Below are 112,330 nucleotides of genomic sequence, written 5' to 3' on the forward strand. Positions count from 1 at the left end.
CGTCGTCAGGTTTCCAGTAGTCCTTGTTGCCGGTGTAACGGATGTTCGAGTCTTTCTGGTAGCTCTTGAACACGAACGGGCCAGTGCCGATCGGCTTCTGGTTGATGTCGGCAGGCTTGCCTTCCTTGAGCAGTTGGGCGGCGTATTCAGCCGACTGGATCGACGCGAAGCTCATCGCCAGGTTCTGGATGAAAGCGGCGTCCACGGTACCAAGGGTGAACTTGACGGTGTGTTCGTCGACTTTTTCGATGTTCTTGATGTTGGTGTCCATCCCCATGTCCGTGAAGTACGGGAACTCGGTGGGGTAGGCTTTGCGGAACGGATCGTCTTTGTTGATCATGCGGTTGAACGTGAACAGCACGTCATCGGCATTGAAGGTACGGGTCGGCTTGAAGTACGAGGTGGTGTGGAACTTGACGCCATCACGCAGGTGGAAGGTGTAGGTCAAGCCATCCGGGGACACGTCCCAGCTGGTGGCCAGCCCAGGAATCACAGCGGTGCCGCCGCGTTCGAACTGGGTCAGGCGGTTGAACATGGTTTCGGCCGAGGCATCGAAGTCTGTTCCGGTGGTGTACTGGCCTGGGTCGAAACCGGCCGGGCTCCCTTCGGAGCAGAACACCAGGTTAGTCGCCGCTTGGGCGAAAGGAGCTGCGGCCATAAGGCCAGCGCTAACAATTAACGGAATGACTGCGTGTTTAAGCATGTTGGCCTCATGATTTGTTGTCATTTTTGGTGGTGAGGGCGACCTCGTGAGTCGGCCTGCGGATACTTATGCAGGCGCCATACCCATTGCAAGATGCTGAACCGTTGCGAGGGTGAAACAGTGGTACGAACGTACAGGAATGTCGCAATTATGAAAGTTTGTACATATTTGCGCATATTTCGAGGGTTTTTTCGGTGCAGAAGGCGCACCAAAAATGACCAACCGAGGCGTCTAGCGCACTCGGTTGGGGCGTTGCTGTTACTTATCTAGACTCACGCCGTAGAACGGTGTCAGCCCAAAGGGGCTGATCTTGAAGTCTTTCACTTCCTTACGCAGCGGCTGGAAAACCGTCGAGTTCGCAATAGGCGTTATAGGTACTTGTTCCTTAAGGATTTTCTGAGCCTGTTGATACCACTTGATGCGCTGCTCGCGGTCATTGCTGACCTTGGCTTGCTGCACCAGCTTGTCGTAGGCCGGGTTACACCATTTGGCGTAGTTGCTGCCCTTGACCGCAGCACAACTGTAGAGCACGCCGAGCCAGTTATCCGGGTCACCATTGTCGCCGGTCCAACCATAAATCATGGCGTCATGCTCACCGTTTTTGGCCCGCTTGATGTACTCGCCCCATTCATAGCTGACGATATTGGCCTTGATGCCAATCTTTTCCCAATCCTGCTGGATCATCTGTGCCGACATCCGCGCGTTCGGGTTGGAGGCGCGTTGCACGGTCATGGCCCACAGATTAATGGTAGTGCCGGGGGCAACCCCTGCTTCTTTTAGTAGCGCTTTGGCCTTTGTCGGGTCGTAGGGCGCGTCCTTAATGCTGGGGTCATAAGACCACTGCGCAGGCGGCAATGCGTTTTGCGCCAATTGTCCGGCGCTCTGGTACACGGCCTTGATGATTGCCGGCTTGTCGATCGCCATGTCCAGCGCCTGGCGCACCTTGAGCTGGTCCAACGGCGGATGGGTAACGTTGTAGGCCAGGAAACCCAGGTTGAAACCGGCTTGTTGCAGTACACGCAGGTTCGGGTCCTGTTTCATCACCTCGATATCCGCAGGGCGCGGGTAGCCGCTGACCTGGCATTCGCCGGCCTTGAGCTTTTGCAGGCGCGACGCCGCATCTGGCGTGATGGCGAACACCAGGTTGTCGAGCTTCACATCTTCGGGTTTCCAATACTGTTTATTGGCCACGTAGCGGATCTGCGAATCCTTCTGGTAGCGCTTGAACACAAACGGCCCGGTGCCTACCGGTTTCTGGTTGATCTCTTCGGCCTTGCCTTGCTTGAGCAGTTGCGCGGCGTATTCGGCGGACTGCACCGAGGCGAAGCTCATGGCCAGGTTCTGCACAAACGACGCATCGACGTTGTTCAGGTTGAAGCGCACGGTGTGTTCGTCGAGTTTGTCGACGCGCTTGATCGTGGTGTTCAAGCCCATGTCGGTGAAGTACGGCGACTCGGAAGGGTAGGCCTGGCGAAAAGGGCTTTGCGCATCCAGCAGGCGATTGAAGGTAAACAGCACATCATCCGCGTTGAAGTCGCGGGTAGGGGTGAAGAAATCGGTGGTGTGGAACTTGACGCCATCGCGCAGGTGGAAGGTGTAGGTGAGGCCGTCTTGGGAGATGTCCCAGCTCGTCGCCAGGCCAGGTTCGACTTCGGTGCCGCCGCGCTTGAACTGGGTCAGGCGGTTGAACACGGTTTCGGCCGAGGCATCGAAGTCGGTGCCGCTGGTGTACTGGCTGGGGTCGAAACCGGCAGGGCTGGCTTCGGAGCAATAGACCAGGGTGCTGGCGGCGTGGGCCATTGGCATAAAAGCCAGTAGACCCGCGGCGAGGAGGAGCGGTTTTAAGGCGATTCTTTCCATGGAGACCCCTGAAGTGGCAGGCCTGTATAAACGGCCCAAACGAAAACGGCGGTCACGCAGGTTACCGCCGTTCTGGTTTGTCAGGTAGGGGGAGTTCTCACTTGCGATGTCGGTCTCCTCCCACTCAATGCAGTCCAGTATGTGTTCATATATGTGTTGGAGTAGTTATTTCTATTTGGGTGGGGGCGGATCTGTCGATTGTGTAAGCATTACCCTGCAACTCATTACTTTCACGTATTGTGAATATTCGCGTGCTGGTTATATCTAAATCCCGATTGGGAACCATGCCGTCTTCTGTTTGGAGTTTAAGCACCCATTGGGTAGTGGCCTTGACAGTGTGAGTATTGAGTGCCGGATCATATTCTATCGTAAAATATTTTCTGCCTGCAGAAACGCTGTAGTCCTCTTTCAACGTGGGTGGTGTTAGTTCTACGAAGGCCGGGAACGAAGCCCCTTGGTGAGCAACTTCTGATATACGGGCTCTAAGCTCAGCGTCCGGAATCGTCTCTTCAAATCTTTCAAGCCTTCTTTTTATGGTTTCATCCGCTGACGCTGATCTAAAATCCAGTTCAATTCGTACGATATTGCCGTTTTCTCTTTTTATGATCGAGTACGTTTCTCGATTCAAGTCAGGCGCAAAGCTTGTAGAGTACCCAGTGTCGGGTTGGGCTTTCTCACCTTCTGTAACGGCGAAATTACCGTCATCGATAACCCAGGAAATGCTGAGCTTTCTTTTTATTTTTGAACCTTCCTCATATACGTCGTCGTTGAATGCATATTGTTTGTTTTCATCTAAATTCAAGTAGTCGTCAAACTTTTCGGCGCCGGAAATTTTCGAGCCTTTGGAATCAATAAAGCGTTCTGAGAACTTTGGAGTGTTTGTTGATTCATGACTGGGAGTTGGCGAAGCAGTGTGTTGCCATGGCCATCTCGCTCCACCTTCTTCCCCTCTTCTATTCCATACACCCATTTTGTCAGGTTTGGCAATAATAGTGCTGCTCACCAACTTTGATCGGTCTTGCGGGTCTGGTACACGAAGCAAGAAATGCTCCCCGTCCCCACCATCAGGCTCATAGGCGGCCAAATACGTTTTCCCTTTATACTGCACTTCTTGCATCCCTGGATAGAATGCAGAGGGGGTGGGAGTAGGATCTACTTTAGGCACGTCCTGCGTTCCGACTGACGCGGCATCGGTATCGTTCGACGTTTTGGGAGCGTGTGCGAGCTCAAAGTCGCGCGTCTCTGAATTGTAATTCCAGCGGTAGTTCTGAGCGGTGGCAGAGGCGGTGGGTGGTTCGCCTATCCCAGCCTCTACCCCAACAGGTGCAAGTTCATGCGCCAATTGCAAGCCTGATATCACCGCTGCGGCATTGCCGCCGACGCGATCATTGGCGGTCATGCCATAGATGGAATCATGGATACCGAAGACAAGATTTCCCGTGTTGCCGACGAGGGGTATGTAACCAAAGGTATTGCCCCACAAGTCCTTCGCGAACTTCCAGTTTTGTTGCGATGAACCAAATACCTCGGTCTGGTCGGACCATACTGCGTTTTTGGCATTCACTTCCTGACATTTGCCTTCAAGACCGGAGCCCAGATTGCCGAATTTCAACAGATAAGCGCTACCTCGCGACTCGGTATAGTTAAATGTCTCCCTCACTGGCACCGCTTTATCGGCGAGGAGGCTGGAGCGTCCTTGGTAGGTGGCATGTGGGTCTACAATTAAATTATTGAGAACATCACAGGCCTTTGGCCAATGAACATCGTGGCCGCCTTGCCTGTCTCTGGCGTTAAAACTGCGCTGCAAATTATCTCGGTTGTTTTTTGCCCAGTTGGCAAAATCGCTGTCACCCTGTATCTCATGGGCTGCGCCGTTCTTCAAATCCAGCATCACGCCCTTATTGGGTCTATGTTCATCATTACCATCAAAGGGGGTGTAGGGAATAAATGCATAGCCTGACAGCGGGTAGCCATAGATATTGGGGATAATGACTTGTCCACTCGTTTGCAGTGTGTGCTTTACGGCCTCTTGCCCAGCAGAACTTAGCTTTTCAAAACTATCTTTATTATTTGCCAGGCTCTGCAGAATTCCACGTACAACATAGGCGTCTGCTTGCCCCGAGCGTTTCGCCAGTGCTCCCGAATCGTCCCGCATGGGCTTTGATACTTCATTTTCCCAATGACTCTGAAGGTTCTTACCCTGCGCCTCCAAGTCCGCGACCTTGCTCCGGTCTTTATTCTCAATTTCCATAAACTGGAAGTCGATCGGTCCCCCTCGCTCTACTTTGTCGTGTGCAAGAGCACCCGCCGCAATTTCCCATGCAAAGTAAGTGCGTTTGTCGGTGTTTGTCAGTGTTTCGGGTTTTCCCTTCCCTACGTAGGAAGTGAAGGTGACCGTGATTTTTTCATGCGGGTCGTATCCAGCCGCCAGCAACCCGCCGCTAAAGTAACCAGCAGGTTCGAGGAACTGACGAACCTTCTGGAATTTGATATTGCGTTCGCCTTCGCTACCGCTTTCTATGTTATTGATCTGTGATACAACACGACCGGAATAGGCATCAATACGCTGCGTCCGTTCCTGTTGTGTATAGTTCGGTGTGGGCGCGGAAGTGGTGGCCGATCCATAAATGACCTCCTTGGAGAAATCAAGTTCGTTCTCCGGTGCAGGGGCTGCAATCGGTATTCGATCCACTGAAACGCCCGCCGCTATCGAATGAGTATTTTTTGCTAAAGGCGAGGCATCAACTTGCCACTTGTAACGATTATGTGCGGGAGCGAGGGTGGTTGGTATTGGAGTGCTGGTGACTGCAAGTGGCGGTAGGGATGACGGATGATTATTCATTATCGGCTCATTAAATTATGGGTTTCATGAGGTTAAATATTTGGCGCGTTGTATCATGATGCGTTGGTTTGTTTCGCGATTGCGCCATCCATAGCCATAGTTGCGTCAAGCCGAATGTTATTTTCGTATTCAGCCAAGGCTGTTTGGATTTATTGGTGACTTTGATTTATGAGTGGATTCTTAATGGTTGGGTGGTTGCGTAAGTAGTAATGGTTCCGCTTTATGCCTTTGATAAAAACGGGAATTTCATTCCTGATATGTATAATGCCGGATGTGACGTACCGACAGTAATAAAAAAGGCGCAAGCCCGTGGGGGCGCCTTTGCCCTGTTTAAAAAAGGTGCTGTAATGTTTTGATCACGCCGTCGATGCTCAGGGAGATGCAGTCTCCGGTCGCCTCTACTCATAAATATAGTTTCAAGGCTGAGGGGTGAATGTCACAGGCTTATAGGTGAAGGCCCACCACTTAAGTGGGTTCCGATAGGGGGGGGCTTCGCCGGTCTGAAACGTGCAATTTTTTCATCTCATCAATGACATATTTCTCAGTCTCGACTTTAGCGAATTTTGTGTTAGTAGAATTAAGTGAGGTGCCTTGGCTTTGCAGGGTTTGGTTATAAGTTTTTCTACTTTGTCAGTGGTGGCTGATTACCAACTGTTCGAGTTGTGCGGCGGTGGGCATAAAATTAGTGGTGGGAGGTGGCAGCACAAGGGGCTTATGGTCACGCGAGGCTCGCTTTATCATCGAGTGTTCAAGGTTTTTGACTGGGTGCGAGCTAAAAGGACTGACAATGAGTGCGTCTTCGCACAACTTGAATAATGAGTTTGATGAACGTTGCTGCATCATGGTTTGTTGTTTTGGTGGGGTGCGAAATTTATATAAGTGAGGCGTAAACCAATATTGGTGGCAGGTTTGCTTAGTGGGGTGTTTCTACATTCATGTCGTTAGGCTTGTGTAGCATTACATGCACTTGGGTGGCCGTAGGCGTGCAGGCAGTTCCATTATGTGTTTATGCTCTCTACAACAAATAGTGTGAAAAAATGCAACCTGCAGTGAGGGCGTGACTTGAATCGAGAGTTAGTTCAGGCGGGTTATAAAAAACGGCGCCAGCTTTCAAGGCTGCGCCGTTTTTTGTCTCCGGGAACGTTACTGGAGCACTTCAATGACGCCATCGGCGCTCATGCTGACTTGGCTGGTGCCGGCTTCGACTTCAGGCGTCGGTGCCGAATCTGCCATGGCTGCTTTCATCATCATGCCGCCACGAGCGTAAGGCATCGGGTAGCCATTGGTGTTGAAGTTCAGATTAACGATCTTGTACCCCTTGCCGCCCAGTGCATCGGTGGCCAGTTGTGCGCGTGCTTTAAACGCGGCGACCGCGTCCTTGAGCAATGCGTCTTCGCTGGCCTTGCGCGTGGCGTCGGCGATGGCGAAGTCCATGCTGTCCATCTTCAGAGTGTTCAACAGCTCGCCGGTGAGCTTGGAGAGTGCCGGGAAGTCTGCGCTTTCCAGGCGCAGTTCGGCGCGCTCACGCCAGCCGGTGATCTTCTGGTTTTTGCTGTCGTAGATCGGGTAGCTGTTGCGGCTGCCTTGGCGCAGGGTCACGCCTTTGACTTCGCGCGCCTGGCCGAGCGCCTTGTTCATGGTGGTGGTGATTTCAGCGGCGAGCTTGGCTGGGTCGCTGTTCTGGGATTCGGTGTACAGCGTCACGATCATCTTGTCGCGGGCCACCTCCTGGCTGACCTCGGCGCGCAGGGAAATCTGGTTGTAGTTCAGTGCCTCAGCGGCCAGTGCTGGCAGGCTGACCAGCGTGCCGACGCTAAGGGTGAGGGCGGCTGCACTGCGAGTGAAACGAGACATGGAAGCTCCTTGAGATAGTCGTGTTGGGTATGACTGTAGACGGTGGCATCGGGTTCTTCGGGTTTACACATTAGCTACAAGTTGTGATGAGGCCGACGAACGGTCGTTGGTCCGGCCTGCGGCAAAGAGCCACACACGCCGTGCCAGCCGGCCTGCTTCGTTTATACTCCTGCCGATCCGCCTGCAGCGCTCACCGGGAGAGCACATGCTCGCCGCCGTAAAACTGACTTCCGCCACTCGCCAGAACCTCTGGCGCCTGACGTTCATCCGTACCCTGGTCCTGGCCGCACAGGCTGGCTCCGTCGGGCTCGCCTATTGGTTCGACCTGCTGCCGCTGCCGTGGCTGCAACTGGGCGTGACCCTCGGTTTCTCCACCGTGCTTTGTGTGTTTACCGCGATCCGATTGCGTACCACCTGGCCAGTCACCGAGCTGGAATACGCCCTGCAATTGGCCTGCGACCTGTTTATCCATAGTGTGTTGCTGTATTTCTCCGGTGGTTCTACCAATCCGTTTGTTTCGTATTACCTGGTGCCACTGACCATCGCTGCCGTGACGTTGCCGTGGCGCTACTCGGTGGTGCTGTCGGGTATCGCCTTGACCCTCTACACCCTGCTGCTGGCGCGGTTCTACCCGCTGCAAACCTTCCCGATCGCTCGGGAAAACCTGCAGATTTACGGGATGTGGCTGAGTTTTGCGCTGTCCGCTGCGGTAATCACCTTCTTCGCCGCCCGCATGGCCGAAGAACTGCGCCGCCAGGAAGAACTGCGGGCCATTCGCCGTGAAGAAGGCCTGCGCGACCAGCAACTGTTGGCCGTCGCCACCCAAGCCGCCGGCGCCGCCCATGAGTTGGGCACACCCTTAGCCACCATGAGCGTGCTGCTCAACGAAATGACCCAGGACCACCACGACCCGGCACTGCAAGAAGACCTCGGTGTGCTGCGTGAACAGGTCAAGCAGTGCAAGCAGACCTTGCAGCAACTGGTGCGCGCCGCCGAAGCCAATCGCCGCCTGGCGGTGGAAATGCAGGACGTGACCCAGTGGCTCGACGAAGCCCTGAACCGCTGGCACCTGATGCGCCCCGAAGCCAGCTACCGCTTCCACTTGCTGGGCCAGGGCAGCGTACCGCGCATGGCGCCGCCACCGGACCTGACCCAAGCCCTGCTCAACCTGCTGAACAACGCCGCCGACGCCTGCCCTGAAGGCCTGGGCGTACAGTTGGATTGGGACGCCGAAGACGTGACCATCAGTATTCGAGACCACGGCGCGGGCGTACCGTTGGCCATTGCCGAGCAGATCGGCAAACCCTTCTTTACCACCAAAGGCAAAGGCTTCGGCCTCGGCCTGTTTTTGAGCAAGGCCAGCGTGACCCGCGCGGGCGGCTCAGTGAAGCTCTATAGTCATGAGGAAGGTGGCACGCTCACCGAGCTGCGCCTGCCCCGTGTCGCACGAGGAGATATCGATGAGTGACGAGATCCAAGTCGAAGGCGAAGAACTGCCGCACCTGTTGCTGGTAGATGACGACGCCACCTTTACCCGCGTGATGGCGCGCGCCATGAGCCGTCGCGGTTTCCGCGTCAGCACCGCAGGGTCGGCCGAGGAAGGCCTGACCATCGCCCAGGCCGACCTGCCGGACTACGCCGCGCTCGACCTGAAGATGGACGGCGACTCCGGCCTGGTGCTGCTGCCCAAGCTGCTGGAACTCGACCCGGAAATGCGCGTGGTGATCCTCACCGGTTACTCCAGCATCGCCACCGCCGTCGAGGCGATCAAGCGCGGCGCCTGTAACTACCTGTGTAAGCCGGCGGATGCCGATGACGTACTGGCCGCCTTGCTCTCCGAGCACGCCGACCTGGACACCCTGGTGCCGGAAAACCCAATGTCGGTGGACCGACTGCAGTGGGAACACATCCAGCGCGTGCTGACTGAGCACGAAGGCAACATCTCCGCCACTGCCCGCGCCCTGGGCATGCACCGCCGTACCTTGCAGCGCAAGTTGCAGAAGCGCCCGGTACGCCGCTGAGGCTGATCTGAACAACAGCTGAACAATCTGCTTCAGGCCGCACGGAGCCTCGAACCGATCAACTATGATCGGTTCGAACGCCTGTCACATTTTCTTACAGAGCCTGAACGATGAATCAGAACGCTGAGTATTCCGCGGTCAACGACGCGGTGCGTGGGCAATTTTTACGGCGGGTGTGGGGGTTGATCACGCCTTACTGGCGCAGCGAAGAAAAGGCTAAGGCCTGGCTGCTGCTGTTGGTAGTGCTGGGGTTGTCGCTGTTCAGTGTCGCCGTGTCGGTGTGGTTCAACAGCTGGAACCGTGATTTCTACAACGCGCTGGAGAACAAGGACTACGACGCCTTTACCCATCTGCTGATGTACTTCAGCGTGATTGCGGTGGTGTCGATCGTGACCGGCGTGTTCACCTCCTACCTGCAACAGATGCTCACCATCCGCTGGCGCCGCTGGCTGACGGAAACCTATTTCGCCCAGTGGCTGGGCCACAAGAATTACTACCACCTGGAATACGGCGGCTACACCGACAACCCCGACCAGCGTATCTCCGAAGACCTCAATGCCTTTACCAGTAGCACCCTCACTTTGGGCTTGGGCTTTATCGCCAACCTGGTGAGCCTGGTGTCGTTCTCGGTGATCCTGTGGGGCGTGTCTGGCAGCATCGAAATCTGGGGCATTACCATTCCCGGCTACATGTTCTGGGCGGCGCTGATCTACGCGGTGATTGGCAGTTGGTTGACCCACTTGATCGGTCGAAAACTGATCGGCTTGAGCAATCGCCAACAACGCTTTGAGGCTGACTTGCGTTTCAGCCTGGTGCGTGTGCGGGAGAATGCGGAAAGCATCGCGCTGTTCAATGGCGAGCCCAACGAACATCAGCAATTGAGCGCACGGTTCGGACGGGTGTGGAGCAACTTCTGGAACATCATGCAGCTCAAGAAGCGCCTGAATTTTTTTACTAGCGGTTACTCCCAGATTGCGATCATCTTTCCCTTTGTGGTCGCGGCGCCACGTTACTTTTCCGGCAAGATCGAATTGGGCGTGCTCATGCAGGTGGCCCAGGCGTTTGGCAGTGTGCAGGGCAGCCTGAGCTGGTTTGTCGACGCCTATACGCTGTTGGCCAGTTGGCGCGCTACGTGTGATCGTCTGCTGAGTTTCGGCCAGGCTATGCAGGACAACGAAAGCCGCACCATGGGCATTGGTTTGCAGCATCAGGGCGACGATTTGCAGGTCAAGGACCTGAGCCTGGACCTGGCGGACGGTCGGCATTTGTTGCAAGGCGCCGACCTGACGGTGGCGGAAGGCGAGCGTCTGATGCTCAGTGGGCGTTCCGGCAGTGGTAAGTCGACCTTGCTACGCGCCATGGGCAACCTGTGGCCCAACGGCCACGGCAATATCCGCCTGCCGGCCGAACGTTATCTGTTCCTGCCGCAAAAACCTTACCTGCCGATTGGCACGCTAAAGGCGGTATTGAGTTATCCACAGGCCGACAGCGTTTACCCGGCCGAACGTTATGCACAGGTCCTGGAAACCTGCCGCCTGCCGCATCTGGTGGGCCGGCTGGAGGAGGCCAATCACTGGCAACGCATGCTCTCGCCGGGCGAACAGCAACGCCTGGCCTTTGCCCGCGCGTTGCTGTTCGCGCCGCAATGGCTGTACATGGACGAAGCCACGTCGGCCATGGATGAAGAGGATGAAGCGACGCTGTATCAGGCGCTGATCGATCAGTTGCCGGGGCTGAGCATCGTCAGCGTCGGCCATCGCAGCAGCCTCAAGCGCTTCCATGGGCGGCATGTGCGGATCGAGGGTGGGATGTTGCAAGAACAGCCGCTGGCCTGACGTGGTCCCTGTAGGAGCCGGCTGTGGTGTATGAGGGATCGTGACCCAACAAAAAGCCCGGCTGATCATCGATCAGCCGGGCTTTTTAGTGTTTGAAGAGTGAGTTACTTCTTCAAACCGTAATGCTCATCCAGCATGCCGGGGGCGTTCGGCGTCTTTGGCGCGTAGTCCCGTGGTGGCTCCTGGTTTTCCCGGGGTGGGGTCAGGCGTTCCCGTGGGGTTTGCGGTGCATCGGAATGCAACGCGGCCAGCAGGCGCTGGCGGGTGATGTCGTCGAGGGCCAGGCGGTTGGCGCCATCGGCGAGGTGATCCTGTACTTCCTGGTAGCTCTGGGTGAGCTTCTTGACCAGGGTCGCGGTGCTGTTGAAGTGGGTAACAACCTCGTTCTGATAACTGTCAAAACGTTCCTGAATGTCGTCCAACTGACGCTGCGTGCGGTTAGGCGCGGCATTCGGCAGCAAGCGAGCAACCAGGAAACCAATGGCGACACCGGCAACCAGGGCAAGAGTCGGCAACAACCAAACTAAGAGCGAGTGTTCCACGAGTCCTTCCTCTATAAACGGCTTTGCTTTACGTTAACGGCTCAAACCTGCGCTGTATACCGCGATTAAGCTCGCAATGATGCCAAGCACAGACTTTTAGCTAGACGAGTCGACCCTTTGTGAGGTCACGGAGTTCATTCCTTGCTCATGCGTGAAACCCCCGTTTTGATCGATGGCCCGGTAGGCCAATTGGAAGCCCTGTACCTGGATCACCCCGAGCCACGTGGCCTGGCGCTGATCTGCCACCCGAACCCGGTGCAGGGTGGGACCATGCTCAATAAAGTGGTATCGACCCTGCAACGCACCGCCCGCGATGCCGGTTTGATTACCTTGCGTTTCAATTACCGTGGTGTTGGCGCGAGTGCCGGCACCCACGACATGAGCACCGGTGAAGTGGATGACGCCGAAGCGGCCGCCACCTGGCTGCGGGAAAAACACCCGGACTTGCCGATCACCTTGCTCGGCTTTTCCTTCGGTGGTTACGTCGCTGCCAGTCTCGGCGGTCGCTTGGAAGCCAAGGGTGAAAAACTGTCACATTTGTTCATGGTTGCCGCAGCGGTGATGCGTCTGCGCGATACCGATGCGCTGCCACTGGGTTGCCCACTGACCCTGATCCAACCGGAAACCGACGAAGTGGTCGACCCACAGACCGTCTACGACTGGTCTGCAGCCCTGAAACGCCCCCATGAGCTGCTGAAAGTGGCAGAATGCGGACACTTTTTTCACGGCAAGCTCACCGATCTGAAGGATCTGGTGCTGCCGCGACTTTCGAATTGATAGCAGTCTGATAAGCGATTACCCATGACGACTCGTACCCGTATCCTCACCGGCATCACCACCACCGGCACGCCGCACCTGGGCAACTACGCCGGTGCGATCCGCCCGGCGATCCTCGCCAGCCAGGACGCCAATGCCGACTCCTTCTACTTCCTGGCCGACTACCACGCCCTGATCAAGTGCGATGACCCGCAGCGCATCCAGCGCTCGCGCATGGAGATCGCCGCGACCTGGCTCGCCGGTGGCCTGGATGTGAACCGGGTGACCTTCTACCGCCAGTCCGACATCCCGGAGATCCCCGAGCTGACCTGGCTGCTCACCTGCGTTGCCGCCAAGGGCCTGCTCAACCGCGCCCATGCGTACAAGGCCTCGGTGGACAAGAACGTGGAAGCCGGCGAAGACCCGGATGCGGGCATCAGCATGGGCCTGTACAGCTACCCGGTGCTGATGGCGGCGGACATCCTGATGTTCAACGCACACAAGGTGCCGGTCGGTCGCGACCAAATCCAGCACGTGGAAATGGCCCGCGACATCGGCCAACGCTTCAACCACCTGTTCGGCAACGGTAAAGAATTCTTCACCATGCCCGAGGCGTTGATCGAAGAAAGCGTCGCTACCTTGCCGGGCCTGGATGGCCGCAAGATGTCGAAAAGCTACGACAACACCATCCCGTTGTTCACCAGCGCCAAGGACATGAAGGACGCGATTTCGCGCATCGTCACCGACTCCCGCGCGCCGGGCGAAGCCAAGGACCCGGACAATTCGCACCTGTTCACCCTGTACCAGGCGTTTGCCAGCACGGCCCAGGAAGAAGAGTTCCGCGCCGAGCTGCTGCAAGGGCTGGGCTGGGGCGAGGCGAAAAACCGTCTGTTCCAACTGTTGGATGGCCAACTGGGCGAAGCCCGCGAGCGCTACCATCAATTGATGTCGCGCCCATCCGACATGGAAGACCTGCTGCTGATCGGCGCCAAGAAAGCGCGTGCGGTGGCCGCGCCGTTCCTGGCTGAACTGCGTGAGGCGGTGGGCCTGCGTTCGTTCGTCAATCAAGCCGCAGCGCCAGTCGCGACCAAGAAGAAAGCCGCAAAAGCCGCGCGCTTCGTGAGCTTCCGCGAGGACGACGGCAGCTTCCGCTTCCGCCTGCTGGCGGCCGATGGTGAGCAACTGTTGTTGTCGCGCAATTTTGCCGACGGCAAGGCGGCGGGTGCGGTAACCAAGCAACTGCAAAACGGCGACGCCCTGGACGTACGCACCGAAGCCTTGGGCTTCAGCGTTTGGCTGGACGGTGCCGTGGTAGCCGACAGCGCCGAGTTCGTTGACGCCGCTTCCCGCGACGCGGCCATCGAAGCCTTGCGCGTTGCGTTGACCCCCCTCGAGGATTAACCCGACCAAGGGTTGATTGCCATTATCCGGGGCCGTCGTTACAGTGACGGCCCGTTTTTGTTGCCTTGCTAACGAAATTATGACGCCCCTAGAACGATATCAAGCTGATCTGAAACGCCCTGAATTCTTCCATGACGCGGCCCAGGAAAATGCGGTGCGTCATTTGCAGCGCCTGTACGACGACCTGCTCGCGGCCTCGCAAAGCAAGCCAGGGATGTTCAGCAAGCTGTTTGGCAAGAAAGACCACACCCCGGTCAAAGGCCTGTACTTCTGGGGCGGTGTAGGGCGCGGCAAGACTTATTTGGTCGACACCTTCTTCGAAGCGCTGCCGTTCAAGGAAAAGGTGCGGACGCACTTTCACCGCTTCATGAAGCGCGTGCACGAAGAGATGAAGACCCTGCCGGGCGAGAAAAACCCGCTGACCATCATCGCCAAGCGTTTCTCCGAAGAGGCGCGGGTGATCTGCTTCGATGAATTCTTCGTCTCCGACATCACCGACGCCATGATCCTCGGCACCCTGATGGAAGAGCTGTTCAAGAACGGCGTGACCCTGGTCGCCACCTCGAACATCGTGCCCGACGGCTTGTACAAGGACGGCCTGCAACGCGCGCGCTTCCTGCCGGCCATCGCGCTGATCAAGCAGAACACCGAAATCGTCAACGTCGACAGTGGCGTCGACTACCGCCTGCGCCATCTGGAGCAAGCGGAGCTGTTCCACTTCCCGCTGAACGAAGCGGCCCACGAAAGCCTGAAAAAGAGCTTCCGCGCCCTCACGCCGGAATGTACCCAGGCGGTGGAAAACGACAAGCTGATGATCGAGAATCGCGAAATCATCGCGTTGCGTACTTGCGATGACGTGGCCTGGTTCGAATTCCGCCAACTGTGCGACGGCCCGCGTAGCCAGAACGACTACATCGAGCTGGGCAAGATCTTTCACGCGGTGATCTTGAGCGGTGTGGAGCAGATGAGCGTCACCACCGACGACATCGCGCGCCGTTTCATCAACATGGTCGACGAATTCTACGACCGTAACGTGAAGCTGATCATTTCGGCGGAAGTCGAGTTGAAGGACCTGTACACCGGCGGGCGCCTGAACTTCGAGTTCCAGCGCACGTTGAGCCGGTTGCTGGAAATGCAGTCCCACGAATTCCTGTCGCGTGGGCACAAGCCGTAAGAACGATGTAGATCAAATGTGGGAGCGAGCAAGCCCGGTCCCACATTTTTTAACGCGTTCAACCTTATCTATGCGGCCTGCTGAAACTGCTGGCGATACTGGTTCGGTGACAACTCCGTGTGCTGCCGGAACAACCGCGCAAAGAAACTCGCATCGTCGTAACCCACCTCATAACTGATGGTCTTGATGCTCTTGCGGCTGCCCGAGAGCAGGCCCTTTGCCGTCTCGATGCGCAGCCGTTGCAGGTAATGTAGCGGCTTGTCACCGGTAGCGGTCTGGAAGCGGCGCATGAAGTTGCGGATGCTCATGCCGTGTTCCCGGGCCACGTCTTCGAAGCGGAATTTGTCGGCGAAGTGTTCTTCGAGCCAGTGCTGGATCTGCAGGATGATCACATCCTGGTGCAGCTTCTGCCCGCCAAACCCGATGCGTCCCGGTGAATAGCTACGCTGCACTTCATAGAGGATATCGCGGGCCACGGCCTGGGCGATGTTGGCGCCGCAGAAACGTTCGATCAGGTAGATATAGAGGTCGCACGCCGAGGTGGTGCCGCCGGCGCAATACAGGTTGTCGGCGTCGGTGAGGTGCTTGTCCTGGTTGAGTTGGACCTTGGGGAAGCGTTCGCTGAAGGCGTTGAAGAAGCGCCAGTAGGTGGTCGCTTCCTTGCCGTCGAGCAGGCCGGCTTCGGCCAGCCAGAACACCCCGGTGGCTTCGCCGCACAATACGGCGCCGCGTGCGTGTTGCTCACGCAACCAAGGCAGCACTTGTGGGTAGCGAGTGCACAAGGCGTCGAAGTCATCCCAGAAGGCCGGTAGCACGATGATGTCGGCGTCTTCCAGGCCGCCGTCCACCGGCATGATTACATCACTGAAGCTGCGTACCGATTGCCCGTCGGGGCTGACCAGGCGCGATTCGAACGCGGGAGTCAAGCCCAATCCTTGTTGCTTGCCGTAACGCAGGCTGGCGAGGTGGAAGAAATCCTTGGCTTGCATGAGGGTTGAAGCGAATACCCGATCAATGGCCAAAATGCTGACGCGCCGCAACGGCGTGGAGATTTGGTTAGACATAATTTCATTTATTCTTATAGGGGAAAGTGGTCACCAGACGGCTGGATCGTCTTATTTTTTGTCGCATGTGTCCAGTGTCCCGTGCTGCCTTCGGGGCATAGTCTCTGTGGGCTCGTCCTTGTCCGACAATCCACGCAGGTGACCCATGATTCCCAGAACCTTGTTCAGTCCGGAACACGAACTCTTCCGCGAGAGCGTGCGCACCTTCCTCGAAAAAGACGCCGCGCCGTTCCATGGGCAGTGGGAGAAACAGGGCTACATCGACCGCAGCTTATGGAGCAAGGCGGGGGAGGCGGGGATGCTGTGTTCCCACCTGCCAGAAGAATATGGCGGGCTGGGCGCGGACTTTTTGTACAGCGCGGTGGTGATCGAGGAGATCAGCCGGCTGGGGCTGACCGGCATCGGTTTTTCCCTGCATTCGGATATTGTTGCGCCATATATCCTGCATTACGGCAGTGAGGCGTTGAAACACAAATACCTGCCCAAGCTGATCTCCGGTGAAATGGTCACGGCCATTGCCATGACCGAGCCGGGCGCTGGTTCCGACCTGCAAGGGGTGAAAACCACGGCAGTGCTGGACGGCGATGACTACGTGATCAATGGCTCCAAAACCTTCATCACGAACGGCTATCTGGCCGAGCTGGTGATCGTGGTGGCCAAGACCGATCCCAAGGCGGGCGCCAAAGGCACCAGCCTGTTCCTCGTGGAGGCCGACACGCCGGGCTTCGACAAGGGCAAGCGCTTGGAAAAGGTGGGCATGAAGGCCCAAGACACCTCGGAGCTGTTCTTCCAGGATGTGCGGGTGCCCAAGGAAAACCTGCTGGGCCAGGCGGGCATGGGCTTCGCTTACCTGATGCAGGAGTTGCCGCAGGAGCGGCTGACGGTTGCGATTGGTGCCTTGTCGTCAGCCGAGGCGGCGCTGGAGTGGACCCTGACCTACACCCGCGAGCGCAAGGCGTTCGGCAAGGCGATCGCGGACTTCCAAAACACCCGGTTCAAGCTGGCGGAGATGGCCACCGAGATTCAGATCGGCCGCGTATTCGTCGACAAATGCATGGCGCTGCATCTGGAAGGCAAGCTGGATGTGCCCACGGCGGCGATGGCCAAGTACTGGGCCACGGACCTGCAATGCAAGGTGCTCGATGAGTGCGTGCAGTTGCACGGCGGCTACGGCTTTATGTGGGAATACCCGATTGCACGGGCGTGGGCGGATGCACGGGTGCAGCGCATTTATGCGGGGACCAACGAGATCATGAAGGAAATTATTGCTAGGGCGCTGTAATCTGCGGTGCTGCTGATGGCCGCTTTCGCGAGCAAGCCCGCTCCCACAGTTGACCGCATTCTCATGCTGGAACTCGGTCAACCGTGGGAGCGGGCTAGCCCGCGAAAGCGGCTTGAAGATCAATCAAGGCGCTGGGTTCGGATGATCCTTTTGAATCGCCTCAATCCCGTCCAGCACCTCTTTCGACAATTTCAGCTCGGCACTGGCAATGTTGCTATCCAGTTGCTCCAGCGACGTCGCACCAATGATATTGCTGGTCACAAACGGCTGCTGCGTCACAAACGCCAATGCCATCTGCGCCGGGTCCAGGCCGTGCTCCCGTGCCAACGCCACATAACGGCTGCATGCCGCTTCCGACTGCGGGTTGAAGTAACGGCTGAAGCGGCTGTATTCGGTCAGCCGTGCCTTGGCCGGACGCGCACCGTTTTCATACTTGCCGCTGAGCATGCCGAACGCCAGTGGCGAATACGCCAGCAAACCGCACTGTTCACGGATCGCGACTTCCGCCAGGCCCACTTCAAAGCTGCGGTTGAGCAGGTTGTAGGGGTTCTGGATCGACACTGCGCGGGTCCAGCCACGGGCTTCAGCCAGGGCCAGGAATTTCATGGTGCCCCACGGCGTTTCGTTGGACAGGCCGATGTGGCGGATCTTGCCGGCCTTCACTTGTTCGTCCAGCGCTTCGAGGGTTTTTTCCAGCGGGGTGAGGTCGTCTTCGTCCTTGTGCTTGTAGCTCAGTTGGCCGAAGAAGTTGGTGCTGCGTTCCGGCCAGTGCAGTTGGTAGAGGTCGATCCAGTCGGTCTGCAGACGTTTGAGGCTGGCATCCAGGGCGTCGACGATGTGCTTGCGGTTGTGGCGCAGGTGGCCATCGCGGATGTAGTCGATGGTGTTGCCGGGGCCGGCGATCTTGCTGGCCAGGATCCAGTCGGCACGGTCGCCACGGCTTTTGAAGTAATTGCCGATGTAGCGCTCGGTGGTGGCATAGGTGTCGGCCTTGGGCGGCACCGGGTACATTTCGGCCGTGTCGAGGAAGTTGATCCCCGCACCCTTGGCCCGCTCGATCTGCGCGAAGGCCTCTGCCTCGCTGTTCTGCTCGCCCCAGGTCATGGTGCCCAAGGCTATCGCGCTCACGTTCAGATCCGTACGGCCCAGCTGTCGATAATCCATCGGGTACTCCTTCAGGGAAAACAATCATAAAAGCAGGTTGAATTTTTTTTCGCAATCTGCATAATTGCCCACCTCTTTCTGCAGTGGAAGTGATGCGCCGCCTGCCGAAGAATCTTGCCGTTGAACGGACGCGCCGACCCGAGCCCCCGATAGCGTCTGTATCCGGCTGCCTTTGACTTGTCAAAGTACGCACTATTCAGTAAGATCCGCCGTCTAATTTACAGGGCGGCCCCTGAGGCTATTAAAGAATGACAACTTTTACTGCAAAACCGGAAACAGTTCAGCGCGACTGGTTTGTCGTCGACGCCGCTGGTCAGACCCTGGGTCGTCTGGCCACTGAAGTCGCCAGCCGTCTGCGTGGCAAGCACAAGCCTGAGTACACCCCTCACGTTGATACCGGTGACTACATTGTCATCATCAACGCTGAGCAGGTTCGTGTAACCGGCAACAAAGCAAGCGACAAAATGTACTACCGTCACTCCGGTTTCCCAGGCGGTATCAAGTCTTCCAACTTCGAAGGCCTGATTGCCAAGAAGCCTGAAGCCCCGATCGAAATCGCGGTCAAAGGCATGCTGCCTAAGGGCCCACTGGGTCGCGATATGTTTCGCAAGCTGAAAGTCTATGCGGGCGCTGTACACCCTCATGCTGCTCAGCAGCCCCAAGAACTGAAGTTTTAACGGAATAGTTCATTATGTCGGCGACTCAAAATTACGGCACTGGCCGTCGCAAAACCGCAACCGCTCGCGTTTTCCTGCGTCCGGGTACTGGTAACATCTCGATCAACAACCGCTCCCTGGACAACTTCTTCGGCCGCGAAACTGCCCGCATGGTAGTTCGTCAGCCGCTGGAACTGACCGAGACCGTTGAAAAGTTCGACATCTACGTCACCGTTATCGGTGGCGGTGTAAGTGGTCAAGCTGGCGCAATCCGCCACGGTATCACTCGCGCTCTGATGCAGTACGACGAAACCCTGCGTGGCGCTCTGCGCAAAGCTGGCTTCGTGACTCGCGATGCCCGTGAAGTTGAACGTAAGAAAGTCGGTCTGCGTAAAGCGCGTAAGCGTCCGCAGTACTCGAAGCGTTAATTCGCTTTACGTTCCACAAAAACGCCCAGCCTCCTCACGGAGCTGGGCGTTTTTTATTGCCTGCGATTTATGCATAAAAATCGCCGTGACAACTTGCCACATCCGTAGACCCCCTATACTACAAGGCCTGGAGGCTAAGCTCCCGGCAATTCCCTTGTCAGACGTGGGGCTTTTCATTACCATTCGGCAAAATTTTTATAAGTAAAGATTCAACACTTAGTAGACGCCTGATTTAACAGGCCAAAAAGCTGATGGGAGAGGACTGAATGAGCAATGACGGCGTGAATGCAGGCCGGCGTCGCTTCTTGGTAGCAGCCACATCCGTGGTGGGTGCTGCAGGAGCGGTGGGGGCTGCGGTCCCGTTCGTGGGGTCATGGTTTCCCAGTGCCAAGGCGAAAGCCGCAGGTGCACCGGTGAAGGTGAATATCAGCAAGATCGAGCCAGGGCAGCAGATGATTGCTGAATGGCGCGGCCAGCCGGTCTTCATTGTTCGTCGTACTGAGGAAATCCTGGGGAATCTCAAAAAGATTGAAGGCCAGTTGTCTGACCCCAAATCCGAGAAGTCCGACCAACCCGCCTACGCCAAGAACGAAGTGCGTTCGATCAAGCCGGAGATCCTGCTGCTGGTCGGTCTCTGTACTCACCTGGGGTGCTCGCCTACGTTCCGCCCGGAAGTGGCCCCTGTCGATCTGGGCAAGGATTGGGTCGGCGGTTATTTCTGTCCGTGCCACGGCTCGCACTACGACCTTGCTGGTCGCGTTTACAAGTCCCAGCCCGCTCCCCTGAACCTGCCGGTTCCTCCGCACACCTACGAAACTGACGACCTCATTGTCATTGGCCTCGATAAGGAGAACGCGTGATGAGCAAGTTCATGGATTGGGTGGATGCGCGCTTCCCCGCCACTAAAATGTGGGAAGACCATCTCAGCAAATATTACGCGCCGAAAAACTTCAACTTCTTCTACTTCTTCGGCTCCCTGGCGCTGCTGGTGCTGGTCAACCAGATCGTCACCGGCGTTTGGTTGACGATGAGCTACACCCCGTCGGCGGAAGAGGCGTTTGCCTCCGTCGAGTACATCATGCGGGACGTCGAGTACGGCTCGATCCTGCGCCTGTTGCACTCTACCGGCGCCTCGGCGTTCTTTATCGTCGTCTACCTGCACATGTTCCGGGGCCTGCTCTACGGCTCCTACCAGAAGCCTCGTGAGCTGGTGTGGGTGTTCGGCATGCTGATCTACCTGGCGCTGATGGCCGAAGCCTTCATGGGTTACCTGCTGCCGTGGGGCCAGATGTCGTACTGGGGCGCCCAGGTGATCATCTCGCTGTTCGGTGCGATTCCGGTGATCGGCAACGACCTGACGCAGTGGATCCGTGGTGACTACCTGATCTCGGGCATCACCCTGAACCGCTTCTTCGCCCTGCACGTGGTGGCCTTGCCGATCGTGATCCTGGGCCTGGTGGTACTGCACATCCTGGCGCTGCACGAAGTGGGTTCCAACAACCCGGATGGCGTGGACATCAAGAAGCACAAGGACGAAAACGGCATCCCGCTGGATGGCATTCCGTTCCACCCTTACTACACCGTGAAAGACATTGTCGGCGTGGTGGTGTTCCTCTTCGTGTTCTGCTCGATCGTGTTCTTTTTCCCGGAGATGGGCGGGTATTTCCTGGAGAAGCCTAACTTCGAACAGGCCAACGCCTTCAAGACACCTGAGCACATTGCCCCAGTCTGGTACTTCACGCCGTTCTACGCGATCTTGCGGGCGATCCCGGACAAGCTCATGGGCGTGATCGCCATGGGCGCGGCCATCGCGGTGCTGTTCGTGCTGCCTTGGCTCGACCGAAGCCCGGTCAAGTCCATGCGCTACAAGGGCTGGCTGAGCAAGATCTGGCTGTGGGTGTTCTGCATTGCGTTCGTGATCCTGGGTGTGCTGGGCGTACTGGCGCCGACCCCTGAGCGTACGTTGCTGTCGCAGGTCTGCACCTTCCTGTACTTCGCCTACTTCATTCTGATGCCGTTCTACACCCGGCTCGAGAAGACCAAACCGGTTCCGGAAAGGGTGACTGGCTGATGAAAAAGTTATTCGTTGCATTGATGCTTGCGGCCTTGCCGCTACTGTCCTTCGCTGCCGAGCACGGCGGACCGGAACTGGAAAAAGTCGATATCGACGTATCGGACAAGGCTGCCATGCAAGACGGCGCACGCACGTTCGCCAACTACTGCATGGGCTGTCACAGCGCCAAGTTCCAGCGTTACGAGCGGGTTGCCGATGACCTCGGCATCCCCCATGAAATGATGCTCGAGAAGCTGGTGTTCACCGGCGCCAAGATCGGCGACCACATGACCATCGGCATGAAGCCTGCGGACGCCAAGACCTGGTTCGGCGCAGCACCGCCTGACTTGACCCTGGTGGCTCGTGTACGCGGCACCGACTGGCTCTATGGCTACCTGAAATCCTTCTACGAAGACCCGGCACGTCCGTATGGCGTGAACAACCGTGTGTTCCCGAACGTCGGCATGCCTAACGTTCTGGTCGGCCTGCAAGGCAAGCAAGTGGTAGGATGCAAGCAGATCCAGGTCGTTGAAGACGGCAAGAAGCAATACGATCCGTTGACCGGCACGCCTTTGACTCATGAAGCGTGCGATCAACTGAAGATAGAAACCCCAGGTTCGTTGACAGACGAGCAGTTCGACGAGAAGGTCAAGAACCTTGTGACCTTCCTGGCCTACTCGGCCAACCCGGTCAAACTGGAGCATCAGCGCATCGGCACCTATGTGTTGCTGTACCTGGCCTTCTTCTTCGTATTCGCCTATCTGCTCAAACGCGAATACTGGAAGGATGTGCATTGATCCAACCGTAAGCAATTGCTGTTAATCTTGCGCGCCCAGCGGCATCTCTGAATACGTAGCGACCTGGTTGAACCGGTTGTTACAGAGATGCTCTCTGGGCGCGCTCGTTTTTGAGCTTTCGATAATTTCAACAAGCGAGGAGGACCGCCATGGGCGTGACCAATCGGTTGGCCTGTTACTCCGACCCCGCCGACCACTATTCCCACCGAGTACGCATCGTGCTCGCAGAGAAGGGTGTCAGCGCCGAGATCATCAGTGTGGAGGCGGGCCGTCAGCCGCCAAAACTGATCGAAGTGAACCCTTACGGCAGCTTGCCCACCCTGGTCGATCGTGACTTGGCGTTGTGGGAGTCAACCGTGGTGATGGAATACCTGGATGAGCGTTACCCGCATCCGCCTTTGCTGCCGGTGTACCCGGTGGCGCGTGCCAACAGCCGCCTGCTGATCCATCGGATCCAGCGTGACTGGTGCGGGCTGGTGGATGTGATTCTGGATTCGCGTACAAAAGAAGCGGTTCGGGTGCAGGCGCGTAAGGAATTGCGCGAGAGCCTGACCGGCGTTTCGCCATTGTTCGCCGATAAGCCTTTTTTCCTCAGTGAGGAACAAAGTTTGGTGGATTGCTGCCTATTACCGATACTCTGGCGCTTGCCGATTCTCGGTATTGAACTGCCGCGGCCTGCCAAGCCGCTGCTTGATTACATGGAGCGCCAGTTTGCGCGTGAGGCTTTCCAGGCAAGTCTGTCTGGTGTCGAACGCGATATGCGCTAAGGCTTAAGGAGCCGCTGATGAACTCCAGTCGACCCTACTTGGTCCGCGCGCTCTATGAGTGGATTGTGGACAACGATTGCACCCCGCACATGCTGGTCAATTCCGAGTTTCCTGCGGTTCAGGTACCGGAGGGTTTTGCCAGTGATGGGCAAATTGTGTTGAACGTATCGCCGAGTGCCGTGCGCCACCTGCACATGGACAACGAAGCCGTGAGCTTCGAAGGGCGTTTTGGCGGCGTGCCGCATACGCTGTTCGTGCCGATTGGCGCCATCCTCGGCATCTATGCCCGGGAGAACGGCCAAGGCATGGTGTTCGATCTGGAGTCGCCTTTCGAGGGTGACGAATCGATCGAAAACGAAGACGGCGATGACCAGCCGCCACCGGATTCCGAGCCACCGCGCCCTAGCGGTCGGCCGAGTCTTAAAGTGGTGAAGTAATGAGCTTCCCCTCTGGGGCGAGCTGAAAAAATACCTCGACGTGTGTCGGGGTATTTTTTTGCGCGAAGGATAGGGATGAAAGTCGCGCCTGGACGGTGATCGTACAACCACCATGGGCTATGATGCGTGCTCAAGCTCACCGAGAAAGATGATCCATCATGGAAAACGCCAACACCGCCCCTCGTCTTCCCCGCAAGCGCCGCAGCCTTGCCCAGGAATTGGTCACGGTGTTGTCCGAGCAGATCCGCGACGGCCAGCTCAAGCGAGGCGACAAGTTGCCCACCGAGTCGGCGATCATGGACGCCCACGGGGTGAGCCGAACCGTAGTGCGAGAAGCGATCTCGCGCTTGCAGGCGGCGGGGCAGGTGGAAACCCGCCATGGCATCGGCACCTTTGTGCTGGACACGCCAAGCCCGAGCGGTTTCCGTATCGACCCGGCCACCGTGGTGACCCTGCGTGATGTGCTGGCGATTCTGGAGTTGCGGATCAGCCTGGAAGTTGAGTCCGCAGGTCTGGCCGCGTTGCGCCGCAGCGACGAGCAACTGGCCGCCATGCGTGCGGCGCTCGATGCCCTGAATGAAAGCGCAGCTCACGCCGGTGACGCGGTGGCCTCCGACTTTGCATTCCACCTGGAAATTGCCCTGTCCACCGGCAACCGCTACTTCACTGACATCATGACCCACCTGGGCACCAGCATCATTCCACGCACCCGCCTGAATTCGGCGCGCCTGGCCCATGATGACCAGCAGCACTATATGGGGCGCTTGAGTCGTGAGCATGAAGAGATTTATGAAGCGATTGCGCGTCAGGATTCGGATGCGGCGCGGGCGGCCATGAGGTTGCATTTGACCAATAGCCGCGAGCGGCTGCGCCATGCCCATGAAGAGGCAGAAGCGCAGCGCGGTTGAAGGCTGCACCGACCCTGTAGGAGCCCGGCTTTCCGGCGATAGCGTCCAAAAGATCGTCATCGCCGGCAAGCCGGGCTCCTACTGCGTCAGTTGGCGGGTTGGTTTGGCTTGTAGTCCTTGAGCAGCAGGTAAGTGCTCCACCCCCACCAATCATTCGTCCAGTGCTTGTCGTTCAGGTCATTCACGTCCTTGCGACGCAGCACCTTGTCGCCCTCCATTTTGAACAACGGCGAGAAGTTGTTCGCCGGGTTCTGCGCAGCATTCAAATCCGGCACATACAACGGCGCCTTGAAATTGGCCGGGGAGGGCGCGACACCACTGATAAAGGTGTCGAAAATCTCATCCGCCGAAGCTTGCACAGCGCGTTTGACTTGCACGCGGTTGTCCGCATCGATGGCGTCGAAGTAGCGTTTGTCTCCATACGCGTGCCATTGATCGCCCATGGCGTTACGCACCTTGAGCCCGAACTTGCTGTCTTCGTCATGCATGAAGCGGCTGATCAGCGAGCCCAGCTCACCTGGCGTCACCACAGCTGCCAGTTGTTTACGCGGTACACGCAGATGGCCGGCCGAGAACAGATCGGTCAAAAAGTGATCAGCAAAACTGTTCATGGCGTACGCCAGTTCCAGCGCTTGGTCGGTGCCGGTCTGGTGAGCCACGACGGCTTGTTGCAGCGCCGCCGTATGCCCCGCCAGATAGGCCGACAGCGCCCATTCGCCAAAGTGGTCGGCATTGTCCGCTGCCAGTTTCAGGTAACGTCCCAACGGAATCAGCGCCGAAACTGCGCTGCCACCGCCGGTGATGCGATTCCATTCCTCGGACAACGTATCACCCAAGGCGTCGTAGGCTTCATGAGCTTGTTTGCCATCCTTGATCGCCTGCTTGACCGCATTGATCTCCTTTTGCATCACCGCGAGGATCTTGTGCGCTTCTTCCCGCGAGGCGGGCAGTACGGCGAGCGTATTGAAGGCCGCGGTAAAGCGTTGCACACGCTCGGCGGGGGAGGCGCCATCGCTGATCGGTTGACCGGGGATGCCATAGAAATCACCGCCTAGGGCGATTACTTGGCCATAGGTCAGCGCCAGCCCATTGGGCAGGTGCAGCTCGACTTGGTGTGCGGGAATCGCCGGGGCATCCTTGACGAAGCGCAACAGGGTTTCATCGCCGATGGCAGTGTGTTCACCGCCTTCGAAGCGCAAGATAGGTGGGTTCTTTTCGGGTGCTGCGAGTTCAAGACCTGACATGTTAGCTCCTTGCTATGTCGTAGGAATCTTCCGTAATGACTGTATGCATATACAGTTAAATCGAGAATAGAGGAAAAATTTCCTACGTCAAGAAGGTGCGCATTCAAAGCGGCCACAATGAAGTCTGATGAATTGCAGTTGACGAATCTTTTTATAGTTGTACGATGACGTACGACATCACCAAAACCAACAACAACCTTTCAATAGAAAGTCTTCGCCCAGGGTGTTCGAATAATGAATCCACAAGAACTGAAGTCCATCCTTTCCCACGGTCTGCTGTCTTTCCCGGTGACCGATTTCAACGCCCAGGGTGACTTTCACCAGGCGGGTTACATCAAGCGTCTGGAATGGCTGGCCCCTTACGGCGCCACCGCCTTGTTCGCGGCCGGCGGTACTGGTGAGTTTTTCTCCCTCGCTGCCAGTGAGTATTCCCAGGTGGTGAAAACCGCCGTTGATACCTGCGCCACCAGCGTGCCGATCCTGGCCGGTGTCGGTGGTTCGACCCGCCAAGCCATCGAGTACGCCCAGGAAGCCGAACGTCTCGGCGCCAAAGGCCTGCTGCTGCTGCCGCACTACCTTACCGAAGCCAGCCAGGACGGGGTTGCCGCCCACGTTGAAGCCGTGTGCAAATCGGTCAAGATTGGTGTGGTGGTCTACAACCGTAACGTCTGCCGCTTGACCGCGCCGCTGCTGGAACGCCTGGCCGAGCGCTGCCCGAACCTGATCGGCTACAAGGATGGCCTGGGTGATATCGAGTTGATGGTGTCGATCCGTCGCCGCCTCGGTGATCGTTTCAGTTACCTCGGCGGCCTGCCGACTGCAGAGGTTTACGCCGCTGCCTACAAGGCCCTGGGCGTACCGGTGTACTCCTCGGCGGTGTTCAACTTCATCCCTAAAACTGCGATGGACTTCTACCACGCGATTGCCAAGGACGATCACGCCACCGTTTCCAAGATCATCGACGACTTCTTCCTGCCGTACCTGGACATCCGTAACCGCAAGGCCGGGTATGCCGTGAGCATCGTCAAGGCCGGTGCAAAAATCGCCGGCTACGACGCAGGCCCGGTGCGTACGCCGCTGACCGACCTGCTGCCGGAAGAATATGAAGCCCTGGCCGCGCTGATCGACAAGCAAGGCGCGCAATAACCCATTTACAAGGCCGCTGAGAAATCAGCGGCCTTTTGCGTCAGGAGAAGATTCGTGTCCCAAGCCCAACGTTTTGACAACTACATTAATGGCCAGTGGGTGGCCGGTGCCGACTACTGCGTCAACCTCAACCCGTCGGAGTTGTCCGATGTCATTGGCGAATACGCCAAGGCGGATGTTGCCCAAGTCAACGCCGCTATCGACGCAGCCCGCGCAGCATTCCCGGCCTGGTCCACGTCCGGGATCCAGGCGCGCCATGACGCGCTGGATAAAGTCGGCAGCGAAATCCTCGCGCGCCGCGAAGAACTCGGCACCCTGCTGGCCCGTGAAGAGGGCAAGACCCTGCCCGAAGCCATCGGCGAAGTAACCCGCGCCGGTAACATCTTCAAGTTCTTTGCCGGTGAGTGCCTGCGCCTGTCCGGCGACTACGTGCCGTCGGTTCGTCCGGGAGTCAACGTCGAAGTCACCCGTGAAGCCCTGGGGGTGGTCGGCCTGATCACGCCGTGGAACTTCCCGATCGCCATCCCCGCCTGGAAAATCGCCCCGGCCCTGGCCTACGGCAACTGCGTCGTGATCAAGCCGGCTGAACTGGTGCCGGGCTGCGCTTGGGCACTGGCGGAAATCATTTCCCGTGCGGGCTTCCCAGCCGGCGTGTTCAACCTGGTAATGGGCAGCGGTCGCGTGGTTGGCGACGTGCTGGTCAACAGCCCAAAAGTTGATGGCATCAGCTTCACCGGTTCTGTCGGTGTCGGTCGTCAGATCGCCGTCAGCTGTGTGTCGCGCCAGGCCAAAGTGCAGTTGGAAATGGGCGGCAAGAACCCGCAGATCATCCTCGATGACGCCGACCTCAAGCAGGCTGTCGAGCTGTCGGTACAGAGCGCGTTCTACTCCACCGGCCAGCGTTGCACGGCCTCCAGCCGCTTGATCGTCACCGCCGGTATCCACGACCAGTTCGTCGCGGCCATGGCCGAACGCATGAAGTCGATCAAGGTCGGCCACGCGCTGAAAAGCGGCACCGACATCGGCCCAGTGGTTTCCCAGGCGCAGTTGGATCAAGACCTCAAGTACATCGACATCGGCCAGAGCGAAGGTGCGCGGTTGGTCAGCGGTGGCGGCCTGGTCACCTGTGACACCGAAGGCTACTACCTGGCGCCGACGCTGTTTGCCGACAGCGAAGCGGCCATGCGCATCAGCCGTGAAGAGATCTTCGGGCCGGTGGCCAACGTTGTGCGTGTGGCGGACTACGAAGCGGCGCTTGCCATGGCCAACGACACCGAGTTCGGGTTGTCGGCGGGCATTGCCACCACGTCGCTCAAGTACGCCAACCACTTCAAGCGCCACTCCCAGGCCGGGATGGTGATGGTCAACTTGCCGACTGCCGGTGTGGACTATCACGTTCCGTTCGGTGGCCGTAAGGGCTCATCCTATGGGTCGCGCGAGCAAGGTCGCTATGCGCAAGAGTTCTACACCGTGGTGAAGACCAGCTACATCGGTTCGTAATACGGCGCACCTAACTCCTGTAGGAGCCGGCTTGCTGGCGATGGAATCAACACGGTGTTTCTGAACCACCGCAGTGATGCCATCGCTGGCAAGCCAGCTCCTACAGAGGCGCCGAGCAACAGACAAAAATTACCCGCAAAAAAAATAATTAGTGGGAGTACTTCTTCATGCAAGCGACCAAGCCGACCCATGTCCGCTATTTGATCCTGCTCATGCTGTTCCTGGTGACCACGATCAATTACGCCGACCGGGCCACCATCGCCATCGCAGGCTCCAGCCTGCAAAAAGACCTCGGCATCGACGCGGTCACCCTCGGTTACATCTTCTCTGCATTCGGTTGGGCCTACGTGGCCGGGCAAATTCCCGGTGGCTGGCTGCTGGACCGGTTCGGCTCCAAGAAAGTCTATGCGCTGAGCATCTTCACCTGGTCACTGTTCACCGTGCTGCAAGGCTATGTCGGTGAGTTTGGTGTCTCCACCGCCGTGGTGGCGCTGTTTATGCTGCGCTTTATGGTCGGTCTGGCCGAAGCGCCTTCGTTTCCCGGAAATGCCCGGATTGTCGCGGCGTGGTTTCCTACGGCTGAGCGCGGTACGGCTTCAGCGATCTTCAACTCGGCGCAGTACTTCGCCACGGTGCTGTTTGCGCCGCTGATGGGCTGGATTGTCTACAGCTTCGGCTGGCAGCACGTGTTTATCGTGATGGGTGTGATCGGCATCATTTTCTCGCTGATCTGGCTGAAAGTTATCCACAGCCCGCGCCAGCACCCGATGATCAACGAAGCCGAGTTCAATCACATCGCCGCCAATGGCGCGATGGTCGATATGGATCAGGATAAAGGCAAGGGTAAGAAAACCGACGGTCCGAAGTGGGATTACATCCGCCAGTTGCTGACCAACCGCATGATGCTCGGCGTGTACCTGGGCCAGTATTGCATCAACGGTATCACCTACTTTTTCCTCACATGGTTCCCGGTGTACCTGGTGCAGGACCGTGGCATGACCATCCTCAAGGCCGGTTTCATCGCTTCCTTGCCGGCGATCTGCGGGTTTATCGGCGGCGTGCTCGGCGGGGTGATTTCGGATTATCTGCTGCGCAAGGGGCATTCCCTGACCTTCGCCCGCAAGGCGCCGATCATTGGGGGCCTGCTGATTTCCAGCAGTATCGTGGCCTGCAACTACGTGGATATCGAGTGGATGGTGGTGGGCTTCATGGCCTTGGCCTTCTTCGGTAAAGGCGTTGGCGCACTGGGCTGGGCGGTAGTCTCCGACACCTCGCCGAAACAAATCGCCGGCCTCAGTGGCGGCTTGTTCAACACCTTCGGTAACCTCGCGTCGATCACTACCCCTATTGTGATCGGCTACATCATCAGCACCACCGGCTCGTTCAAATGGGCCCTGGTGTTCGTCGGCGCCAATGCGCTGGTGGCGGTGTTCAGCTACCTGGTCATCGTTGGGCCGATCAAACGTGTAGTCCTCAAAGAGCCGCCTGCCAAGGGGCCTGAGTTGACCAACCTAACCGAAGCGCATTCCTGAGGGGCCGTGTGATGCAGTTGATTGAACATGCCGACTCGCCGCGCTCGATTCGTTTGCACGAACGCGACAACGTGGTGATCGTGGTCAATGACCAAGGCGTACCGGCCGGGACCGAATTCCCGGATGGCCTGGTGACCGTGGATTTCATCCCTCAGAGTCACAAGGTGACCCTGGAAGATATCCCCGAGGGCGGCCAGATTATTCGCTATGGCCAGACCATCGGATACGCCCTGGCGCCGATTCCGCGTGGTAGTTGGGTGCAGGAAGATCAACTGCGCATGCCCACCGCGCCGCCGTTGGACAGCTTGCCGCTGTCCACCGAGGTGCCTGAGGCCCAGGCGCCCTTGGAAGGGTTTACCTTCGAGGGTTACCGCAACGCGGATGGTACTGTGGGTACACGCAATATCCTTGGCATCACCACCACGGTGCAGTGCGTCACCGGCGTACTGGACCATGCGGTCAAGCGCATCAAGGACGAATTGCTACCCAAGTACCCGCACGTTGACGACGTGGTAGCGCTGACCCACAGCTACGGCTGTGGTGTGGCGATCACTGCGACCGATGCCTACATCCCGATCCGCACGGTACGCAACCTGGCGCGCAATCCGAACCTGGGCGGCGAAGCCCTGGTGATCAGCCTGGGCTGCGAGAAACTGCAGGCCGGGCAGGTGATGCACGACAACGACAGCTCGGTCGACCTGAGTGAGCCCTGGCTGTATCGGCTGCAGGATTCCAGCCACGGCTTTACCGAGATGATCGAGCAGATCATGGAATTGGCCGAGACGCGCCTGAAGAAACTCGACCAGCGCCGCCGGGAAACCGTGCCGGCGTCGGAGTTGATCCTGGGCATGCAGTGCGGCGGCAGTGATGCGTTTTCCGGTATCACCGCCAACCCGGCGCTGGGCTATGCCTCGGATCTGTTGCTGCGGGCTGGGGCGACGGTGATGTTTTCCGAAGTGACCGAAGTTCGCGATGCGATTTACCTGCTGACCTCTCGCGCTGAAAGCGAAGTCGTTGCCCAGGAACTGGTCCGGGAAATGGATTGGTACGATCGCTACCTGGCCAAGGGCGAGGCGGACCGCAGCGCCAACACCACGCCGGGAAACAAGAAGGGCGGCTTGTCGAACATTGTCGAGAAGTCCTTGGGCTCCATCGTCAAATCCGGCAGCAGCGCGATCAATGGCGTGCTGGGTCCGGGTGAGCGCTTCAAGAGTAAGGGCCTGATCTTTTGCGCAACCCCGGCCAGTGACTTTGTGTGCGGCACGTTGCAACTGGCGGCAGGGATGAACCTGCATGTGTTCACCACCGGACGCGGCACACCTTACGGGCTGGCGATGGCGCCAGTGGTGAAGGTGTCGACGCGTACGGAGCTGGCACAGCGTTGGCCGGACCTGATCGATATCGACGCTGGGCGTATTGCCACTGGGCGGGCGAGCATCGAGGAATTGGGGTGGGAGTTGTTTCACTTCTACCTGGATGTGGCCAGCGGCAAGAAGCAGACGTGGGCGGAGCACCACAAGCTGCACAACGACATCACCTTGTTCAACCCGGCACCGATTACCTGACTGTGGTGAGCGGGCTTGTCGGATCGCCGCATCGCCCGCGCTGGGTGGCGATCCGACAAGCCCGCTCACTACAAGGATCTAGACCAGACGAAGCGGCCTACACTGGCTTATCATTAGCCACCTAACGACGCTCACCAAGGTTTTCCCCGGCATGCTGGCAATTTTCCTCACGACCCTGACCATCACTGCGCCGGTGTTTGCCATGCTGTTCCTGGGTGTGTTGCTCAAGCGCATCAACTGGATCAACGACAACTTCATCCACACGGCCTCGTCCCTGGTGTTCAACGTCACCATGCCGGCGCTGCTGTTCCTCGGCATCCTGCATGCCGACCTGCACTCGGCGCTCAAGCCAAGCCTTCTGATCTACTTTGCCGTCGCCACCTTGCTCAGCTTCGCCCTGGCCTGGGGTTGGGCAATCTTTAGTTGCCCGCGTGAAGACCGGGGTATCTACACGCAAGGCGCGTTTCGCGGCAATAACGGCGTGATCGGCCTGGCGCTGGCCGCCAGCATGTACGGCGATTACGGCATCTCCCTCGGCGCGATTCTCGCGGCGTTGGTGATCCTGTTCTACAACACCCTGTCGACCATCGTGTTGGCGGTGTACAGCCCGGTGATCAAGTCCGATCCGTGGAGCATTTGCAAAAGTGTGGTGGCCAACCCGCTGATCATCAGCGTGATCGTGGCGGCGCCGTTCGCTTATTTTCAGATTGGCCTGCCTGGCTGGTTGGAAAAATCCATGCAGTATCTGGCGGATACCACCTTGCCGTTGGCCTTGATCTGCATTGGCGGCACCTTGTCCCTGGCAGCGTTGCGCAAGAGCGGCAACAGGGCGCTGAGCGCGAGCTTGATGAAGATGGTCTGGCTGCCAGTGGTGGCGACCTTAGGCGCGTGGTTGCTGGGCTTTCGCGGGCCGGAGCTGGGGATTCTGTTCCTGTATTTCGGTGCGCCGACCGCAGCCGCCAGTTTTGTGATGGCCAGGGCGGCCGAGGGTAATCATGAGCTGGCGGCGGCAATTATCGTGATCACCACCTTGATGGCGGCGGTGACCACGAATATCGGGATCTTCGTGTTGCAGGCAGGAGGTTGGATCTGAGGGGTGTGGTGTCTGTGAGGGCCAATCGCCGGCAAGCCGGCTCCTACGGTGCCTCGTAGGTATCGATCACTTCCTGCGCCGCACGGAACGCATCAATCGCCGCCGGCACACCGGCATACACCGCGCAATGCAGCAACGCCTCGCGGATCTCTTCCACGGTGCAACCATTGTTCAGCGCGCCGCGCACATGGCCTTTGAGCTCCTGCGGGCATTTGAGCGCGGTAAGGGCGGCGAGGGTGATCAGGCTGCGGGTTTTCAGCGGCAATCCTTCGCGGTTCCACACACTGCCCCAGGCATGTTCATTGACGAAATCCTGTAGCGGCTGGGTGAACTCGGTGGCATTGCCCAAGGCGCGGTCGACGAACACATCGCCCATGACCTGGCGACGCATATCAACCCCGGGCTTTTTCTGATCGGTCATTGCGATTCCCTCTTGTGTTGGCGGCGCCAGGCTCGCAGCGTGCTGAACAACAGAAAAGCCACCAGCACTGGCAGGACGTAGTACAGCATCAGTTGTTCAAGCTTGGTGGCCAGGGGCATGCCCGTGGTGAACGCCATTACATGCAGCCCGTACGCCAGGTACAGGCCCAGCAGCACCAGGCCTTCGGCGCGTGTCACGCGGTAGCCGGTGTAGAACACCGGCAGGCACAGCACGACTACGCCGAGCATCACCGGCAGGTCGAAATCCAGGGCATTGGGCGATACCGACAGCGGCGAGGGCGCGAGCAGGGCGGTCAGCCCCAACACGCCGAGCAGGTTGAACAGGTTGCTGCCGATCACGTTGCCCACGGCAATTTCCCGCTCGCCGCGCAGCGCGGCAATCAGCGAGGTCGCCAGGCATGGCAGCGAGGTGCCCACGCCGATCAGGGTCAGGCCGATCACACGTTCCGACAGACCCAGGTCGCCTGCCACATCCACTGCGGCACCCAGCAGTAAATGCCCGGCCAACACCAGGATCAGTAGCCCACCAACCATCAGCAACACGCTGCTCAGCCAGGGCGCGCGGGCCACGGTGTCCAGCGTGCGTGGGCGACGGGAGTGGCGCGTCTGGTAGTGCAACATGCCGAGGTAGGCGACCAGGGCAACCAGCAGCACCAGGCCGTCAATGGGTGTGAGCTCTTCATTGGCGGCGAGGGTGAACACCAGCAGTGCGGCCAGGATCATCACCGGAATATCCAGGCGCACCAGTTGGCGCGAAACCCGCAGCGGAATGATCAGCGCCGACAGGCCCAGGGTCACCAGGATGTTGAAGATGCTGCTGCCGATCACGCTACCCACGGCGATATCGGTGTTACCGGCCAGAGTGGCTTGCAGGCTGACAGTCATCTGCGGCGCGCTGCTGCCGAAGGCCACGATCGTCAGGCCGATGATCAGCGGACGCACCTTGAGGCTCGCGGCCAGGCGCACGGCGGCGCGCACCAGGATCTCGGCGCCGATGATCAGCAGCACCAGGCCGCTGACCAATTCCAGCAGGCTCCAGGGCGAGAGGGCGGTTAATCCGAAAATGGCGAGGGCTCCGTCTTCAGTTGCTCAAGGCTTGCACGCGAACCCGTGCGGTACCGCTGCCGATCATACCCAGCTGCTCGGCCGCCTTGCGTGAAAGATCGATCAGGCGCCCACGGGTATGCGGACCGCGATCATTGATGCGGACAACCACGGATTTGTCGTTGTCGAGATTGGTGACCTTGACCTGGGTGCCAAACGGCAGTTGCCGGTGGGCGGCGGTCAGGGCGTTCTGGTTGAAGGGTTCACCGCTGGCCGTCTTGTTGCCATGGTGCTTGGCGCCGTAATAGGAGGCGGTGCCGGTTTCGTCGTAGCCGTTGGGGTTGATGATGCCGCTGGCGCAACCGGCCAGTAGGGAGAACAGGGCCAGCAGGCCGAGTAGACGCTTCATGCAAGGAGTCCCATTACAAATGTTGGAGTTGGCTCGTGTGGGAGCTGGCTTGCCTGCGATGGCTTCACCTCGGTGTCACTGATGCACCGAGGCGCCTGCATCGCGGGCAAGCCCGGCTCCCACAGAAGCCGGGTCCTGCACGTGTCAGCCTTCGAGCTTGCTTTTCAGCAGTTCGTTCACCTGTTGCGGGTTGGCCTTGCCTTTGGAGGCTTTCATCGCCTGGCCCACAAAGAAGCCGAACATCTTGCCGCGCTTGGCTTCGTCTGCCGCACGGTATTGCTCGACCTGCTCGGCGTTGGCCGCGAGCATTTCATCCAATACAGCCGAGATCGCGCCGCTGTCGGTGACCTGCTTGAGGCCACGCTTCTCGATGATCTCGTCCGCGCTGCCTTCGCCTGCGGCCATGGCTTCGAACACGGTCTTGGCGATCTTGCCGGAGATGGTGTTGTCCTTGATGCGCAGCAGCATGCCGCCCAATTGCTCGGCAGTGACTGGGGCTTCGTCGATCTCCAGGCCTTGCTTGTTCAACAGGCTGCCCAGCTCGACCATCACCCAGTTGGCCGCCAGTTTGGCGTCGCCGGCAATGCTCACGACTTTTTCGAAGTAGTTGGCTTGTTCACGGCTGGAGGCCAAGACGCTGGCATCGTAGACCGACAGGCCGAACTGCGCCTGGAAGCGCTCGCGTTTCTGCTGCGGCAGCTCCGGCAGGGTGGCGCGGATGTCATTGAGGAACGAGTCCTCAAGCACCACCGGCAACAGGTCCGGGTCGGGGAAGTAACGGTAGTCGTTGGCTTCCTCTTTGCTGCGCATGGCGCGGGTTTCGTCTTTGTTCGGGTCGTACAGGCGGGTCTGCTGGATGACCTTGCCGCCGTCTTCGATCAGCTCGATCTGGCGACGCACTTCGCTGTTGATCGCCTTCTCGATGAAGCGGAACGAGTTGACGTTCTTGATCTCGCAGCGGGTGCCGAACTCGACCTGGCCCTTTGGACGGATCGACACGTTGCAGTCGCAACGCAGCGAACCTTCTGCCATGTTGCCGTCGCAGATGCCCAGGTAGCGCACCAGTGCGTGGATGGTCTTGACGTAGGCCACGGCTTCCTTGGCGCTGCGCATGTCCGGCTCGGAAACGATCTCCAGCAGCGGCGTGCCGGCACGGTTCAGGTCGATACCGGTCGCGCCTGGGAATTCTTCGTGCAGGCTCTTGCCGGCATCTTCTTCCAGGTGTGCGCGGGTGACGCCGACGCGCTTGATGGTGCCGTCTTCCAGGGGGATGTCCAGGTGGCCTTTGCCAACGATCGGCAGTTCCATCTGGCTGATCTGGTAGCCCTTGGGCAGGTCAGGGTAGAAGTAGTTCTTGCGCGCGAACACGTTGTGCTGGCCGATCTCGGCGTCAATCGCCAGGCCGAACATCACCGCCATGCGCACCGCTTCCTGGTTCAGCACTGGCAGTACGCCGGGCATGCCCAGGTCGACTAGGCTGGCCTGCGTGTTCGGCTCGGAGCCGAACGTGGTGGCGCTACCGGAGAAAATCTTCGATTGGGTGGCGAGCTGGGTATGAATCTCCAGCCCGATCACAACTTCCCATTGCATAGTGTTCTCCTCAGAAGCCGGTAGGGGTGCGAGTGTGCCAGTCGGTGTTCAACTGGTACTGGTGCGCCACATTGAGCAGGCGGCCTTCCTGGAAATACGGGGCGAGCAGTTGCACGCCGACCGGCAGGCCATCGACGAAACCGGCAGGCATGGACAAGCCCGGCAGTCCCGCGAGGTTGGCGGTGATGGTGTACAGGTCTTCGAGGTACGCAGCCACCGGGTCGCCGTTCTTGGCGCCGAGCTTCCAGGCCGGGTTCGGCGTGGTTGGGCCGAGGATCACGTCGACCTGTTCAAAGGCGGCCATGAAGTCTTTCTTCACCAAGCGACGGATTTTCTGCGCCTTGAGGTAGTAGGCGTCGTAGTAACCGGCCGACAGGGCGTAGGCACCGACCATGATTCGGCGCTGAACTTCGGCGCCGAAACCTTCGCCACGGGAGCGTTTGTACAGGTCGGTGAGGTCTTTCGGGTTTTCGCAGCGGTAGCCGAAGCGCACGCCGTCGAAACGCGACAGGTTGGAGGAAGCCTCTGCCGGTGCGATCACGTAGTACGCCGGAATCGCGTGCTGGTTGTTCGGCAGGCTGATTTCCTTGATCACCGCGCCGAGGCCTTCCAGCGTCTTGACGCTGTTGTGCACCAACTCGGCAATGCGCGGGTCGAGACCGGCGCTGAAGTATTCCTTCGGCACGCCGATGCGCAGGCCCTTGAGCGAGGTGTTCAGGCTGGCGCTGTAGTCCGGCACGGGCTCGTCGATGCTGGTGGAGTCCTGTTTGTCGAAGCCTGCCATGCCTTGTAACAAAATTGCGCAGTCCTCAGCGGTGCGCGCCAGAGGGCCGCCCTGATCGAGACTGGAGGCGTAAGCGATCATGCCCCAACGGGAAACGCGACCGTAGGTCGGCTTCAGGCCGGTGAGGTTGGTGAAGGCCGCAGGCTGGCGGATCGAGCCGCCGGTATCGGTGGCTGTAGCGGCGGGCAGGAAGCGTGCGGCAACTGCGGCGGCCGAACCGCCAGACGAACCGCCGGGCACGTGCTCCAGGTTCCACGGGTTTTTCACCGCGCCGTAGTAGCTCGACTCGTTGGCCGACCCCATGGCGAATTCGTCCATGTTGGTCTTGCCCAGGGTCACGGCCCCGGCGGCAGCCAGCTTGGACACCACGGTGGCGTCATAGGGCGCTTTGAAGTTGTCGAGCATCTTCGAGCCGCAACTGGTGCGAATGCCCTGGGTGCAGAACAGGTCCTTGTGGGCGATTGGAGCGCCCAGCAGTGCGCCATTTTCACCGTTGGCGCGACGTGCGTCGGCGGCCTTGGCCTGGCTCAGGGCCAGCTCTTCGGTGAGGCTGATGAAGCTGTTGACCTTTGGATCGTGCTCGGCGATGCGCGCCAGCAGGGTCTTGGTCAGCTCTTCGGAAGAAAACTTTTTGTCGGCGAGACCGCGAGCGATCTCGGCCAGAGTCATGTGATGCATTGCAGGCTCTTTCCCTTTAGTCGATGACTTTCGGAACCAGGTACAGGCCGTTTTCGACCGCTGGCGCGATGGACTGGTAGGCCTCGCGATTATTACTCTCGGTCACGACGTCTGCGCGCAGGCGCTGGCTGGCTTCCAGCGGGTGAGCCAGGGGCTCGATACCGTCGGTATTCACGGCCTGCATTTGGTCGACCAGCCCGAGAATGCTGTTCAGGGCTGCGGTGGTCTGTGGAAGATCGGCATCATTGAGGCCAAGCGAGGCCAGGTGCGCGATTTTTTCCACGTCGGAGCGTTCAAGCGTCATGGGAATCTCCAGTGGAAAACAGAACGGAGGCTGTCCGTGTGTTAGATTGTCGGAACACTACCGCATTTCTACGGTCTTACGGCCGCGATTGTGGGGTTAGGTGCACAGAAAGTCGGCCAATTTAGCACATTGGCGCCTTGCCCAAAATCCCTGTCGTTGTTAGAGTTTGCCGCACTTTTTTACCCACGCGTTGCCTAGGGTCCCTTTCCCATGTTCAAGAAACTGCGTGGCATGTTTTCCAGCGATCTTTCCATTGACCTGGGCACTGCCAACACCCTTATTTACGTGCGCGAGCGCGGTATCGTCCTGAATGAGCCATCGGTTGTGGCTATTCGGACGCACGGTAACCAGAAAAGTGTCGTTGCCGTCGGCACCGAGGCCAAGCGCATGCTTGGCCGTACACCCGGCAATATTGCCGCCATTCGTCCGATGAAAGATGGCGTGATCGCCGACTTCAGCGTCTGCGAGAAGATGCTGCAGTACTTCATCAACAAAGTTCATGAAAACAGTTTCCTGCAGCCCAGCCCTCGTGTGCTGATCTGCGTTCCGTGCAAATCCACCCAGGTTGAGCGTCGTGCCATCCGTGAATCGGCCCTTGGCGCCGGTGCCCGTGAAGTGTTCCTGATCGAAGAGCCAATGGCTGCTGCGATCGGTGCCGGCCTGCCGGTTGAAGAAGCACGCGGCTCGATGGTGGTGGATATCGGTGGTGGTACCACTGAAATCGCCCTGATCTCCCTGAACGGTGTGGTGTATGCCGAATCCGTACGCGTCGGCGGCGACCGCTTCGACGAAGCGATCATCACGTATGTACGTCGTAACTATGGCAGCCTGATCGGTGAGTCCACCGCTGAGCGCATCAAGCAGGAAATCGGCACCGCCTACCCAGGCGGCGAAGTGCGCGAAGTCGATGTGCGCGGTCGCAACCTGGCCGAAGGCGTTCCACGTGCTTTCACCCTGAACTCCAATGAAGTGCTGGAAGCTCTGCAAGAGTCCCTGGCCACCATCGTTCAGGCGGTGAAAAGCGCGCTGGAGCAATCGCCGCCGGAACTGGCTTCCGACATCGCCGAGCGTGGCCTGGTGCTGACCGGCGGTGGCGCCTTGCTGCGTGACCTCGACAAGCTGCTGGCCCAAGAGACTGGCCTGCCGGTGATCGTCGCCGAAGACCCGCTGACCTGCGTTGCCCGTGGCGGTGGTCGTGCACTGGAAATGATGGATAAACACACCATGGACCTGCTCTCCAGCGAATAAGTCATTGCTGGTTAGCCCATGTTTCGCCCGCAGGCAGCACTTTGCAGTGCTGCCTGTTGGCGTTTATCTTCTTCAATCTGCATCCAGGCCGGTTAGATGCCGTATGAATAAAGAGAACATTTGCGTGGGAGGAGCGGCTTATTAAACCGCTTTTCGCCAAAGGCCCCTCATTGGGCGTGCGCCTGTTGGTGCTGGTCGTGCTTTCGGTCGCGCTGATGGTGGTCGATGCCCGCTTTGCACTGCTCAAGCCCGTGCGCAGCCAGATGTCGCTGGTGTTGATGCAGACTTACTGGATCACCGACCTGCCGCAACGTCTGTACCAGGGCGTGGCCAGCCAATTTGGCAGCCGCACCGAACTGGTCGCCGAAAACGAAAAACTCAAGACCGAAAACCTGCTGTTGCAGGGGCGCATGCAAAAGCTCGCGGCCCTCACCGAGCAGAACGTTCGGCTGCGCGAGTTGCTCAATTCTTCCGCGCTGGTCAACGAAAAGGTCGAAGTGGCCGAGCTGATCGGCATGGACCCCAACCCCTTCACCCATCGCATCATCATCAACAAGGGTGAGCGCGACGGTGTGGTCCTGGGCCAGCCGGTGCTCGACGCCCGTGGCCTGATGGGCCAGGTGGTTGAACTGATGCCCTACACCTCGCGGGTCTTGTTGCTGACGGACACCACCCACAGCATTCCGGTGCAGGTGAACCGCAACGGCTTGCGGGCGATTGCCAGCGGCACTGGTAACCCGGAACGCCTGGAGTTGCGCCACGTGGCGGACACCGCTGACATCAAGGAAGGCGACCTGCTGGTCAGCTCTGGCCTGGGTCAGCGTTTCCCGGCGGGTTACCCGGTGGCGACGGTGAAGGAAGTGATCCACGATTCCGGCCAGCCGTTCGCCATTGTGCGTGCGGTGCCGACTGCCGCCCTGAACCGCAGCCGGTACTTGCTGCTGGTGTTCAGCGACAACCGTACGCCGGAAGAGCGCGCCAACGACGCCGCGCAGGCCCAGGAAGCGGAAGACAAGCAAAACGGTACAGCGCCGATCGTTCCGGCGACTGTGCCCAAGCCGGCATTCGTAGGACCACCGGCACCGACGGCGGCTCCGGCAGCGCCTGTGGCCACTCCGGTCAAGCCGGCCGCTCACAATACGCGTCCCGTCAAGCCAACCGTGACTAAACCACCGGCCGCGACCCCGGCTGCCAAGCCTGCGGCGACTGTCCCGGCAACCACGCGGCAGAGGGAGGAATAATGGCCAGTACTCATTCGCGCAACGGCTGGATCGTCTGGCTGACCTTTGCTATCGGTATGCTGCTGAGCGTTTCGCCCTTGCCGCAGTTCATGGAAATTCTGCGCCCGCTTTGGCTGGCGCTGTTGCTGGCCTTCTGGTCGCTGAACCTGCCGCATAAAGTCGGCATGGTCACGGCGATGTTCCTGGGCTTGGCGGAGGATGTGCTCTATGGCACCTTGCTGGGTCAGAATGCGTTGATCCTGACCCTGATCACTTTCCTGGTGCTGTCGTTGCAGCAGCGCCTGCGGATGTTCCCCATGTGGCAGCAGTGCTTGGTGATCCTGGTGATCTTCGGCCTGGCACAGCTGGTTCAGCTGTGGCTGAGCGCCTTGACCGGTAACCGTCAGCCAACCCTGGCGCTGGTGCTACCGGCCCTGGTCAGTGCCTTGCTGTGGCCATGGATCAGCTTCGGTCTGCGTGGGTTGCGTCGTCGCTATAAAATCAATTGAATGGATTGCGAGGCTCTGCCTGGTTATCGAACCCTACAGGGAGAGTCTGCATGAATTCGCTTTACCTGGCCTCGGGCTCCCCGAGGCGGCGTGAATTGCTGGCGCAGATCGGTGTGCCTTACACCGTGGTCAGCGCGGCTATTGATGAAACCCCTCTTACAAATGAATCCGCCGTTTCCTACGTCGAGCGCCTTGCGCGCGGCAAGGCAGCGGCGGGTTTCGCTGCGCTCGAGAATAGCTCCGGTGCCTGTGTGCTGGGTGCCGATACCGCCGTGATCGTCGATGGCAAAATCCTCGGCAAGCCCGTGGATCAGGCCGATGCCCTGGCAATGTTGATGGCGCTGGCGGGGCGCGAGCATGAAGTGCTGACCGCCATTGCCCTCACCGACGGCCAACGCTGTGAGACTGTTTGTGTAAGCAGTCGTGTACTGTTTCGCGGGATTTCCGTCGAGGAAGCGACCACCTACTGGCACAGCGGCGAACCCCAAGACAAGGCGGGCGGCTATGCTATCCAAGGGTTGGGCTCGGTCTTTGTCGCCGGGCTCAATGGCAGTTATTCCGCCGTGGTAGGCCTGCCGGTGTGCGAAACCGCGCAACTGCTCGGCCAATTCGGCATACCCTGTTGGCAAAACCTTACCGCGCGCTGAACGCCGTACTCCAGCGCCCAGCCTTAAGCGATCGGTCACTATTGTGAAAACGCCTGAACGAGACCCAGCCATGAGTGAAGAGATTCTGATCAATATCACGCCGATGGAATCGCGCGTGGCGGTGGTAGAGAACGGTGTTCTGCAAGAAGTGCACGTTGAGCGCACCCAGAAGCGCGGGATCGTCGGCAATATCTACAAAGGCAAGGTGGTGCGGGTTTTGCCGGGGATGCAGGCGGCATTCGTCGACATCGGCCTGGACCGTGCCGCGTTTATCCATGCTTCGGAAATTTCCCTGCGCGAAGGGCCAGCGGTAGAAAGCATCAGTGCCCTGGTGCACGAAGGGCAGAGCCTGGTGGTGCAAGTCACCAAGGACCCCATCGGCTCCAAAGGCGCGCGCCTGACCACTCAATTATCGATTCCGTCGCGTTACCTGGTGTACATGCCGCGCACCGCCCATGTCGGCATTTCCCTGAAGATCGAAGACGAAGCCGAGCGCGAGCGCCTGAAAAAGGTGGTCAGCGACTGCGTGGCGGCCGAAGGCATCAAGGAAGCGGGCGGCTTCATCCTGCGCACCGCCGCCGAAGGCGCCGGCGCCGATGAGATCCTTATGGACATCCGCTACCTGCGGCGCCTGTGGGACCAGATCGGTGCCCAGATCAAGACCATCGGCGCGCCCAGCGTGATCTACGAAGACCTCGGCCTGGCCCTGCGTACGCTGCGCGACCTGGTCAGTCCGAAGATTGAGAAAATTCGCATCGACTCGCGGGAAACATTCCAACGCACCACGCAATTTGTTGCCGAGCTGATGCCTGAAATTGCCGACCGCCTGGAACACTATCCTGGCGAGCGGCCGATCTTCGACCTGTATGGCGTTGAAGACGAAATCCAGAAAGCCCTGGAGCGCAAGGTGCCGCTCAAGTCCGGTGGCTACCTGGTGGTGGACCCCGCGGAAGCCATGACCACCATCGATGTCAACACCGGCGCGTTCGTGGGCCATCGCAACCTCGAAGAAACCATCTTCAAGACCAACCTCGAAGCGGCCACCGCGATCGCGCGCCAACTGCGCCTGCGTAACCTGGGAGGCATCATCATCATCGACTTCATCGACATGGAAGATGAAGAACACCAGCGTCAGGTGCTGCGTACCCTGGAGAAACAGCTGGAACGCGATCACGCCAAGACCAACATCATCGGCATCACCGAGCTGGGCCTGGTGCAAATGACGCGCAAGCGCACCCGCGAAAGCCTGGAGCAAGTGCTGTGCGAGCCGTGCAGCAGTTGCCAGGGTCGCGGTAAATTGAAGACCCCGGAAACCGTTTGCTACGAGATTTTCCGCGAAATCCTGCGAGAAGCGCGAGCCTACCAGGCCGAAGGTTACAGAGTGCTCGCCAACCAGAAAGTGGTCGATCGGCTGCTGGACGAAGAATCCGGTAACGTTGCCGAGCTGGAGGGCTTTATCGGGCGCACGATACGCTTCCAGGTCGAAACCATGTATTCCCAGGAACAATACGACGTGGTGCTGCTCTGATCCCCAATCGTTTTCCTTTTATGAGACAGGCAGGCCTTGATCTGCCGTCCGACTACCGCCTTGAGGGTCGCCTGACATGGAGCGTCTGATACGCTTTTTTGCCGCTTTGACCCGTTGGGGCCTGGGCCTCTGTGCCTTGCTGCTGGTACTGGCGGCCGTGTACGTGAGCCTGGGCCGTGAATTGACGCCGCTGGTGGCCGAGTACCGTGCGGAGATCGAAGCCAAGGCCCAGGCCGCGGTGGACATGCCGTTGCATATCGGCAGCCTGGAAGGCCGCTGGAGCGGCTTCGCGCCGGTATTGCTGGCCCATGATGTGATGGTGGGCGAGGGCAGCAGTGCCCTTCGCCTGGACCAGGTCGAAGTGGTGCCGGATATATGGGCCAGCCTGATGGCCCGAGAAGTGCGCATTGCGCACCTGCAAGTCAGTGGCTTGCAGCTTAGCGTCAAGGAAGACAAGGACGGCAAATGGGCCTTGCAGGGCTTGCCAGTGCAGAACGACCAGCCCGTGGACCCTGAGCAGTTGCTCAAGAACATGCAAAAGGTCAAGCGCGTGTCGTTGCTGGACAGCCAGGTGACCTTGCAGCCGTTTGACCAAGCGCCGGTGACCCTGACGTATGTCGGCCTGAGCCTGCACACCGGCATCACGCGCCAACGCCTGGATGCACGCTTGACGCTGCCCGACGGCCAACCCTTGGCGGTGAGCCTGCGCACGCGTATCCGCGCCAGTCAGTGGAAGGACGGCGAAGCCCAGGCGTACGTGAGCCTGCCGCAAAGCGACTGGGCCAAGTGGATCCCGGCCAAGCTGACCCAGCAATGGAAGCTCACCCAATTCAAAGCTGGCGGTGAACTCTGGCTGACCTGGGCCAAAGGCACCGTGCAAAGCGCGGTGGTGCGCCTCAACTCGCCGCAGGTAAAAGGCAGCTACGCCGACCGCAAACCTGTGCATATCGAGAACCTGGCCCTCACCGCCTACCTGCAACGCAGCGATAGCGGTCTCAAGGTGCTGTTCGACTCGCTGGCGATGAATCTGGGGGAAACCCGCTGGGAATCGCGCCTGCAACTTCAGCAAACCCTGGCCACCGACAAGGATCAGGAGGTCTGGAAGCTCCAGGCCGACCGCCTGGACCTCACGCCGATCACGCCGCTGCTCAATGCCTTGGCGCCGCTGCCGGAGGGTTTCGCCAAGACCATTCAGCACCTCAAGGCCACGGGCCTGCTGCGTAATGTGCTGGTGGATTTCCGTCCTCAAGATACGACGGATCAAAAAGTCAGCTTCGCCGCCAACCTCGAACGCATCGGTTTTGATGCCTATTTTGGCGCACCGGCCGCGCGGAACGTGTCCGGCAGTATCAGCGGTGACCTGGGCCATGGCGAGTTGCGCATGGACAGCAAAGACTTTTCCCTGCACCTCGATCCGATCTTTGCCAAGCCGTGGCAGTACATCCAGGCCAATGCTCGCCTGACGTGGAAGCTCGACAAGGAAGGCTTCACCCTGATCGCCCCGTACATCAAGGTGCTGGGTGAAGAGGGCAATGTCGCCGCTGATTTCCTGATTCGCCTGCATTTCGACCACAGCCAGGAAGACTATATGGACCTGCGGGTCGGCATGGTCGATGGCGATGGGCGCTTCACCCCCAAATACCTGCCGGCGGTGTTGAGCCCGGCGTTGGATGAGTGGCTGCGTACGGCGATTCTCAAGGGCGCGGTGGACCAGGGCTTTTTCCAGTATCAGGGTTCGCTGAACCACGACGCGCTGCCGGCCTCACGCAACATCAGCCTGTTCTTCAAGGTGCATGATGCCGAACTGGCGTTCCAGCCGGGCTGGCCGCATGTGAGCAAGGTCAATGGCGAAGTGTTTGTCGAGGAGAGCGGCGTACGCATCCTGGCCAGCAAGGGCCAGTTGCTCGACACCAAGGTCAAGGACGTCTACGTCAATATCCCCCACGCGCCGGCGGGCAAGGACAGTCATCTGTTGCTGACCGGCGGGTTTGCCGGTGGTTTGGGCGACGGTTTGAAAATCCTCCAGGAAGCGCCGATCGGCACCGCATCGACCTTTGCCGGGTGGAAGGGTGAGGGCGACCTGCAAGGCAGCCTTGACCTGGATGTACCGTTGGCGAAAGGCACCGAGCCGAAGATTGTGGTGGACTTCAAGACGGACAAGGCACGGCTGCAATTGGCCGAACCGATTCTGGACCTGACCCAGCTCAAAGGCGATTTCCGCTTCGACAGCGCCAAAGGCCTCAGTGGCCAGAACATCACGGCCCAGGCGTTTGACCGGCCGATCACGGCGCAGATCGTTGCCGATGGCAAGCCGGGCAATATCAGTACGCGTGTGTCTGCCAAGGGCCAGGTGACGGTCAAGCGGCTGACGGACTGGTTGAAAGTCAGCCAACCTTTGCCGGTGTCCGGCGATATTCCCTACCAGTTGCAACTGACCCTGGACGGTGCCGATAGCCAACTGATGGTCAGCTCCAACCTGAAGGGCGTTGCCGTGGACCTGCCGGCACCGTTCGGCATGCCCGCCAGCCAGGGGCGTGACAGTGTGTTCCGCATGACCTTGCAGGGGGCCGAGCGGCGTTATTGGTTCGACTACGGTGAGCTGGCCAACTTCACCTTCGCTGCGCCGCCGGACAAATTCAATGAGGGGCGCGGTGAGCTATTCCTCGGGGATGGCGATGCTGTGTTGCCAGGGGCCAAGGGCTTGCGCATACGTGGCGTGCTGTCTGAACTCGATATTGACCCGTGGAAGAAACTGGTTGACCGCTACGCGGGCAACGATCCGGGCGGCAGCGCCAAGCAGTTGCTCAGCGGCGCTGACTTCAAGGTGGGTAAGCTGTCCGGTTTTGGCACCCAGTTTGATCAGGTCAATCTACAGCTGGACCGCAAGCCTGCGGCGTGGGGCCTGCAATTCGACAGTCAGCAGGCCAAGGGCACCGTCAACCTGCCGGACGCCAAGGGCGCACCGATTGCGGTCAACCTTCAATATGTGAAGCTGCCAGCGGTGGATCCGACGGTGCAGGCTGATGAAAACGCACCGGACCCCTTGGCGAGCATCGACCCCAAGGACATTCCGGCGCTGGATATCGCCATTGATCAGCTTTTCCAGGGCCCGGATCTGATAGGTGCCTGGTCGCTGAAAATCCGCCCGACCGCCAAAGGCTTGGCTTTCAATAACCTCGACCTCGGCCTCAAAGGCATGCAGCTCAAGGGCGCGGGTGGTTGGGAAGGGACGGCTGGCGACAGTAGCAGTTGGTACAAGGGTCGCCTGGATGGCAAGAATATCGGCGATGTACTCAAGGGTTGGGGTTATGCGCCCACCGTCACCAGCCAGGATTTTCACCTGGATGTGGATGGTCGCTGGCCCGGTTCGCCTGCCTTTGTCGGGCCCAAGCGTTTCTCCGGCAGCCTGGATGCAGCGTTCCGCAATGGCCAGTTCGTCGAAGTGGAAGGCGGGGCACAGGCGCTGCGGGTGTTTGGCCTGCTGAACTTCAACTCCATTGGGCGCCGTCTGCGCCTGGACTTCTCGGACTTGCTCGGCAAGGGCTTGAGCTACGACCGTGTGAAGGGCTTGCTGGCGGCGAGCAACGGGGTATTCGTGACCCGTGAGCCGATCACCATGACCGGGCCTTCGACTAACCTGGAACTCAACGGCACCCTGGACCTGGTCGCAGACCGTGTCGACGCCAAGCTGCTGGTCACCCTGCCGGTGACCAATAACCTGCCGATCGCCGCGCTGATTGTAGGCGCGCCCGCGATCGGCGGTGCGTTGTTCCTGATCGACAAGCTGATCGGTGACCGTGTTGCGCGCTTTGCCAGCGTGCAATACAAGGTCGAAGGCCCGTGGAAGGACCCGAAAATCACCTTCGACAAGCCATTTGAAAAACCAAACTGAGAGCCTGTGGAGTAGCATGGCCGCATGCCCATTAAGGAGAGACGGTCCATGTCCTTTGCGGTAATTCAAATGGTCAGCCAGAGCGATGTGCTGGCCAACCTGGCCCAGGCCCGGCGCTTGCTGGAACAAGCCGCAGCGGGTGGGGCGAAGCTGGCGGTATTGCCGGAAAACTTTGCCGCCATGGGCCGCCGCGACGTGGCCGACATCGGTCGCGCCGAAGCTCTGGGCGAAGGCCCGATCCTGCCGTGGTTGAAACAGACCGCCCGCGACCTCACCTTATGGATAGTGGCTGGTACTTTGCCGCTGCCGCCAAAGGACCAGCCGAACGCCAAGTCCAATGCCTGCTCGTTGCTGGTCGATGATCAGGGTGAAATCGTTGCCCGCTACGACAAGCTGCACCTGTTCGATGTGGATGTCGCCGATGCCCGCGGTCGTTATCGCGAATCTGACGACTATGCTTTCGGAGGCAATGTGGTGGTAGCGGACACGCCCGTCGGTCGGTTGGGCCTGACGGTTTGTTACGACCTGCGCTTCCCCGAGCTCTACAGCGAATTGCGTGCGGCAGGGGCTGAGTTGATTACAGCGCCTTCGGCGTTTACGGCGGTGACCGGCGCGGCGCATTGGGATGTGCTGATTCGCGCACGCGCCATCGAGACCCAGTGTTACCTGCTGGCGGCGGCTCAAGGCGGTGTGCATCCGGGGCCACGGGAAACCTATGGTCATGCGGCGATTGTCGACCCTTGGGGTCGTGTGCTGACACAACAGGATCAAGGCGAAGCAGTGTTGCTGGCCGAACGCGATAGCAGTGAACAGGCGTCGATACGGACGCGCATGCCGGTGGTCAACCATCGGCGCTTTTTCTCGCAGGGCGCACAGCGACCTGCTTCGGAACGATGAATTTAAGGCCATACCTATGAGCGAGTTGTTGTCCTCAGTCAGTGATCACCTCCTGGCGCCCGGTGGCGTGACCATCGAAAGCTTGCAAACCGTACTCGGCGACTTGGCCGGGCCGGGCATCGACGCGGCTGACCTGTATTTCCAAGGGCAGATTTCCGAGTCCTGGGCGCTGGAAGACGGCATCGTCAAGGAAGGCAGTTTCAACCTCGACCAGGGTGTGGGCGTGCGTGCGCAGTCCGGTGAAAAAACCGGTTTTGCCTACAGCAACGCGATCACCCTGGAAGCCTTGGGGCTGGCGGCGCGGGCCGCACGTTCGATCTCCCGGGCCGGGCAAAATGGCACGGTGCAGGCATTCAGCACCCAGGACGTGGCGCAGTTGTACGCGCCGGATAACCCCCTGGAAGTGATCAGCCGTGCGGAAAAGGTCGAGCTGCTCAAGCGTATCGACGCCGCCACCCGTGCCCTCGACCCGCGTATCCAGCAGGTTACCGTGAGCATGGCTGGTGTGTGGGAGCGCATCCTGGTGGCGTCCACCGATGGCGGCCTGGCGGCGGATGTGCGGCCGCTGGTGCGTTTCAACGTCAGCGTGATCGTCGAACAGAACGGTCGCCGCGAACGCGGTGGTCATGGCGGCGGCGGGCGTACCGACTACCGTTATTTCCTCACCGACGACCGTGCCATGGGTTATGCACGTGAAGCGCTGCGCCAGGCGTTGGTCAACCTTGAAGCCATTCCTGCCCCGGCCGGCACTTTGCCGGTGGTGCTGGGTTCGGGTTGGTCCGGCGTGCTGCTGCACGAAGCGGTCGGTCATGGCCTGGAAGGTGACTTCAACCGCAAAGGCAGTTCGGCCTATAGCGGGCGCATGGGTGAAATGGTGGCGTCCAAACTCTGCACCATCGTCGATGACGGCACCCTGGCCGGGCGTCGTGGCTCGCTGAGCGTCGACGACGAAGGCACCCCAACCGAGTGCACCACCCTGATCGAAAACGGTGTGCTCAAGGGCTACATGCAAGACAAGCTCAACGCTCGCCTGATGGGCGTGGCGCGTACGGGTAACGGTCGTCGCGAATCCTACGCGCACCTGCCGATGCCGCGCATGACCAACACCTACATGCTCGGTGGCGAAAGCGACCCGGCCGAGATCATCGCTTCGGTGAAGCGCGGCATCTACTGCGCCAACCTCGGTGGCGGCCAGGTGGATATCACCAGCGGCAAGTTCGTGTTCTCCACCAGCGAGGCTTACCTGATCGAAGACGGCAAGATCACTGCACCGGTCAAAGGTGCGACATTGATCGGTAACGGTCCGGAAGCCATGAGCAAGGTGTCGATGGTCGGCAACGACCTGTCGCTGGACAGCGGCGTGGGTACCTGCGGGAAAGACGGACAGTCAGTGCCGGTGGGTGTCGGCCAGCCAACGCTGAAGATTGATGCGATCACCGTGGGTGGCACGGGGTCGTAAGAAAGACGGAGCTTCGGGTGGCGAGAACCGCCACCCGGGGAGGAGGATCAGCGCAGGCCGCGTTGAGTCTCGTCCAGCTCACGGATGTACTTGAAGATTTTACGGCTGGTGGCCGGCGCCTTGTTATGCGCCTGCTCGTGCTGGGCCTGACGGATCAGGGAGCGCAGTTGCTGGCGGTCCGCGTCCGGGTAGTCCATCACGAATTTCTCCAGCACGGCGTCATCGCCCGCGATCAGGCGGTCACGCCAACGTTCCAGGTTATGGAAGCGTTCGTTGTACTGTCGAGTAGAGGCATCGGTTTGATCGAGCAAGGTCAGAATGGCGTCGATGTCCTGATCGCGCATGAGTTTGCCGATAAACGAGATGTGCCGTTTACGCGCGATATTCGCGGTGTGCTTGGGCGCATCGGCCAGGGCACGACGCATTTCGTCGGTGAGTGGCAGTTTTGCAATCAAGTCTTTTTTGAGCGTTGTAAGGCGCTCGCCAAGGTCAACCAGAGCATGCAGCTCACGTTTGACCTGGGTTTTGCTTTTCTCCCCATCGAGGGAGTCGTCGTAAGAATCAACCATGGTGGCAGTCCGCAAAGAAACGCCGCCATGATAACCAGTCGGGGGCCGCTTGTCCGGCCCGGTCGCTCGATGGCCTTAACCGAAAGCAGAATTTGAGTGGAGAAAACCATGAGTGCAGCCCAAAGCGTCGGTCCGCAAGCGTTACCGGCACTGCAGGAACAAGTCGAGCAGATCCTTGCCGAGGCCAAGCGCCAGGGGGCCAGTGCCTGTGAAGTGGCCGTGTCGCTGGAGCAGGGGCTGTCGACGTCGGTGCGCCAGCGGGAAGTGGAAACCGTTGAGTTCAACCGCGACCAGGGTTTTGGTATTACCTTGTATGTCGGGCAGCGCAAAGGTTCGGCCAGTACGTCGGCCAGCGGTCCGGAAGCCATTCGCGAGACGGTGGCGGCTGCGCTGGCAATCGCCAAGCACACCTCCGAAGACGAAAGCTCGGGCCTGGCCGACAAGGCGCTGATGGCCAAGGACCTGCAGGATTTCGATCTGTTTCACGCTTGGGACATCACACCCGAACAGGCCATCGAACGGGCGCTGATCTGCGAAGCTGCTGCATTCGACGCTGATGTCCGCATCAAGAATGCAGATGGCACCACGTTGAGCACGCACCAGGGTTGCCGCGTGTATGGCAACAGCCATGGCTTTATCGGTGGTTACGCGTCCACCCGCCATAGCTTGAGCTGCGTGATGATCGCCGAGGCTGACGGCCAGATGCAGCGCGATTATTGGTACGACGTCAGCCGTCAGGGCGAATTGCTGTCGGACCCGATCAGCATTGGTCAGCGCGCGGCGCAGCGTGCAGCGAGCCGCCTGGGCGCGCGCCCGGTGCCAACCTGTGAAGTGCCGGTACTGTTTTCGGCAGAACTGGCGGGTGGGTTGTTTGGCAGTTTCCTGGGGGCGATTTCCGGTGGCAACTTGTACCGTAAGTCCTCGTTCCTGGAGGGGGCGATTGGCCAAAAGTTGTTCCCAGAGTGGCTGACCATCGATGAGCGCCCGCACTTGATGCGCGCCATGGGCAGTACGTCGTTCGACGGTGATGGCCTGGCGACGTATGCCAAACCGTTCGTCGAGAAGGGCGAGTTGGTGTCTTACGTACTGGGCACGTACGCCGGTCGCAAGCTGGGCCTGCCAAGCACCGCGAACTCCGGAGGCGTACACAACCTGTTCGTCACCCACGGCGATGAAGACCAAGCTGCGCTGCTTCGGCGCATGGGGCGTGGCTTGCTGGTGACCGAGCTGATGGGCCATGGCCTGAACATGGTCACCGGTGATTACTCGCGTGGCGCGGCGGGTTTCTGGGTGGAAAACGGCGAGATTCAGTTTGCCGTCCAGGAAGTGACCATCGCAGGCAATATGCGCGACATGTTCAAGCAGATCGTCGCCGTGGGTAATGATCTGGAACTGCGCAGCAACATTCGCACAGGCTCGGTGTTGATCGAGCGGATGACTGTCGCCGGCAGCTAATCTTCCCGAAGCTTTACTCCAAAAGGCGCGCCATCTGTCAGATGGCGCGCCTTTTTTTGTGGGCGTTTTGGCAGGCGGATCAATCTGCCGCTATTGTTTTGATTCTCAATATCATTTAATAATAAATATCATTACCGAATGAGTGTGGATCATGAGTTCTGTCCTGCATGAGGATCCTTGCCTGGAGAGCTGGCGCTGGATGAGTCGCCAGATTCGCTGCGGCCTCGACCCCAACGAGCCGCGCCTGATCGAACATTACCTCAATGAGGGTCGATACCTGGCGTGCTGCACCGCGACCCATCCGTGGACGATCGCAGAAACCTCATTCCGCCTGCTGCTCGATACCGCCAGCGACATCGCGCTGCCCTGGCATTGGCGCTCCATGTGCCTGGATCAGGCGTGGCGTCCATTACGCGACTTGGAAAAACTCTCTCACTGCGCCTGCCGCCTCAAGCGCTGGCAGTCCTTTGCGTGGCAATTGGCGACCTGCGAATTGCTGCCCTCCCTTTCTGTTTCTGACCTGGTGCAAGGATCTAACGATGAGTAACACCCGTATCGAACGCGACAGCATGGGCGAACTGCAAGTGCCGACCGAGGCCTTGTACGGTGCGCAAACCCAGCGCGCGGTGAACAATTTCCCGATCAGTCATCAACGCATGCCGGCGCAATTCATCCGCGCCCTGATCCTGGCCAAGGCCGCCGCCGCCAAGGTCAACGTCGACCTCAAGCAAATCAGCGTAGGGCAGGGCAAGGCCATCGTCGATGCCGCCCAAGGTTTGTTGGAAGGCGATTTTATGCAGCACTTTCCGGTGGATATCTTCCAGACCGGCTCCGGCACCAGTTCGAACATGAACGCCAATGAAGTGATTGCGACCCTGGCCACCCGTTTGCTCGGTGAGCCGGTCAACCCCAACGACCACGTGAACTGCGGCCAGAGCAGCAACGACATCATCCCGACCACGATCCACGTCAGTGCCGCGCTGGTACTGCATGAGCAAACACTGCCGGCCCTGCTGCATTTGGTGCAAGTCATCGAACAAAAAGCCGAAGAGGTTCACCCGTTCATCAAGACCGGCCGCACGCACCTGATGGATGCCATGCCCGTACGCATGAGCCAGGTGCTCAACGGTTGGGCTCAGCAGCTCAAGGCTAGTATCGGCCACCTGCAGGACCTTCTGCCGAGCCTGCAAGCGCTGGCTCAGGGCGGTACGGCAGTCGGTACCGGGATCAACGCACATCCGGAATTCGCGGCGCGTTTCAGCCAGCAGCTGAGCAGTCTGACCGGTGTGAAATTCACGCCCGGCAAGAACCTGTTCGCTCTGATTGGCTCGCAGGACACCGCCGTCGCAGTCTCCGGCCAGTTGAAGGCTACCGCCGTGTCGCTGATGAAAATCGCCAACGACCTGCGCTGGATGAACTCCGGCCCGCTCGCCGGCCTGGGTGAAATCGAGCTGGAAGGCTTGCAGCCGGGTTCTTCGATCATGCCCGGCAAGGTCAACCCGGTGATTCCGGAAGCCACGGCGATGGTCGCCGCACAGGTCATCGGCAATGACACGGTGATCACCGTCGCCGGTCAGTCAGGCAACTTCGAGCTGAACGTGATGCTGCCGATCATTGCGCAGAACTTGCTCAGCAGCCTGGCATTGCTGGCCAATTCCAGCCGTTTGCTGGCCGATAAAGCCATCGCCAGTTTCAAGGTCAACGAAGCCAAGCTCAAGGAAGCGTTGTCGCGCAACCCCATCCTGGTGACCGCACTCAACCCGATCATCGGTTACCAAAAGGCCGCTGAAATCGCCAAAAAAGCCTATCAACAGGGCCGTCCGGTGATTGATGTTGCCCTCGAACTCACCGACTTGCCGCGCAGCCAACTGGAGGTCCTGCTGGACCCGGAAAAGCTCACGGCCGGCGGCGTGTAATCACCGACCCTGCTTTGGAGGCTCACCATGGAGCACTGGAAACGCACGATCGAACGGGCCAATCGCTGCTTTATGGCGGGCGAGTTGGTTGACGCTCGCGAGGCCTACTTGCAAGCCTTGGCCCTTGCCCAAGTGTTGTTCGAACGCTGGGCGGACGCCGACGAAGCAGTGGCGGCTTGCGTCATTTCCCATCACAACCTGGCGGACCTGCACCTGCGCCTGAACCAGCCGGAGGAAAGCGCGGAATACCTGTGCGCTATCCATCAGCGCCTGCTGCAGACCATGCAGGACCCGCGTCTGAGCCCGCAATTGCGCGAAGCGGCGCTGCGCCAGAGCAGCAAAACCTACGTCGAACTATTGAATTTCATCAGCGATCACGGTGAGTACCCGCGCACCCATCGCCTGTTGGGTGGTGCTGCGGTGCAACCCGCCACTCCTCATTACGGAGCACATTGATATGACTTATACCTTGCCTGCATTGCCTTACGCCTACGACGCCCTGGAACCGCATATCGATGCGCAAACCATGGAAATCCACTACACCAAGCACCACCAGGCCTACATCAACAATCTCAACGCCGCCGTCAAGGGCACCGAGTTCGCAGGCTGGCCGGTCGAGAAGCTGGTCTCCAGCGTGCAGCAACTGCCGGAAAAACTGCGTGCAGCCGTGATCAATCAGGGCGGTGGTCATGCCAACCACTCGCTGTTCTGGGCGGTGATGTCGCCCAAAGGTGGCGGCAAACCCGATGGTGCGCTGGGCAAGGCCATTGAGGAGCAATTGGGCGGTTTCGACAGCTTCAAGGAGGCGTTCACCAAGGCCGCATTGACCCGTTTCGGCAGTGGCTGGGCCTGGCTGAGCGTCACTCCGCAGAAGACCCTGGTGGTGGAGAGCAGCGGTAACCAGGACAGCCCGCTGATGAACGGCAATACCCCGATCCTCGGCCTGGACGTCTGGGAGCATGCCTACTACCTGCTGTACCAGAACCGCCGCCCGGAATACATCAATGCCTTCTACAGTGTCATTAATTGGTCGGAAGTCGCCGCACGCTATCAGGCTGCCGTGGCCTGACACTCACCTTCATAACAAGATCTAAGGCCGACTATGGGCACTGAAACACTGGCGATCAGCAGCGGGCGAATGTTTCGTTATGCGCTTGGCTCGCTGCTGCTATTGGCAGGTACCGCATTGCTGGTGGCCCACGGGCTGGCTTGGCTGAACCTGGAACCACGCATTCTGCGCGCCCTGCAGGGGGGATCCCTCTGTGCGCTCGGCACGGCGCTCGGCGCGGTACCTGTGCTGGTTATTCGACGCATGCCGGTGGCATTGAGCGATACGCTGCTGGGCTTTGGGGCTGGCGTCATGCTGGCGGCGACGGCGTTTTCGCTGATCGTGCCGGGCATTGCCGCAGCTGAAGGCCTGGGGCTTTCGCCCTGGGGCGCCAGCGGTTTGATCAGTTTTGGCATCATGTTGGGTGCTTTCGGGCTGTATCTGGTGGACCGCAAGGTCTCCGGTGCCAGCCCGGAAATGCTGGTGGGCACGCCGGAAAAACCGGTGATTCCGCCGCGTATCTGGCTGTTTGTGTTTGCCATCATCGCCCACAACATCCCGGAAGGTATGGCGGTGGGCGTCTCGGCAGGCGGCGGCATGCCGGATGCCGACAGCCTGGCCATGGGCATTGCCTTGCAGGACGTGCCTGAAGGGCTGGTGATTGCGTTGGTGTTGGCCGGGGCCGGGATGTCGCGGGTCAAGGCGTTCCTGATCGGCGCGGCGTCAGGCCTGGTGGAGCCGGTATTTGCCGTGCTATGTGCCTGGTTGGTAAGCCTGGCCGAGGTGCTTCTGCCGCTAGGCTTGGCCTTGGCAGCCGGTGCGATGCTGTTGGTGGTGACTCACGAAGTGATCCCCGAGTCGCGACGTAATGGTCACGAAAAACTCGCCAGCCTAGGGCTGTGCGTCGGGTTCTGCTTGATGATGGTGATGGACACGGCCTTGGGGTAAACCGCTCCCTTGTAGGAGCCGGCTTGCCGGCGATCAATCCTGAGACGAGCGGTGCGCTTGGCGACGCCATTGCCGGCAAGCCGGGCTCTTACACAGCGTTATTCGCCTTCGTCGAAGTAGTTGTTGATCAGCGCCACCAGGGCGTCCATCGCTTCCTGCTCCTGCTCACCTTCGGTCTTCAAGTGAATCTTGGTGCCTTTGCCCGCCGCCAGCATCATCATCGCCATGATGCTTTTGCCGTCGACCATCGTTTCCGGTGAGCGACCGGCGCGGATCTGGCAGGGAAACTTCCCGGCCACGCCCACGAATTTAGCCGAAGCGCGGGCATGCAGGCCCAGTTTGTTGATGATTTCAATTTCCAGAGCGGGCATCGCGGGGGTGTTCCTTTCAGCTAAGGTCGCGGTGGCGGACCTGGACATTCTTGAGGGTTTGTTGCAACACCTGGCCCAGGCGCTCAGTCAGGTAGACGGAGCGGTGATGCCCACCGGTGCAGCCGATGGCAATGGTGACATAAGCCCGGTTGCTGGCGGCAAAACGCGGAAGCCACTTAAGCAGGTAACTGGAGATGTCCTGAAACATCTCCTCCACATCCGGTTGCGCGGCCAGGTAGTCGGCCACGGGCTGGTCCAACCCCGACTGTTCGCGCAGTTCCGGCTTCCAGTAAGGGTTAGGCAGGCAGCGCACGTCGAACACCAAGTCGGCGTCCACCGGCATGCCGCGCTTGAAACCAAACGACTCGACCAGAAACGCCGTACCTGGCTCGGGCTGGTTCAGAAGGCGCAGCTTGATGGCATCGCGCAACTGGTACAGGTTGAGGCTGGTGGTGTTGATCTTGAGGTCGGCGAGGTCAATGATCGGCCCCAGCAGCTTGGTTTCGTCTTCGATGGCTTCGGCCAGGGAGCGGTGAGGGCTGCTGAGGGGGTGACGCCGGCGGGTTTCCGAGAATCGCTTGAGCAGCGTCTCTTCGTCGGCATCCAGGTAAAGCACGTCGCAATGAATGTGCTTGGCCCGCACTTCCTCGAGCAATTGCGGGAAACGCTCAAGGTGGCTGGGCAGGTTGCGGGCATCAATCGAAACGGCGACCAGGGGTTGCGCCAGTTCGGTGTGAATCAGCGCGCGTTCCGCCAATTCCGGCAGCAGGCCGGCGGGCAAGTTGTCGATGCAATAGAAACCGTTATCCTCAAGTACGTTGAGGGCGGTGCTTTTACCCGAGCCGGAGCGGCCGCTGACGATGATCAAACGCATGATTACTGCCCGTTCTGTTCATCCAGGACAACCTGGTAAAGCGCCTCGTTGCTGCTGGCACTGCGCAGTTTGTCGCGTACTTCCTTGCGGTCGAGCATGCTGGCGATCTGCCGGAGCAGTTCCAGGTGCGCATCGGTAGCGGCTTGCGGGACCAGCAGAACAAACAGCAGGTCGACCGGGGCACCGTCGATGGCGTCGAAATCGATGGGGGCTTCCAGGTGGAGCAGTGCGCTGACGGGGGTCTCGCAGCCTTTGAGGCGGCAATGAGGAATGGCGATGCCGTTGCCAAAACCGGTGGAACCGAGTTTTTCACGGGCGATCAGCGCGTCGAACACATCCTGCATCTCCAGATCCGGCACTTCGCGCGCGATCAGGTTGGCAATTTGTTCGAGGGCTTTTTTCTTGCTGCCACCCGGCACGTTCACGAGGGAACGGCCGGGGGTCAGGATGGTTTCAAGTCGGATCATGGGTGGGGAGTGTTAGCGGCCTGTGCCTTGAAGAAGGCTCTGCTGCTTTTCCTTATGCTTTTTAAGTTGGCGGTCAAGCTTGTCAGTCAAGGCATCAATTGATGCATACATGTCTTCATGCTCGGCATTGGCGACTACTTCGCCACCGGGTATCTGGAGAGTCGCCTCAATTTTCTGCTGAAGCTTATCGACCTTCATGATGACTTGCACATTGGTGATTTTGTCGAAATGACCCTCAAGCCGTTTCAGCTTCTGCTCGACGTATTCGCGCAATGGAGGGGTGACTTCTACATGGTGTCCACTGATGTTGACTTGCATACAGCTTCTCCTTCGTTGCCAGTGCATAAAGCGGCGGGTAGGAATACCCGCCACTGGAACGCTATGGCCCGCCCGTCACATCAAACGCTTACGCTCGCTGGAAGGCGCGATCCCGAGGGACTCGCGGTACTTGGCGACGGTTCGACGGGCGACCTGAATGCCTTGTGCCTCCAGTAAACCAGCGATCTTACTGTCACTCAATGGCTTTTTCTGATTTTCCGCGGCAACCAGTTTTTTGATGATCGCGCGGATCGCCGTGGACGAGCATTCACCGCCTTCGGAGGTGCTGACGTGGCTGGAGAAAAAGTATTTCAGCTCATATATACCCCGTGGGGTATGCATGAATTTTTGCGTGGTAACCCGCGAAATCGTCGATTCATGCATGCCGACCGCTTCGGCGATATCATGCAGCACCAGCGGTTTCATGGCTTCGTCGCCGTACTCCAGGAAGCCGCGCTGGTGCTCGACGATCTGCGTGGCCACTTTCATCAGGGTTTCGTTGCGGCTTTGCAGGCTCTTGATGAACCAGCGGGCTTCCTGCAGCTGGTTACGCATGAAGGTGTTGTCGGCGCTGGTGTCGGCGCGACGCACGAAACCGGCGTATTGCGGATTGACCCGCAGGCGTGGCACCGATTCCTGGTTCAGCTCCACCAGCCAGCGCTCATTGTCCTTGCGCACAATGACGTCGGGCACTACGTATTCGGCTTCGCTGGATTCGATCTGCGAGCCGGGGCGTGGGTTGAGACTCTGGACCAGCTCGATGACCTGGCGCAGGTCGTCTTCCTTGAGCTTCATGCGGCGCATCAACTGGCTGTAGTCGCGACTGCCCAGCAGGTCGATGTAATCGGTGACCAGCCGCTGGGCCTCGGCGAGCCAAGGCGTCTTGGCCGGCAGTTGGCGCAATTGCAGCAGCAGGCATTCGCTCAGGGTGCGCGCGCCGATCCCGGCAGGCTCGAATTGCTGGATGCGGTGCAGGACGGCTTCGATTTCGTCCAGCTCGATATCCAGTTCCGGGTCGAACGCTTCAAGAATTTCTTCGAGCGTCTCGTCTAGATAACCCTGGTTGTTGATGCAGTCGATCAGGGTTACGGCGATCAGGCGGTCGGTATCCGACATCGGCGCCAGGTTCAGTTGCCACAGCAAATGGCTTTGCAGACTCTCGCCGGCGGAGGTGCGGGTGGTGAAGTCCCACTCGTCATCGTCATTGCTGGGCAGGCTGCTGGCGCTGGTCTGGTAGACGTCTTCCCACGCCGTGTCGACGGGAAGTTCGTTGGGGATGCGTTCGTTCCACTCGCCTTCTTCAAGGTTATCCACCGTTGGGGCGGTTTCCTGATAGGAAGGTTCCTGCACGTCGGAATTGGGTTTTTGCTCGATGTTATCGGCCAGCGGGTCTGCGTTATCGAAGTCGTCGCCTTCTTCCTGGCGTTCGAGCATCGGATTGGACTCCAGGGCCTCCTGGATTTCCTGTTGCAGGTCCAGGGTCGACAATTGGAGCAGGCGGATGGCCTGTTGCAGCTGCGGTGTCATCGTCAGCTGCTGGCCCATTCTCAGGACTAGCGATGGTTTCATGGCAGGGGCTTAACACCTTATTCGCCGGCGCAATGCGCCATCCACGACAGGGCGCGTGAGCGCCAAACATAAGCAAATTATATGCCTGATGTCGGGGGCTTTGCCTAGAGCGCGGTAACAATAAAAATCCGGAGGTTTTCATTGACTCCCGCGCACCTCGGCAAACGGCCGTGACACCACGGTGTTTACAGGCGGAACTCGTGACCCAGGTACACTTCCTTGACCAGTTCGTTGGCCAGGATGGTGGCGGAATCACCTTCGGCGATCAGTTGGCCATCGTTGACGATATACGCGGTCTCGCAGATATCGAGGGTCTCACGGACGTTGTGGTCAGTGATCAACACGCCAATGCCCTTGGCCTTGAGGTGATGGATGATCTGCTTGATGTCGCCGACCGAGATCGGGTCGACGCCGGCAAACGGTTCGTCCAACAGGATGAACTTGGGCGCAGTGGCCAGCGCGCGGGCGATTTCCACACGACGACGCTCGCCGCCGGACAGGCTCATGCCGAGGTTGTCGCGGATGTGATTGATGTGGAACTCCTGCAGCAGGCTTTCCAGCTCCTTGCGACGGCCGTCACGGTCGAGTTCCTTGCGGGTCTCGAGGATCGCCATGATGTTATCGGCGACCGACAGTTTGCGGAAGATCGACGCCTCCTGCGGGAGATAGCCGATACCGGCGCGCGCACGGCCGTGCATTGGCTGGTGGCTCACGTCCAGGTCGTCGATCAACACGCGGCCCTGATCCGCCTGGACCAGGCCGACGATCATGTAGAAGCAGGTGGTCTTGCCGGCGCCGTTGGGGCCGAGCAAGCCGACGATCTGGCCGCTGTCGATCGACAGGCTGACGTCGCGCACGACCTGACGGCTTTTATAGGCCTTGGCCAGATGCTGGGCTTTCAGGGTTGCCATTACTCGGCCTTCTTCTTCGGCTGGATAACCATATCGATACGTGGGCGTGGCGCGGTGACCTTGGAGCCATTGGCGCGCCCGGCGTTAGCGATCTGTTTCACGGTGTCATAGGTGATTTTTTCACCTTCCGTGGAGTTGCCGTCGGGGCTCAGTACCTTGGCCTGGTCGATCAGCACGATGCGGTTCTGCTGGGCATGGTACTGGATAGTCTTGCCATAGCCTTTCATCGGGCCGGTATCGGTCGCGGACTGCTTCTGTTCGAAGTAAGCCAGGTTGCCTACCGACGTCACCACGTCGATATCGCCAGTTTGGGTGCGCGTAAGCGTCACGGTATTGCCGGTGATCTTCATCGAACCCTGGGTGATGATCACGCCGCCGGTATAGGTAGCGACGCCTTGCTTGTCATCCAGCTGCGCATCGTCAGCCGAAATGTGGATCGGCTGCTGGCTATCGTTCGGCAGAGCCCAGGCGCTCACGCTTCCCAGTGCTGCGCCCAGACCGAGCAAAATAGGGAGAGTTTTAACGAGCCTCATACTGTCCTCTTACGTTCGATAGCAGGTGTATCCTGCTTTCTTTCAAATACGCTTTCATTCCCTTGCCAGTCGATACACCGCCAGCGCCGTCGATTCTAACGTCTTGCTCGGTCTGCGCATATTGCTTCTGCGGGAATACGGTCATGCGACTGCTGGTAATCACGGTCTCACGATTTTTATCGTCGGTGCGCGCAACGCGCACCGAGTCGATCAGTTCCACCTCGGTACCGTCCGGGTTGACCTCACCACGCTTGCTGGTGACGTGCCATGGGAACTCGGTGCCGCGGTAAATGTTCATATCAGGGTTGGTCAGCAGCGTAATTTCGCTGGCCTTCACGTGCTCGACCTTGTCTGAGGTCATCTCGTACTGCACCTTGCCGTCGGGCAGGAACTGCACGCTCTTGGCATTGATGGCGTAATAGTCGATAGCCCCCTCATCAACCTGCGCGGCAGGCTGGTCGAGAAAGCGCTCCGGGCTGATGTTCCAGTAGCCCACCGCCAGGAACAGCGCAGCGATGACCCCGAATATCAGAAAGTTGCGAATCTTTTTGCTCAGCATAAAACGCTCTATAAGTAGGCGGCGTGGGCCGCTTCAAGGCTGCCCTGGGCACGCAGGATCAGCTCGCAGAACTCGCGGGCGGCACCTTCACCGCCACGGGCGGTGGTGATGCCATGGGCGTGCTCGCGAACAAACGCCGCCGCATTGGCGACGGCCATGCCCAGGCCTACTCGACGGATCACCGGCAGGTCTGGCAGGTCATCGCCCAAGTAGGCGACCTGCTCATAGCTTAGGTTGAGTTGGCCAAGAAGCTCGTCCAGAACCACCAGTTTATCCTCGCGGCCCTGATACAGGTGAGGAATCCCCAGGTTTTGTGCGCGGCGTTCCACAACCGGAGTTTTCCGACCGCTGATAATCGCCGTTTGCACGCCCGATGCCATCAGCATCTTGATGCCCTGGCCGTCGAGGGTGTTGAACGTCTTGAATTCGCTGCCGTCCTCGAGGAAGTACAGGCGGCCATCGGTCAGCACGCCATCAACGTCGAAAATCGCCAATTTGATGTTTTTACCGCGTTGCAACAGATCGCTGGTCATTTACATCACTCCCGCACGCAGCAAGTCGTGCATGTTCAGGGCGCCGATCGGGTGGTCATTGCCATCGACCACCACCAGCGCGCCGATCTTATGGTCTTCCATGATTTTCAAGGCTTCGGCCGCCAGCATCTCGGGGCGGGCGGTCTTGCCGTGGGGGGTCATCACCGCGTCGATGGTGGCGGTGTGGATATCAATGGTGCGGTCCAGGGTGCGACGCAGGTCGCCGTCGGTGAAGACCCCGGCCAGGCGGCCGTCGGCTTCCAGGATCACGGTCATGCCGAGGCCCTTGCGGGTCATCTCCATCAACGCGTCCTTCAGCAAGGTGCCGCGCTGGACGTGGGGCAATTCATCACCGGAATGCATGACGTTTTCCACTTTCAGCAGCAGGCGGCGGCCCAGGGCGCCACCTGGATGGGAAAACGCGAAGTCTTCAGCGGTAAATCCACGGGCTTCCAGCAACGCCACGGCCAGGGCGTCGCCCATGACCAGTGCGGCGGTGGTGGAGGAGGTGGGTGCCAGGTTCAGTGGGCAGGCTTCATGGTCCACGTGAACATTCAGGTTCACTTCGGCGGCCTTGGCCAGCGTCGATTCCGGGTTGCCGGTGAGGCTGATCATCTGGATGCCCAGGCGCTTGATCAGCGGCAACAGGGTCACGATTTCGTTGGTGGTGCCTGAGTTTGACAGCGCCAGGATGATGTCATCCTTGGTGATCATGCCCATGTCACCGTGGCTGGCTTCGGCCGGGTGCACGAAAAATGCGGTGGTCCCGGTGCTGGCCAGGGTGGCGGCGATCTTGTTGCCGACGTGGCCCGACTTGCCCATGCCGACCACGACAACGCGGCCTTTGCTGGCCAGAATCATCTCGCAGGCGCGTACGAAATCTGCGTCGATATGCGCCAGCAAGCCTTCTACGGCTTCAAGCTCGAGGCGGATGGTGCGTTGTGCGGATTGAATAAGGTCGCTGGATTGGCTCATGTCTGAAATCGTATAGCCTGACGAAAAGTCGGCGATTATAGCGGTAATGATCAATTCCCTCACGCTAGTTCGTCAGGCTTTGTTCGCAATGCGCCTGAGATTCATCCTAAGCAACAAGTTTTCCCTGTCCCCAATCTGAACAAGCGCTGTTCCGGCCTTGGGCGCCTTGTACCAGCAGTGATATAGTTCGCCGCCAGTTCGGTCCGCCCAGCCCACGTGCCAACTATTGCACAACGGTTGCAAACGTTTGTCGCAAGCGTGGTGTCTGAGTGAGAGGCTGCATCCCAAGGAGTTTAGATGAGTGCCGATAACGCCTACGCGGTCGAGCTGAAGGGACTGACCTTCAAGCGCGGGACGCGCAGCATCTTCAATAACGTCGATATCCGCATTCCGCGCGGGAAGGTCACGGGCATCATGGGGCCTTCCGGTTGCGGCAAGACCACCCTGTTGCGCCTGATGGGCATGCAATTGCGTCCCAGCGCCGGCGAAGTGTGGGTCAATGGCCAGAACCTGCCGACGCTGTCGCGCAGCGATCTGTTCGATGCGCGCAAACATATGGGTGTTCTGTTTCAGAGCGGTGCGCTGTTCACCGACCTCGATGTGTTCGAGAACGTGGCCTTTCCGCTGCGGGTGCACACCCAACTGTCCGATGAAATGATTCGTGACATCGTGTTGCTGAAACTGCAGGCCGTAGGCCTTCGTGGTGCCATCGACCTGATGCCTGACGAGCTGTCCGGTGGTATGAAGCGCCGTGTGGCCCTGGCGCGCGCCATTGCCCTCGACCCGCAGATCCTCATGTATGACGAGCCCTTCGTCGGCCAGGACCCCATCGCAATGGGCGTGCTGGTGCGCTTGATCCGCCTGCTCAATGATGCGCTGGGCATCACCAGTATCGTGGTTTCCCACGATCTTGCAGAAACCGCGAGCATTGCCGATTACCTCTATGTGGTCGGCGATGGCCAGGTGCTGGGGCAGGGCACGCCTGAAGAGCTGATGAACGCAGACAACCCGCGCATTCGCCAATTCATGACCGGCGATCCTGATGGCCCGGTGCCTTTTCACTTTCCGGCAGCGGATTACCGCTCAGATCTTCTGGGGAAGCGCTGATGCGCAAGACATCTCTTATCGAGAAGGTTCGCCTTTTCGGTCGCTCGGGTATCGACATTGTCGAAGTGCTCGGCCGTTCGACGATTTTCCTGTTCCACGCCCTGCTCGGTCGCGGCGGTATTGGCGGTGGCTTCGGCCTGCTGGTCAAGCAGCTGCATTCGGTCGGCGTGATGTCCCTGGTGATCATTGTGGTCTCCGGGGTGTTCATCGGCATGGTGCTGGCGTTGCAGGGCTTCAATATTCTTTCCAGCTACGGTTCGGAGCAGGCGGTCGGGCAGATGGTCGCCCTGACGCTGCTGCGTGAGCTGGGGCCGGTGGTGACCGCCTTGCTGTTCGCCGGGCGTGCGGGTTCCGCGCTGACCGCCGAAATCGGCAACATGAAGTCCACCGAACAGCTGTCCAGCCTGGAAATGATCGGTGTGGACCCGCTCAAGTACATTGTTGCCCCACGCCTGTGGGCCGGCTTCATTTCCCTGCCACTGCTGGCGATGATCTTCAGCGTGGTCGGTATCTGGGGCGGTTCGTGGGTGGCGGTGGACTGGCTGGGCGTCTACGACGGTTCCTACTGGGCCAACATGCAAAACAGCGTGACCTTCAGCGGTGACGTGCTCAACGGCATCATAAAGAGCATCGTCTTCGCCTTTGTCGTCACCTGGATCGCCGTATTCCAAGGCTACGACTGTGAGCCCACTTCAGAAGGGATCAGTCGCGCCACCACCAAGACCGTTGTGTACGCCTCGCTGGCGGTACTGGGCCTTGACTTCATTTTGACCGCCTTGATGTTTGGAGATTTCTGATGCAAAACCGCACTGTGGAAATCGGTGTCGGCCTTTTCTTGCTGGCTGGCATCCTGGCTTTACTGTTGTTGGCCCTGCGAGTCAGTGGCCTGTCGGCCAGTCCGACCGCCGACACTTATAAACTTTACGCGTACTTCGACAATATCGCCGGTTTGACTGTCAGAGCTAAAGTGACCATGGCCGGTGTGACTATCGGCAAGGTCACGGCAATCGATCTGGATCGCGACAGCTTCACCGGGCGAGTGACCATGCAACTGGACAAGAAGGTAGATAATCTGCCAACTGACTCCACTGCATCTATCCTCACTGCGGGTCTGCTGGGCGAAAAATACATCGGTGTCAGCGTGGGTGGGGAGACAGCCCTGCTCAAGGATGGCTCGACAATCCACGACACACAGTCGTCGCTGGTGCTTGAAGACCTGATCGGTAAATTCCTGCTTAATACGGTCAATAAAGACGCCAAATGAGGAATCTGTTCATGATCTCTACCTTGCGACGTGGCCTGCTGGTGTTGTTGGCAGCGCTGCCGCTGATGGCTAACGCTGCAGGTTCTGCCCACGACCTGGTGCAGGACACTACCAGCAAGATGCTGGCTGACCTGAAAGCCAACAAAGAACAGTACAAGCAAGACCCTTCCCGGTTTTACGAAGCACTCAACACCATTGTTGGTCCGGTGGTCGATGCTGAAGGCATTTCCAAAAGCATCATGACGGTCAAGTATTCGCGCAAAGCTACCCCTGCGCAGATGCAGACGTTCCAGGAAAACTTCAAGAAGGGCCTGTTCCAGTTCTACGGTAACGCTTTGCTTGAGTACAACAACCAGGGTATTACCGTCGCTCCAGCCGGTGACGAGTCCGGTGATCGCACCAGCGTCAACATGAGCGTCAAGGGCAACAACGGCGCCGTCTACCCGGTCCAATACACGCTGGAGAAGGTCAACGGCGAGTGGAAGCTGCGTAACGTGATCATCAACGGGATCAACATCGGCAAGCTGTTCCGTGACCAGTTCGCCGACGCCATGCAGCGCAATGGCAACGATCTGGACAAAACCATCAATGGTTGGGCCGGTGAAGTCGCCAAGGCCAAGGAAGAAACCGATAAAGCTGCCGGGAAGCCTGCGCAATGACCGAGTCGGCTGTTCGTCTAGGCGATGCCGGCGAGCTGTTCATCAGTGGCGTGTTGGACTACCGTTCCGGGCCTGACCTGCGCAAGCAGGGCCAGGCCTTGATCAAGACCAGCACTGCCCCTGCGCTGGTGCTGGATTGTTCGGCTGTGACCAAGTCCAGCAGCGTCGGCTTATCGTTGTTGCTGTGCTTCATGCGTGATGCCGAAGCGGCTAAAAAGTCCGTCAGCATCCGTGCTATGCCCGAAGACATGCGTGAAATCGCCGAAGTTTCCGGGTTGACCGAGCTGCTGGCGCATCCTTAATACACATTATTAGAGAGGCCCCCCGTCAGAGTCCTGCTATGCGGGGTTCGCAGGCGCGGGGCTTTTTTGTATGATGTGCGACCCGCGCGCACTGGGCGCCGATAGAGGTTGAGCATGCAGGCCCTAGAAGTTAAGAGCTTTCTTGAAGGAAAGCTGCCGGAAACGACCGTTGAAGTTGAAGGCGAAGGCTGCAACTTCCAGCTGAACGTGATTAGCGATGAACTGGCGGCACTCAGCCCGGTCAAGCGTCAACAGCAGATCTATGCCCATTTGAACCCGTGGATCACCGATGGCAGCATCCATGCGGTCACTATGAAATTTTTCAGCCGCGCGGCCTGGGCCGAGCGCACCTGAGCCCCCAAGGCGTCGAGATTCTTATGGATAAATTGATTATTACCGGCGGTGCCCGCCTTGATGGCGAGATTCGCATCTCCGGTGCAAAAAACTCCGCCTTGCCGATCCTGGCAGCGACCCTGCTGTGCGATGGCCCGGTCACCGTGGCCAACCTGCCGCACCTGCACGACATCACCACCATGATCGAGCTGTTCGGTCGCATGGGCATTGAGCCGGTGATCGACGAGAAACTGGCTGTCGAAATCGACCCGCGCACTATCAAGACCCTGATCGCCCCGTACGAACTGGTGAAAACCATGCGTGCGTCGATCCTGGTGCTGGGCCCGATGGTTGCTCGTTTCGGTGAAGCCGAAGTCGCCCTGCCTGGCGGTTGCGCCATCGGTTCGCGTCCGGTGGACCTGCACATCCGTGGCCTCGAAGCCATGGGCGCAGTGATCGACGTCGAAGGCGGCTACATCAAGGCCAAGGCGCCGGAAGGCGGCCTGCGTGGCGCGAATTTCTTCTTTGATACCGTCAGCGTAACCGGTACCGAGAACATCATGATGGCCGCTGCCCTGGCCAAAGGCCGCAGCGTGCTGCAGAACGCCGCGCGTGAGCCGGAAGTGGTCGACCTGGCCAACTTCCTGAACGCCATGGGTGCCAAGGTTTCCGGTGCCGGCACCGACACTATCACCATCGATGGTGTAGAGCGCCTGCACACCGCTACCTATAAGGTCATGCCAGACCGCATCGAGACCGGCACCTACCTGGTTGCCGCCGCCGTGACCGGTGGCCGCGTCAAGGTCAAGGACACCGATCCGACCATCCTGGAAGCGGTCCTGGAAAAACTGCGCGAAGCCGGTGCCGAAATCACCACCGGTGAAGACTGGATCGAGCTGAACATGCACGGCAAGCGTCCTAAAGCCGTCAACGTGCGCACCGCTCCGTACCCGGCGTTCCCGACCGACATGCAGGCGCAGTTCATTTCATTGAACGCCATTGCTGAAGGCACCGGCGCCGTGATCGAGACCATCTTCGAAAACCGCTTCATGCACGTGTACGAACTGCACCGCATGGGCGCGAAGATCCAGGTTGAAGGCAACACCGCCATCGTTACCGGCACCGAGAAACTCAAGGGCGCGCCAGTGATGGCCACTGACCTGCGGGCTTCGGCCAGCCTGGTGATCTCGGCGCTGATCGCCGAAGGCGATACCCTGATCGACCGTATCTACCACATAGACCGTGGTTACGAGTGCATTGAAGAAAAACTGCAGATGCTCGGCGCAAAAATCCGCCGCGTACCGGGCTAGTTGCTGTTTGTAGTGAGCGGGCTTGCCCCGCGCTGGAGTGCGAAGCGCTCCCAAGATTTTTAGGGCCGCTTCGCAGCCCAGCGCGGGGCAAGCCCGCTCACTACAAATTAAAAAAGCAGTATGCTGAATTTGTTTCAAATCGAGGCTGTAATGGCCTCGATCTGTGTCCGGCGCCGTTTGCGACCGGGCAGCAATAGCCTGATGAAGGACTGACGTTTCCCATGTTGACCATCGCACTGTCCAAGGGCCGCATCCTTGACGACACTTTGCCGCTTCTGGCTGAAGCGGGCATCGTGCCGACCGAGAATCCGGACAAGAGCCGCAAGCTGATCATCCCCACGACCCAGGACGACGTTCGCCTGTTGATCGTGCGGGCTACCGACGTGCCGACCTACGTTGAGCATGGCGCGGCAGACCTGGGTGTCGCCGGTAAAGACGTGTTGATGGAATACGGCGGCCAGGGCCTGTACGAGCCATTGGACCTGCGTATCGCCCTGTGCAAGTTGATGACCGCTGGCCGTGTCGGTGATGTCGAGCCCAAAGGCCGCCTGCGCGTCGCGACCAAGTTCGTCAACGTTGCCAAGCGTTACTATGCCGAACAAGGTCGTCAGGTCGACATCATCAAGCTCTACGGTTCGATGGAGCTGGCGCCGCTGATCGGCCTGGCCGACAAGATCATCGACGTGGTCGACACCGGCAACACGCTGCGTGCCAACGGTCTTGAGCCGCAAGAATTCATTGCCGACATCAGTTCCCGCCTGATCGTCAACAAAGCATCGATGAAGATGCAGCACGCCCGTATCCAGGCGTTGATCGACACCCTGCGCAAGGCAGTTGAGTCGCGACACCGCGGTTGACTTACCCGCGTAGCCGGAAGGCTGCGCCCGTCTATCCGCCTCATAGCCAGAATTCTCAGGTGCCCAAGCGGAAACGACTGCTGGAAAGGTGCGCTGACGTTCAATAACGAAGCGCGCCTTACCCCAAAAGGCAACTTATGTTAGTAGAAGATTCTTTTTCAATAATTAGCGACGCGTAGCAGCCTGCCTTTTGAGGTAAGGCCCTGCGGGTTGGCACTGTGGTCGCGCCATGCTGCGTTGCGGGACTTGGTAAGGAAACAACCCTTACCAGCGTCCCGCGCCTTGCCTGGCACAACCACAGTACCAACGCGCTTCGTTATTGAACGTCAGCGCACCTTCGGGCGCCTGAGTTTTTGCCAATTCTATTGAGGCCCTCGCTATGACCACGTCCACTGCAATTGCCCGACTCAACGCTGCCGATCCGGATTTTGCCCATCATCTGGATCATCTGCTGAGCTGGGAAAGCGTGTCCGACGATTCGGTCAACGGGCGAGTACTCGACATCATCAAGGCCGTGCGCGAGCGCGGTGATGCGGCGCTGGTGGACTTCACCCGCCAGTTCGATGGCTTGGACGTCGCGTCGATGTCCGACCTGATCCTGCCCCGTGAACGCCTGGAACTGGCCCTGACACGCATTACTGCACCTCAGCGCGAAGCCCTGGAAATTGCGGCGGCGCGCGTGCGCAGCTACCACGAAAAACAGAAACAGGACTCCTGGAGCTACACCGAGGCCGACGGCACCGTGCTGGGCCAGAAGGTCACGCCACTCGACCGCGCTGGCCTGTACGTGCCGGGCGGCAAGGCGTCGTACCCGTCGTCGGTGTTGATGAACGCGATCCCGGCCAAAGTGGCGGGCGTGACCGAAGTAGTTATGGTGGTGCCAACCCCGCGCGGTGAAATCAACGAGCTGGTGCTGGCCGCCGCCTGCATCGCCGGTGTCGACCGCGTGTTCACCATTGGTGGCGCCCAAGCCGTCGCGGCCTTGGCTTACGGTACTGAGAGCGTGCCGAAAGTCGACAAGGTGGTCGGCCCTGGCAATATCTACGTCGCCACCGCCAAGCGCCACGTGTTCGGCCAGGTCGGTATCGACATGATCGCCGGCCCGTCGGAAATCCTCGTGGTGTGCGACGGCCAGACTGATCCGGACTGGATCGCCATGGACTTGTTCTCCCAGGCCGAGCACGACGAAGACGCCCAGGCGATCCTGGTCAGCCCGGACGCGGAATTCCTCGACCAAGTCGCCGCCAGCATCAACAAGCTGCTGCCGACCATGGACCGCGCCGAGATCATCGAGAAGTCGATCAATGGCCGTGGCGCGTTGATCCTGGTGCGTGACATGGAGCAGGCCATTGAAGTGGCCAACCGCATCGCGCCGGAGCACCTGGAGCTGTCCGTCGCCGATCCGCAAGCCTGGTTGCCGTCGATCCGCCACGCCGGTGCGATCTTCATGGGTCGCCACACCAGCGAAGCCCTGGGCGACTACTGCGCGGGCCCGAACCACGTGCTGCCGACGTCCGGCACTGCGCGTTTCTCGTCGCCGCTGGGGGTGTATGACTTCCAGAAGCGTTCGTCGATCATCTTCTGTTCGCCACAGGGTGCCTCCGAGCTGGGCAAGACCGCCTCGGTGCTGGCCCGTGGTGAGTCCCTGAGCGCTCACGCCCGTAGCGCTGAATACCGCATCCTTGAAGAGAAGGGGAACTGAGACATGAGCAAATTCTGGAGCCCTTTCGTCAAGGACCTCGTGCCTTACGTGCCCGGCGAGCAACCCAAGCTGACCAAATTGGTCAAGCTCAACACCAATGAAAACCCCTACGGCCCATCGCCCAAGGCGTTGGCCGCGATGCAGGCCGAGTTGAACGACAACCTGCGCCTGTACCCGGACCCAAACAGCGACCTGCTCAAGCAGGCGGTCGCCAAGTATTACGGGATCGATGCTGGCAAGGTGTTCCTTGGCAACGGTTCCGATGAAGTCCTCGCGCACATTTTTCACGGCCTGTTCCAGCACGATCTGCCGCTGCTGTTCCCGGATATCAGCTACAGCTTCTATCCGGTTTACTGCGGGCTCTATGGCATCAAGTCCGCTCCGGTGCCGCTGGACGAACAGTTCCAGATCCGCGTGGCGGACTACGCCAAGCCGAACGGCGGGATCATCTTCCCCAACCCGAACGCGCCCACCGGCTGCGTGCTGGCGCTGGACGCCGTGGAGCAGATCCTCAAGGCCAGCCCGGACTCGGTGGTGGTGGTCGATGAAGCCTATATCGACTTCGGCGGTGAAACCGCCATCAGCCTGGTGGACCGCTACCCGAACCTGCTGGTGACCCAGACCCTGTCCAAATCGCGCTCACTGGCCGGTTTACGGGTGGGCCTGGCCGTGGGCCATCCCGACCTGATCGAGGCGCTGGAGCGCGTCAAGAACAGCTTCAACTCCTATCCGCTGGATCGCCTGGCGATTGTCGGCGCAGCGGCGGCGTTCGAGGATCGTGAGTACTTCGAGAAGACCTGCCGATTGGTTATCGATAGCCGTGAGAAAGTCGTGGCACAGTTGGCAGCCAAAGGCTTTGAAGTGTTGCCGTCGGCAGCCAACTTCATCTTTGCCCGTCACCCACAGCATGACGCGGCGGGCCTGGCGGCCAAGTTGCGTGAGCAAGGGGTGATTGTTCGTCACTTCAAGCAGGAGCGGATTGCCCAATTCCTACGGATCAGCATTGGCACGCCGGAGCAGAACCAGGCGCTGATCGATGGCCTCGGCGAGCTCTAAGCCACACTGAAGATCAAAAATGTGGGAGCGGGATTGCTCCCACATTTGGTTTTGCGGCGTTAGTTACAGCAGCGGTTCGTCAGGCTTCTTGTTCTTCCAACCATCATTGCCCGGCAGCAGCAGGTTCAAACCAATCGCCACCACCGCACACAGGGCGATGCCCTTGAGGCCGAAATCATCCGGGCCGGTGCCGGTGCCGACCAGCACACCGCCAATCCCGAACACCAACGTCACCGACACGATCACCAGGTTGCGCGCCTCGCCCAGGTCGATCTTGTGGCGGATCAGCGTGTTCATGCCCACCGCAGCAATCGAACCGAACAGCAGGCACAGGATCCCGCCCATCACTGGCACGGGGATACTCTGCAGCAGTGCGCCGAACTTGCCGATGAACGCCAGGCTGATGGCAAACACCGCCGCCCAGGTCATGATTTTCGGGTTGTAGTTCTTGGTCAGCATCACCGCGCCGGTCACTTCCGCGTAGGTCGTGTTAGGTGGGCCGCCAAACAGGCCGGCGGCCGTGGTGGCAATGCCGTCGCCCAGCAGGGTGCGGTGCAGGCCGGGCTTCTTCAGGTAGTCGCGACCGGTCACGCTGCCGACCGCAATCACACCGCCGATATGCTCGATCGCCGGCGCCAGGGCCACGGGGACGATGAACAGGATCGCCTGCCAGTTGAATTCCGGCGCGGTGAAGTGGGGTAGGGCGAACCACGGTGCGGCGGCGATCTTCGCCGTGTCGACCACGCCAAAGTAGAACGACATGGCAAAACCCACCAGCACGCCGGAAATGATCGGCACCAGGCGGAAAATCCCCTTGCCGAACACCGCCACGATCAAGGTGGTCAGCAGCGCCGGCATCGAGATCAGCATCGCCGTCTGGTAATGGATCAGCTCGGTGCCGTCACCGGCTTTACCCATCGCCATGTTGGCGGCGATCGGTGCCATGGCCAGGCCGATGGAGATAATCACTGGCCCGATCACCACGGGCGGCAGCAGCCGGTCGATAAACCCGGTGCCCTTGATCTTCACGGCCAGGCCCAGGAAGGTATAAACGAAGCCGGCGGCCATCACCCCGCCCATGGTCGCCGCGAGGCCGAACTGGCCCTTGGCGAGAATGATCGGGGTGATGAATGCAAAGCTCGACGCCAGGAAGACCGGCACCTGCCGCCCTGTCACCAGCTGGAACAGCAACGTGCCCAGGCCCGCGGTGAACAGTGCGACGTTTGGATCAAGACCTGTGATCAGTGGCATCAACACCAGCGCGCCAAATGCTACGAAGAGCATTTGTGCGCCAGACAGGATCTGGCGCCAAAGCGGGTCGTTGAATTCATCCTGCATGCTCACGCGTCCTTCTGCTTGGTGCCGAAGATCTTGTCACCGGCATCGCCCAGGCCTGGGATGATGTAGCCGTGTTCGTTCAGGCGCTCGTCGATGGACGCGGTGTAGATCTGCACGTCCGGGTGGGCCTTCTCGACGGCCGCAATGCCTTCGGGCGCAGCGACGAGAACCATGGCGCGGATGTCCCGGCAACCGGCTTTTTTCAGCAGGTCGATGGTGGCAACCATGGAACTGCCGGTAGCCAGCATCGGGTCGATGATCATCGCCAGGCGCTCGTTGATTTCCGGAACGAGTTTTTCCAGGTAGGTGTGGGCTTCCAGCGTCTCTTCGTTGCGGGCTACGCCCACGGCGCTGACCTTGGCGCCCGGGATCAGGCTGAGGACGCCTTCAAGCATGCCGATACCGGCGCGCAGGATCGGGACCACGGTGATTTTCTTGCCAGCGATTTTTTCCACCTGGACGGGACCGGCCCAACCGGGGATCTCGTAGGTTTCCAGGGGTAAATCCTTGGTGGCTTCGTAAGTGAGCAACGCTCCGACTTCCTGAGCAAGCTCACGGAAGTTCTTCGTGCTAATGTCGGCGCGGCGCATAAGGCCGAGCTTGTGTCGGATCAGCGGATGGCGGATCTCGCGAGTGGGCATGGGAAAGGCTCCGGCGGCGGGCAAAAAAACCGGCCTAGATTAATCTATCCGAGGGTGTTGTCCTATAGACATCTAGTACGTTAGTCCATTAAGGCTTGCTCGGAGCGCACGAGAAGCGTACCTTCGCCCGCTTTTCTTGCCACAGCACCCCCTTGGAGAGCGCCATGTCCGCTGATCTCGAGCATATCCGTCAAATCATGCGCGAGGCTGACTGCCTGTACACTGAAGCGCAAGTCGAAGAGGCGATCGCCAAGGTCGGCGCGCACATCACCCGCGAAATGGCCGACACCAACCCGGTGGTCTTCTGCGTGATGAACGGTGGCCTGATCTTCGCCGGCAAATTGCTGACCCACCTGCAATTCCCGCTGGAAGCCTCCTACCTGCACGCCACCCGCTATCGCAACGAAACCAGCGGCGGCGACCTGTTCTGGAAAGCCAAGCCGGAAGTCTCGTTCATCGACCGCGACGTGCTGATCATCGACGACATCCTCGATGAAGGCCACACCCTGGGCGCGATCATCGACTTCTGCAAGCACGCTGGCGCGCGCAAAGTGCACACAGCCGTATTGATCGACAAAGAGCACGACCGCAAAGCTCGCCCAGACCTGAAGGCTGATTATGTCGGCCTGCCGTGCATCGACCGCTACATCTTCGGTTACGGCATGGACTACAAAGGTTACTGGCGCAATGCCAACGGGATCTACGCCGTCAAAGGGATGTAAGCGATGACCCGTTTTCTTGATCAGACGCTGTTTGCCGAGTTGGCCGAGAAAGCGGGCGCGAGTCCTCGTGGCCGCCACCATCACAATTTCCATCAGATGGAAGAGCCCTGCCATCGCCTGGCGGTGGGCCTGCAACCGGACACCTACGTGCCGCCTCACCGGCACCTGAGCGCGGACAAGGCGGAAACCTTGCTGGTGCTGCAGGGCCGTTTGGGTTTGCTGGTGTTCAGCGAAACGGGCGAAGTGCTCGCCAAGCGTGTGATGCAGGCCGGTGGTGAATGCGCCGGCGTCGATCTTCCGCCCGGTGTATTCCACGGTTTGGTGGTGCTGGAGCCCGACACCGTTATGTTCGAGTGCAAGGCTGGGCCCTATCGTCCGGTGGGCGAAGGCGAATTGGCCGACTGGGCCCCCCGCGAAGGCGATGCCGGCGTGGCCGAGTATCAACGCTGGATGCTTGACCAGTTCGATTGAGCTACAGTGCTGGGCCCATCTTGCCGGAGCGGCCCATGAGCCTGTTGATACGCACCTGCGCCGCCCTGGCGCTGACCCTCAGCCTGCCGCTGGCCGCGGCGCCTGCACCGATGCACAGCCAGTTCCTGCCCTCGGACGACCTGAGCCTGCGCGCCGAAGCGCCGGATCAGCAGCAATTGCTGCAAGTCACCGAGTACGCGGTGGTGGTGGGCAACCAGCGCCAGTCCAGCCAGCAGCCGATCCCGGTGACCTCGCCGCTGATGATCCGCCTCAAGGGTAAGCCCCTGAACAAAGGTGCGACCATCGCCCAAGTGGTGCTCAATTTCGACGCCGAAAGCAAAAGCCTGAAAAAGCCGGCCTACGATGACAAGAGTAAAACCCTGACCTTGTCCTACCCGGTGGCCCAATACCGCGTGATTGTCGACCTGCTGCGCAATGACGCCGTGTATGTGCAGTTTCTCAGTTATGCCAACGGGCATATCTGGGCGGATCTGCACACGGGTGCTGTAAAGGCGAGGTAGCCCCGCCTACACAAGCCTGCGCCTCGCAGGTAGACTTCAAACCCCGTGTAAATGTCTGCAGGCTGGAGTCGGTAATGCGTAAAGATAAGAAACAGGTGATTGGTGACGAGATCGGCGACGATCAGATCAAGTTGTTCCTGGACTTCGAGCCGGTCGACGCGACTTCACCGTCCCTGCACAAACTGATCAAGGCCTACCGTGGCCTGCGTATCGACGACTTCGAACGGTTCCTGGGCTTCTTCAAGGAAGCCGGCCTTGACCTCGACGGCAAGGATGAACATGGCCAGACCTTTGTCGATCTGATCAAGGACCAGCGTAATGCCGCCGAGTACATCGAGCTGATCGATAACGCCCGCGGCTGATTATCCTAGACACACAAAAACGCCCCGCTCTCATCATGAGATCGGGGCGTTTTTTATGGCGTCACGACCTCAAGCGTAGCTTTCGGTCTCGGCGGCAGGTGCCACCAGCTCAAGGCTGATGTTGTTCTGCGTGTTGATCTTGCGATACAGCTCGGCATCCGTCTCCAGGACCTTTTCCCGCGCCGGGAAAATTTCCTGCAACTTGGCGGCCCATTCACCCGCCGCTTTGCTTGGGAAGCACTTCTCGATCAGTTCCAGCATGATCGAAACGGTCACCGAGGCACCTGGGGATGCACCCAGCAGGGCGGCCAACGAACCGTCTTTGGCCGCGACCAGCTCGGTGCCAAATTGCAGCACGCCACCTTTCTTCGGATCTTTCTTGATGATCTGCACCCGTTGGCCGGCCACTTCCAGGCGCCAGTCTTCGGCTTTTGCCTCCGGGTAGAAGCGACGCAGGGATTCCAGGCGCTGTTCCATCGACTGGCGCACTTCGCTGACCAAGTACTTGGTCAGGTCCATGTTGTCACGGGCCACGGCGAGCATCGGGCCGATGTTGCCGGCGCGAATCGACATCGGCAGGTCGAGGAACGAGCCGTGTTTGAGGAACTTGGTCGTAAAACCGGCGTATGGCCCGAACAACAGGGACTTCTTGCCGTCCACCACACGGGTGTCCAAGTGCGGCACGGACATCGGCGGCGAACCCACGGCGGCCTGGCTGTAGACCTTGGCCTGGTGGTGCTTGACCACTTCCGGGTTGTCGCAACGCAGCCACTGGCCGCTGACCGGGAAGCCGCCAAAACCTTTGCTTTCTTCGATGCCCGAGGCCTGCAGCAGCGGCAGGGCTGCGCCACCGGCGCCGAGGAACACGAACTTGGCGTCCACTTCACGGCTGTTGCCGCTGTTGACGTCCTTGATGCTCACGGTCCAGCCCGCGCCGTTGCGCTTGAGGCCGGTGACGCGCTTGCAATACTTGACCTGGGCGTCGGGCGAGCTGGTCAGGTGGCCGAGCAATTGGTTGGTCAGTGCGCCGAAGTTGACGTCGGTGCCGTTCATGACACGGGTGGCCGCGATTTTTTCGTCGAGCGGGCGGCCCGGCATCATCAGCGGCATCCACTCGGCCATTTCGCTACGGTCTTCGGTGTAGTGCATGTCCGAAAACGCGTGGTGCTGGCTGAGGGATTCAAAGCGCTTCTTGAGGAAAGACACGCCTTTGTCGCCCTGCACGAAGCTCAGGTGCGGCACCGGGCTGATAAAGGATTTCGACGAGCCAAACGTGCCCTTTTTAGTCAGGTACGCCCAGAATTGCTTCGACACCTCGAACTGGGTGTTGATGTGCACGGCTTTCTTGATGTCGATGGAGCCATCGGCGGCCTGGGGTGTGTAGTTCAGTTCACACAGCCCGGCGTGGCCGGTCCCGGCGTTGTTCCACGGGTTGGAACTTTCCGCGGCACCCGAATCCATCAGCTCAAGGACTTCCAGCTTGAGACCGGGGTCGAGCTCTTTGAGCAGTACGGCCAGGGTGGCACTCATGATGCCGGCCCCTACCAGTACTACGTCGACTGCTTCGTTATGCGCCATTTAACGCGTCTCCAAAATCTGCAGCACCAAATTGACGGCATGGCTGCCAGGAGTGACGGGGCGGTTCACGTGTTGCCCCAGGTTACCCATGGCCAGGATCGCCATGTCCGATTCGCAATTCTTTGCATGTTCAGCGCACGCTTCCTGCCGGGCTAATCTGCCTATGAACGCATTCATGGGCGCCTGTGGCAATTCGACTTATGGTCAAAGCGTGCGATTCGTGCAACCAATCCGTAGCGGACAGGCTCAAGCTCCGGTTTTTAAGGCGTGCTCGGTCCTGTGTGGTTGGGCTGTTCCAGACGCTGATGGTGCTTGTACAAACGCCAAACTATTCATTTGCTCGCCACACTCTTGTGAAGTTGTGAAAACCCGTTTTTTCACGCTCTTTTGAAGACGTGAACCTCAAAAAAGGGCTGCCCCAGCTTGGCACCTGGCCCCTAGCCGACACGCGGCAAAACGGGCAAACAACTCAAGTGGCCGAGCGCAATGGCAGCTCTGGCAGATTCGGTAAAGGCGGGTGGTTTGCAAAGAAAACAGCAAGCGCGCCAGCTTCACTCGATCTGTGTGGGCGGCTCTCTGTGGGCGATTGGGGGGTTAGTGCCGAGGCATTAACGATGCTGCGAGGCCCGATCAGGAGACGTCCTTATAATCGGGGGGAGATTGTAGCGAAGAACGCCAAGGAAATGGGCGTGTTTTATGACTTTTATTAGGTGTTCGGTCAGGCGGCCAACGGCTGGTGCCGGGGCGACCGCGCAGGACGCGGGCTGACGCGGGCACGGGCCGGCAATGGGTGGTGCATCCAGCTCAGGCGGATTTCATCGATTTCCACCCAACCGTCACCTACAGGAGGCTGGCTGCATTCTTTGAAGGCCTGGCAACGACCTTGCGCATCCAGCAGGGCGAACTGGCGAAGGGCGGGCTTGCGCGTAAACAGTGACCAGAGAAAATGCATGGTGTCAGACCTCCTGAGATTGGGGCCAAGCTTGCCTGTCGGGCATGACGAGCCTGTGTATCAGTCGTGACATATCAGTGACATCGAACCGCTAGAGTCCACGCGGGTCTCAGGTTGTAACTGGCGCTAGTTCCCGGCACAGGCGCACCGCTATACTGCCGGCCTGTCGGACCCTGATTTCTGGAGAGAAAAGCATGTTGCAACGCCTGTTGTTCGGTTTGATCACTGTGACCAGTTTGACCCTGGTTGGCTGCGCCAACAGCCCGCAACAACTGACCCCGGAACCGAAGATCACCACGCAGCTGGCCCCTGTGGGCCACGGCCAGCCGGTGTCGGTGCGTGTGGTGGATGGTCGTCCGTCACCAACCCTCGGCTCGCGCGGTGGCTTGTACCCGGAAACTGCTCTGGTTTCGGTGAATGCCCAGGATGTGCTGCCCAAGTTGCAGGCCCAGGCTGAAGCCGCCGTGCGTTTGCTGGGTTTCACCCCAAGCCCCAACGCGCCGGGTGCGCCGCAGCTGACCATCACCCTGGCTGAACTGAAGTATCAGTCGCCTAAAGACGGCCTGTACGTGACCGAAGCGTCCATCGGCGCGACCTTCAAGTCCGATGTCAGCGCCGGCACCCGTCGCTACAGCGGTCGCTACGGCGCGTCCCTGAACCAGCGTTTCGGCATGTCGCCGAACCAGGAAACCAACACCAAGCTGGTCAGCGACGTCCTCAGCGATGCGTTGACCCGCCTGTTCAAGGACCCAAGCATCGGTTCCTTGCTCAGCTCGCAATAACCGATTCAACAAAAAGCCGGGCTCAGTGATGAGCCCGGCTTTTTTTCGTCTCCAGTTTCACGCGGCGGTGTCGATACAGAAATCCAGCAAGCTCACCCCTGTCAGCAGATCGGTCTCCGGCAAGTCCGCATGCTGGTGGCCGCCGAGGGCGCAATACACCAGCCAGTGGCGGTCCTGGACGTTGAAGGCCAGGCCGCCAACCAGTGCTTCTTGCTCATCACTTTGTGTGATCAGGTACAGCCGATCCTGGTTTTGCGCGTGCAGCATGACAAGCTCCTAAGCGTCGAAGGGCAACAGAGTGGCTTGTTAAGGTGACGTTCAGGTGACGGCGTAAATTACTGGATACATTAGCCGTCAATGGAGGAGGGAGCATTTACGGCGCCGGAGGCCACTATCGTTCAGGTTTGTATCTGAACCGATACCAAAATACTGTTCTACCGAGGTTTGCGATGGCGCTGCCTGCCCTTTTTATCAACGTTGTTGCGTTAGCCGTGGCCTGCCCGGGGGCTGCGCTGCTGTTCATAACCCGCCTGCGCGAACAGCGCGCAATGGCCGACCTGACCGCGCAAGGTGAAGACCGCGGGATCGACCAACCGATGTTGTTTCTGGATGTGCGCACCGAGCGGGCGCATCGTCTGGCTTACCGAATTGGGTTCGCCTGTCTTGGGCTGGCGCTGGCCATCTCCTGGCTCAGCACCCGCCTCTAAAACGCCACAACACAAATGTGGGAGCGGGCTTGCTCGCGAATGCGGTGTATCAGTCAATTATGTATCGACTGACATTCCGCATTCGCGAGCAAGCCCGCTCCCACATTTTTTTCAGTGTTTACAAAGGTATTCCGGCTTTAACACGATATTGATTACGCACCGGTGTTGCATATTGCACCACCAGAAACGGTCGGTGCTCGGCCGGGCATTCGTTCAAGCGCCGCTCCCACTCCGCTTTGGCCTTGGCCAGTTCGTCCGCCGGGAACACTTCGGCGGCGGTCGGCACCTGCACTTGCGGGTCGGCATCGCTCCACTGGGCGTAGGCCAGGTAATGCACCGGGAACAAGCGGTATCCGCCGAGAATCTGCCGGTCCATTTCTGCCGCCAGCAGCTTGGTGTCTTCGAAGCGCTCGGTGATCGGCGGTGCGAAGTTGATGTGCACCCGACCTTTGTAGCCGGTGATACCGAGGGCGATGCTCACGTCGTCCTCGCCCGGTGCCTTGCTGTAGGTGCCGGTGGTGGCGCGGATGTAGAGTTCGCGGGCCTTGGCGGTATCGCACGGGTCATATTCGTAGCTGATGGACACCGGCGTCAGGTTCAACGACTGGATTACCTCGGCAAACGGCTCATCCTTGCGGCTGACATGGAACATCTTGAGGATCGCTGATTCGGTGCGATCATCCCCATCCTTGGCGCGGCCTTCAGCCTGGGCGATCCAGATCGACGCCCCGTCGTTGCGGATCGAATGGTTGATATAGGCCGACAGCAGGTTGAATGCCGCCATCTTTTCCTTTCGCCCGGTGATCGAGCGGTGCACGATAAAGCTCTTGTTCAGGCGCATCAGGTCGCTGACGAACGGCTTTTGCAGCAGGTTGTCGCCAATGGCGATGCGCGGCGTCGGCAGGCCGGCGTGGTATACGGCGTAGTTGACGAAGGCCGGGTCCATCACGATATCGCGGTGGTTGGCCAGGAACAGGTAAGCCGTGCCGGACTTGAGCTGCTCGACGCCCGTGTAGGTCACGCCGTCGGTCGCCCGGTCAATGGTGTGGTCGACGTAATACTCGACTTTGTCCTGCAGGGTGGCCACGGTGGTGACGCCGGCAAACTCACGGCGCAATTTGCGGGCGATCATCGGCTTGAGCAGCCAGCCCAGGGCGCCGGCAAAGCGCGGGAAGCGGAAGTGGGTCAGGATGTCCAGAAAGGCCTTGTCACTGAACAGACGTGCCAGCACTGCCGGGACTTCGCTGTCGTTGTAAGGTCGGATGGTATCGAATTCGCCCATCATGCTCTCTTGTTAGAAACGGCTAGGGTAAGTAAAGGAAATGCCAGGGTGCGGACTGAGGAATGGCCCAGCCGGAAATAGCCCTGTAAATAGACCGGCGATTATACGCACAAGTCACCTTGGAGGCTGCGATGCTGGAAAACGCTACGTACGATTGTCCTTATTGCGGTGAAGTGGTCGAGACAACCGTGGATTTGTCTGGCGGTGACCAGACGTATATTGAAGACTGCCAGGTCTGTTGCCGGCCAATCACTTTCGATCTGCAGGTGCATGGTCACGAGTGGATGCTCGAAACCCGAAGCGAAGACGAATAACGGATACATCCATGCAGCGAATCTACGAACCGGAAAACCTGATGGAAGGCGAGCTGCTGCAACAGATGCTCGCCAGCGAAGGCATCGAGGCGCACCTGGTGGGTCGGCATTTGCTCGGCGGTACCGGCGAATTGCCCATCTTCGGCCTGCTGGGCCTGGAGGTGGACAATGACCGGGCTGCGTATGCCCGCGAGCTGATTACCGCCTACATCGGCGCACAGCCGCTACCCGGTGACGAACCCGACAGCTTCCCCGACGTGCTGGTCTGTTAGGCTGTCGGTCGGTTTACCCAAGAGTCGTGTTGCCCCATGTGTGGACGTTATGCCCTGTTTCGCTGGAATCCCGCCTTCGCTGCCTTGCCGGGCTTCCCCGCCGACCAGCAGGCTCAGTGGAACATCTCTCCGAATGATTCGGTGCTGATCCAGCGCGCCACCGACGGCCAGCGCACCTTGGCCCGCGCCCGTTGGGGCCTTACGCCGCCGTGGTTGACCGATCTTTCCCGCACGCCCGCCCATGCCCGCGCCGAAACCCTGGCCGAACAACCGATGTTCCGCGAAGCGTTCCGTCAACGCCGTTGCCTGCTGCCCGCCAATGGGTTCTACGAATGGCGCGGCACCCAGCGTAAACGCCCGTACTGGCTGACGCCGGGGGAGGGCTCCACGTTGTTTTTCGCCGCGATCTGGGAAGCCTATCCGGTGCAGGAGCAGGTGTGGCTGAGCACGGCGGTGGTGACCCAAGCGGCGCAGGCCCAGCGTCGCCCGCTGATTCTGGATGAGGCCGGGCAGGCAGCATGGCTCAATCCCGAGACGCCGTTGCATGTATTGCAAGGCCTGCTGGCCAGTGAACCCGTCGCGTTGCGCGAGCGAGTGCTGGCCAACATGGTCAACGATCCGAAGCTCAATGGGCCGGAGTGCCTGACGCCGGCGTGAGTCAGTAAGTGTTGGGTTAGGTTGACTGGCCCCTTCGCGAGCAAACCACCGAAAATGCCTAGACTTTGAACTGATTGATCAGTCGGCGCTGCTGTTCCGCCAGCTTGGTCAAGTCCGCACTGGCCGCGCTGGATTCATCCGCGCCGCCTGCTACTTCATTGGCCACCTGGCCGATATTGATCACGTTGCGATTGATGTCCTCGGCCACCGCGCTCTGTTCTTCGGCGGCACTGGCGATCTGGGTGTTCATGTCGTTGATCACCGAGACTGCCTGGGTGATCGTTTCCAGCGCTTCGGCCGCCTTGGCCGCGTGTTGCACGCTTTCATCGGTGCGGTTCTGGCTGTCCTCCATCACCCGCACTACATCACGCGTGCCTTGTTGGAGCTGCTGGATCATGGACTGGATTTCCTCGGTGGCCTTCTGGGTCTTTTGCGCCAGGTTGCGCACTTCGTCGGCGACCACCGCAAAACCACGGCCTTGCTCGCCAGCCCGCGCCGCCTCGATGGCCGCATTGAGCGCCAGCAGGTTGGTCTGTTCGGCAATCCCGCGAATCGCCGTGAGGATGGCGTTGATGTTCTCGCTGTCCTTGGCCAGCGCCTGCACGACGCCGACTGCCTTGCCGATTTCCTCGGCCAGTGCGCCGATGGAGGTCGAGGTGTCGCGCACAATGCGCATGCCCTGGCTAGCGGCCTGGTCGGCGTGGCTGGCGGCTTGTGCGGCCTGGGTGGCGTTGCGCGCAACATCTTGCGCAGTCGCGGTCATCTGATGCACAGCTGTGGCGACCTGGTCGATTTCCACCATCTGTTTGTGCACGCCCTGGTTGGTGCGGATCGCGATGTCGGCAGTGTGTTCCGAGGAGTCGCTGACCTTCTGCACCGAACTCACCACCTGGGTGATCATGCCCTGCAGCTTGATCAAGAAGGTGTTGAAGCCGCTGGCGATCGCGCCCAGCTCATCGGCGCGGTCACTGGTCAGGCGCCGTGTCAGGTCGCCTTCGCCCTGGGCGATGTCATTGAGCATCGCGACCATTTGCTTGAGCGGACGAGCGATGCCGTGGCCGACCAGCCAGATCACCAGCAAGCCGATACCGGCGATCAACAAACCGGCGATGGTCATGCCGAAGATGTCAGTCTTGCGCTGGGCTTCCAGGTCGCTTTGCAGCTTCTGCGAATCGGCCATCACGGCGCTGAGGGGCAGTTGCAGCATCAGCGTCCAGCGTGCGTCAGCCTGGCCGATATTGAACGGTAGGAACAGTTCGATATGCCCGTGTTCCTTGTCGATGTCGTAGCGCACTTCGCCGACTTTCAACTGGCCAAGGTTGGCCAGTTCATTGTTGTCGAGCAGGTCGGTGGCCTTTTCGCCGAGCTTGCTGGCGTCCTTGGTGTAGGCCACCAGGCGACCGTTGCTGGAGATCAGCGCGAGTTCACCGGCGCCGTTGTAGAGTTTTTGATCGGCGCTGGTGAGCATATCCTGGATGAAGTTGACCGACAGGTCGGCACCGACGATGCCTTGGAAGGTGCCGTCGATCATGATCGGTTCGATGAACGAAGCCAGCATCACCATCGCGTTGCCCACCTTATAAGGGGCAGGGTCGATGGCGCAGGCCTTTTTGTTTTCCTTGGAGCAAAGGTAGTACTCACTGGCGCGCACGCCAGTGGAGAGGATGTTCTGATCGTTGACATCGGCGAGCTTGTCCAGGCCCAGGCTGCCATCGGCGTTGCGATACCACCAGGGAAGGAAGCGGCCGTCTGCGGCCATGCCGACAATGGGGGTGTTCACGTAGGCTGCGTCGTTGTGGTCGATCGCATTGGGCTCCCAGCCGATGTAGGCGCCGAGGATCTTCGGGTTACGCACCACGGTTTCATGCAGCAGATTGATCAGTTGCTCGCGGCCGACTTGCAGGGCCGGCTCGCCCTTGGCGTCTTTCATGCCGAGCAGGGCGTTGGCGGTGGCCAGGCTCTTGGCGGTCACCAAGGGGGCTTCCAGTTCGCGCTGGATCAAGGTGGCCTGGGTTTGCGCCAGGGCGGTCAGGCGCTGCTCGATGATCTGGTCGAATTGCACCTGGGTGCGATCCTGCACCATTTCCTGGGTCCGCGCTCCGGCAAACAAGGCGTACAGCACCAGCACCGCGACCACGCTGAGGACAATCGCCCCGGCCAGTGCCGCGACAGAAAATTGGATCGACTTGAATTTCATGAAAACTCCGGGCACAGGGGAGAGAATCCGCCTTTTTGTATCGGCCACGGGCGCGCTGGGCATGAGGGGGTGTCCTGCAAAAATGTTCGGAGTGTCGCAAATGGAAAGCCCATCGCCGTTATTGGCGCCGTGGGATGTATCCGAAAATCAGCGGTTACACGTCTGGTGTATCTGGCGTCGATACAAACGAGCGCCTACGATACGCGCCATGTTTGAAGGGCGTGTTTTCAGGGAGAGGTTCATGAAGAAGTCATTGGTAGTTAGCGGTCTGGTTGCAGCGATGCTGCTGGCCGGGTGTCAGTCGGTCAACACCACCAGCGGCGGCGCCGTTGGGGTTGAGCGCAAGCAGTACATGTTCAGCATGCTGTCGAGCCAGGAAGTCGACCAGATGTATGCCCAGTCCTACCAGCAGACCCTGGGGGAGGCCAGCAGCAAGGGCCAACTGGATAAGACCAGCGCCAACGCCAAGCGCGTGCAGGCCATCGCCAACCGCTTGATCGCCCAGGCGCCGACGTTCCGTGCGGATGCCGCGCAGTGGAAGTGGGAAGTGAACCTGATCAAGAGCGACGAGATGAACGCCAACTGCGGGCCTGGCGGCAAGATCTTCGTGTACAGCGCCTTGATCGACAACCTCAAGCTCACCGATGACGAGCTGGCCGCCGTGATGGGCCATGAAATTGCCCACGCCTTGCGTGAACACGGCCGTGAAGCCATGTCCAAGGCCTACGGGATCGAGATGGCCAAGCAGGGCGCCGGTGCATTGTTCGGCCTCGGCCAGGACAGCTTGGCATTGGCCGATACCGTGGCCAACTACGGCATGACCTTGCCCAACAGCCGCAGCAATGAAAACGAAGCGGACCTGATCGGCCTGGAGCTGTCGGCTCGTGCGGGCTACAACCCGAACGCTGCCATCACGTTGTGGAACAAGATGGCCAAGGCTTCGGAAGGTGCGCCGCCGGAGTTCATGAGTACTCACCCGGCGTCCGACAGCCGAATCGCGTCGTTGCAGGCGGCGATTCCGAAGGTGATGCCGCTGTACCAGCAGGCAAAAAAATCCTGATACGAAAGGTATGGTGAAGATCCAAATGTGGGAGCGGGCTTGCTTGCGAAAGCGGTGGATCAGTCAGAACATCTGGTGACTGACACTCCGCATTCGCGAGCAAGCCCGCTCCCACATTGGGTCGGGTTTACAGCCTTAGATCCAGCCGCTGCTTTGCATGGCTTTGTACACGGCCACGATCGCCAGGATGAAAAACGCTGACGCCGCCAGTCGACGAATCAAGGTCAACGGCAGTTTCTCCGCTGCAAAATTCCCCGCCAAGACCACCGGCACGTTGGCAATCAGCATGCCCAGTGTCGTCCCGATAATCACCAGCCACAACTCCGGGTACTGCGCCGCCAGCATCACCGTGGCGATCTGCGTCTTGTCACCGATTTCCGCGAGGAAGAACGCGATCAGCGTGGTCAGGAACGGGCCGAATTTGCGTGTGGTGCTGGCTTCGTCATCGTCGAGTTTGTCTGGAACCAGTGTCCACAAGGCCGTGGCGCAGAAACTCGCTGCGAGGATCCAGTGCAACACTGCATCCGAGAAGAAACTGCCGAACCAGGCCCCCACGGCACCAGCGGCCGCATGGTTGGCCAGGGTCGCGGCGACGATGCCGGCGATGATCGGCCAGGGTTTGCGAAAGCGTGCGGCAAGGATAAGCGCGAGCAGTTGCGTCTTGTCGCCGATTTCGGCCAAGGCAACGATTGCGGTAGGAACGAGTAATGAATCCAGCATCAGGTAAGTTTCCAGGGGCGGGTCGACACGGCTATGACACGTACAGCCTTCCCGCCCCGGGTAAGGTGTGCGTGTCATAGGTCTTGTCAAACCCCGGTCCGTCTGTGCGGACTCCTGGGTCGCATACGCCATGGTCTGCTGACCAAGTATGTTGACGTATGCCGGACGAGCGTGGCGCTCGTGGGAGACTACTCCCCTAGGACGGAGCGGATTCTGCCTAGGCAAAATCCATTCGGCAAGCCTTCTTTTTCAAACGCCCGTCAGCCGCGCTTGGCACGGTAGATGCGAAAACCGTTGCCCTCGGCCTTGATCGCGCACACGCCCAAGTGCTCTTCGATCAGCGGTTGGTACTTGAGGAAGCTGTTGGCAACCAGGCGAAGTTCGCCGCCTTTTGCCAGGTGTTTCGCCGCTTTTCGCAGCAGATTCTCAGTGGCGAAATAATCGGTATGCACACCGACATGGAACGGTGGATTGCTCAAAATCGCGTTCAAACCCATCGGTGCCGCGTCGATGCCATCGCCGGTCAATACCTCGGCTTCCAGACCATTGGCGGCCAGGGTCAAGCGACTGCTGGCGGCGGCGAAGGCATCCACGTCGAGCATCGTCACTATGTTGTGCGGGTAGCGACGTTTTACCGCCGCCCCCAGCACGCCGGCGCCACAACCAAAGTCCAGTAGATGGCCGCTTGGCAGCTTGTCCAGGTGCTCCAGCAACAGTTCGGTGCCGCGATCCAGTCGACCGTGGCTGAACACCCCCGGCAAGCTCACCACCTTCAGCGGGCCCTCGGCCAACGGCACGTCGAAGACCTGCGCGAGGCTCTCCAGCTCAACCGCTTGCGGGGCGTTGACCACAGTGATCTGCCACAGTTGGCAATGCCGCGCGCTGTCGAGTTTGCGCGGTTTGCCGAAGGGGATTAGCTGTTTGGCGGCGCTTTCGATCCCGGCTTTCTTCTCGCCGACCAAAAACAGCTCGGCGCCGGGCAAGCGCGAGGCCACGGCGTTGAGCAGGTAGTCGGTGAGGTCCTTGGACTTGGGCAGGAAGATCACTGCGGTATCAAACGCCTGCTCCGGCACGTTTACGCCGAACTGGCTGCGTTCAGGGAAGCGTGCGTCGAGCGCCGCCTGATCGCCGGCATGCCAGCTCCAGCCGTGGGCGTTGGGCAAGCGACCGAGCAGGTCGTCGGCAGGCAAGCCCACCAACAGCAGGTTGCCTTGAAAAAGTTCGGCCTGGCGAAGCAGTACTTCACTGCGCGGATCCATGGTCTGCTCCTTGAAAAGGGGCGCAGTTTATCAACTGACGACGCGCAGCGGGGCCCCGTTGAAAAAGCCCCGGGCGTTTTCCGCCAGTTGGCCGACGATGCGCTGGCGCGCTTCGCGACTGCCCCAGGCGTTGTGCGGGGTCACGATCAGCCGAGGGATGTCACCGGCCAACAGCGGATTGCCCTCCACCGGCGGTTCCACGCTCAGTACATCGGTGGCGGCGCCGCCCAGATGGCCGCTGCGCAAGGCGTCCGCCAGGGCCTGCTCATTGATCAAACCACCGCGCGCGGTGTTGACCACAAACGCGCCAGGCTTGAGCAGCGCCAGCTCGCGGGCGCCGATAAAGTCGCGGGTGTGTTCGTTGAGCGGGCAGTGCAGGGTGAGTGCGTCCACCTGCGCCAGCAACTCATCCAGCGGCACGCGGTCTGCGCGGGCCGGGCGGCCTGGAATCGCGCCGAGCAGGACACGCATGCCGAACGCTTCAGCCAGTCGCGCGACGGCGCCGCCCAATTCGCCATGGCCGAGCAGGCCGAGGGTCTTGCCTTCCAGTTCCACGATCGGATGGTCCAGCAGGCAGAACTGCTTGGCCTCCTGCCACTTGCCGGCGCTCACGTCTCTTTGGTAATCCTTCAAGCGCGTCGCCAGGTTGAGCAACAGCATGATCGTGTGCTGCGCTACCGACGGCGTGCCATAGCCCTGGCAGTTGCTCACGGTGATGCCATGGGCGCGGGCGGCGTCGAGGTCGACGTTGTTGGTGCCGGTGGCCGACACCAGGATCAGCTTGAGGTCCGGGCAGGCCGCCAAGGTTGCGGTGTTGAGGGCGATCTTGTTGCTGATGACCACGTGGGCACCTTGCACGCGTTCGATCACATTCTGCGGCGTGGTGCCGGTAAACAGCTGCAACTCGCTGAAGGTGTCTCGCAGCTCGCTGAGGTCGAGGTCCCCCAAGTCCAGGGACGGGTGATCAAGGAAGACGGCGCGGCGATTGTTCGTCATCAACTGTACCTTTTGCGACAGGGTTTGAAGGCGTAATCTCCCGAGCCTATCAGATGAAATAATCAGTTACTTAATTGGAGTGAGCATGTACGCCGCCGAATTTTTGACCGTAGCCCTGATTCACTTGTTGGCGGTGGCCAGCCCCGGCCCGGATTTCGCGGTAGTGGTGCGTGAAAGCGTGACCCACGGCCGTCGCGCCGGAACCTGGACTGCGCTGGGCGTCGGCTCGGCGATTTTCCTGCACGTGGGTTATTCGTTGCTCGGTATCGGCTTGATCGTGTCCCAGTCCATCGTGCTGTTCAACGCCCTGAAATGGGCGGCCGCCGCCTACCTGCTGTACATCGGCTTCAAGGCCCTGCGCGCGCAGCCGGCCAAGCCTGTAGCTGAGGGCGAGTTGCATCGCGAAGCGGGCGAGCGCACGCCGCGTGGTGCGTTTACCGCCGGTTTCGTGACCAATGGCTTGAACCCCAAGGCCACGCTGTTCTTCCTGTCGTTGTTCACCGTGGTGATCAACCCCCACACACCGCTAGCGATCCAGGCCGGTTACGGTGTGTACCTGGCAGTGGCGACGGCGCTGTGGTTCTGCCTGGTGGCGATGCTGTTCAGCCAACAACGCGTGCGTGCCGGGTTTGCGCGGATGGGCCACTGGTTTGATCGGACCATGGGCGCGGTGTTGATTGCCATCGGCGTGAAACTGGCATTCACCAGCATGAAATAGGCTGGATGCTGGCGCAAAGCTAGCATTCATTGGGGGCTGCAAATCATTCCTTTGGCTGATTTGGCTGAAACATATGCGCTCTACAGTGCAGTTCTTTCAGCCAAGACCGTGCAGTCATAAAAGGGATTCGTATGTTGCAGACCCGTGTTATCCCGCCCGCCGAAGGTGCGTACCAATACCCGCTGTTGATCAAACGCCTGTTGATGTCCGGCACCCGCTATGAAAAGACCCGGGAAATCGTCTACCGCGACAAACTGCGCTACACCTACCCCACCCTGATCGAGCGCGTTGCGCGCCTGGCCAATGTGCTGACTGAAGCGGGCGTGAAGGCCGGTGATACCGTGGCGGTGATGGACTGGGACAGCCATCGTTACCTGGAATGCATGTTTGCTATCCCGATGATTGGCGCGGTGATCCACACCATCAACGTGCGCCTGTCGCCGGAACAGATCCTGTACACCATGAACCACGCCGAAGACCGCTTTGTGCTGGTCAACAGTGAGTTTGTGGGGCTTTACCAGGCAATTGCCGGGCACCTGACCACGGTCGACAAGACCCTGCTGCTCACCGATGGCGAGTCCAAGACCGCCGAGCTGCCCAGCCTGGTGGGCGAGTACGAAACACTGCTCGCCGCCGCCAGCCCGAAGTATGACTTCCAGGACTTCGACGAACACTCCGTTGCCACCACCTTCTACACCACTGGCACCACCGGTAACCCCAAGGGCGTGTATTTCACTCACCGCCAGTTGGTGCTGCACACCATCGGTGTGGCGACCATTATGGGCAGCGTCGACAGCGTGCGGTTACTTGGCACCAATGACGTGTACATGCCGATCACGCCGATGTTCCACGTGCACGCCTGGGGCTTGCCGTATGTGGCGACCATGCTCGGCCTGAAGCAGGTCTACCCTGGCCGCTACGACCCGGAATACCTGGTGGAGCTGTGGCGCAAGGAAAAGGTCACTTTTTCCCACTGCGTACCGACCATCCTGCAAATGGTGCTCAATGCCAAGGCTGCCCAGGACGTGGATTTCGGTGGCTGGAAAATCGTCATCGGCGGCAGTGCGCTCAATCGTTCGCTGTATGAAGCCTCCAAGGCGCGTGGCATTCAGTTGACCGCCGCGTATGGCATGTCCGAGACCGGGCCGCTGGTGTCCTGCGCCCACCTCAACGAAGAGTTGATGGCTGGCAGCGAGGATGAACGCACGACTTACCGCATCAAGGCGGGCGTGCCCGGGCCGTTGGTGGAAGCCGCGATCATTGATGGCGACGGCAACTTCCTACCGGCCGACGGTGAGTCCCAGGGTGAGCTGGTGCTGCGCGCGCCATGGCTCAGCGAAGGCTATTTCAACGAGCCGCAAAAGGGCGCCGAGCTGTGGGAAGGCGGCTGGATGCACACCGGCGACGTCGCCACGCTGGATGCATTCGGCGTGATCGACATCCGCGACCGCATCAAGGATGTGATCAAGACCGGCGGCGAGTGGATCTCGTCCCTGGCCCTCGAAGACCTGGTCAGCCGCCACCCGGCGGTACGCGAAGTAGCGGTGGTGGGCATTGCCGATCCGCAGTGGGGCGAGCGCCCGTTTGCCTTGCTGGTGGTGCGTGATGGCCATGTGATAGGGGCCCGTGAGCTCAAGGAACACCTCAAGCCGTTCGTGGAGTTGGGCCACTTGAGTAAGTGGGCGATTCCGAGCCAGATTGCCGTTGTTACTGAAATTCCCAAGACGAGTGTAGGAAAACTCGACAAAAAACGTATCCGTATCGACATCATCGAATGGCAGGCCAACAACAGCACCTTCCTGTCCACCCTGTGAGGCCCCCCGCCGTGCCCTTTCGGGCACGGCAATGCTCTATCTGGCGCCTTTACTTGTGATTTGCCGATTTTCAGCCATCCTTGCCGCGTCGGCCTTCGCCGACGTGGCGAAAGGGTCGTGGCAGACGGGTCGGTGATGCAAATCACACTTTAGAGGGATCAAGCACTACCCCCTGCTGGCTATAGTCCCTTCCAGAGTTTTTCACGGATGTTCCGCTTCGGGCCATGGAGGCTCGGCTGCCGAGCGGCATTGGAATCGTTGTATTCCGGCCGTTACACGCATCACAGAAAGAACTCACTGCCATAACAATAAAATGCACATGGAGTAGCGTCGATGACCTCAGTAAACCAGTTCTGGCGCCGGGCAAGACTGCCCCTGGCCGTCAGTCTCGCCTCTACGCTCGCCGGGCCCGCATTCGGCGTCAGTTTCAATATCGGTGAAATCGAAGGGAGTTTTGACTCGTCTCTTTCCGTGGGTGCGAGCTGGTCGACGGCCAAGCCCAACAGCGATCTGATCGGTGTCAACAACGGTGGCAAGGGCCTGTCCCAGACCTCCGATGACGGTCACTTGAACTTCAAGCGTGGGGAGACCTTCTCGAAGATTTTCAAGGGCATTCATGACCTGGAACTGAAGTACGGCGATACCGGTGTGTTTGTGCGGGGCAAGTACTGGTATGACTTTGAGCTCAAAGACGAAAGCCGTCCCTTCAAGGACATCAGTGACAACAACCGTAAAGAAGGCGCCAAGTCCTCTGGCGGGCAGATTCTCGATGCGTTCATCTACCACAACTACAACATTGCCGATTTGCCAGGATCGGTGCGGTTCGGCAAGCAGGTAGTAAGCTGGGGTGAAAGTACCTTCATCGGCGGCGGTATCAACTCCATCAACCCGATCGACGTGTCTGCGTTCCGTCGTCCCGGCGCCGAGATCAAGGAAGGCTTGATCCCGGTCAACATGTTCTATGTGTCGCAGACCTTGACCGATAATCTCTCGGCCGAAGCGTTCTATCAGCTTGAGTGGGACCAGACGGTTACCGATAACTGCGGCACGTTCTTCTCCCAGCCCGATGTGATTTCTGACGGTTGCACTGATAATCTGCGCGTGCTGAACAGCCGTCGCACCTTGACTCCAGCCCAACAGGCGGGTCTGAGAGCGTTTGGTGTGGACGTTAACAATGAGGGCGTCCTGGTTCGTCGTGGTCCGGACCGTGACGCTCGTGACAGCGGCCAGTTCGGCGCTGCATTTCATTACAACTATGAGCCGCTGGACACAGAGTTCGGTGCTTATTTCATGAACTACCACAGCCGGGCGCCGATCTTTAGTGCACAAGGCGCGCGACCCTCTGTTTATGCAACGAATAACCCGCTGATTGTCGCAGGCAACTCCAACTACTTCGTCGAGTATCCGGAAGATATCCGCCTCTACGGATTGAGCTTCTCCACCACGCTGCCTACTGGCACTGCCTGGAGTGGCGAGTTGAGCTATCGGCCGAATGCGCCTGTGCAACTGAGCACGACCGACATTCTTTTCGCGGGTGTCACGCCGATTCCTGGTTACGGCAACGCGTCGGTGCTCAAAGGCAAACCCGGCCAGGACCTGCATGGCTACAACCGCAAGGAAGTCACCCAGTTCCAAACCACCTTCACGCACTTCTTCGATCAAGTCATGGGCGCCAGCCGCTTGACCACTGTTGGTGAAATCGGCGTTACCCACGTCGGTGGGCTGGAAAGTAAATCCGAGGCACGTTATGGCCGTGACCCAGTCTTTGGTCCGGGTTCGTTACCTGGGGGGTTCTGCAACGCGCTCAACAACTCCACAGCACAAGGCGGTGGTTTGCCTAATGCCGCCAGCCTGAATACCAACTGCAACAACGACGGTTACACCACCGCCACCTCCTGGGGCTACCGCGCTCGCGCCATCTGGGAATACCCGGACGTGTTCGCAGGCGTCAACCTCAAGCCAAACGTGGCGTGGTCCCACGACGTCAAAGGTTACTCGCCAGGCCCTGGCGGTAACTTCGAAGAAGGTCGCAAGGCGGTCAGCCTGGGCCTGGATGCCGAGTACCAGAATACCTACACCGCCAGCCTGGCCTACACCAACTTCTTTGGTGGCAAGTTCAGTACGGTGGATGACCGCGACTTCGTCGCTTTGAGCTTCGGCGCCAACTTCTAAGCACACTGCATTTCAGGAAGACCAGAACATGAAAATAACCAAAAGTCTGTTGCACGTGGGTGTGCTTGGGCTGTCGATCCTGGCGAGCAATGTCATGGCGGCAGTGTCGGCGGATGAAGCCGCCAAGCTGGGCACGACCCTGACGCCGATGGGCGCCGAAATGGCCGGCAACGCGGCGGGTACTATTCCAAAATGGTCGCCGCTGCCCACCAACGCTGGCGCTGTTGACGCCCGTGGATTCCTGGCCAACCCATACGCCAGTGAACAACCGCAATTCACCATCACCGCGGCGAACGTCGAGCAGTACAAGGACAAGCTGGCGCCGGGGCAGTACGCGATGTTCAAGCGCTACCCGGAAACCTTCAAGATGCCGGTCTACCCGACCCATCGCGGCGCCACGGTGCCAGCGGATGTGTTTGCGGCCATCAAGAAGAACGCCACCACCACCAACCTGGTGTCTGGTGGCAACGGCCTGGAAAACTTCGAAACTGCCGTACCGTTCCCGATTCCAAAAAGCGGCGTGGAAGTGATCTGGAACCACATCACCCGTTATCGCGGTGGCAGCGTGACCCGCCTGGTAACCCAGGCCACACCGCAAACCAATGGCTCGTACAGCCTGGTGTACTTCCGCGACCAGTTCGTATTTCGCGACAAGATGAAAGACTTCGACCCGAAAAATCCGGGCAACGTGCTGTTCTACTTCAAGCAGCAAGTGACTGCGCCGGCACGTCTGGCCGGTGGTGTACTGCTGGTGCACGAAACCCTGGACCAGGTGAAGGAACCGCGTTCGGCGTGGGTCTACAACGCCGGCCAGCGCCGTGTGCGCCGCGCGCCACAAGTGTCCTATGACGGACCTGGCACCGCAGCCGATGGCCTGCGTACCTCCGACAACCTCGATATGTACAACGGTGCTCCGGATCGCTACGACTGGAAGCTGGAGGGCAAGAAAGAAATCTACATCGCCTCCAACAGCTACAAGATCGATGATCCGAAGCTCAAATACGCCGACATCATCAAGGCTGGCCACATCAACCAGGACCTGACCCGCTACGAGCTGCGCCGCGTCTGGCATGTGGTCGCCACCTTGAAGGAAGGCCAGCGCCACATCTATGCCAAGCGTGACTTCTTCATTGACGAAGACACCTGGCAAGCAGCGGTCATCGATCACTACGACGGTCGTGGCCAACTGTGGCGCGTGGCGGAAGCCCATGCCGAGAACTACTACGACAAGCAAGTGCCGTGGTACGCCCTGGAAACCCTCTACGACCTGCAGTCCGGCCGCTATCTGGCGCTGGGCATGAAGAACGAAGAGAAGCAGGCGTATGACTTTGGCTTCACCGCCACCACCAGCGACTTCACCCCGGCGGCGTTGCGCCAGGATGGTGTTCGCTAACCCCAAGCCCCCCAATCTGGGAGCCGCCCCCCTGTAGGAGCTGGCTTGCCAGCGATAGCATCCCCTTGGTGTAACAGACACACCGAGGTGCCTGCATCGCCAGCAAGTCGGCTCCTACTTTTTTGTGGCGAGATTTTTTGTCGCAGTTCTTTTCAGGCAAATGTTGCAAAGATCTACAAACCCGCCGCTTTTACCGCTAGTCTGCGGACATCTGCAATGCCGACAACAGCCTTCTACAAGAGCCCGGCGATGACTGATCTGTCCCGAATCCAAGGGCCTGCCAGTGCGGTAATCCCGACCCTGGAAGGTCGCTTCTACAGGCCACCGCTGCCTGACGGCTATGTGCTGCGCCCGCGCCTGTGCGAACGCCTGAGCGCCGGGCTGGAAGGGCGGTTGCTGCTGGTCAGCGCGCCGGCTGGGTTTGGCAAGAGTTCGTTGGCGGTGGAGTTCTGCCAGAGCCTGCCGGCCCATTGGCAAAGCCTATGGCTGGGCCTCAGCCCACGGGATAACGACCCCGGGCGTTTCCTCGAACGCCTGCTCGACGGCTTGCAGCAATTTTTCCCGCAACTTGGCGCCCAATCCCTGGGCCTGCTGAAAATGCGCCAGCGTCACCAGCCCTTTGCCTTTGAAGAATGGCTCGATGGCCTGCTCGACGAGCTGGCTGTGCACCTGTCCGCCCGTGCGCCGCTGTTGCTGGTGCTGGATGATTACCATCTGGCCCAGGGGCCGGTGCTCGACCGTTGCCTGCAGTTTTTCCTCAATCATTTGCCTGATGGCCTGGTGGTATTGGTCACCAGCCGCCAGCGCCCGGACTGGCATCTGGCGCGACTGCGATTGTCGCGTCATCTGCTGGAGCTGCACGAACAGGACTTGCGCCTGACGCACGACGAATCACTGGCAGTGCTGGATCGCCACAGCAACTCATTGCGTGGCGAAGCGCTGGATAACCTGATCCGTCGCAGCGAAGGCTGGGTTGCCGGCCTGCGCTTCTGGCTGTTGGCCGCCTCCGAGGCCGGCAGCGACGGCGCCTTGCCGCAAAGCCTGCACGGCGGCGAAGGGCTGATTCGCGATTACCTGCTGGAAGAAGTCATCGACTGCCTGCCGACCGAAGTGCAGGCGTTTTTGTACGACACCGCTCCTCAGGACCGATTTTGCAGCGCACTCTGCGACGCGGTGCGTGAAGCCCACGACAGTGCCGAAATCTTGCGTTACCTGCAGGCGCACCAAGTGTTCTTGGTGCCGCTGGACGAGCAGGGGCATTGGTACCGTTATCACCATCTTTTTTCGGACTTGCTGCGCACGCGTCGTGCCAGCAGCAATGTACTGCCGGCTGCCAGCCTGCACCTGCGCGCGTGCCGCTGGTTCAATGCCCAAGGCTTGATCGATGAAGCGGTGGAGCAGGCGTTGCGCGCCGGTCATCTGGATGTGGCTGCGAATCTGGTACAAAACCTTTCCGAAGAACAGCTGCTGGCCGAGCAGAACGTAGGCATGTTGCTGCGCTGGAAAATGGACTTGCCTGACAGCCTGCTGATCAGCACGCCGCGCTTGATCGTGCTCTACAGCTGGGCTTTGGGCCTGGCCTGCCAGTTGGATGCGGCAGAAGAGCTGTCCAGCTACCTCAGCCGCTTCCTGCCGGCACCGTCGGCCACCGCGCAGAAATCGATGTTGGCCCAGTGGCTGGCTCTGAGCGGGATTATCGCCCGTGGTCGGGGCGATCGCGAGCTGACCCAGCGCTATTGCAGCGAAGCGTTGGAAAGCTTGCCGCAACGGCGTTACGGCCAGCGGTTGATGTGCTTGTCGACCCTGTCCAACCTGGCCATTGTCGATGCCGACCTCTGGCGTGCGCGAGGCCTGAACCGCGAATCCCTGGAGCTGGCGCAGCGCGTCGGCAATCCCTTGTTCGAAGCCCTGGCCCATTACGACCGTGCGCGAGTATTGCAGGCGCGCGGTGAAATCCTGCGTTCCCTGGACGAAGTGCGCCAAGGCCTGCAACGCCTGCACGGCTTGGCGCCGCAGCGCTTGTATGCGGTGCGTGCGCGTTTATCGCTCTACGAGGGTTTTTTGTTGCTGGTGCGGCTCCAGCCCGAAGCCGGGCTCGCCCGTTTGCGCGCCGGTCTTGCTGAAGCGAGGGCTTGCCGCGACATCAGTGTGTTGATCGGCCATTGCGTGATCGCCAATTTCGAAGGGCGCCGCGGTGACTTTGGTGCAGCCTTCGCCGAACTCTCCGAGGCTGAGCGGCTGATGCATATCTGGGATGTGCCGCCGATCTACTACCTGGCAATGATCACCCTGATCAAGTGCGAGCTGTGGCTGGCCCAGGGCCGAACCGACTTGGCTGACGCCTGGTTGACGCGTCTGGGGCAAACCTACAATGGCGAACACGCCGCCGCCGCGCCGGAGTTCCACCCACACCTGCCGCAGCACATCGGGCTTCAACAGGCTGCGTTGGACGCGACTCGCCACCAACCGGCGGCGGCGTTGCAACGTCTCGAAGAGTTGGCAATACAGGCTCATAACAGTGGGCGTCAGATGATCGCGCTGATGGCCCTGACCCAGCGGGTGCAACTGTTGCTGGGGGAGGGGCAGGAGGCAAAGGCGCGTCCAGTATTTGCCCAAGCCCTTGAGGCCGGGGCAGGTGGCGCGTTGCAACCCTTCGAACGATTGCTGGAAACCCACCCGGACTGGATGCGCGAGCAGCTTGCCAAAGATCCCCATGGGCTGCTGAGCCAGAGCCTGCTGGCGCTGTTACCGGCGGTTGCAGCGGTGGAGGCAGCTTCGACTCATGAGGCATTGAGCGCCCGAGAGCTGGCGGTGCTGCAATTGATCGCTCAGGGTTGCTCCAATCAGGAGATCAGCAACCGGTTGTTTATCTCACTGCACACGGTCAAGACTCACGCGAGCCATATCAACAGCAAGCTGGGTGTGGAGCGTCGTACCCAGGCGGTGGCGCGGGCGCAGGAACTGAGGTTGATCGGCTAGGGACGCCCCAGTCTGTTTTAATGGCGCAATTATTCTGGTGATATTCGCCCGGAATCGACATTTCATTTGCACGACAGGACCCCGAATGGAAACCGCCAAGCCGACCCTTATCCGTGAAACCTTCCCCGTCGGCCCCTTGCAGTGCAACTGCACCATCATCGGCGACCCCATCAGCAAAAAGGCCATCGTGGTCGACCCAGGCGGCAACCATGAGCTGATCCTGGCGCGGCTCGATGCCCTGGGATTGAAAGTGGTGAGCATCATCCACACCCATGCCCATCTGGATCACTTCCTGGCGTCCGGCCAGTTGAAGGAGAAGACCGGTGCCACCTTGCACCTGCACAAAGAAGATCAATTCCTTTGGGACAATCTGGAAATGCAATGCCAGATGTTTCGCGTGCCCTATATCCCTGTGCCTTCGCCGGACCGTTGGCTGGAACATGATGAAGAGTTGGCCTGCGGCTGTGGCGTGGCGTTGCACACACCCGGTCACACTCCGGGGTCGATGAGCTTCTGGTTTGCTGATGCCAAGCTGCTGATTGCCGGCGACACACTGTTCCGTCGCGGTATCGGGCGCACCGATTTGTGGGGCGGCGACCAGGCGACCATCGTGCGCTCGATCAAGCAGCGCCTGTACACCCTGGACGAGGGCGCGACGGTGGTGACCGGTCACGGGCCGGATACCCGGCTGGGCGATGAAATGCGCGAGAATCCTTTCGTGCGGGCGTGAAGGAATAATTGCCGGGCAGAACGCGTTCTATTTCAGGTAAACCTTGTAGCAAAAACTCAGGTCGTGTTCAGGATGCGTCTGCTACGGTTTCTGTAGCCACGGAATTTTTACCGTTTGTCGCGTTCCAAACTCGGCACAGGTCCATTGCCAATGTCCTTTGCACCATAGAATGCAAACGTAGGAGCTCCCTTCATGTTCACTTCGCGTCGTCTGCTTGTTGTCGCTACCGTTGTAGCCCTGTTGTCCGGCTGCGCATCACCTAATCCTTATGACGGCAGCAGCCAGGGACAGGCGAGTAATGAATCCGGCGGGATGAGCAAGACCGCCAAGTACGGCGGCCTGGGTGCCCTGGCCGGTGCATTGGCCGGTGCGGCCATCGATCACAACAACCGTGGCAAGGGCGCGCTGATCGGTGCCGTCGTTGCGGGTGCCGGTGCCGCAGGGTACGGCTACTACGCCGACCAACAGGAAAAGAAACTGCGCGAAAGCATGGCCAACACCGGTGTTGAGGTTCAGCGCCAGGGCGACCAGATCAAGCTGATCATGCCGGGCAACATCACCTTCGCGACCAACTCGGACGCGATCTCCAGCAGCTTCTACCAGCCGCTGAACAACCTGGCCAACTCGCTCAAGCAGTTCAACCAGAATACTATCCAGATCGTTGGCTACACCGACAGCACCGGTAGCCGTCAGTTGAACATGGACCTGTCTCAGCGTCGCGCCCAGAGCGTGGCTAACTACCTGACTTCCCAGGGCGTCAACGGCGCCAACCTGAGCGCCCGCGGTGCCGGCCCGGATAACCCGATTGCCAGCAACGCCGACGTCAACGGCCGTGCCCAGAACCGTCGTGTTGAAGTCAACCTCGGCCCGATCCCAGGCCAACAGTACGGCCAGCCAGGAGCCCAGCAACAGGCGCCACAACAGAACAACCAGTTCCAGGGCAATCCGTACTCGCAGTACCAGTAAATATTCGTTAATAAAAAAGGGCGCCGTAAGGCGCCCTTTTTTGTGGCTGTGTCATTACATCAATCGATGTATTCGAACACCTTCACGATTTTCTGCACACCGGACACACCCTGCACCAAGTTGGCTGCACGAGTGGCTTCAGCCTGGGTGAGCAGGCCCATCAGGTAGACGATGCCGTTGTCGGTCACGACCTTGATGCGCGAACCGGGGATCGCATTATCGGTGAGCATCTGTGCCTTGATCTTGGTAGTCAGCAGTGCGTCGTTGCTGATGGCCAGCAGGGTGATCGGGTCCATCACCTGCAATTCGTTGTGGACCTTTTTCACGCGTTGTACGGCAGCGGCGGCTTGTTCGGCCTGGGCCTTGAGGTCGGCGCGTGGCGTCTGGCCAGCGAGCAGCACAACGCCATTGAAGCTGGTCACTACGATACGCGAAGCACCGTTGCCCAGATCGGGCGCGGCCTTGGCGACGTTGACTTCAACCTTGGTCTCGATCAGCGAGTCATCGATCTTGCTGCCGAAGGTGCGGGTGCCCTTGTCATCCTGAATAGGGGTGTCGCGTGTTGCAGTGATGGCCGTGCTGCAGCCGCTGATAGCGAGGCACAGGGTGATGGCCAAAAGGCTGAGGCGGTTAACGGTCATTCTTCACTCCCAAACAGTTGGCTGTCGATCAGATCGCACAGGCAGTGGATCGCCAGCAGGTGGACTTCCTGGATACGTGCGGTGACATTGGCCGGGACACGGATCTCCACGTCTTCAGGCAACAGCAGCGAGGCCATTCCACCGCCATCGCGTCCGGTCAATGCTACGACAATCATTTCGCGATCATGTGCGGCCTGGATCGCCTGAATAATATTCGCCGAGTTGCCGCTGGTAGAAATCGCCAGCAGCACATCGCCGGGTTGGCCTAGGGCGCGGATCTGCTTGGAGAAGATTTCGTTGTAGCTGTAGTCGTTGGCGATCGAAGTAATCGTCGACGAATCGGTGGTCAAGGCGATGGCCGGCAGGCTCGGGCGCTCACGCTCGAAGCGGTTGAGCAGCTCGGACGAGAAATGTTGGGCATCGCCGGCCGAACCGCCGTTGCCGCACGAAAGCATTTTGCCCTCGTTGAGCAAGGCATTGACCATGACCTGACTGGCTTGCTCGATGTGCGGTGCAAGTACGTCCATCGCCTGTTGCTTGGTGTCGATGCTGGCCTGGAAAAGCTGGCGAATTCGGGATTGCATGTCCATCTGTGTGACCTTAAGTAGCGCGGCTGTTTGGCACAGGAATGTGCAGCCCGCAAAGCAAAGAGCAAAAGTGTGTGGTGAAGATGTCCGGCGAATCAGCTGTCGAAGGCATCTTTGAGCCAGTTCAGATCAGCCTGACCAGACGGTGTGCTTTCTATGGCAACCACATCGAAACGGCAGGGGGCGTCGGCCCAGCGATGCTCTTTTTGCAGGAAAAACTGCGCGGCGAGTATCAGCTTTTGACGCTTGCGCCCATCAATACTGGCGAGCGCGCCACCCCATTGTGCGTGTTTTCTGTAGCGGACTTCGACGAATACTACTGTATCGCCGTCAAGCATGACCAGATCAAGCTCGCCGCGTTTACACAACCAGTTCTGCGCCAGCAGGCGCAGACCCTGTTGTTGCAAGTGTTTCAGAGCTTGTAGTTCGGCATCCTTGCCGCTTTGTGCGCTGGACCGCTCAGGCATCAGCGTGGGGTGTCCGGCAGGCGCTGGATCTCGCCGCCGACAAACTTGGCCCACGGCATCTGGCGATCAACGCGCTGGTTGGTGCTGATGCCCAGGTTGCCCGAAAGACCGTCAACACGGGTGTCCGGCAGGGCCTTGAGTTGTCCCAGGCGCGGCGCCAGGCGGTAGGCATCGACGCCCATCGCGTACAGGCGGCCGAGGCTGCCATTGGCTTGCGGCCATTGCGCGGCAACCTGATTGCGCAGTGGGTCGGTGGTGTTGAGCAGCCAAGGGGTTTCGCAGAACATCACGTTGGTCATGTCCAGGTACTGATTCTTGTCGCCGCTGGCGCTGAATACGTGAGACGTGGCGTAGACCGGCACATCACCGGCATATTGGAAGTTCAGGGTTGGCTTGATCTGTTGGGCCAGTTGCGGGGTCACGGCCAGGAAGATGAACTCGATGTCCTGGCGACGCGAAGGCTGCGCGGCCACGTCGGTGCCAACGGTGCTTTGCAGGCTTTTGGCGCGGCCTTCGCTTTTGCGCAATTGGAACAAGTCGGCAATCTGCTGGGCCAGGGCGACTGGTTGATCGACGTACTCAACCCCCATGACCTGGCCGCCATTGGCTTCCCAGTCCTGGCGGAAGGCCTTGTAGACACGCTCTCCCCATTCGCCACGCGGCACCATTGCGGCCGCACGGTGCAGGCCGTCGGCACGGGCGCGACGCGAGACTTCGCGGGCTTCGTCTTCTGCGGCCAGGCCGAATTGGAACAGTTGCGCGGGGCCTTGATCGGTCTCGCTGTAGTTCAACGCCAGCGTGGTGATCGGCAGTTGCGGGCGAGCGCTCAGCTGTTTGACCAGCGGTTTCTCCAGTGGGCCGACCACCAGTTGCACACCGTCAGCCTGGGCCTTGGCGTAGAAGTCGTCGAGAGAGTTGAGGCGCGAGCTGTCATAGAACTCAATCACCGGCGGCTTCTGCCCGGCTTGTTCAGCCTGGTAGTGCGCAGCCATGAAACCTTCACGCAGTGCCTTGCCGACGGAGGCCAACTGGCCATCCTGTGGCAGCAGCAGGGCGATCTTGGTCAGGGGCTGGCTCGCCAGCTCCTTGAGCTTGGTCAGTGGCATCGGCAATTGCACAGCGGCTGGGTGGCCTGGGTTCTGTGCGCGCCAAGTGTCGATGGCCGCTTGTTGTTGCTCCAGCGTGCCCGCGCCTTTTACCGCCTGGGCCAGGGTGATCCAGCCGTCGAGCGTGGAGTTGCCGCTGGCTTGCAGCTGTTCGGCCGGCAGGGCGGCAATCAGTACCCAGATGGCTTCATGGTTGCTTTTGGCGGCATCGCCTGTGAGCAGTGGGGCCATGGCCACGCGTTCGCGGGCGGCGGCCAAGGTCTGGCCATCGGCTTCATACGCACGGGCGTGCACGCTGCCAGTGCGGATCTGCTGTTCAGGCGGCAGCTCCTTCAGACTTTGCAGGCTCGGGTGGTTCAGGGCAGTCAGCGCGGCCTTGGGCTGGTTGCGCGCCATGGCCAGTTCGGCGGCCAGGGTGCTGGCAAACACTTGCGCGGCTGGCTTGAGGGCATCCAGGGGCACCTGCGCAAGAATCTGCGACGAGCGGCCAGGGTTGTTCTGTTTGTAGGCCATGTCTGCCGCACTCAGGCGCAGCAGCGCGGCCTTTTCTGGCGTCTTGGCGGTGGTGGCCTGTTCGAGCAGTTGCTCGATACTGGCGTCCGGGGTCCGTGGAAGGTCGCCAAGGCTGGACGAGGGCGAGCTGGCACACGCGGCCAGCAAGGCAGCGAGGCAGAGGGCGGAGAGCAGCCGCAGGCAAGCGATCATGTAAGTGTTCCTGATACCGATCAAATTAGCGTGGAATTGTACCCAAGCACTGGCCCAGGCGCGATGTTACTGGCGTGAAACCGTCGATTTAGGTCGTGCAAATGTTGCAACGGGCGTTAAACGGCTGAAAAGGCATCGCCCGTGATGGCATATTTTCCAGGCGCCTACGCGCTACAATGTCGCTTTTGCCAACCATCGAGGTGTGCGTTTTGACTGCTCCAGGTCCTTTGAATTCCACTGCAGGCTCGCTTTTTGTCGTGGCGACGCCCATTGGCAACCTGGACGACATCAGTGCCCGGGCATTGAAAGTGTTGCGCGAGGTTAAATTGATCGCGGCTGAAGACACCCGTCACTCCCAGCGGTTGATGCAGCATTTTGGTATCAGCACGCCATTAGCGGCTTGCCATGAGCACAACGAGCGCGAGGAAGGCAGTCGCTTTATTGTGCGCCTGCTGGCCGGCGACGATGTGGCGTTGATCTCTGACGCGGGCACGCCGCTGATCTCCGACCCTGGCTACCACCTGGTGCGACAGGCGCGGGCTGCTGGTATCAATGTAGTGCCTGTTCCGGGTGCGTGCGCGCTGATCGCTGCGTTGTCGGCGGCAGGCCTGCCGTCCGACCGTTTCATCTTTGAGGGTTTTCTGCCGGCTAAAGCAGTAGGGCGTCGTGCGCGCCTTCAAGCGCTGAAGGAAGAGCCGCGCACCCTGATCTTCTATGAGGCCCCGCATCGCATCCTTGAATGCCTGCAGGACATGGAGCTTGTGTTTGGCGGCGAACGCCTTGCGTTGCTGGCCCGTGAGCTAACCAAGACCTTTGAAACCCTCAAGGGCCTGCCGTTGGAAGAGCTGCGTGCGTTCGTCGAGGGCGACAGCAACCAACAACGCGGAGAGTGCGTGGTGCTGGTGGCGGGCTGGACCGCGCCTGAGGATGAAGATGCCGTGGGGAGCGAGGCCATGCGCATTCTGGATCTGCTGCTCAAGGAAATGCCACTCAAGCGTGCAGCGGCCCTTGCGGCGGAAATTACTGGCGTGCGCAAGAACCTCTTGTATCAAGCGGCGCTGGATAAGCAGAAAGCCGATTAGTTCCAGCGTTAAACCGGTATTCCGTCTGAACGTGATGGCAATTCTGAACTTTTATTACTTGTCCTAAGTCCGCCGTGCCGTTAACCTGCGCGGCGGAGAGTCGATTGGACAGTCGCTGCCCTCTATGAAAATTAGGGGGGGGAGGAAAGTCCGGGCTCCATAGGGCGAAGTGCCAGGTAATGCCTGGGAGGCGTGAGCCTACGGAAAGTGCCACAGAAAATAACCGCCTAAGCACTTCGGTGCCGGTAAGGGTGAAAAGGTGCGGTAAGAGCGCACCGCACGACTGGCAACAGTTCGTGGCTAGGTAAACCCCACTTGGAGCAAGACCAAATAGGGTCCCAAGGCGTGGCCCGCGCTGGGACCGGGTAGGTTGCTAAAGATGTCCAGTGATGGCCATCGTAGACGAATGACTGTTCAAGACAGAACCCGGCTTACAGATCGACTCTCCACCTTTTTCCTTCTGTCCGAATCTCGGGCAGAAAACCGGTAGTAACGCAAGAATCCCTCCCTGCCGAATCATTGGCAGATGCGTCTTCGTAATACCAAAAAAATCTTACTCTTAATAAATTACTTTAACTTCGAGCTATAGCTCTTTGAGCTATCTGCGCTTGTTGGACCAAAAACATCGCCGAACTCTGGTTTCTCCTCCCTTTACGCTCCTAAATCTCCGTTCTGTAAGGCTTTTCCTTGAATCCGCGCCTTGACGGTGTGGTGGGCGCATTCCTATAGTGTGCGCAAGTGGCGGAAAGTGGCACAAAGTGGGTTTTTTGAACGTAAAACGCTAAAATTTGGAGAAACGCATCTGTGTTTCGCGGAGCTAACGCTATCAGTCTCGATGCAAAAGGCCGTCTCGCCATGCCGAGCCGGTATCGTGACGAGCTCATTTCGCGAAGTTCCGGACAGTTGATCATCACGATCGATGCCGTTGACCCTTGTTTATGTGTTTACCCCCTCGATGAGTGGGAGTTGATTGAAACCAAATTGCGCGCCTTGCCTTCATTGCGTGAAGAAAACCGCCGCCTGCAGCGTTTGCTGATCGGTAATGCCGTCGACCTCGAGTTGGATGGCAGCGGTCGTTTCCTGGTGCCTCCGCGTCTGCGCGAGTACGCCAAGCTGGACAAGCGCGCAATGCTGGTCGGCCAACTGAACAAGTTCCAATTGTGGGACGAAGATGCCTGGGATGCTGTTTCTGCAGCTGACCTGGCTGCTATTCAACAACCGGGCGCTATGCCTGATGAACTGCGTGATTTGATCCTGTGACTATTGATAGCGGCTTTAACCACATCACCGTACTGCTTGACGAAGCCGTTGAGGCTCTCGCCGTACGCGCGGATGGCTGCTATCTGGACGGTACGTTCGGCAGGGGCGGGCATAGCCGGTTGATACTCAGCCAGCTCGGGTCCGACGGTAAACTCCTCGGGTTCGACAAAGACCCTCAAGCGATTGCCACCGGGCAAGCGCTAGCGGCCGAAGACGGCCGCTTTGTCGTTGTGCAGCGTAGCTTTGCCGAGCTGGGTGCCGAAGTCGCCGAGCGTGGCATGGCGGGCAAGGTGGCCGGGGTTTTGCTCGACTTGGGCGTGTCTTCGCCGCAGCTCGACGACCCGGAACGTGGATTCAGTTTCATGAATGACGGCCCGCTCGATATGCGCATGGACCCGACTCGGGGTATCAGCGCAGCGGAGTTCATTGCGACCGCACCCCATGAAGAAATCGCCCGCGTGTTCAAGGAATACGGTGAAGAACGCTTCGCCGGTCGCATGGCCCGTGCCGTGGTCGAACGTCGTGAAATCCAGCCGTTCGAGCGCACCGCTGATCTGGCCGAAGTGCTGAAAGTCGCCAACCCGGCATGGGAAAAAGGCAAGAACCCTGCGACCCGTGCGTTCCAGGGCCTGCGCATTCACGTCAACAACGAATTGGGTGACTTGGAGGCCGGCCTTGAGGCTGCCCTCGAAGCGCTGGAAGTGGGCGGTCGCCTGGTGGTGATCAGCTTCCACTCCCTGGAAGACCGTATCGTCAAGCTGTTCATGCGTCGCCTGGTCAAGGGTGAGTCCGACAACCTGCCGCGCAACCTGCCGGTACGTTTCGAAGCCTTTGTGCCGAAAATCAAAATCCATGGCAAAGCGCAGTTCGCTTCCGAAGCCGAGCTCAAAGCCAACCCACGTTCCCGCAGCGCCGTCATGCGCGTTGCCGAGAAGTTGCGGTGAGCAAGCTTTTCGCCAAGCCCCTCCCGGGCGGCAGCTTCTTTATGATGCTGCTGTTTGTCGGTGTGTTGGTTTCCGCGATTGCGGTGTCCTACAGCGCCCACTACAACCGTCAATTGCTCAATACCCTGTATGGGGAATTGAGTGTGCGTGACAAAGCGCAGGCGGAGTGGGGGCGGTTGATCCTCGAGCAAAGCACCTGGACGGCCCATAGCCGCATTGAAGTGCTGGCCACCGAGCAGCTGAAAATGCACATTCCTGGCGCGGCTGAAGTCCGCATGGTGGCGCCATGATGAAACTCGAGGGTGCACTCTACCCCTGGCGTTTCCGCCTGATGCTCGGCTTGCTGGCATTGATGGTCGGTGCGATTGCCTGGCGGATCATCGATCTGCAAGTAGTCGACCGTGACTTCCTGATCGGCGAGGGCAACGCCCGTAGCTTGCGTCACATTCCGATTCCTGCACACCGCGGCCTGATCACCGACCGCAACGGCGAGCCCTTGGCCGTTAGTACCCCGGTGACCACCCTGTGGGCGAACGCAAAGGAATTGCAGGTCGCCAAGGATCGTTGGCCGGCCCTTGCCTCTGCGCTGGGACAAGACCCGAAAGCCTTGGCTGAGCGCCTGGAAGCCCAGGCCAATAAAGAATTTATCTACCTGGTTCGCGGGCTGACCCCTGAACAAGGCCAGCAAGTGCTCGACCTTAAAGTCCCCGGTGTCTACGGCATCGAGGAATTCCGTCGTTTCTACCCGGCCGGTGAAACCACTGCGCATATGGTCGGCTTCACCGACATCGATGATCATGGTCGCGAAGGCGTGGAACTCGCCTACGATGAATGGCTCGCCGGGGTTCCCGGCAAACGACAAGTCATCAAGGATCGGCGCGGCAGACTGATCAAGGATGTCCAAGTCACCAAAAACGCCAAGGCCGGTAAGCCCTTGGCGTTGTCGATTGACCTGCGCCTGCAATACCTGGCCAACCGCGAGCTGCGTAACGCGATCATCGAGAACGGCGCCAAGGCCGGCAGCTTGGTGATCATGGACGTGAAGACCGGCGAGATCCTCGCCATGGTCAACCAGCCGACCTACAACCCCAACAACCGTCGCAACCTGCAACCGGCGATGATGCGCAACCGCGCGATGATCGACGTGTTCGAACCGGGTTCGACCATGAAAGCCATCTCCATGAGTGCCGCCCTGGAAACCGGACGCTGGAAGCCCAGCGACAAGGTCGAGGTGTATCCAGGCACCTTGCAGTTGGGCAAATACACCATTCGTGACGTGTCGCGCACCGAAGGTCCGGTGCTGGATTTGACAGGTATCCTGATCAACTCCAGTAACGTGGGCATGAGTAAGGTCGCCTTCGATATCGGTGGCGAAACCATCTACCACCTGGCGCAGAAGATCGGTCTGGGCCAGCCCACTGGCCTCGATTTCCCAGGCGAGCGCGTGGGCAACCTGCCGAACTATCGCGACTGGAAAAAGGCCGAGACCGCCACGCTTTCCTACGGCTACGGCTTGTCGGTAACGGCGATCCAGCTGGCCCACGCTTTCTCTGTATTGGCGAATAATGGCCGGATGGTTCCCCTGAGCCTTATCCATGTCGACGAAGCGCCGAAAGCCACCCAGGTGATCCCGGAAAACGTCGCCAAGACCATGCAAGGCATGCTGCAACAAGTGATCGAAGCACCGCGTGGCGTATTCCGTGCCCAGGTGCCGGCGTACCACGTGGCCGGCAAGTCAGGTACCGCGCGTAAAACCTCGGTGGGCACCAAGGGCTACGCCGAAAACTCCTACCGTTCGCTGTTCGCAGGTTTCGGCCCGATGAGCGATCCACGCTACGCCATCGTCGTTGTGATCGATGAGCCGAGCAAAGCCGGTTACTTCGGTGGCCTGGTATCGGCGCCGGTGTTCAGCAAAGTGATGTCCGGCACCCTGCGTCTGATGAACATCACGCCGGATAACCTGCCGCCGACGCAACAAGCGAACGCCGGACCACCGGCTGCTGCCGTAAAAGCCAATGGAGGGCGCGGCTGATGTCTCTTAGCCTGAACAAGATTTTTGCCCACGCCGGTCGCGATCTGCTGATTCGCGAATTGAGTCTGGATAGCCGCAATGTGCGTGCCGGTGACCTGTTCCTGGCCGTGCCTGGCGGTAAATTCGATGGCCGTGCGCACATCGCCGACGCGTTGCAACGCGGAGCGGCTGCCGTGGCCTATGAAGTGGAAGGCGCCACTGTGCTGCCGATTACTGATGTTCCGTTGATTCCAGTCAAAGGTCTGGCCAAGCAGCTCTCGGACATCGCCGGGCGTTTTTATGGTGAGCCGAGTCGACACGTCAATCTGGTCGGCGTCACCGGGACTAACGGCAAGACCAGCGTGACCCAACTGATCGCCCAGGCACTTGACCTGCTGGGTCAGCATTGCGGCATCGTCGGCACACTGGGCACCGGTTTCTACGGCGCGCTGCAAAGCGGCCTGCACACCACGCCGAACCCAATCGCCGTGCAAGCGACCCTGGCCGACCTGAAAAAGGCCGGCGCCAAGGCGGTTGCCATGGAAGTGTCGTCCCACGGTTTGCATCAAGGCCGCGTTGCTGCGCTGGCGTTTGATGTGGCGGTGATGACCAACCTGTCCCGTGATCACCTTGATTACCACGGCACCATGGAAGCCTACGCTGCCGAGAAGGCCAAGCTGTTTGCCTGGAACGACCTCAAGTGCCGGGTGGTAAACCTGGATGACGAGTTTGGCCGTCAACTGGCTGCCGAAGAGCGTGAATCGCGCCTGATCAGCTACAGCCTGGAAGACGCCAGCGCGTACCTGTATTGCCGCGAAGCCCACTTCAACGACGAAGGTGTGCGCGCCACACTGGTGACGCCGCAGGGCGAGCATCATTTGCGCAGCAGCCTGCTCGGTCGCTTCAACCTGAGCAACACCTTGGCGGCAGTTGGTGCATTGCTCGGCCTGGATTACGCCCTCGACGAAATCCTGCGTGTACTGCCGAAGCTGGAAGGCCCGGTCGGTCGCATGCAGCGCCTGGGTGGCGGCAAGCAGCCGTTGGTAGTCGTCGATTACGCCCACACACCGGATGCCCTGGAAAAAGTCCTGGTTGCCCTACGCCCACATGCCAAGGGCAAGCTGCTGTGCCTGTTCGGTTGCGGCGGTGATCGTGATCGCGGCAAACGTCCGCTGATGGCCGAGATTGTCGAGCGCCTGGCCGATGGCGTGCTCGTCACCGACGACAATCCGCGCAGCGAAGACCCGAGCCAGATTTTCGACGACATCCGTGTCGGCTTCAAAGACGTGTCCAAGGCCTCGTTTGTCGCCGGCCGCGGCGCCGCCATCGCCCAATTGATCGCCAGCGCCGGTGCTGACGACGTGGTGGTGTTGGCCGGTAAAGGTCACGAGGACTATCAGGAAATCAACGGCGAGCGCCACGCCTTCTCCGATCTGGTCGAGGCCGATCACGCCTTGACCGCCTGGGAGGTCGCCCATGCTTAAAGCGATGACATTCAGCGAACTGACCCAGGCCCTGTCGGCCCGAGTGTTGTCGAGCGATTGCAGTTTCGACGGCGTCAGTATCGACAGCCGCGCCATCAAGCCTGGGCAATTGTTTGTTGCCCTGGCTGGCCCGCGTTTCGATGGTCACGACTACCTGAATGACGTCGCTGCCAAAGGTGCCGTCGGTGCGTTGGTGCAGCGCGAAGTGCCTGATTCAACGTTGCCGCAGTTGCTGGTCGCCGACACACGTCTGGCGCTGGGCCAACTGGGTGCGCTGAACCGTGCGGCCTTTGACAAGCCCGTTGCAGCCGTCACCGGCTCCAGCGGCAAGACCACGGTCAAGGAACTGCTCGCCGGCGTGTTGCGTACGCGCGGCCCGGTCCTCGCGACCCGTGGCAACCTGAACAATGATTTCGGCGCTCCGCTGACCCTGCTTGAACTGGCCCCGGAACACACGGCGGCCGTGATCGAACTGGGCGCGTCGCGCGTCGGCGAAATCGCCTACACCGTGGCGCTGACCAAGCCCCACGTGGCGATCATCAATAACGCCGGTACCGCCCACGTTGGCGAGTTCGGTGGCCCGGAGAAAATCGTCGAAGCCAAGGGCGAAATCCTTGAAGGTCTTGATGCATCGGGCACTGCTGTCTTGAATCTCGACGACAAGGCCTTCGAAACCTGGCGTGTGCGTGCCGCCGGTCGCAAGGTCCTGACGTTTGCCGTGCTCAATGCCGCGGCTGATTTCCATGCCTCGAACATTACCGTTGATGCGCGTGGCTGCCCGTCCTTTACCTTGCATACCCCGCAAGGCAACCAACACGTGCAACTGAATTTGCTGGGCAACCACAACGTCGCCAATGCCTTGGCCGCCGCCGCAGCCGCTTACGCCCTGGGCGTGTCGCTGTTCGGTATCGCCACGGGTCTGGGCGCGGTGCAGCCGGTCAAAGGGCGCACCGTGGCGCAGTTGGCCAGCAACGGCATGCGCGTGATCGACGACACCTATAACGCCAACCAGTCCTCCATCTGCGCCGCCATCGACCTGCTCAAAAGCTTCGACGGCCGCAAGGTTTTGGTGCTGGGTGATATCGCCGAACTGGGCGAGTGGGCCGAACAGTCCCACCGCGACGTCGGCGCCTACGCCGCTGGCAAAGTCGACGCGCTGTACGCCGTCGGCCCACACATGGCGCACGCCGTCAGCGTATTCGGCCCTGGCGCCCGTCATTTTGCGACCCAGGCCGAGCTGATCCAGGCGCTGACGGCGGCTGAACACGACAAACACACAACCATTTTGATCAAGGGATCGCGCAGCGCGGTGATGGAAAACGTCGTCGCGGCCTTGTGTGGCTCAAGTACGGAGAAACATTAATGCTGCTGCTGCTGGCTGAGTATCTGCAACAGTTCCACAAAGGCTTCGCGGTCTTTCAGTACCTGACCCTGCGCGGGATCCTGGGTGTGCTGACCGCGCTGTGTTTGTCGCTGTTCCTGGGGCCGTGGATGATCCGCACCCTGCAGAACCTGCAAATTGGTCAATCGGTTCGTAATGACGGCCCGCAGTCGCACCTGTCCAAATCCGGCACCCCGACCATGGGCGGCGCGCTGATCCTGTCGTCCATCGGAATCAGCACCCTGTTGTGGGCCGATCTGCATAACCGCTACGTGTGGACGGTGTTATTGGTGACCTTGCTGTTCGGCGCTATCGGCTGGGTGGATGACTACCGCAAGGTGATCGAGAAGAACTCGAAAGGCCTGCCAAGTCGCTGGAAGTATTTCTGGCAGTCGGTGTTTGGCCTCGGCGCTGCGATATTCCTCTACACCACTGCGCCAAGCGCGGTCGAAACCACCTTGATCATCCCGATGCTCAAGGACGCCAGCATTCCCCTGGGCGTCGGCTTCGTGGTGCTGACCTACTTCGTGATCGTCGGCTCCAGCAACGCGGTCAATCTGACCGATGGCCTCGACGGTCTGGCAATCATGCCGACGGTGATGGTGGGCGGCGCACTCGGCATCTTCTGCTACCTGTCGGGTAACGTGAAATTCGCTGAATACCTGCTGATCCCTTATGTACCGGGCGCGGGTGAATTGATCGTGTTCTGCGGCGCGCTGATCGGTGCAGGCCTGGGCTTCCTGTGGTTCAACACGTATCCCGCACAAGTCTTCATGGGTGACGTCGGCGCACTGGCGTTGGGCGCAGCCCTTGGCACCATTGCCGTGATCGTTCGCCAGGAAATCGTGCTGTTCATCATGGGCGGTGTGTTCGTGATGGAAACCCTGTCGGTGGTCATCCAGGTGGCGTCCTTCAAGTTGACCGGGCGCCGCGTGTTCCGTATGGCGCCGATTCACCACCACTTTGAACTCAAGGGCTGGCCCGAGCCACGCGTGATCGTCCGCTTCTGGATCATCACCGTGATTCTGGTGCTGATCGGCCTTGCCACCCTGAAACTGAGGTAGAAACGAGTGTCCCTGATCGCTTCAGACCACTTCCGCATCGTTGTCGGCCTCGGCAAGAGCGGCATGTCCCTGGTTCGCTTCCTGGCGAACCGGGGCAAGCCGTTTGCCGTGGCCGACACGCGGGAAAATCCACCGGAGCTGGTCACGCTGCGCCGTGACTACCCGCACGTGGAAGTGCGTTGTGGCGAGTTGGATGTCGAGTTTCTGTGCCGCGCCGACGAGCTCTACGTGAGCCCCGGCTTGGCCATCGCGACCCCGGCCCTGCAAGCCGCCGCCGCCCGTGGCGTGAAGCTGTCCGGCGACATCGACCTGTTCGCGCGTAACGCGCAGGCGCCGATCGTGGCTATCAGCGGTTCCAACGCGAAAAGCACCGTGACCACCCTGGTCGGCGAGATGGCGGCTGCGGCTGGCAAGCGCGTCGCCGTGGGCGGCAACCTCGGCACCCCGGCGCTGGACCTGCTCAGCGACGATGTCGAGCTGTATGTGATGGAGCTGTCGAGCTTCCAGCTGGAAACCACCCACGATCTCGGTGCCGAAGTGGCGACTGTATTGAACGTGAGTGAAGACCACATGGACCGCTACAGCGGCCTGCCGGCCTATCACTTGGCCAAGCACCGGATCTTCCGTGGCGCCAAGCAAGTGGTGGTCAACCGTCAGGACGCGTTGAGCCGTCCGCTGATGGGCGAAGGCCTGCCATGCTGGACCTTCGGCCTGAGCAAACCTGATTTCAAAGCCTTCGGCATTCGCGAAGAGAACGGCGAGAAATACCTGGCCTTCGAATTCCAGAACCTGATGCCGGTGCGCGAGCTGAAAATCCGTGGCGCCCATAACCAATCCAACGCCCTGGCAGCTCTGGCGCTGGGCCATGCTGTCGGGCTGCCGTTCGACGCCATGCTGTCGGCCCTGCGTACTTTCGGCGGCCTGGAGCATCGCTGCCAGTGGGTGCGCGATCTCGACGGCGTCAGCTATTACAACGATTCCAAGGCCACCAACGTCGGTGCTGCCCTGGCGGCTATTGAAGGCCTTGGCGCCGATATCGAAGGCAAGCTGGTGCTGATCGCCGGTGGCGACGGCAAGGGCGCAGA

General features: G+C 59.7%; 109 protein-coding genes, 1 other RNA gene, 1 pseudogene and 1 riboswitch (2 of these 112 running past the window's edge). Of the genes and pseudogenes, 71 read left to right on the top strand and 40 right to left on the bottom strand.

What is annotated here, in order from left to right; all coding sequences use genetic code 11:
* The 4 genes from RB216_RS04075 to RB216_RS04090 all read right to left on the bottom strand — a co-directional run.
* Positions 1-703, bottom strand: the beginning of a protein-coding gene (locus RB216_RS04075; protein ID WP_122686084.1) for an ABC transporter substrate-binding protein. 926 nt of this gene lie to the left of the window's left edge; the window shows 703 of its 1,629 coding nt (coding positions 1-703); the start codon lies at positions 701-703; its stop codon lies beyond the left edge, outside the window.
* 258 nt (positions 704-961) lie between these two features.
* A complete protein-coding gene (locus RB216_RS04080; RefSeq protein ID WP_028618827.1) occupies positions 962-2,563 on the bottom strand; it encodes an ABC transporter substrate-binding protein in 1,602 nt (533 codons plus the stop codon).
* A gap of 145 nt (positions 2,564-2,708) precedes the next feature.
* The gene (locus RB216_RS04085) at positions 2,709-5,405 is read right to left on the bottom strand and encodes a hypothetical protein (RefSeq protein WP_308908351.1); all 2,697 of its coding nucleotides are present in this window, start codon (positions 5,403-5,405) and stop codon (positions 2,709-2,711) included.
* Positions 5,406-6,548: 1,143 nt separating this feature from the next.
* Positions 6,549-7,259: an SIMPL domain-containing protein gene (locus tag RB216_RS04090; RefSeq protein ID WP_028618829.1), complete on the bottom strand. Its 711-nt coding sequence runs from the start codon at positions 7,257-7,259 to the stop codon at positions 6,549-6,551.
* A 205-nt stretch (positions 7,260-7,464) separates the two neighbouring features.
* On the opposite strand from RB216_RS04090, the gene RB216_RS04095 reads away from it, so the two are divergent.
* From RB216_RS04095 to RB216_RS04105, 3 genes are all read left to right on the top strand, one after another.
* The gene (locus RB216_RS04095) at positions 7,465-8,727 is read left to right on the top strand and encodes an ATP-binding protein (RefSeq protein ID WP_016976240.1); all 1,263 of its coding nucleotides are present in this window, start codon (positions 7,465-7,467) and stop codon (positions 8,725-8,727) included.
* Positions 8,720-9,280 (top strand): response regulator transcription factor, encoded by a 561-nt coding sequence (locus RB216_RS04100; protein ID WP_003171731.1) that lies wholly within the window; start codon positions 8,720-8,722, stop codon positions 9,278-9,280. The genes RB216_RS04095 and RB216_RS04100 overlap by 8 nt, the downstream gene beginning before the upstream one ends.
* Before the next feature lie 110 nt (positions 9,281-9,390).
* Complete coding sequence (locus RB216_RS04105; RefSeq protein WP_028618830.1) at positions 9,391-11,115, top strand: ABC transporter ATP-binding protein/permease; 1,725 nt, start codon at positions 9,391-9,393, stop codon at positions 11,113-11,115.
* Positions 11,116-11,219: 104 nt separating this feature from the next.
* On the opposite strand, the gene RB216_RS04110 is transcribed toward RB216_RS04105, so the two are convergent.
* On the bottom strand, positions 11,220-11,657 hold the full coding sequence (locus tag RB216_RS04110; protein WP_003171734.1) for a Z-ring associated ZapG family protein: 438 nt from the start codon (positions 11,655-11,657) through the stop codon (positions 11,220-11,222).
* Positions 11,658-11,804: 147 nt separating this feature from the next.
* Here RB216_RS04110 and RB216_RS04115 point away from each other — a divergent pair, with 147 nt between their 5' ends.
* The 3 genes from RB216_RS04115 to zapE all read left to right on the top strand — a co-directional run bounded on the left by RB216_RS04115 (position 11,805) and on the right by zapE (position 14,988).
* Positions 11,805-12,434 carry an alpha/beta hydrolase gene (locus RB216_RS04115; protein ID WP_122554843.1) on the top strand — a complete coding sequence of 210 codons (630 nt, stop codon included), beginning with the start codon at positions 11,805-11,807 and terminating at the stop codon, positions 12,432-12,434.
* Positions 12,435-12,458: 24 nt separating this feature from the next.
* Positions 12,459-13,814, top strand: a complete 1,356-nt coding sequence (locus RB216_RS04120; RefSeq protein WP_308908352.1) for a tryptophan--tRNA ligase — start codon at positions 12,459-12,461, stop codon at positions 13,812-13,814.
* A 79-nt stretch (positions 13,815-13,893) separates the two neighbouring features.
* Complete coding sequence (gene zapE, locus RB216_RS04125) at positions 13,894-14,988, top strand: cell division protein ZapE (protein ID WP_016976236.1); 1,095 nt, start codon at positions 13,894-13,896, stop codon at positions 14,986-14,988.
* Positions 14,989-15,056: 68 nt separating this feature from the next.
* Here the strand turns inward: zapE and RB216_RS04130 are convergent, their stop codons facing one another.
* Complete coding sequence (locus RB216_RS04130) at positions 15,057-15,977, bottom strand: GlxA family transcriptional regulator (RefSeq protein ID WP_174890977.1); 921 nt, start codon at positions 15,975-15,977, stop codon at positions 15,057-15,059.
* 220 nt (positions 15,978-16,197) lie between these two features.
* Here RB216_RS04130 and RB216_RS04135 point away from each other — a divergent pair, with 220 nt between their 5' ends.
* The gene (locus RB216_RS04135; RefSeq protein ID WP_068932276.1) at positions 16,198-17,334 is read left to right on the top strand and encodes an acyl-CoA dehydrogenase family protein; all 1,137 of its coding nucleotides are present in this window, start codon (positions 16,198-16,200) and stop codon (positions 17,332-17,334) included.
* A gap of 123 nt (positions 17,335-17,457) precedes the next feature.
* Here RB216_RS04135 and RB216_RS04140 read toward each other — a convergent pair whose 3' ends face one another.
* Positions 17,458-18,498, bottom strand: coding sequence for an NADP(H)-dependent aldo-keto reductase (locus RB216_RS04140; protein WP_308908353.1), 1,041 nt, complete (start codon positions 18,496-18,498; stop codon positions 17,458-17,460).
* Positions 18,499-18,746: 248 nt separating this feature from the next.
* Between RB216_RS04140 and rplM the strand changes: the two genes are divergently transcribed.
* From rplM to RB216_RS04180, 8 genes are all read left to right on the top strand, one after another.
* On the top strand, positions 18,747-19,175 hold the full coding sequence (rplM, locus tag RB216_RS04145; RefSeq protein ID WP_003188508.1) for a 50S ribosomal protein L13: 429 nt from the start codon (positions 18,747-18,749) through the stop codon (positions 19,173-19,175).
* Between the two features lie 14 nt (positions 19,176-19,189).
* Positions 19,190-19,582: a 30S ribosomal protein S9 gene (gene rpsI / locus RB216_RS04150; RefSeq protein ID WP_002555064.1), complete on the top strand. Its 393-nt coding sequence runs from the start codon at positions 19,190-19,192 to the stop codon at positions 19,580-19,582.
* Between the two features lie 266 nt (positions 19,583-19,848).
* A complete protein-coding gene (petA, locus tag RB216_RS04155; RefSeq protein ID WP_016976232.1) occupies positions 19,849-20,442 on the top strand; it encodes a ubiquinol-cytochrome c reductase iron-sulfur subunit in 594 nt (197 codons plus the stop codon).
* Positions 20,442-21,653 (top strand): cytochrome b, encoded by a 1,212-nt coding sequence (locus tag RB216_RS04160; protein ID WP_003171746.1) that lies wholly within the window; start codon positions 20,442-20,444, stop codon positions 21,651-21,653. Before petA ends, RB216_RS04160 begins: the two co-directional genes overlap by 1 nt.
* On the top strand, positions 21,653-22,432 hold the full coding sequence (locus RB216_RS04165; RefSeq protein WP_010213166.1) for a cytochrome c1: 780 nt from the start codon (positions 21,653-21,655) through the stop codon (positions 22,430-22,432). The genes RB216_RS04160 and RB216_RS04165 overlap by 1 nt, the downstream gene beginning before the upstream one ends.
* A 149-nt stretch (positions 22,433-22,581) precedes the next feature.
* Positions 22,582-23,199: a glutathione S-transferase N-terminal domain-containing protein gene (locus RB216_RS04170; RefSeq protein WP_016971566.1), complete on the top strand. Its 618-nt coding sequence runs from the start codon at positions 22,582-22,584 to the stop codon at positions 23,197-23,199.
* 17 nt (positions 23,200-23,216) lie between these two features.
* Positions 23,217-23,636 (top strand): ClpXP protease specificity-enhancing factor, encoded by a 420-nt coding sequence (locus RB216_RS04175; RefSeq protein ID WP_016976231.1) that lies wholly within the window; start codon positions 23,217-23,219, stop codon positions 23,634-23,636.
* Between the two features lie 158 nt (positions 23,637-23,794).
* A complete protein-coding gene (locus RB216_RS04180; RefSeq protein WP_016976230.1) occupies positions 23,795-24,544 on the top strand; it encodes a FadR/GntR family transcriptional regulator in 750 nt (249 codons plus the stop codon).
* Between the two features lie 86 nt (positions 24,545-24,630).
* Here RB216_RS04180 and RB216_RS04185 read toward each other — a convergent pair whose 3' ends face one another.
* Positions 24,631-25,788 (bottom strand): phosphatidylcholine-hydrolyzing phospholipase, encoded by a 1,158-nt coding sequence (locus tag RB216_RS04185; protein WP_028618836.1) that lies wholly within the window; start codon positions 25,786-25,788, stop codon positions 24,631-24,633.
* 234 nt (positions 25,789-26,022) lie between these two features.
* Between RB216_RS04185 and kdgD the strand changes: the two genes are divergently transcribed.
* The 5 genes from kdgD to RB216_RS04210 all read left to right on the top strand — a co-directional run bounded on the left by kdgD (position 26,023) and on the right by RB216_RS04210 (position 32,624).
* Entirely contained in the window at positions 26,023-26,934 is a 912-nt protein-coding gene (gene kdgD / locus RB216_RS04190) for a 5-dehydro-4-deoxyglucarate dehydratase (protein ID WP_016976228.1), read from the top strand.
* 54 nt (positions 26,935-26,988) lie between these two features.
* On the top strand, positions 26,989-28,434 hold the full coding sequence (locus tag RB216_RS04195; protein WP_049710003.1) for an aldehyde dehydrogenase family protein: 1,446 nt from the start codon (positions 26,989-26,991) through the stop codon (positions 28,432-28,434).
* A gap of 167 nt (positions 28,435-28,601) precedes the next feature.
* Positions 28,602-29,966 (top strand): MFS transporter, encoded by a 1,365-nt coding sequence (locus tag RB216_RS04200; protein ID WP_028618838.1) that lies wholly within the window; start codon positions 28,602-28,604, stop codon positions 29,964-29,966.
* 11 nt (positions 29,967-29,977) lie between these two features.
* A complete protein-coding gene (gene garD / locus RB216_RS04205) occupies positions 29,978-31,531 on the top strand; it encodes a galactarate dehydratase (RefSeq protein ID WP_308908354.1) in 1,554 nt (517 codons plus the stop codon).
* 151 nt (positions 31,532-31,682) lie between these two features.
* Positions 31,683-32,624: an AEC family transporter gene (locus RB216_RS04210; protein ID WP_028618840.1), complete on the top strand. Its 942-nt coding sequence runs from the start codon at positions 31,683-31,685 to the stop codon at positions 32,622-32,624.
* A gap of 43 nt (positions 32,625-32,667) precedes the next feature.
* On the opposite strand, the gene RB216_RS04215 is transcribed toward RB216_RS04210, so the two are convergent.
* From RB216_RS04215 to gatC, 6 genes are all read right to left on the bottom strand, one after another.
* Positions 32,668-33,045, bottom strand: coding sequence for a carboxymuconolactone decarboxylase family protein (locus tag RB216_RS04215; RefSeq protein WP_028618841.1), 378 nt, complete (start codon positions 33,043-33,045; stop codon positions 32,668-32,670).
* Positions 33,042-34,088 carry a calcium/sodium antiporter gene (locus RB216_RS04220; RefSeq protein ID WP_028618842.1) on the bottom strand — a complete coding sequence of 349 codons (1,047 nt, stop codon included), beginning with the start codon at positions 34,086-34,088 and terminating at the stop codon, positions 33,042-33,044. Before RB216_RS04220 ends, RB216_RS04215 begins: the two co-directional genes overlap by 4 nt.
* A gap of 58 nt (positions 34,089-34,146) precedes the next feature.
* Positions 34,147-34,518 carry a septal ring lytic transglycosylase RlpA family protein gene (locus RB216_RS04225; RefSeq protein ID WP_078046877.1) on the bottom strand — a complete coding sequence of 124 codons (372 nt, stop codon included), beginning with the start codon at positions 34,516-34,518 and terminating at the stop codon, positions 34,147-34,149.
* A gap of 144 nt (positions 34,519-34,662) precedes the next feature.
* The gene (gene gatB, locus RB216_RS04230) at positions 34,663-36,108 is read right to left on the bottom strand and encodes an Asp-tRNA(Asn)/Glu-tRNA(Gln) amidotransferase subunit GatB (RefSeq protein WP_028618844.1); all 1,446 of its coding nucleotides are present in this window, start codon (positions 36,106-36,108) and stop codon (positions 34,663-34,665) included.
* A 10-nt stretch (positions 36,109-36,118) separates the two neighbouring features.
* Positions 36,119-37,570: an Asp-tRNA(Asn)/Glu-tRNA(Gln) amidotransferase subunit GatA gene (gene gatA, locus RB216_RS04235; RefSeq protein ID WP_308908355.1), complete on the bottom strand. Its 1,452-nt coding sequence runs from the start codon at positions 37,568-37,570 to the stop codon at positions 36,119-36,121.
* A gap of 16 nt (positions 37,571-37,586) precedes the next feature.
* The gene (gatC, locus tag RB216_RS04240; protein WP_010213142.1) at positions 37,587-37,874 is read right to left on the bottom strand and encodes an Asp-tRNA(Asn)/Glu-tRNA(Gln) amidotransferase subunit GatC; all 288 of its coding nucleotides are present in this window, start codon (positions 37,872-37,874) and stop codon (positions 37,587-37,589) included.
* 210 nt (positions 37,875-38,084) lie between these two features.
* Here gatC and mreB point away from each other — a divergent pair, with 210 nt between their 5' ends.
* The 8 genes from mreB (at position 38,085) to tldD (ending at position 49,274) form a co-directional block, all read left to right on the top strand.
* Positions 38,085-39,122, top strand: a complete 1,038-nt coding sequence (gene mreB / locus RB216_RS04245) for a rod shape-determining protein MreB (RefSeq protein ID WP_002555108.1) — start codon at positions 38,085-38,087, stop codon at positions 39,120-39,122.
* Between the two features lie 140 nt (positions 39,123-39,262).
* A complete protein-coding gene (mreC, locus tag RB216_RS04250) occupies positions 39,263-40,363 on the top strand; it encodes a rod shape-determining protein MreC (RefSeq protein ID WP_308908873.1) in 1,101 nt (366 codons plus the stop codon).
* Positions 40,363-40,851: a rod shape-determining protein MreD gene (gene mreD / locus RB216_RS04255; protein ID WP_016976217.1), complete on the top strand. Its 489-nt coding sequence runs from the start codon at positions 40,363-40,365 to the stop codon at positions 40,849-40,851. Before mreC ends, mreD begins: the two co-directional genes overlap by 1 nt.
* A 50-nt stretch (positions 40,852-40,901) precedes the next feature.
* Positions 40,902-41,498, top strand: a complete 597-nt coding sequence (locus tag RB216_RS04260) for a Maf family protein (protein WP_308908356.1) — start codon at positions 40,902-40,904, stop codon at positions 41,496-41,498.
* Positions 41,499-41,568: 70 nt separating this feature from the next.
* Complete coding sequence (gene rng / locus RB216_RS04265) at positions 41,569-43,026, top strand: ribonuclease G (protein WP_010213134.1); 1,458 nt, start codon at positions 41,569-41,571, stop codon at positions 43,024-43,026.
* A 76-nt stretch (positions 43,027-43,102) separates the two neighbouring features.
* On the top strand, positions 43,103-46,918 hold the full coding sequence (locus tag RB216_RS04270) for a YhdP family protein (RefSeq protein ID WP_308908357.1): 3,816 nt from the start codon (positions 43,103-43,105) through the stop codon (positions 46,916-46,918).
* Between the two features lie 48 nt (positions 46,919-46,966).
* A complete protein-coding gene (locus tag RB216_RS04275; RefSeq protein WP_028618849.1) occupies positions 46,967-47,815 on the top strand; it encodes a carbon-nitrogen hydrolase family protein in 849 nt (282 codons plus the stop codon).
* Positions 47,816-47,831: 16 nt separating this feature from the next.
* Positions 47,832-49,274, top strand: coding sequence for a metalloprotease TldD (gene tldD, locus RB216_RS04280; protein ID WP_010213129.1), 1,443 nt, complete (start codon positions 47,832-47,834; stop codon positions 49,272-49,274).
* 47 nt (positions 49,275-49,321) lie between these two features.
* Here tldD and yjgA read toward each other — a convergent pair whose 3' ends face one another.
* A complete protein-coding gene (gene yjgA, locus RB216_RS04285) occupies positions 49,322-49,843 on the bottom strand; it encodes a ribosome biogenesis factor YjgA (RefSeq protein WP_005784816.1) in 522 nt (173 codons plus the stop codon).
* A gap of 108 nt (positions 49,844-49,951) precedes the next feature.
* Here yjgA and pmbA point away from each other — a divergent pair, with 108 nt between their 5' ends.
* The 6 genes from pmbA (at position 49,952) to RB216_RS04315 (ending at position 55,210) form a co-directional block, all read left to right on the top strand.
* Positions 49,952-51,298, top strand: coding sequence for a metalloprotease PmbA (pmbA, locus tag RB216_RS04290; protein ID WP_122686101.1), 1,347 nt, complete (start codon positions 49,952-49,954; stop codon positions 51,296-51,298).
* 151 nt (positions 51,299-51,449) lie between these two features.
* Positions 51,450-51,845, top strand: coding sequence for a FagA protein (locus tag RB216_RS04295; protein ID WP_308908358.1), 396 nt, complete (start codon positions 51,450-51,452; stop codon positions 51,843-51,845).
* Positions 51,838-53,214 (top strand): class II fumarate hydratase, encoded by a 1,377-nt coding sequence (locus tag RB216_RS04300; RefSeq protein ID WP_308908359.1) that lies wholly within the window; start codon positions 51,838-51,840, stop codon positions 53,212-53,214. The genes RB216_RS04295 and RB216_RS04300 overlap by 8 nt, the downstream gene beginning before the upstream one ends.
* A 27-nt stretch (positions 53,215-53,241) precedes the next feature.
* Complete coding sequence (locus RB216_RS04305) at positions 53,242-53,670, top strand: DUF2753 family protein (RefSeq protein ID WP_028618853.1); 429 nt, start codon at positions 53,242-53,244, stop codon at positions 53,668-53,670.
* 1 nt (position 53,671) lies between these two features.
* A complete protein-coding gene (locus RB216_RS04310) occupies positions 53,672-54,283 on the top strand; it encodes a superoxide dismutase (RefSeq protein ID WP_308908360.1) in 612 nt (203 codons plus the stop codon).
* Positions 54,284-54,316: 33 nt separating this feature from the next.
* On the top strand, positions 54,317-55,210 hold the full coding sequence (locus tag RB216_RS04315) for a ZIP family metal transporter (RefSeq protein ID WP_028618855.1): 894 nt from the start codon (positions 54,317-54,319) through the stop codon (positions 55,208-55,210).
* A 98-nt stretch (positions 55,211-55,308) separates the two neighbouring features.
* Here RB216_RS04315 and RB216_RS04320 read toward each other — a convergent pair whose 3' ends face one another.
* From RB216_RS04320 to RB216_RS04365, 10 genes are all read right to left on the bottom strand, one after another.
* Positions 55,309-55,581, bottom strand: coding sequence for an HPr family phosphocarrier protein (locus RB216_RS04320; RefSeq protein WP_028618856.1), 273 nt, complete (start codon positions 55,579-55,581; stop codon positions 55,309-55,311).
* Between the two features lie 16 nt (positions 55,582-55,597).
* Positions 55,598-56,455, bottom strand: coding sequence for an RNase adapter RapZ (rapZ, locus tag RB216_RS04325; protein ID WP_028618857.1), 858 nt, complete (start codon positions 56,453-56,455; stop codon positions 55,598-55,600).
* 2 nt (positions 56,456-56,457) lie between these two features.
* Positions 56,458-56,922: a PTS IIA-like nitrogen regulatory protein PtsN gene (ptsN, locus tag RB216_RS04330; protein ID WP_061435337.1), complete on the bottom strand. Its 465-nt coding sequence runs from the start codon at positions 56,920-56,922 to the stop codon at positions 56,458-56,460.
* Positions 56,923-56,934: 12 nt separating this feature from the next.
* Positions 56,935-57,240 (bottom strand): ribosome hibernation-promoting factor, HPF/YfiA family, encoded by a 306-nt coding sequence (hpf, locus tag RB216_RS04335; RefSeq protein WP_017138237.1) that lies wholly within the window; start codon positions 57,238-57,240, stop codon positions 56,935-56,937.
* 75 nt (positions 57,241-57,315) lie between these two features.
* On the bottom strand, positions 57,316-58,809 hold the full coding sequence (locus tag RB216_RS04340; protein ID WP_016974289.1) for an RNA polymerase factor sigma-54: 1,494 nt from the start codon (positions 58,807-58,809) through the stop codon (positions 57,316-57,318).
* 185 nt (positions 58,810-58,994) lie between these two features.
* Entirely contained in the window at positions 58,995-59,720 is a 726-nt protein-coding gene (gene lptB, locus RB216_RS04345) for an LPS export ABC transporter ATP-binding protein (RefSeq protein ID WP_003171806.1), read from the bottom strand.
* On the bottom strand, positions 59,720-60,253 hold the full coding sequence (gene lptA / locus RB216_RS04350; RefSeq protein WP_028618859.1) for a lipopolysaccharide transport periplasmic protein LptA: 534 nt from the start codon (positions 60,251-60,253) through the stop codon (positions 59,720-59,722). Before lptA ends, lptB begins: the two co-directional genes overlap by 1 nt.
* The gene (lptC, locus tag RB216_RS04355; protein WP_028618860.1) at positions 60,240-60,812 is read right to left on the bottom strand and encodes an LPS export ABC transporter periplasmic protein LptC; all 573 of its coding nucleotides are present in this window, start codon (positions 60,810-60,812) and stop codon (positions 60,240-60,242) included. The genes lptA and lptC overlap by 14 nt, the downstream gene beginning before the upstream one ends.
* Positions 60,813-60,820: 8 nt before the next feature.
* Positions 60,821-61,345 (bottom strand): KdsC family phosphatase, encoded by a 525-nt coding sequence (locus RB216_RS04360; RefSeq protein WP_010213109.1) that lies wholly within the window; start codon positions 61,343-61,345, stop codon positions 60,821-60,823.
* Positions 61,346-62,320: a KpsF/GutQ family sugar-phosphate isomerase gene (locus RB216_RS04365; RefSeq protein ID WP_028618861.1), complete on the bottom strand. Its 975-nt coding sequence runs from the start codon at positions 62,318-62,320 to the stop codon at positions 61,346-61,348.
* Between the two features lie 297 nt (positions 62,321-62,617).
* Between RB216_RS04365 and RB216_RS04370 the strand changes: the two genes are divergently transcribed.
* From RB216_RS04370 to hisC, 10 genes are all read left to right on the top strand, one after another.
* Complete coding sequence (locus RB216_RS04370; RefSeq protein WP_003171811.1) at positions 62,618-63,427, top strand: ATP-binding cassette domain-containing protein; 810 nt, start codon at positions 62,618-62,620, stop codon at positions 63,425-63,427.
* Positions 63,427-64,224 (top strand): lipid asymmetry maintenance ABC transporter permease subunit MlaE, encoded by a 798-nt coding sequence (mlaE, locus tag RB216_RS04375; RefSeq protein WP_028618862.1) that lies wholly within the window; start codon positions 63,427-63,429, stop codon positions 64,222-64,224. Before RB216_RS04370 ends, mlaE begins: the two co-directional genes overlap by 1 nt.
* Positions 64,224-64,691, top strand: a complete 468-nt coding sequence (gene mlaD, locus RB216_RS04380) for an outer membrane lipid asymmetry maintenance protein MlaD (protein ID WP_003171814.1) — start codon at positions 64,224-64,226, stop codon at positions 64,689-64,691. The genes mlaE and mlaD overlap by 1 nt, the downstream gene beginning before the upstream one ends.
* Before the next feature lie 11 nt (positions 64,692-64,702).
* Positions 64,703-65,350 carry an MlaC/ttg2D family ABC transporter substrate-binding protein gene (locus RB216_RS04385; protein ID WP_028618863.1) on the top strand — a complete coding sequence of 216 codons (648 nt, stop codon included), beginning with the start codon at positions 64,703-64,705 and terminating at the stop codon, positions 65,348-65,350.
* A complete protein-coding gene (locus tag RB216_RS04390) occupies positions 65,347-65,652 on the top strand; it encodes an STAS domain-containing protein (protein WP_028618864.1) in 306 nt (101 codons plus the stop codon). The genes RB216_RS04385 and RB216_RS04390 overlap by 4 nt, the downstream gene beginning before the upstream one ends.
* A 114-nt stretch (positions 65,653-65,766) precedes the next feature.
* Positions 65,767-66,006 (top strand): BolA family protein, encoded by a 240-nt coding sequence (locus tag RB216_RS04395; RefSeq protein WP_003188597.1) that lies wholly within the window; start codon positions 65,767-65,769, stop codon positions 66,004-66,006.
* A 23-nt stretch (positions 66,007-66,029) separates the two neighbouring features.
* Entirely contained in the window at positions 66,030-67,295 is a 1,266-nt protein-coding gene (gene murA / locus RB216_RS04400) for a UDP-N-acetylglucosamine 1-carboxyvinyltransferase (protein WP_010213103.1), read from the top strand.
* Positions 67,296-67,516: 221 nt separating this feature from the next.
* Positions 67,517-68,152 carry an ATP phosphoribosyltransferase gene (gene hisG, locus RB216_RS04405; protein WP_010213102.1) on the top strand — a complete coding sequence of 212 codons (636 nt, stop codon included), beginning with the start codon at positions 67,517-67,519 and terminating at the stop codon, positions 68,150-68,152.
* Positions 68,153-68,531: 379 nt separating this feature from the next.
* Positions 68,532-69,854 (top strand): histidinol dehydrogenase, encoded by a 1,323-nt coding sequence (gene hisD / locus RB216_RS04410; RefSeq protein ID WP_028618865.1) that lies wholly within the window; start codon positions 68,532-68,534, stop codon positions 69,852-69,854.
* 3 nt (positions 69,855-69,857) lie between these two features.
* The gene (gene hisC / locus RB216_RS04415; protein WP_308908361.1) at positions 69,858-70,910 is read left to right on the top strand and encodes a histidinol-phosphate transaminase; all 1,053 of its coding nucleotides are present in this window, start codon (positions 69,858-69,860) and stop codon (positions 70,908-70,910) included.
* Positions 70,911-70,973: 63 nt separating this feature from the next.
* On the opposite strand, the gene RB216_RS04420 is transcribed toward hisC, so the two are convergent.
* Both RB216_RS04420 and upp read right to left on the bottom strand, forming a co-directional pair.
* A complete protein-coding gene (locus tag RB216_RS04420) occupies positions 70,974-72,248 on the bottom strand; it encodes a uracil-xanthine permease family protein (RefSeq protein WP_068938000.1) in 1,275 nt (424 codons plus the stop codon).
* A gap of 2 nt (positions 72,249-72,250) precedes the next feature.
* Positions 72,251-72,889, bottom strand: coding sequence for a uracil phosphoribosyltransferase (gene upp, locus RB216_RS04425; RefSeq protein WP_010213094.1), 639 nt, complete (start codon positions 72,887-72,889; stop codon positions 72,251-72,253).
* A 164-nt stretch (positions 72,890-73,053) separates the two neighbouring features.
* Between upp and RB216_RS04430 the strand changes: the two genes are divergently transcribed.
* The 4 genes from RB216_RS04430 (at position 73,054) to RB216_RS04445 (ending at position 74,965) form a co-directional block, all read left to right on the top strand.
* On the top strand, positions 73,054-73,611 hold the full coding sequence (locus RB216_RS04430; RefSeq protein WP_028618868.1) for a hypoxanthine-guanine phosphoribosyltransferase: 558 nt from the start codon (positions 73,054-73,056) through the stop codon (positions 73,609-73,611).
* Between the two features lie 3 nt (positions 73,612-73,614).
* A complete protein-coding gene (locus tag RB216_RS04435) occupies positions 73,615-74,082 on the top strand; it encodes a WbuC family cupin fold metalloprotein (protein ID WP_028618869.1) in 468 nt (155 codons plus the stop codon).
* A 35-nt stretch (positions 74,083-74,117) separates the two neighbouring features.
* Positions 74,118-74,603, top strand: a complete 486-nt coding sequence (locus RB216_RS04440) for a hypothetical protein (RefSeq protein ID WP_028618870.1) — start codon at positions 74,118-74,120, stop codon at positions 74,601-74,603.
* Positions 74,604-74,677: 74 nt separating this feature from the next.
* Entirely contained in the window at positions 74,678-74,965 is a 288-nt protein-coding gene (locus RB216_RS04445; RefSeq protein WP_003188614.1) for a PA4642 family protein, read from the top strand.
* A 69-nt stretch (positions 74,966-75,034) separates the two neighbouring features.
* On the opposite strand, the gene mqo is transcribed toward RB216_RS04445, so the two are convergent.
* Both mqo and RB216_RS04455 read right to left on the bottom strand, forming a co-directional pair.
* Positions 75,035-76,543, bottom strand: coding sequence for a malate dehydrogenase (quinone) (mqo, locus tag RB216_RS04450; protein ID WP_308908362.1), 1,509 nt, complete (start codon positions 76,541-76,543; stop codon positions 75,035-75,037).
* A gap of 718 nt (positions 76,544-77,261) precedes the next feature.
* Complete coding sequence (locus RB216_RS04455; RefSeq protein WP_010213085.1) at positions 77,262-77,495, bottom strand: hypothetical protein; 234 nt, start codon at positions 77,493-77,495, stop codon at positions 77,262-77,264.
* A 194-nt stretch (positions 77,496-77,689) separates the two neighbouring features.
* Here RB216_RS04455 and RB216_RS04460 point away from each other — a divergent pair, with 194 nt between their 5' ends.
* Positions 77,690-78,277, top strand: coding sequence for a YajG family lipoprotein (locus RB216_RS04460; RefSeq protein WP_028618872.1), 588 nt, complete (start codon positions 77,690-77,692; stop codon positions 78,275-78,277).
* Positions 78,278-78,334: 57 nt separating this feature from the next.
* Here RB216_RS04460 and RB216_RS04465 read toward each other — a convergent pair whose 3' ends face one another.
* Positions 78,335-78,544 (bottom strand): hypothetical protein, encoded by a 210-nt coding sequence (locus RB216_RS04465; RefSeq protein ID WP_016978307.1) that lies wholly within the window; start codon positions 78,542-78,544, stop codon positions 78,335-78,337.
* Positions 78,545-78,726: 182 nt separating this feature from the next.
* Between RB216_RS04465 and RB216_RS04470 the strand changes: the two genes are divergently transcribed.
* The gene (locus tag RB216_RS04470) at positions 78,727-78,984 is read left to right on the top strand and encodes a GNAT family N-acetyltransferase (protein WP_028618873.1); all 258 of its coding nucleotides are present in this window, start codon (positions 78,727-78,729) and stop codon (positions 78,982-78,984) included.
* 118 nt (positions 78,985-79,102) lie between these two features.
* Here the strand turns inward: RB216_RS04470 and RB216_RS04475 are convergent, their stop codons facing one another.
* Positions 79,103-80,266: a 1-acyl-sn-glycerol-3-phosphate acyltransferase gene (locus RB216_RS04475; protein WP_308908363.1), complete on the bottom strand. Its 1,164-nt coding sequence runs from the start codon at positions 80,264-80,266 to the stop codon at positions 79,103-79,105.
* A gap of 131 nt (positions 80,267-80,397) precedes the next feature.
* Between RB216_RS04475 and RB216_RS04480 the strand changes: the two genes are divergently transcribed.
* Genes RB216_RS04480 through RB216_RS04490 form a run of 3 tightly spaced genes read left to right on the top strand, consistent with a single transcriptional unit; the run spans position 80,398 to position 81,509 of the window.
* A complete protein-coding gene (locus tag RB216_RS04480) occupies positions 80,398-80,580 on the top strand; it encodes a CPXCG motif-containing cysteine-rich protein (RefSeq protein ID WP_028618875.1) in 183 nt (60 codons plus the stop codon).
* A gap of 11 nt (positions 80,581-80,591) precedes the next feature.
* Positions 80,592-80,852 (top strand): putative signal transducing protein, encoded by a 261-nt coding sequence (locus tag RB216_RS04485; protein ID WP_068938004.1) that lies wholly within the window; start codon positions 80,592-80,594, stop codon positions 80,850-80,852.
* 36 nt (positions 80,853-80,888) lie between these two features.
* Positions 80,889-81,509, top strand: coding sequence for an SOS response-associated peptidase (locus tag RB216_RS04490; protein WP_068938005.1), 621 nt, complete (start codon positions 80,889-80,891; stop codon positions 81,507-81,509).
* A gap of 58 nt (positions 81,510-81,567) precedes the next feature.
* On the opposite strand, the gene RB216_RS29780 is transcribed toward RB216_RS04490, so the two are convergent.
* Positions 81,568-82,410 carry a methyl-accepting chemotaxis protein gene (locus tag RB216_RS29780; protein ID WP_372514797.1) on the bottom strand — a complete coding sequence of 281 codons (843 nt, stop codon included), beginning with the start codon at positions 82,408-82,410 and terminating at the stop codon, positions 81,568-81,570.
* Positions 82,411-82,425: 15 nt separating this feature from the next.
* Positions 82,426-83,769: pseudogene (locus RB216_RS29785) on the bottom strand (methyl-accepting chemotaxis protein); the annotation flags it as partial.
* A 178-nt stretch (positions 83,770-83,947) separates the two neighbouring features.
* Here RB216_RS29785 and RB216_RS04500 point away from each other — a divergent pair.
* A complete protein-coding gene (locus RB216_RS04500; protein ID WP_010213075.1) occupies positions 83,948-84,766 on the top strand; it encodes a M48 family metallopeptidase in 819 nt (272 codons plus the stop codon).
* 135 nt (positions 84,767-84,901) lie between these two features.
* Here the strand turns inward: RB216_RS04500 and RB216_RS04505 are convergent, their stop codons facing one another.
* From RB216_RS04505 to RB216_RS04515, 3 genes are all read right to left on the bottom strand, one after another.
* Positions 84,902-85,486 (bottom strand): TMEM165/GDT1 family protein, encoded by a 585-nt coding sequence (locus RB216_RS04505; RefSeq protein WP_016978300.1) that lies wholly within the window; start codon positions 85,484-85,486, stop codon positions 84,902-84,904.
* A gap of 88 nt (positions 85,487-85,574) precedes the next feature.
* Positions 85,575-85,696, bottom strand: a riboswitch (yybP-ykoY riboswitch).
* A 50-nt stretch (positions 85,697-85,746) separates the two neighbouring features.
* Complete coding sequence (locus RB216_RS04510; protein ID WP_308908365.1) at positions 85,747-86,745, bottom strand: methyltransferase; 999 nt, start codon at positions 86,743-86,745, stop codon at positions 85,747-85,749.
* Positions 86,746-86,775: 30 nt separating this feature from the next.
* Positions 86,776-87,741: a 2-hydroxyacid dehydrogenase gene (locus tag RB216_RS04515; protein WP_236318199.1), complete on the bottom strand. Its 966-nt coding sequence runs from the start codon at positions 87,739-87,741 to the stop codon at positions 86,776-86,778.
* Between the two features lie 85 nt (positions 87,742-87,826).
* Between RB216_RS04515 and RB216_RS04520 the strand changes: the two genes are divergently transcribed.
* The 7 genes from RB216_RS04520 to RB216_RS04550 all read left to right on the top strand — a co-directional run bounded on the left by RB216_RS04520 (position 87,827) and on the right by RB216_RS04550 (position 98,513).
* Positions 87,827-88,459, top strand: coding sequence for a LysE family translocator (locus RB216_RS04520; protein ID WP_016978297.1), 633 nt, complete (start codon positions 87,827-87,829; stop codon positions 88,457-88,459).
* Positions 88,460-88,590: 131 nt separating this feature from the next.
* Positions 88,591-90,273, top strand: coding sequence for a fatty acid--CoA ligase (locus RB216_RS04525; protein WP_068938008.1), 1,683 nt, complete (start codon positions 88,591-88,593; stop codon positions 90,271-90,273).
* A gap of 333 nt (positions 90,274-90,606) precedes the next feature.
* A complete protein-coding gene (locus RB216_RS04530; RefSeq protein ID WP_122686121.1) occupies positions 90,607-92,445 on the top strand; it encodes a DUF1302 domain-containing protein in 1,839 nt (612 codons plus the stop codon).
* A gap of 28 nt (positions 92,446-92,473) precedes the next feature.
* A complete protein-coding gene (locus tag RB216_RS04535) occupies positions 92,474-93,838 on the top strand; it encodes a DUF1329 domain-containing protein (protein ID WP_122554848.1) in 1,365 nt (454 codons plus the stop codon).
* Positions 93,839-94,087: 249 nt separating this feature from the next.
* Positions 94,088-96,817 (top strand): winged helix-turn-helix domain-containing protein, encoded by a 2,730-nt coding sequence (locus RB216_RS04540; RefSeq protein WP_308908366.1) that lies wholly within the window; start codon positions 94,088-94,090, stop codon positions 96,815-96,817.
* An 85-nt stretch (positions 96,818-96,902) separates the two neighbouring features.
* Positions 96,903-97,547 (top strand): MBL fold metallo-hydrolase, encoded by a 645-nt coding sequence (locus RB216_RS04545; protein WP_028618886.1) that lies wholly within the window; start codon positions 96,903-96,905, stop codon positions 97,545-97,547.
* Positions 97,548-97,739: 192 nt separating this feature from the next.
* Complete coding sequence (locus tag RB216_RS04550; protein WP_012722283.1) at positions 97,740-98,513, top strand: YiaD family glycine zipper/OmpA-like lipoprotein; 774 nt, start codon at positions 97,740-97,742, stop codon at positions 98,511-98,513.
* Positions 98,514-98,572: 59 nt separating this feature from the next.
* Here the strand turns inward: RB216_RS04550 and RB216_RS04555 are convergent, their stop codons facing one another.
* The 4 genes from RB216_RS04555 to RB216_RS04570 all read right to left on the bottom strand — a co-directional run bounded on the left by RB216_RS04555 (position 98,573) and on the right by RB216_RS04570 (position 102,019).
* The gene (locus RB216_RS04555; RefSeq protein WP_012722284.1) at positions 98,573-99,154 is read right to left on the bottom strand and encodes a BON domain-containing protein; all 582 of its coding nucleotides are present in this window, start codon (positions 99,152-99,154) and stop codon (positions 98,573-98,575) included.
* Entirely contained in the window at positions 99,151-99,744 is a 594-nt protein-coding gene (locus tag RB216_RS04560; RefSeq protein WP_007904374.1) for a phosphoheptose isomerase, read from the bottom strand. Before RB216_RS04560 ends, RB216_RS04555 begins: the two co-directional genes overlap by 4 nt.
* Positions 99,745-99,836: 92 nt before the next feature.
* Complete coding sequence (locus RB216_RS04565) at positions 99,837-100,208, bottom strand: YraN family protein (protein ID WP_010213054.1); 372 nt, start codon at positions 100,206-100,208, stop codon at positions 99,837-99,839.
* A complete protein-coding gene (locus RB216_RS04570; RefSeq protein WP_028618888.1) occupies positions 100,208-102,019 on the bottom strand; it encodes a penicillin-binding protein activator in 1,812 nt (603 codons plus the stop codon). The genes RB216_RS04565 and RB216_RS04570 overlap by 1 nt, the downstream gene beginning before the upstream one ends.
* Positions 102,020-102,195: 176 nt before the next feature.
* Here RB216_RS04570 and rsmI point away from each other — a divergent pair, with 176 nt between their 5' ends.
* The 10 genes from rsmI to murD all read left to right on the top strand — a co-directional run.
* Positions 102,196-103,101: a 16S rRNA (cytidine(1402)-2'-O)-methyltransferase gene (gene rsmI / locus RB216_RS04575; RefSeq protein ID WP_161634132.1), complete on the top strand. Its 906-nt coding sequence runs from the start codon at positions 102,196-102,198 to the stop codon at positions 103,099-103,101.
* A gap of 96 nt (positions 103,102-103,197) precedes the next feature.
* Positions 103,198-103,551, top strand: an RNA gene (gene rnpB / locus RB216_RS04580) — RNase P RNA component class A.
* Positions 103,552-103,905: 354 nt separating this feature from the next.
* Positions 103,906-104,361 (top strand): division/cell wall cluster transcriptional repressor MraZ, encoded by a 456-nt coding sequence (gene mraZ / locus RB216_RS04585; protein ID WP_003171868.1) that lies wholly within the window; start codon positions 103,906-103,908, stop codon positions 104,359-104,361.
* Positions 104,358-105,305, top strand: a complete 948-nt coding sequence (rsmH, locus tag RB216_RS04590) for a 16S rRNA (cytosine(1402)-N(4))-methyltransferase RsmH (protein ID WP_028618890.1) — start codon at positions 104,358-104,360, stop codon at positions 105,303-105,305. Before mraZ ends, rsmH begins: the two co-directional genes overlap by 4 nt.
* On the top strand, positions 105,302-105,595 hold the full coding sequence (ftsL, locus tag RB216_RS04595) for a cell division protein FtsL (RefSeq protein ID WP_016974953.1): 294 nt from the start codon (positions 105,302-105,304) through the stop codon (positions 105,593-105,595). The genes rsmH and ftsL overlap by 4 nt, the downstream gene beginning before the upstream one ends.
* A complete protein-coding gene (locus RB216_RS04600) occupies positions 105,595-107,337 on the top strand; it encodes a peptidoglycan D,D-transpeptidase FtsI family protein (RefSeq protein ID WP_017738701.1) in 1,743 nt (580 codons plus the stop codon). The genes ftsL and RB216_RS04600 overlap by 1 nt, the downstream gene beginning before the upstream one ends.
* Complete coding sequence (locus RB216_RS04605; protein WP_028618891.1) at positions 107,337-108,800, top strand: UDP-N-acetylmuramoyl-L-alanyl-D-glutamate--2,6-diaminopimelate ligase; 1,464 nt, start codon at positions 107,337-107,339, stop codon at positions 108,798-108,800. The genes RB216_RS04600 and RB216_RS04605 overlap by 1 nt, the downstream gene beginning before the upstream one ends.
* Positions 108,793-110,163: a UDP-N-acetylmuramoyl-tripeptide--D-alanyl-D-alanine ligase gene (locus tag RB216_RS04610; protein ID WP_305383595.1), complete on the top strand. Its 1,371-nt coding sequence runs from the start codon at positions 108,793-108,795 to the stop codon at positions 110,161-110,163. The genes RB216_RS04605 and RB216_RS04610 overlap by 8 nt, the downstream gene beginning before the upstream one ends.
* Positions 110,163-111,245: a phospho-N-acetylmuramoyl-pentapeptide-transferase gene (gene mraY, locus RB216_RS04615; protein ID WP_028618893.1), complete on the top strand. Its 1,083-nt coding sequence runs from the start codon at positions 110,163-110,165 to the stop codon at positions 111,243-111,245. Before RB216_RS04610 ends, mraY begins: the two co-directional genes overlap by 1 nt.
* 6 nt (positions 111,246-111,251) lie before the next feature.
* On the top strand, positions 111,252-112,330 hold the 5' portion of the coding sequence (murD, locus tag RB216_RS04620) for a UDP-N-acetylmuramoyl-L-alanine--D-glutamate ligase (protein ID WP_028618894.1). It continues 268 nt past the right edge of the window; 1,079 of the gene's 1,347 nt are visible here — the first part of the coding sequence; its start codon is at positions 111,252-111,254; its stop codon lies off the right edge, out of view.

This window comes from Pseudomonas canadensis, assembly GCF_030980095.1.
Taxonomy (GTDB): domain Bacteria; phylum Pseudomonadota; class Gammaproteobacteria; order Pseudomonadales; family Pseudomonadaceae; genus Aquipseudomonas; species Aquipseudomonas canadensis.

What these genes read in the sequence shown, in the direction of transcription:
- RB216_RS04080 (WP_028618827.1), bottom strand. Translation starts at nt 2,563, where the DNA reads ATGGAAAGAATCGCCTTAAAACCGCTCCTCCTCGCCGCGGGTCTACTG.
- RB216_RS04085 (WP_308908351.1), bottom strand. Translation starts at nt 5,405, where the DNA reads ATGAATAATCATCCGTCATCCCTACCGCCACTTGCAGTCACCAGCACT.
- RB216_RS04090 (WP_028618829.1), bottom strand. Translation starts at nt 7,259, where the DNA reads ATGTCTCGTTTCACTCGCAGTGCAGCCGCCCTCACCCTTAGCGTCGGC.
- RB216_RS04095 (WP_016976240.1), top strand. Translation starts at nt 7,465, where the DNA reads ATGCTCGCCGCCGTAAAACTGACTTCCGCCACTCGCCAGAACCTCTGG.
- RB216_RS04100 (WP_003171731.1), top strand. Translation starts at nt 8,720, where the DNA reads ATGAGTGACGAGATCCAAGTCGAAGGCGAAGAACTGCCGCACCTGTTG.
- RB216_RS04105 (WP_028618830.1), top strand. Translation starts at nt 9,391, where the DNA reads ATGAATCAGAACGCTGAGTATTCCGCGGTCAACGACGCGGTGCGTGGG.
- RB216_RS04115 (WP_122554843.1), top strand. Translation starts at nt 11,805, where the DNA reads ATGCGTGAAACCCCCGTTTTGATCGATGGCCCGGTAGGCCAATTGGAA.
- RB216_RS04120 (WP_308908352.1), top strand. Translation starts at nt 12,459, where the DNA reads ATGACGACTCGTACCCGTATCCTCACCGGCATCACCACCACCGGCACG.
- zapE (WP_016976236.1), top strand. Translation starts at nt 13,894, where the DNA reads ATGACGCCCCTAGAACGATATCAAGCTGATCTGAAACGCCCTGAATTC.
- RB216_RS04130 (WP_174890977.1), bottom strand. Translation starts at nt 15,977, where the DNA reads ATGCAAGCCAAGGATTTCTTCCACCTCGCCAGCCTGCGTTACGGCAAG.
- RB216_RS04135 (WP_068932276.1), top strand. Translation starts at nt 16,198, where the DNA reads ATGATTCCCAGAACCTTGTTCAGTCCGGAACACGAACTCTTCCGCGAG.
- RB216_RS04140 (WP_308908353.1), bottom strand. Translation starts at nt 18,498, where the DNA reads ATGGATTATCGACAGCTGGGCCGTACGGATCTGAACGTGAGCGCGATA.
- rplM (WP_003188508.1), top strand. Translation starts at nt 18,747, where the DNA reads ATGACAACTTTTACTGCAAAACCGGAAACAGTTCAGCGCGACTGGTTT.
- rpsI (WP_002555064.1), top strand. Translation starts at nt 19,190, where the DNA reads ATGTCGGCGACTCAAAATTACGGCACTGGCCGTCGCAAAACCGCAACC.
- petA (WP_016976232.1), top strand. Translation starts at nt 19,849, where the DNA reads ATGAGCAATGACGGCGTGAATGCAGGCCGGCGTCGCTTCTTGGTAGCA.
- RB216_RS04160 (WP_003171746.1), top strand. Translation starts at nt 20,442, where the DNA reads ATGAGCAAGTTCATGGATTGGGTGGATGCGCGCTTCCCCGCCACTAAA.
- RB216_RS04165 (WP_010213166.1), top strand. Translation starts at nt 21,653, where the DNA reads ATGAAAAAGTTATTCGTTGCATTGATGCTTGCGGCCTTGCCGCTACTG.
- RB216_RS04170 (WP_016971566.1), top strand. Translation starts at nt 22,582, where the DNA reads ATGGGCGTGACCAATCGGTTGGCCTGTTACTCCGACCCCGCCGACCAC.
- RB216_RS04175 (WP_016976231.1), top strand. Translation starts at nt 23,217, where the DNA reads ATGAACTCCAGTCGACCCTACTTGGTCCGCGCGCTCTATGAGTGGATT.
- RB216_RS04180 (WP_016976230.1), top strand. Translation starts at nt 23,795, where the DNA reads ATGGAAAACGCCAACACCGCCCCTCGTCTTCCCCGCAAGCGCCGCAGC.
- RB216_RS04185 (WP_028618836.1), bottom strand. Translation starts at nt 25,788, where the DNA reads ATGTCAGGTCTTGAACTCGCAGCACCCGAAAAGAACCCACCTATCTTG.
- kdgD (WP_016976228.1), top strand. Translation starts at nt 26,023, where the DNA reads ATGAATCCACAAGAACTGAAGTCCATCCTTTCCCACGGTCTGCTGTCT.
- RB216_RS04200 (WP_028618838.1), top strand. Translation starts at nt 28,602, where the DNA reads ATGCAAGCGACCAAGCCGACCCATGTCCGCTATTTGATCCTGCTCATG.
- garD (WP_308908354.1), top strand. Translation starts at nt 29,978, where the DNA reads ATGCAGTTGATTGAACATGCCGACTCGCCGCGCTCGATTCGTTTGCAC.
- RB216_RS04210 (WP_028618840.1), top strand. Translation starts at nt 31,683, where the DNA reads ATGCTGGCAATTTTCCTCACGACCCTGACCATCACTGCGCCGGTGTTT.
- RB216_RS04215 (WP_028618841.1), bottom strand. Translation starts at nt 33,045, where the DNA reads ATGACCGATCAGAAAAAGCCCGGGGTTGATATGCGTCGCCAGGTCATG.
- RB216_RS04225 (WP_078046877.1), bottom strand. Translation starts at nt 34,518, where the DNA reads ATGAAGCGTCTACTCGGCCTGCTGGCCCTGTTCTCCCTACTGGCCGGT.
- gatB (WP_028618844.1), bottom strand. Translation starts at nt 36,108, where the DNA reads ATGCAATGGGAAGTTGTGATCGGGCTGGAGATTCATACCCAGCTCGCC.
- gatA (WP_308908355.1), bottom strand. Translation starts at nt 37,570, where the DNA reads ATGCATCACATGACTCTGGCCGAGATCGCTCGCGGTCTCGCCGACAAA.
- gatC (WP_010213142.1), bottom strand. Translation starts at nt 37,874, where the DNA reads ATGACGCTTGAACGCTCCGACGTGGAAAAAATCGCGCACCTGGCCTCG.
- mreB (WP_002555108.1), top strand. Translation starts at nt 38,085, where the DNA reads ATGTTCAAGAAACTGCGTGGCATGTTTTCCAGCGATCTTTCCATTGAC.
- mreD (WP_016976217.1), top strand. Translation starts at nt 40,363, where the DNA reads ATGGCCAGTACTCATTCGCGCAACGGCTGGATCGTCTGGCTGACCTTT.
- RB216_RS04260 (WP_308908356.1), top strand. Translation starts at nt 40,902, where the DNA reads ATGAATTCGCTTTACCTGGCCTCGGGCTCCCCGAGGCGGCGTGAATTG.
- rng (WP_010213134.1), top strand. Translation starts at nt 41,569, where the DNA reads ATGAGTGAAGAGATTCTGATCAATATCACGCCGATGGAATCGCGCGTG.
- RB216_RS04270 (WP_308908357.1), top strand. Translation starts at nt 43,103, where the DNA reads ATGGAGCGTCTGATACGCTTTTTTGCCGCTTTGACCCGTTGGGGCCTG.
- RB216_RS04275 (WP_028618849.1), top strand. Translation starts at nt 46,967, where the DNA reads ATGTCCTTTGCGGTAATTCAAATGGTCAGCCAGAGCGATGTGCTGGCC.
- tldD (WP_010213129.1), top strand. Translation starts at nt 47,832, where the DNA reads ATGAGCGAGTTGTTGTCCTCAGTCAGTGATCACCTCCTGGCGCCCGGT.
- yjgA (WP_005784816.1), bottom strand. Translation starts at nt 49,843, where the DNA reads ATGGTTGATTCTTACGACGACTCCCTCGATGGGGAGAAAAGCAAAACC.
- pmbA (WP_122686101.1), top strand. Translation starts at nt 49,952, where the DNA reads ATGAGTGCAGCCCAAAGCGTCGGTCCGCAAGCGTTACCGGCACTGCAG.
- RB216_RS04295 (WP_308908358.1), top strand. Translation starts at nt 51,450, where the DNA reads ATGAGTTCTGTCCTGCATGAGGATCCTTGCCTGGAGAGCTGGCGCTGG.
- RB216_RS04300 (WP_308908359.1), top strand. Translation starts at nt 51,838, where the DNA reads ATGAGTAACACCCGTATCGAACGCGACAGCATGGGCGAACTGCAAGTG.
- RB216_RS04305 (WP_028618853.1), top strand. Translation starts at nt 53,242, where the DNA reads ATGGAGCACTGGAAACGCACGATCGAACGGGCCAATCGCTGCTTTATG.
- RB216_RS04310 (WP_308908360.1), top strand. Translation starts at nt 53,672, where the DNA reads ATGACTTATACCTTGCCTGCATTGCCTTACGCCTACGACGCCCTGGAA.
- RB216_RS04315 (WP_028618855.1), top strand. Translation starts at nt 54,317, where the DNA reads ATGGGCACTGAAACACTGGCGATCAGCAGCGGGCGAATGTTTCGTTAT.
- RB216_RS04320 (WP_028618856.1), bottom strand. Translation starts at nt 55,581, where the DNA reads ATGCCCGCTCTGGAAATTGAAATCATCAACAAACTGGGCCTGCATGCC.
- rapZ (WP_028618857.1), bottom strand. Translation starts at nt 56,455, where the DNA reads ATGCGTTTGATCATCGTCAGCGGCCGCTCCGGCTCGGGTAAAAGCACC.
- ptsN (WP_061435337.1), bottom strand. Translation starts at nt 56,922, where the DNA reads ATGATCCGACTTGAAACCATCCTGACCCCCGGCCGTTCCCTCGTGAAC.
- hpf (WP_017138237.1), bottom strand. Translation starts at nt 57,240, where the DNA reads ATGCAAGTCAACATCAGTGGACACCATGTAGAAGTCACCCCTCCATTG.
- RB216_RS04340 (WP_016974289.1), bottom strand. Translation starts at nt 58,809, where the DNA reads ATGAAACCATCGCTAGTCCTGAGAATGGGCCAGCAGCTGACGATGACA.
- lptB (WP_003171806.1), bottom strand. Translation starts at nt 59,720, where the DNA reads ATGGCAACCCTGAAAGCCCAGCATCTGGCCAAGGCCTATAAAAGCCGT.
- lptA (WP_028618859.1), bottom strand. Translation starts at nt 60,253, where the DNA reads ATGAGGCTCGTTAAAACTCTCCCTATTTTGCTCGGTCTGGGCGCAGCA.
- lptC (WP_028618860.1), bottom strand. Translation starts at nt 60,812, where the DNA reads ATGCTGAGCAAAAAGATTCGCAACTTTCTGATATTCGGGGTCATCGCT.
- RB216_RS04360 (WP_010213109.1), bottom strand. Translation starts at nt 61,345, where the DNA reads ATGACCAGCGATCTGTTGCAACGCGGTAAAAACATCAAATTGGCGATT.
- RB216_RS04365 (WP_028618861.1), bottom strand. Translation starts at nt 62,320, where the DNA reads ATGAGCCAATCCAGCGACCTTATTCAATCCGCACAACGCACCATCCGC.
- RB216_RS04370 (WP_003171811.1), top strand. Translation starts at nt 62,618, where the DNA reads ATGAGTGCCGATAACGCCTACGCGGTCGAGCTGAAGGGACTGACCTTC.
- mlaE (WP_028618862.1), top strand. Translation starts at nt 63,427, where the DNA reads ATGCGCAAGACATCTCTTATCGAGAAGGTTCGCCTTTTCGGTCGCTCG.
- mlaD (WP_003171814.1), top strand. Translation starts at nt 64,224, where the DNA reads ATGCAAAACCGCACTGTGGAAATCGGTGTCGGCCTTTTCTTGCTGGCT.
- RB216_RS04385 (WP_028618863.1), top strand. Translation starts at nt 64,703, where the DNA reads ATGATCTCTACCTTGCGACGTGGCCTGCTGGTGTTGTTGGCAGCGCTG.
- RB216_RS04390 (WP_028618864.1), top strand. Translation starts at nt 65,347, where the DNA reads ATGACCGAGTCGGCTGTTCGTCTAGGCGATGCCGGCGAGCTGTTCATC.
- RB216_RS04395 (WP_003188597.1), top strand. Translation starts at nt 65,767, where the DNA reads ATGCAGGCCCTAGAAGTTAAGAGCTTTCTTGAAGGAAAGCTGCCGGAA.
- murA (WP_010213103.1), top strand. Translation starts at nt 66,030, where the DNA reads ATGGATAAATTGATTATTACCGGCGGTGCCCGCCTTGATGGCGAGATT.
- hisG (WP_010213102.1), top strand. Translation starts at nt 67,517, where the DNA reads ATGTTGACCATCGCACTGTCCAAGGGCCGCATCCTTGACGACACTTTG.
- hisD (WP_028618865.1), top strand. Translation starts at nt 68,532, where the DNA reads ATGACCACGTCCACTGCAATTGCCCGACTCAACGCTGCCGATCCGGAT.
- hisC (WP_308908361.1), top strand. Translation starts at nt 69,858, where the DNA reads ATGAGCAAATTCTGGAGCCCTTTCGTCAAGGACCTCGTGCCTTACGTG.
- RB216_RS04420 (WP_068938000.1), bottom strand. Translation starts at nt 72,248, where the DNA reads ATGCAGGATGAATTCAACGACCCGCTTTGGCGCCAGATCCTGTCTGGC.
- upp (WP_010213094.1), bottom strand. Translation starts at nt 72,889, where the DNA reads ATGCCCACTCGCGAGATCCGCCATCCGCTGATCCGACACAAGCTCGGC.
- RB216_RS04430 (WP_028618868.1), top strand. Translation starts at nt 73,054, where the DNA reads ATGTCCGCTGATCTCGAGCATATCCGTCAAATCATGCGCGAGGCTGAC.
- RB216_RS04435 (WP_028618869.1), top strand. Translation starts at nt 73,615, where the DNA reads ATGACCCGTTTTCTTGATCAGACGCTGTTTGCCGAGTTGGCCGAGAAA.
- RB216_RS04440 (WP_028618870.1), top strand. Translation starts at nt 74,118, where the DNA reads ATGAGCCTGTTGATACGCACCTGCGCCGCCCTGGCGCTGACCCTCAGC.
- RB216_RS04445 (WP_003188614.1), top strand. Translation starts at nt 74,678, where the DNA reads ATGCGTAAAGATAAGAAACAGGTGATTGGTGACGAGATCGGCGACGAT.
- mqo (WP_308908362.1), bottom strand. Translation starts at nt 76,543, where the DNA reads ATGGCGCATAACGAAGCAGTCGACGTAGTACTGGTAGGGGCCGGCATC.
- RB216_RS04455 (WP_010213085.1), bottom strand. Translation starts at nt 77,495, where the DNA reads ATGCATTTTCTCTGGTCACTGTTTACGCGCAAGCCCGCCCTTCGCCAG.
- RB216_RS04460 (WP_028618872.1), top strand. Translation starts at nt 77,690, where the DNA reads ATGTTGCAACGCCTGTTGTTCGGTTTGATCACTGTGACCAGTTTGACC.
- RB216_RS04465 (WP_016978307.1), bottom strand. Translation starts at nt 78,544, where the DNA reads ATGCTGCACGCGCAAAACCAGGATCGGCTGTACCTGATCACACAAAGT.
- RB216_RS04470 (WP_028618873.1), top strand. Translation starts at nt 78,727, where the DNA reads ATGGCGCTGCCTGCCCTTTTTATCAACGTTGTTGCGTTAGCCGTGGCC.
- RB216_RS04475 (WP_308908363.1), bottom strand. Translation starts at nt 80,266, where the DNA reads ATGGGCGAATTCGATACCATCCGACCTTACAACGACAGCGAAGTCCCG.
- RB216_RS04480 (WP_028618875.1), top strand. Translation starts at nt 80,398, where the DNA reads ATGCTGGAAAACGCTACGTACGATTGTCCTTATTGCGGTGAAGTGGTC.
- RB216_RS04485 (WP_068938004.1), top strand. Translation starts at nt 80,592, where the DNA reads ATGCAGCGAATCTACGAACCGGAAAACCTGATGGAAGGCGAGCTGCTG.
- RB216_RS04490 (WP_068938005.1), top strand. Translation starts at nt 80,889, where the DNA reads ATGTGTGGACGTTATGCCCTGTTTCGCTGGAATCCCGCCTTCGCTGCC.
- RB216_RS29780 (WP_372514797.1), bottom strand. Translation starts at nt 82,410, where the DNA reads ATGATCACCCAGGTGGTGAGTTCGGTGCAGAAGGTCAGCGACTCCTCG.
- RB216_RS04500 (WP_010213075.1), top strand. Translation starts at nt 83,948, where the DNA reads ATGAAGAAGTCATTGGTAGTTAGCGGTCTGGTTGCAGCGATGCTGCTG.
- RB216_RS04505 (WP_016978300.1), bottom strand. Translation starts at nt 85,486, where the DNA reads ATGCTGGATTCATTACTCGTTCCTACCGCAATCGTTGCCTTGGCCGAA.
- RB216_RS04510 (WP_308908365.1), bottom strand. Translation starts at nt 86,745, where the DNA reads ATGGATCCGCGCAGTGAAGTACTGCTTCGCCAGGCCGAACTTTTTCAA.
- RB216_RS04515 (WP_236318199.1), bottom strand. Translation starts at nt 87,741, where the DNA reads ATGACGAACAATCGCCGCGCCGTCTTCCTTGATCACCCGTCCCTGGAC.
- RB216_RS04520 (WP_016978297.1), top strand. Translation starts at nt 87,827, where the DNA reads ATGTACGCCGCCGAATTTTTGACCGTAGCCCTGATTCACTTGTTGGCG.
- RB216_RS04525 (WP_068938008.1), top strand. Translation starts at nt 88,591, where the DNA reads ATGTTGCAGACCCGTGTTATCCCGCCCGCCGAAGGTGCGTACCAATAC.
- RB216_RS04530 (WP_122686121.1), top strand. Translation starts at nt 90,607, where the DNA reads ATGACCTCAGTAAACCAGTTCTGGCGCCGGGCAAGACTGCCCCTGGCC.
- RB216_RS04535 (WP_122554848.1), top strand. Translation starts at nt 92,474, where the DNA reads ATGAAAATAACCAAAAGTCTGTTGCACGTGGGTGTGCTTGGGCTGTCG.
- RB216_RS04540 (WP_308908366.1), top strand. Translation starts at nt 94,088, where the DNA reads ATGACTGATCTGTCCCGAATCCAAGGGCCTGCCAGTGCGGTAATCCCG.
- RB216_RS04545 (WP_028618886.1), top strand. Translation starts at nt 96,903, where the DNA reads ATGGAAACCGCCAAGCCGACCCTTATCCGTGAAACCTTCCCCGTCGGC.
- RB216_RS04550 (WP_012722283.1), top strand. Translation starts at nt 97,740, where the DNA reads ATGTTCACTTCGCGTCGTCTGCTTGTTGTCGCTACCGTTGTAGCCCTG.
- RB216_RS04555 (WP_012722284.1), bottom strand. Translation starts at nt 99,154, where the DNA reads ATGACCGTTAACCGCCTCAGCCTTTTGGCCATCACCCTGTGCCTCGCT.
- RB216_RS04560 (WP_007904374.1), bottom strand. Translation starts at nt 99,744, where the DNA reads ATGGACATGCAATCCCGAATTCGCCAGCTTTTCCAGGCCAGCATCGAC.
- RB216_RS04565 (WP_010213054.1), bottom strand. Translation starts at nt 100,208, where the DNA reads ATGCCTGAGCGGTCCAGCGCACAAAGCGGCAAGGATGCCGAACTACAA.
- RB216_RS04570 (WP_028618888.1), bottom strand. Translation starts at nt 102,019, where the DNA reads ATGATCGCTTGCCTGCGGCTGCTCTCCGCCCTCTGCCTCGCTGCCTTG.
- rsmI (WP_161634132.1), top strand. Translation starts at nt 102,196, where the DNA reads ATGTCGCTTTTGCCAACCATCGAGGTGTGCGTTTTGACTGCTCCAGGT.
- RB216_RS04600 (WP_017738701.1), top strand. Translation starts at nt 105,595, where the DNA reads ATGAAACTCGAGGGTGCACTCTACCCCTGGCGTTTCCGCCTGATGCTC.
- RB216_RS04605 (WP_028618891.1), top strand. Translation starts at nt 107,337, where the DNA reads ATGTCTCTTAGCCTGAACAAGATTTTTGCCCACGCCGGTCGCGATCTG.
- RB216_RS04610 (WP_305383595.1), top strand. Translation starts at nt 108,793, where the DNA reads ATGCTTAAAGCGATGACATTCAGCGAACTGACCCAGGCCCTGTCGGCC.
- mraY (WP_028618893.1), top strand. Translation starts at nt 110,163, where the DNA reads ATGCTGCTGCTGCTGGCTGAGTATCTGCAACAGTTCCACAAAGGCTTC.